This window comes from Nonomuraea sp. NPDC052116 (assembly GCF_040680035.1).
GTDB classification, from domain to species: Bacteria; Actinomycetota; Actinomycetes; order Streptosporangiales; family Streptosporangiaceae; genus Nonomuraea; species Nonomuraea angiospora_A.
In genome coordinates, this window is sequence record NZ_JBFAWA010000026.1 from 62564 (window position 1) to 176433 (window position 113870).

At 70.8% G+C, this 113870-nt stretch carries 100 protein-coding genes and 2 pseudogenes (1 of these 102 cut by a window edge); 60 read left to right on the plus strand and 42 right to left on the minus strand.

The window, feature by feature from the left end; genetic code table 11:
- Both AB0L65_RS40360 and AB0L65_RS40365 read left to right on the plus strand, forming a co-directional pair.
- On the plus strand, positions 1-35 hold the end of the coding sequence (locus AB0L65_RS40360; RefSeq protein ID WP_364257015.1) for an ABC transporter ATP-binding protein. Its footprint begins 1870 nt before the window's first position; 35 of the gene's 1905 nt are visible here — the last part of the coding sequence; the start codon falls outside the window, past its left edge; its stop codon occupies positions 33-35.
- On the plus strand, positions 32-880 hold the full coding sequence (locus AB0L65_RS40365) for a MauE/DoxX family redox-associated membrane protein (protein WP_364257018.1): 849 nt from the start codon (positions 32-34) through the stop codon (positions 878-880). Before AB0L65_RS40360 ends, AB0L65_RS40365 begins: the two co-directional genes overlap by 4 nt.
- A 57-nt stretch (positions 881-937) precedes the next feature.
- On the opposite strand, the gene AB0L65_RS40370 is transcribed toward AB0L65_RS40365, so the two are convergent.
- Both AB0L65_RS40370 and AB0L65_RS40375 read right to left on the minus strand, forming a co-directional pair.
- Positions 938-3784 (minus strand): hypothetical protein, encoded by a 2847-nt coding sequence (locus AB0L65_RS40370; RefSeq protein WP_364257021.1) that lies wholly within the window; start codon positions 3782-3784, stop codon positions 938-940.
- A 230-nt stretch (positions 3785-4014) separates the two neighbouring features.
- Positions 4015-6903 carry a hypothetical protein gene (locus AB0L65_RS40375; protein ID WP_364257023.1) on the minus strand — a complete coding sequence of 963 codons (2889 nt, stop codon included), beginning with the start codon at positions 6901-6903 and terminating at the stop codon, positions 4015-4017.
- Positions 6904-7180: 277 nt separating this feature from the next.
- On the opposite strand from AB0L65_RS40375, the gene AB0L65_RS40380 reads away from it, so the two are divergent.
- The 4 genes from AB0L65_RS40380 (at position 7181) to AB0L65_RS40395 (ending at position 23248) form a co-directional block, all read left to right on the plus strand.
- Complete coding sequence (locus tag AB0L65_RS40380) at positions 7181-20500, plus strand: hemopexin repeat-containing protein (RefSeq protein ID WP_364257026.1); 13320 nt, start codon at positions 7181-7183, stop codon at positions 20498-20500.
- A gap of 790 nt (positions 20501-21290) precedes the next feature.
- A complete protein-coding gene (locus AB0L65_RS40385) occupies positions 21291-21485 on the plus strand; it encodes a hypothetical protein (RefSeq protein WP_364257029.1) in 195 nt (64 codons plus the stop codon).
- A 133-nt stretch (positions 21486-21618) separates the two neighbouring features.
- Complete coding sequence (locus AB0L65_RS40390; protein ID WP_364257032.1) at positions 21619-22836, plus strand: FxsB family cyclophane-forming radical SAM/SPASM peptide maturase; 1218 nt, start codon at positions 21619-21621, stop codon at positions 22834-22836.
- Positions 22837-22888: 52 nt separating this feature from the next.
- A complete protein-coding gene (locus AB0L65_RS40395) occupies positions 22889-23248 on the plus strand; it encodes a transposase (protein ID WP_364257035.1) in 360 nt (119 codons plus the stop codon).
- Between the two features lie 113 nt (positions 23249-23361).
- On the opposite strand, the pseudogene AB0L65_RS40400 reads toward AB0L65_RS40395, so the two are convergent.
- Together AB0L65_RS40400 and AB0L65_RS40405 are read right to left on the minus strand one after the other, a co-directional pair.
- A pseudogene (locus tag AB0L65_RS40400) lies at positions 23362-23724 on the minus strand (integrase core domain-containing protein); the annotation flags it as partial.
- 33 nt (positions 23725-23757) lie between these two features.
- Positions 23758-23928: pseudogene (locus AB0L65_RS40405) on the minus strand (transposase); the annotation flags it as partial.
- 540 nt (positions 23929-24468) lie between these two features.
- On the opposite strand from AB0L65_RS40405, the gene AB0L65_RS40410 reads away from it, so the two are divergent.
- The 12 genes from AB0L65_RS40410 (at position 24469) to AB0L65_RS40465 (ending at position 32915) form a co-directional block, all read left to right on the plus strand.
- Complete coding sequence (locus AB0L65_RS40410) at positions 24469-25329, plus strand: phosphotransferase (RefSeq protein WP_364257289.1); 861 nt, start codon at positions 24469-24471, stop codon at positions 25327-25329.
- A 339-nt stretch (positions 25330-25668) separates the two neighbouring features.
- Positions 25669-26343 carry a helix-turn-helix domain-containing protein gene (locus AB0L65_RS40415; RefSeq protein WP_364257038.1) on the plus strand — a complete coding sequence of 225 codons (675 nt, stop codon included), beginning with the start codon at positions 25669-25671 and terminating at the stop codon, positions 26341-26343.
- The gene (locus tag AB0L65_RS40420) at positions 26340-26540 is read left to right on the plus strand and encodes a ferredoxin (RefSeq protein ID WP_350741656.1); all 201 of its coding nucleotides are present in this window, start codon (positions 26340-26342) and stop codon (positions 26538-26540) included. Before AB0L65_RS40415 ends, AB0L65_RS40420 begins: the two co-directional genes overlap by 4 nt.
- Position 26541: 1 nt before the next feature.
- Positions 26542-27813: a cytochrome P450 gene (locus AB0L65_RS40425; protein ID WP_364257041.1), complete on the plus strand. Its 1272-nt coding sequence runs from the start codon at positions 26542-26544 to the stop codon at positions 27811-27813.
- A gap of 81 nt (positions 27814-27894) precedes the next feature.
- A complete protein-coding gene (locus AB0L65_RS40430; protein WP_364257044.1) occupies positions 27895-28041 on the plus strand; it encodes a hypothetical protein in 147 nt (48 codons plus the stop codon).
- Positions 28042-28111: 70 nt separating this feature from the next.
- The gene (locus tag AB0L65_RS40435; protein ID WP_364257047.1) at positions 28112-28387 is read left to right on the plus strand and encodes a hypothetical protein; all 276 of its coding nucleotides are present in this window, start codon (positions 28112-28114) and stop codon (positions 28385-28387) included.
- A gap of 15 nt (positions 28388-28402) precedes the next feature.
- The gene (locus AB0L65_RS40440; RefSeq protein ID WP_364257050.1) at positions 28403-28867 is read left to right on the plus strand and encodes a hypothetical protein; all 465 of its coding nucleotides are present in this window, start codon (positions 28403-28405) and stop codon (positions 28865-28867) included.
- A 42-nt stretch (positions 28868-28909) separates the two neighbouring features.
- Entirely contained in the window at positions 28910-29620 is a 711-nt protein-coding gene (locus tag AB0L65_RS40445; protein WP_364257053.1) for a helix-turn-helix domain-containing protein, read from the plus strand.
- Positions 29617-30990, plus strand: a complete 1374-nt coding sequence (locus AB0L65_RS40450) for a hypothetical protein (protein WP_364257056.1) — start codon at positions 29617-29619, stop codon at positions 30988-30990. The genes AB0L65_RS40445 and AB0L65_RS40450 overlap by 4 nt, the downstream gene beginning before the upstream one ends.
- Positions 30987-31856 carry an SDR family NAD(P)-dependent oxidoreductase gene (locus AB0L65_RS40455; protein WP_364257059.1) on the plus strand — a complete coding sequence of 290 codons (870 nt, stop codon included), beginning with the start codon at positions 30987-30989 and terminating at the stop codon, positions 31854-31856. Before AB0L65_RS40450 ends, AB0L65_RS40455 begins: the two co-directional genes overlap by 4 nt.
- A gap of 13 nt (positions 31857-31869) precedes the next feature.
- Entirely contained in the window at positions 31870-32469 is a 600-nt protein-coding gene (locus AB0L65_RS40460; protein WP_364257061.1) for a hypothetical protein, read from the plus strand.
- Positions 32466-32915 (plus strand): nuclear transport factor 2 family protein, encoded by a 450-nt coding sequence (locus AB0L65_RS40465; RefSeq protein WP_364257064.1) that lies wholly within the window; start codon positions 32466-32468, stop codon positions 32913-32915. The genes AB0L65_RS40460 and AB0L65_RS40465 overlap by 4 nt, the downstream gene beginning before the upstream one ends.
- 255 nt (positions 32916-33170) lie before the next feature.
- Here the strand turns inward: AB0L65_RS40465 and AB0L65_RS40470 are convergent, their stop codons facing one another.
- Genes AB0L65_RS40470 through AB0L65_RS40485 form a run of 4 tightly spaced genes read right to left on the minus strand, consistent with a single transcriptional unit; the run spans position 33171 to position 38803 of the window.
- Positions 33171-35738, minus strand: a complete 2568-nt coding sequence (locus AB0L65_RS40470) for a family 78 glycoside hydrolase catalytic domain (RefSeq protein WP_364257067.1) — start codon at positions 35736-35738, stop codon at positions 33171-33173.
- A gap of 7 nt (positions 35739-35745) precedes the next feature.
- Positions 35746-36573 carry a carbohydrate ABC transporter permease gene (locus AB0L65_RS40475; protein ID WP_364257070.1) on the minus strand — a complete coding sequence of 276 codons (828 nt, stop codon included), beginning with the start codon at positions 36571-36573 and terminating at the stop codon, positions 35746-35748.
- The gene (locus AB0L65_RS40480) at positions 36570-37499 is read right to left on the minus strand and encodes a sugar ABC transporter permease (protein WP_364257073.1); all 930 of its coding nucleotides are present in this window, start codon (positions 37497-37499) and stop codon (positions 36570-36572) included. The genes AB0L65_RS40475 and AB0L65_RS40480 overlap by 4 nt, the downstream gene beginning before the upstream one ends.
- Complete coding sequence (locus tag AB0L65_RS40485; protein ID WP_364257076.1) at positions 37496-38803, minus strand: extracellular solute-binding protein; 1308 nt, start codon at positions 38801-38803, stop codon at positions 37496-37498. The genes AB0L65_RS40480 and AB0L65_RS40485 overlap by 4 nt, the downstream gene beginning before the upstream one ends.
- 232 nt (positions 38804-39035) lie before the next feature.
- On the opposite strand from AB0L65_RS40485, the gene AB0L65_RS40490 reads away from it, so the two are divergent.
- Positions 39036-40070, plus strand: a complete 1035-nt coding sequence (locus tag AB0L65_RS40490; protein WP_364257079.1) for a LacI family DNA-binding transcriptional regulator — start codon at positions 39036-39038, stop codon at positions 40068-40070.
- A 15-nt stretch (positions 40071-40085) separates the two neighbouring features.
- On the opposite strand, the gene AB0L65_RS40495 is transcribed toward AB0L65_RS40490, so the two are convergent.
- Positions 40086-40460: a DoxX family protein gene (locus AB0L65_RS40495; RefSeq protein WP_364257082.1), complete on the minus strand. Its 375-nt coding sequence runs from the start codon at positions 40458-40460 to the stop codon at positions 40086-40088.
- 122 nt (positions 40461-40582) lie between these two features.
- Between AB0L65_RS40495 and AB0L65_RS40500 the strand changes: the two genes are divergently transcribed.
- Entirely contained in the window at positions 40583-41128 is a 546-nt protein-coding gene (locus tag AB0L65_RS40500; RefSeq protein WP_364257085.1) for a MarR family winged helix-turn-helix transcriptional regulator, read from the plus strand.
- Complete coding sequence (locus AB0L65_RS40505) at positions 41125-42009, plus strand: class III extradiol ring-cleavage dioxygenase (RefSeq protein WP_364257088.1); 885 nt, start codon at positions 41125-41127, stop codon at positions 42007-42009. Before AB0L65_RS40500 ends, AB0L65_RS40505 begins: the two co-directional genes overlap by 4 nt.
- 36 nt (positions 42010-42045) lie before the next feature.
- Here AB0L65_RS40505 and AB0L65_RS40510 read toward each other — a convergent pair whose 3' ends face one another.
- A complete protein-coding gene (locus AB0L65_RS40510) occupies positions 42046-43077 on the minus strand; it encodes a LacI family DNA-binding transcriptional regulator (protein WP_364257090.1) in 1032 nt (343 codons plus the stop codon).
- 279 nt (positions 43078-43356) lie between these two features.
- On the opposite strand from AB0L65_RS40510, the gene AB0L65_RS40515 reads away from it, so the two are divergent.
- The 9 genes from AB0L65_RS40515 to AB0L65_RS40555 all read left to right on the plus strand — a co-directional run bounded on the left by AB0L65_RS40515 (position 43357) and on the right by AB0L65_RS40555 (position 53380).
- Positions 43357-44640 carry an extracellular solute-binding protein gene (locus AB0L65_RS40515; RefSeq protein ID WP_364257093.1) on the plus strand — a complete coding sequence of 428 codons (1284 nt, stop codon included), beginning with the start codon at positions 43357-43359 and terminating at the stop codon, positions 44638-44640.
- A gap of 6 nt (positions 44641-44646) precedes the next feature.
- Positions 44647-45594, plus strand: a complete 948-nt coding sequence (locus AB0L65_RS40520) for a sugar ABC transporter permease (protein WP_364257096.1) — start codon at positions 44647-44649, stop codon at positions 45592-45594.
- Positions 45594-46424 (plus strand): carbohydrate ABC transporter permease, encoded by an 831-nt coding sequence (locus AB0L65_RS40525; RefSeq protein ID WP_364257099.1) that lies wholly within the window; start codon positions 45594-45596, stop codon positions 46422-46424. Before AB0L65_RS40520 ends, AB0L65_RS40525 begins: the two co-directional genes overlap by 1 nt.
- 20 nt (positions 46425-46444) lie before the next feature.
- Positions 46445-48721: a glycoside hydrolase family 3 N-terminal domain-containing protein gene (locus tag AB0L65_RS40530; RefSeq protein ID WP_364257102.1), complete on the plus strand. Its 2277-nt coding sequence runs from the start codon at positions 46445-46447 to the stop codon at positions 48719-48721.
- 2 nt (positions 48722-48723) lie between these two features.
- The gene (locus AB0L65_RS40535) at positions 48724-50226 is read left to right on the plus strand and encodes a glycoside hydrolase family 43 protein (RefSeq protein WP_364257104.1); all 1503 of its coding nucleotides are present in this window, start codon (positions 48724-48726) and stop codon (positions 50224-50226) included.
- A 219-nt stretch (positions 50227-50445) separates the two neighbouring features.
- Positions 50446-51651 (plus strand): cytochrome P450, encoded by a 1206-nt coding sequence (locus AB0L65_RS40540; RefSeq protein ID WP_364257107.1) that lies wholly within the window; start codon positions 50446-50448, stop codon positions 51649-51651.
- 7 nt (positions 51652-51658) lie between these two features.
- Positions 51659-52351 carry a helix-turn-helix domain-containing protein gene (locus AB0L65_RS40545; RefSeq protein ID WP_364257110.1) on the plus strand — a complete coding sequence of 231 codons (693 nt, stop codon included), beginning with the start codon at positions 51659-51661 and terminating at the stop codon, positions 52349-52351.
- 331 nt (positions 52352-52682) lie between these two features.
- A complete protein-coding gene (locus AB0L65_RS40550) occupies positions 52683-52910 on the plus strand; it encodes a hypothetical protein (RefSeq protein ID WP_364257113.1) in 228 nt (75 codons plus the stop codon).
- A 98-nt stretch (positions 52911-53008) separates the two neighbouring features.
- Entirely contained in the window at positions 53009-53380 is a 372-nt protein-coding gene (locus AB0L65_RS40555) for a helix-turn-helix domain-containing protein (RefSeq protein WP_364257116.1), read from the plus strand.
- A 10-nt stretch (positions 53381-53390) separates the two neighbouring features.
- Here the strand turns inward: AB0L65_RS40555 and AB0L65_RS40560 are convergent, their stop codons facing one another.
- Positions 53391-54314: a TIGR03619 family F420-dependent LLM class oxidoreductase gene (locus tag AB0L65_RS40560; RefSeq protein WP_364257119.1), complete on the minus strand. Its 924-nt coding sequence runs from the start codon at positions 54312-54314 to the stop codon at positions 53391-53393.
- Positions 54315-54564: 250 nt separating this feature from the next.
- Between AB0L65_RS40560 and AB0L65_RS40565 the strand changes: the two genes are divergently transcribed.
- Positions 54565-55833, plus strand: coding sequence for an SGNH/GDSL hydrolase family protein (locus AB0L65_RS40565; protein WP_364257122.1), 1269 nt, complete (start codon positions 54565-54567; stop codon positions 55831-55833).
- A gap of 51 nt (positions 55834-55884) precedes the next feature.
- Here AB0L65_RS40565 and AB0L65_RS40570 read toward each other — a convergent pair whose 3' ends face one another.
- Genes AB0L65_RS40570 through AB0L65_RS40585 form a run of 4 tightly spaced genes read right to left on the minus strand, consistent with a single transcriptional unit; the run spans position 55885 to position 60893 of the window.
- Positions 55885-57786 carry a hypothetical protein gene (locus AB0L65_RS40570; protein WP_364257125.1) on the minus strand — a complete coding sequence of 634 codons (1902 nt, stop codon included), beginning with the start codon at positions 57784-57786 and terminating at the stop codon, positions 55885-55887.
- Positions 57787-57806: 20 nt separating this feature from the next.
- The gene (locus AB0L65_RS40575; protein ID WP_364257128.1) at positions 57807-58688 is read right to left on the minus strand and encodes a carbohydrate ABC transporter permease; all 882 of its coding nucleotides are present in this window, start codon (positions 58686-58688) and stop codon (positions 57807-57809) included.
- Complete coding sequence (locus AB0L65_RS40580; protein ID WP_350740925.1) at positions 58675-59547, minus strand: sugar ABC transporter permease; 873 nt, start codon at positions 59545-59547, stop codon at positions 58675-58677. The genes AB0L65_RS40575 and AB0L65_RS40580 overlap by 14 nt, the downstream gene beginning before the upstream one ends.
- Positions 59544-60893, minus strand: a complete 1350-nt coding sequence (locus AB0L65_RS40585) for an extracellular solute-binding protein (protein WP_364257131.1) — start codon at positions 60891-60893, stop codon at positions 59544-59546. Before AB0L65_RS40585 ends, AB0L65_RS40580 begins: the two co-directional genes overlap by 4 nt.
- Positions 60894-61017: 124 nt before the next feature.
- On the opposite strand from AB0L65_RS40585, the gene AB0L65_RS40590 reads away from it, so the two are divergent.
- The 4 genes from AB0L65_RS40590 (at position 61018) to AB0L65_RS40605 (ending at position 64254) form a co-directional block, all read left to right on the plus strand.
- Positions 61018-61791 carry a FadR/GntR family transcriptional regulator gene (locus tag AB0L65_RS40590; RefSeq protein WP_364257134.1) on the plus strand — a complete coding sequence of 258 codons (774 nt, stop codon included), beginning with the start codon at positions 61018-61020 and terminating at the stop codon, positions 61789-61791.
- 79 nt (positions 61792-61870) lie between these two features.
- Positions 61871-62371, plus strand: coding sequence for a SigE family RNA polymerase sigma factor (locus tag AB0L65_RS40595; RefSeq protein ID WP_364257137.1), 501 nt, complete (start codon positions 61871-61873; stop codon positions 62369-62371).
- Position 62372: 1 nt separating this feature from the next.
- Positions 62373-63218, plus strand: coding sequence for a hypothetical protein (locus AB0L65_RS40600; protein ID WP_364257140.1), 846 nt, complete (start codon positions 62373-62375; stop codon positions 63216-63218).
- 175 nt (positions 63219-63393) lie between these two features.
- Entirely contained in the window at positions 63394-64254 is an 861-nt protein-coding gene (locus tag AB0L65_RS40605; protein WP_364257143.1) for a glycerophosphodiester phosphodiesterase family protein, read from the plus strand.
- On the opposite strand, the gene AB0L65_RS40610 is transcribed toward AB0L65_RS40605, so the two are convergent.
- From AB0L65_RS40610 to AB0L65_RS40635, 6 genes are read right to left on the minus strand one after another with little or no spacing between them, the layout of a single operon-like run.
- Positions 64226-65041 carry an FCD domain-containing protein gene (locus AB0L65_RS40610; RefSeq protein WP_364257146.1) on the minus strand — a complete coding sequence of 272 codons (816 nt, stop codon included), beginning with the start codon at positions 65039-65041 and terminating at the stop codon, positions 64226-64228. The two genes, AB0L65_RS40605 and AB0L65_RS40610, sit on opposite strands and share 29 nt — an antisense overlap.
- A complete protein-coding gene (locus AB0L65_RS40615) occupies positions 65038-66165 on the minus strand; it encodes an ABC transporter ATP-binding protein (RefSeq protein ID WP_364257149.1) in 1128 nt (375 codons plus the stop codon). Before AB0L65_RS40615 ends, AB0L65_RS40610 begins: the two co-directional genes overlap by 4 nt.
- Positions 66162-66971: a carbohydrate ABC transporter permease gene (locus AB0L65_RS40620; protein WP_364257152.1), complete on the minus strand. Its 810-nt coding sequence runs from the start codon at positions 66969-66971 to the stop codon at positions 66162-66164. The genes AB0L65_RS40615 and AB0L65_RS40620 overlap by 4 nt, the downstream gene beginning before the upstream one ends.
- Positions 66968-67837: a sugar ABC transporter permease gene (locus AB0L65_RS40625; protein ID WP_364257155.1), complete on the minus strand. Its 870-nt coding sequence runs from the start codon at positions 67835-67837 to the stop codon at positions 66968-66970. The genes AB0L65_RS40620 and AB0L65_RS40625 overlap by 4 nt, the downstream gene beginning before the upstream one ends.
- Positions 67834-69117 carry an extracellular solute-binding protein gene (locus tag AB0L65_RS40630; protein WP_364257158.1) on the minus strand — a complete coding sequence of 428 codons (1284 nt, stop codon included), beginning with the start codon at positions 69115-69117 and terminating at the stop codon, positions 67834-67836. The genes AB0L65_RS40625 and AB0L65_RS40630 overlap by 4 nt, the downstream gene beginning before the upstream one ends.
- Positions 69118-69131: 14 nt before the next feature.
- Positions 69132-70247: a cellulase-like family protein gene (locus tag AB0L65_RS40635; RefSeq protein WP_364257161.1), complete on the minus strand. Its 1116-nt coding sequence runs from the start codon at positions 70245-70247 to the stop codon at positions 69132-69134.
- Between the two features lie 131 nt (positions 70248-70378).
- Here AB0L65_RS40635 and AB0L65_RS40640 point away from each other — a divergent pair, with 131 nt between their 5' ends.
- Together AB0L65_RS40640 and AB0L65_RS40645 are read left to right on the plus strand one after the other, a co-directional pair.
- Positions 70379-71584, plus strand: a complete 1206-nt coding sequence (locus AB0L65_RS40640; RefSeq protein ID WP_364257164.1) for a mandelate racemase/muconate lactonizing enzyme family protein — start codon at positions 70379-70381, stop codon at positions 71582-71584.
- Positions 71585-71630: 46 nt separating this feature from the next.
- A complete protein-coding gene (locus AB0L65_RS40645) occupies positions 71631-72683 on the plus strand; it encodes an alcohol dehydrogenase catalytic domain-containing protein (RefSeq protein ID WP_364257167.1) in 1053 nt (350 codons plus the stop codon).
- 30 nt (positions 72684-72713) lie between these two features.
- Here AB0L65_RS40645 and AB0L65_RS40650 read toward each other — a convergent pair whose 3' ends face one another.
- On the minus strand, positions 72714-73145 hold the full coding sequence (locus AB0L65_RS40650; RefSeq protein ID WP_350740953.1) for a MarR family transcriptional regulator: 432 nt from the start codon (positions 73143-73145) through the stop codon (positions 72714-72716).
- A gap of 102 nt (positions 73146-73247) precedes the next feature.
- Here AB0L65_RS40650 and AB0L65_RS40655 point away from each other — a divergent pair, with 102 nt between their 5' ends.
- Positions 73248-74696 carry an MFS transporter gene (locus AB0L65_RS40655; protein WP_364257170.1) on the plus strand — a complete coding sequence of 483 codons (1449 nt, stop codon included), beginning with the start codon at positions 73248-73250 and terminating at the stop codon, positions 74694-74696.
- A 33-nt stretch (positions 74697-74729) separates the two neighbouring features.
- On the opposite strand, the gene AB0L65_RS40660 is transcribed toward AB0L65_RS40655, so the two are convergent.
- The 3 genes from AB0L65_RS40660 to AB0L65_RS40670 form a co-directional block, all read right to left on the minus strand.
- Positions 74730-75884 carry an FAD-dependent oxidoreductase gene (locus AB0L65_RS40660; protein WP_364257172.1) on the minus strand — a complete coding sequence of 385 codons (1155 nt, stop codon included), beginning with the start codon at positions 75882-75884 and terminating at the stop codon, positions 74730-74732.
- Positions 75881-76081 carry a ferredoxin gene (locus AB0L65_RS40665; protein WP_364257175.1) on the minus strand — a complete coding sequence of 67 codons (201 nt, stop codon included), beginning with the start codon at positions 76079-76081 and terminating at the stop codon, positions 75881-75883. Before AB0L65_RS40665 ends, AB0L65_RS40660 begins: the two co-directional genes overlap by 4 nt.
- Before the next feature lie 78 nt (positions 76082-76159).
- On the minus strand, positions 76160-76909 hold the full coding sequence (locus AB0L65_RS40670) for a glucose 1-dehydrogenase (RefSeq protein ID WP_364257178.1): 750 nt from the start codon (positions 76907-76909) through the stop codon (positions 76160-76162).
- 84 nt (positions 76910-76993) lie between these two features.
- Between AB0L65_RS40670 and AB0L65_RS40675 the strand changes: the two genes are divergently transcribed.
- A complete protein-coding gene (locus AB0L65_RS40675; protein WP_364257181.1) occupies positions 76994-77593 on the plus strand; it encodes a helix-turn-helix domain-containing protein in 600 nt (199 codons plus the stop codon).
- On the opposite strand, the gene AB0L65_RS40680 is transcribed toward AB0L65_RS40675, so the two are convergent.
- From AB0L65_RS40680 to AB0L65_RS40705, 6 genes are all read right to left on the minus strand, one after another.
- Entirely contained in the window at positions 77583-78380 is a 798-nt protein-coding gene (locus AB0L65_RS40680; RefSeq protein ID WP_364257184.1) for an ABC transporter permease, read from the minus strand. The two genes, AB0L65_RS40675 and AB0L65_RS40680, sit on opposite strands and share 11 nt — an antisense overlap.
- A complete protein-coding gene (locus tag AB0L65_RS40685) occupies positions 78377-79333 on the minus strand; it encodes an ATP-binding cassette domain-containing protein (RefSeq protein WP_364257186.1) in 957 nt (318 codons plus the stop codon). Before AB0L65_RS40685 ends, AB0L65_RS40680 begins: the two co-directional genes overlap by 4 nt.
- Positions 79334-79425: 92 nt before the next feature.
- A complete protein-coding gene (locus AB0L65_RS40690) occupies positions 79426-79950 on the minus strand; it encodes an EXLDI protein (RefSeq protein WP_364257189.1) in 525 nt (174 codons plus the stop codon).
- A gap of 64 nt (positions 79951-80014) precedes the next feature.
- A complete protein-coding gene (locus AB0L65_RS40695) occupies positions 80015-80890 on the minus strand; it encodes a hypothetical protein (RefSeq protein ID WP_364257192.1) in 876 nt (291 codons plus the stop codon).
- Between the two features lie 112 nt (positions 80891-81002).
- Positions 81003-82283: an esterase-like activity of phytase family protein gene (locus AB0L65_RS40700; protein ID WP_364257195.1), complete on the minus strand. Its 1281-nt coding sequence runs from the start codon at positions 82281-82283 to the stop codon at positions 81003-81005.
- A 150-nt stretch (positions 82284-82433) separates the two neighbouring features.
- Complete coding sequence (locus AB0L65_RS40705) at positions 82434-83072, minus strand: GntR family transcriptional regulator (RefSeq protein WP_364257198.1); 639 nt, start codon at positions 83070-83072, stop codon at positions 82434-82436.
- A 99-nt stretch (positions 83073-83171) separates the two neighbouring features.
- On the opposite strand from AB0L65_RS40705, the gene AB0L65_RS40710 reads away from it, so the two are divergent.
- Genes AB0L65_RS40710 through AB0L65_RS40720 form a run of 3 tightly spaced genes read left to right on the plus strand, consistent with a single transcriptional unit; the run spans position 83172 to position 87141 of the window.
- A complete protein-coding gene (locus AB0L65_RS40710) occupies positions 83172-84491 on the plus strand; it encodes an SLC13 family permease (protein ID WP_364257201.1) in 1320 nt (439 codons plus the stop codon).
- The gene (locus tag AB0L65_RS40715; protein ID WP_364257204.1) at positions 84488-85654 is read left to right on the plus strand and encodes a CoA transferase; all 1167 of its coding nucleotides are present in this window, start codon (positions 84488-84490) and stop codon (positions 85652-85654) included. The genes AB0L65_RS40710 and AB0L65_RS40715 overlap by 4 nt, the downstream gene beginning before the upstream one ends.
- Positions 85639-87141: a carboxyl transferase domain-containing protein gene (locus AB0L65_RS40720; RefSeq protein ID WP_364257207.1), complete on the plus strand. Its 1503-nt coding sequence runs from the start codon at positions 85639-85641 to the stop codon at positions 87139-87141. The genes AB0L65_RS40715 and AB0L65_RS40720 overlap by 16 nt, the downstream gene beginning before the upstream one ends.
- Positions 87142-87161: 20 nt before the next feature.
- Here AB0L65_RS40720 and AB0L65_RS40725 read toward each other — a convergent pair whose 3' ends face one another.
- Entirely contained in the window at positions 87162-87581 is a 420-nt protein-coding gene (locus AB0L65_RS40725) for a CoA-binding protein (RefSeq protein WP_357747268.1), read from the minus strand.
- Positions 87582-87761: 180 nt separating this feature from the next.
- Between AB0L65_RS40725 and AB0L65_RS40730 the strand changes: the two genes are divergently transcribed.
- Positions 87762-89039, plus strand: a complete 1278-nt coding sequence (locus AB0L65_RS40730; protein ID WP_364257210.1) for a discoidin domain-containing protein — start codon at positions 87762-87764, stop codon at positions 89037-89039.
- Between the two features lie 42 nt (positions 89040-89081).
- Here the strand turns inward: AB0L65_RS40730 and AB0L65_RS40735 are convergent, their stop codons facing one another.
- The 3 genes from AB0L65_RS40735 to AB0L65_RS40745 all read right to left on the minus strand — a co-directional run bounded on the left by AB0L65_RS40735 (position 89082) and on the right by AB0L65_RS40745 (position 94013).
- The gene (locus AB0L65_RS40735) at positions 89082-90470 is read right to left on the minus strand and encodes an amino acid permease (protein ID WP_364257213.1); all 1389 of its coding nucleotides are present in this window, start codon (positions 90468-90470) and stop codon (positions 89082-89084) included.
- 16 nt (positions 90471-90486) lie between these two features.
- Positions 90487-92661: an NACHT domain-containing protein gene (locus AB0L65_RS40740; protein ID WP_364257216.1), complete on the minus strand. Its 2175-nt coding sequence runs from the start codon at positions 92659-92661 to the stop codon at positions 90487-90489.
- 68 nt (positions 92662-92729) lie between these two features.
- The gene (locus AB0L65_RS40745) at positions 92730-94013 is read right to left on the minus strand and encodes a YcaO-like family protein (protein WP_364257219.1); all 1284 of its coding nucleotides are present in this window, start codon (positions 94011-94013) and stop codon (positions 92730-92732) included.
- 561 nt (positions 94014-94574) lie between these two features.
- On the opposite strand from AB0L65_RS40745, the gene AB0L65_RS40750 reads away from it, so the two are divergent.
- The 4 genes from AB0L65_RS40750 to AB0L65_RS40765 are packed head-to-tail and all read left to right on the plus strand — an operon-like array spanning position 94575 to position 98490.
- Entirely contained in the window at positions 94575-97175 is a 2601-nt protein-coding gene (locus tag AB0L65_RS40750) for a nitrate- and nitrite sensing domain-containing protein (RefSeq protein ID WP_364257222.1), read from the plus strand.
- On the plus strand, positions 97156-97581 hold the full coding sequence (locus AB0L65_RS40755; RefSeq protein WP_364257225.1) for a roadblock/LC7 domain-containing protein: 426 nt from the start codon (positions 97156-97158) through the stop codon (positions 97579-97581). Before AB0L65_RS40750 ends, AB0L65_RS40755 begins: the two co-directional genes overlap by 20 nt.
- Positions 97578-97928, plus strand: coding sequence for a DUF742 domain-containing protein (locus AB0L65_RS40760; RefSeq protein ID WP_357747284.1), 351 nt, complete (start codon positions 97578-97580; stop codon positions 97926-97928). The genes AB0L65_RS40755 and AB0L65_RS40760 overlap by 4 nt, the downstream gene beginning before the upstream one ends.
- Positions 97909-98490: an ATP/GTP-binding protein gene (locus AB0L65_RS40765; protein ID WP_350740995.1), complete on the plus strand. Its 582-nt coding sequence runs from the start codon at positions 97909-97911 to the stop codon at positions 98488-98490. Before AB0L65_RS40760 ends, AB0L65_RS40765 begins: the two co-directional genes overlap by 20 nt.
- 7 nt (positions 98491-98497) lie before the next feature.
- Here the strand turns inward: AB0L65_RS40765 and AB0L65_RS40770 are convergent, their stop codons facing one another.
- From AB0L65_RS40770 to AB0L65_RS40785, 4 genes are read right to left on the minus strand one after another with little or no spacing between them, the layout of a single operon-like run.
- Entirely contained in the window at positions 98498-100771 is a 2274-nt protein-coding gene (locus AB0L65_RS40770) for a glycoside hydrolase family 6 protein (protein ID WP_364257230.1), read from the minus strand.
- Positions 100772-100829: 58 nt separating this feature from the next.
- Positions 100830-101855 carry an alcohol dehydrogenase catalytic domain-containing protein gene (locus AB0L65_RS40775; RefSeq protein ID WP_364257233.1) on the minus strand — a complete coding sequence of 342 codons (1026 nt, stop codon included), beginning with the start codon at positions 101853-101855 and terminating at the stop codon, positions 100830-100832.
- On the minus strand, positions 101856-102659 hold the full coding sequence (locus tag AB0L65_RS40780; protein WP_364257235.1) for an SDR family oxidoreductase: 804 nt from the start codon (positions 102657-102659) through the stop codon (positions 101856-101858).
- A gap of 1 nt (position 102660) precedes the next feature.
- Entirely contained in the window at positions 102661-103383 is a 723-nt protein-coding gene (locus tag AB0L65_RS40785) for an FCD domain-containing protein (RefSeq protein WP_364257238.1), read from the minus strand.
- A gap of 235 nt (positions 103384-103618) precedes the next feature.
- Here AB0L65_RS40785 and AB0L65_RS40790 point away from each other — a divergent pair, with 235 nt between their 5' ends.
- The 5 genes from AB0L65_RS40790 to AB0L65_RS40810 all read left to right on the plus strand — a co-directional run bounded on the left by AB0L65_RS40790 (position 103619) and on the right by AB0L65_RS40810 (position 106218).
- Positions 103619-104029: a hypothetical protein gene (locus AB0L65_RS40790; protein ID WP_364257241.1), complete on the plus strand. Its 411-nt coding sequence runs from the start codon at positions 103619-103621 to the stop codon at positions 104027-104029.
- A gap of 88 nt (positions 104030-104117) precedes the next feature.
- Positions 104118-104492 carry a roadblock/LC7 domain-containing protein gene (locus tag AB0L65_RS40795; RefSeq protein ID WP_319719198.1) on the plus strand — a complete coding sequence of 125 codons (375 nt, stop codon included), beginning with the start codon at positions 104118-104120 and terminating at the stop codon, positions 104490-104492.
- Positions 104493-104495: 3 nt separating this feature from the next.
- The gene (locus tag AB0L65_RS40800; RefSeq protein ID WP_364257244.1) at positions 104496-105413 is read left to right on the plus strand and encodes a hypothetical protein; all 918 of its coding nucleotides are present in this window, start codon (positions 104496-104498) and stop codon (positions 105411-105413) included.
- A 29-nt stretch (positions 105414-105442) separates the two neighbouring features.
- Positions 105443-105817, plus strand: a complete 375-nt coding sequence (locus AB0L65_RS40805; RefSeq protein ID WP_350741003.1) for a roadblock/LC7 domain-containing protein — start codon at positions 105443-105445, stop codon at positions 105815-105817.
- A gap of 29 nt (positions 105818-105846) precedes the next feature.
- On the plus strand, positions 105847-106218 hold the full coding sequence (locus tag AB0L65_RS40810; protein ID WP_364257247.1) for a hypothetical protein: 372 nt from the start codon (positions 105847-105849) through the stop codon (positions 106216-106218).
- Positions 106219-106365: 147 nt separating this feature from the next.
- Here AB0L65_RS40810 and AB0L65_RS40815 read toward each other — a convergent pair whose 3' ends face one another.
- Positions 106366-106872, minus strand: a complete 507-nt coding sequence (locus tag AB0L65_RS40815) for a hypothetical protein (protein WP_364257250.1) — start codon at positions 106870-106872, stop codon at positions 106366-106368.
- Between the two features lie 183 nt (positions 106873-107055).
- On the opposite strand from AB0L65_RS40815, the gene AB0L65_RS40820 reads away from it, so the two are divergent.
- From AB0L65_RS40820 to AB0L65_RS40835, 4 genes are all read left to right on the plus strand, one after another.
- Entirely contained in the window at positions 107056-107847 is a 792-nt protein-coding gene (locus tag AB0L65_RS40820) for an SDR family oxidoreductase (RefSeq protein WP_364257253.1), read from the plus strand.
- Between the two features lie 299 nt (positions 107848-108146).
- Entirely contained in the window at positions 108147-109031 is an 885-nt protein-coding gene (locus AB0L65_RS40825) for a helix-turn-helix transcriptional regulator (RefSeq protein WP_364257256.1), read from the plus strand.
- A gap of 185 nt (positions 109032-109216) precedes the next feature.
- On the plus strand, positions 109217-109363 hold the full coding sequence (locus AB0L65_RS40830) for a hypothetical protein (protein WP_364257259.1): 147 nt from the start codon (positions 109217-109219) through the stop codon (positions 109361-109363).
- Positions 109364-109417: 54 nt separating this feature from the next.
- Positions 109418-109813 (plus strand): hypothetical protein, encoded by a 396-nt coding sequence (locus AB0L65_RS40835; protein WP_364257262.1) that lies wholly within the window; start codon positions 109418-109420, stop codon positions 109811-109813.
- 370 nt (positions 109814-110183) lie between these two features.
- Here the strand turns inward: AB0L65_RS40835 and AB0L65_RS40840 are convergent, their stop codons facing one another.
- Entirely contained in the window at positions 110184-110435 is a 252-nt protein-coding gene (locus tag AB0L65_RS40840) for a hypothetical protein (RefSeq protein ID WP_364257265.1), read from the minus strand.
- Positions 110436-110696: 261 nt separating this feature from the next.
- Between AB0L65_RS40840 and AB0L65_RS40845 the strand changes: the two genes are divergently transcribed.
- From AB0L65_RS40845 to AB0L65_RS40860, 4 genes are all read left to right on the plus strand, one after another.
- Positions 110697-111605 (plus strand): hypothetical protein, encoded by a 909-nt coding sequence (locus AB0L65_RS40845; protein ID WP_364257268.1) that lies wholly within the window; start codon positions 110697-110699, stop codon positions 111603-111605.
- A gap of 120 nt (positions 111606-111725) precedes the next feature.
- Positions 111726-111980 (plus strand): hypothetical protein, encoded by a 255-nt coding sequence (locus AB0L65_RS40850; RefSeq protein WP_364257271.1) that lies wholly within the window; start codon positions 111726-111728, stop codon positions 111978-111980.
- Complete coding sequence (locus AB0L65_RS40855; protein WP_364257274.1) at positions 111977-112654, plus strand: integrase core domain-containing protein; 678 nt, start codon at positions 111977-111979, stop codon at positions 112652-112654. The genes AB0L65_RS40850 and AB0L65_RS40855 overlap by 4 nt, the downstream gene beginning before the upstream one ends.
- Complete coding sequence (locus AB0L65_RS40860) at positions 112552-112866, plus strand: tyrosine-type recombinase/integrase (RefSeq protein WP_364257291.1); 315 nt, start codon at positions 112552-112554, stop codon at positions 112864-112866. Before AB0L65_RS40855 ends, AB0L65_RS40860 begins: the two co-directional genes overlap by 103 nt.
- A gap of 32 nt (positions 112867-112898) precedes the next feature.
- On the opposite strand, the gene AB0L65_RS40865 is transcribed toward AB0L65_RS40860, so the two are convergent.
- Positions 112899-113741: a TauD/TfdA family dioxygenase gene (locus tag AB0L65_RS40865; protein ID WP_364257277.1), complete on the minus strand. Its 843-nt coding sequence runs from the start codon at positions 113739-113741 to the stop codon at positions 112899-112901.
- Positions 113742-113870: the final 129 nt, after the last annotated feature.

Sequence of the window (113870 nt, forward strand, 5' to 3'; positions counted from 1 at the left end):
TGCAGGCCTCGGCCTACCACCAGACGGTGCCATGATCGTCGCCGAGTCGGCGTATCTCGCTGTGACCGCGGTGCTGCTGGTCGCGGCGCTGGTCAAGCTGCGGGACGTGCCCGGCTTCGCCCGGTCGGTGGCCGGCTACCAGGTGCTGCCGGGCAGCCTGGCCGGGCCGGCCGCGGTGGGCGTGCTCGTGGCCGAGCTGGCCGCCGGCGGGCTGCTGCTCGCTCCAGGCGGCCGTCGGTGGGGCGCCGTGGTGGCGGCGGCCCTGTTCGCCGCGTTCCTGGCGGCCATGGCCTCCGTGACGCGGCGCCGGATGGCCGTGGACTGCGGGTGCTTCGGCGGCCGTGACCTCGTCGGGGCCGGCACGCTGCTCCGTACCGGCCTGCTGCTGGTCCTCGCGATGACGGCGGCTCTGACCGAGCCGGTCGCGTTCGCGCCCGTCCAGCTTCCGGTTGCGGCGGTCCTGCTCGGGCTGGCCTTCCTGCCCGCGCGGCTGCTCCGTGCGGAGAGAACCTCGTACGGGCCGCGTCCCGGCAGGCGCTTCGCGCTCAACGGCAGGCCGGAGCCGGCCGGCGAGCGGACGATGTACGCGTTGGTCTCGCCGGCGTGCGGGTTGTGCAAGGCGATGCTGCCGGAGTTCGTCGCGACAGCCGACCGCCTGGAGGTCGCGCTGGTCAGCGCGGTGGAGGGATACGGTGGCGCCGGGCTGCCCGTGATCGTGGACCCGGAGGTCTTCGACCGCAACGACATCCCGTGGCCGCCGTACGTGGTGGTGACCGACCGCACCGGCACCGTCCTGTCGGCGGGCGGCGCGGCCGATCCGGCACAACTGGAGCAGGTACTGTCTCGCGCCGAAGCGGTCGCTCCCCGAGACGGGCGATGACACGCGGGACGCCTGTCGATCTCGCGGCGCCCCGGGTATCGTGATCGCCCGCCGGCCTCAGGCTTTGAGGGCTCGGTCGATGAGATTTCGCATCCGGTGTTCCTCCTCCGAATCGTCGCGGGGCTCGGGCTTGAGCCGGAGCTTGTCCTTGAGTATTTGCGCGAAGGGCTTCATCGACCAGCTGGGGAGGACCTCCGCCGCGCGACGCAGCGCCGCCAGGGCGACCGTCGCGTCGGGCTCTTCCATGCCCGGGATCGTGAAATCCGCTATCGCCTGCCCACACAGGACCCTGAGGGCGTCGGGATCGAGGGATTTCACGCCTGTCAAATTCGTCAGCGCGATCAGCTCGCCGGCGAGATAGCGCCGGGTCTCGATCGAGACGCCGGTCGTCGTCGTCGCGAAGAACGCGATGAGCATCGGCAGCACGTCCGGCTTGTACCGCACGTTCTGGCACGCGAACGCGCAGTACGAGGCCATGATGCTGTCCCGGTACCGCGCGATGTCGGCATCGTCCTCGTTTTTGACGCCGCCCAGCGCTTTCCAGTGGTCCTTCACGCCTTTCAGGGTCAGGGTGGCCTCCGTCGTCGGCTTCTTCTGGCCAGGGGGCATGCCGGTCGCCAGGTGGCCGAGCGCGTAGAAGTACTCGACCATCGCCTGCTTCGACTCGTGGCCGGTGTTGATGCGCGTGTACCAGTCCTCTTGTTGACCTTCTGTCGGTTTTCCCCACGGCCCCGGGATCAGGTCGACGAACGACGTCCGCAGGAACGAGAAGCTGCCGCGCCAGTCGACCAGGGCGAGTTTCTGGAACAGCGCGGCGATCTCGCCCTCGGGCTTCGAGCGCAGGAGCAGGGGGATGCCGTCCACGTACGGAGACCCCAGGTCCGTATGCGTGACCGGCCAGCAGAACCTGTTCACGAACTCGGCGTTACCGGAGGCGCTGCGCATCAGCGCCTGCTCGTCCTGGTTGCCGTGCTTGAGCATGTGTATCACGAGCTGTCCCTCGTCATGCCGGGCGAGATCGAGGTCGAGCTCCTGCAGCCGCGCCTCAGCCTGCGTGCGCTGGGATGCGTAGCCGTCCTGCTTCGACAACACCGTGAGGTCGCCGGCGGCGACCTTGCCGGTGCCGAAGGAGGCGTACTTCTGGAAGCTCTTGCACAGGAACACCTCGAGGCTGCCGTCGGCGATGGCGTCCTTCAGGCCGTTGAGCACCTCGTCGAGCCGGGTCCGGCCGGTGGACGGGTCGAGCCCGTCCTCGACGGTGGTGTCGAGTATCAGCGCGAACGGCGGGTCATCCCGCTTGCGTGTCTTCAGGCTCTTGAGCACGCCGTCCACGAGGGTCTTCGCCGGTGACGACTCGAAGGGCGTGCTCGGGTTCAGCGCCGCGACCATGACATCCTCGCGCGGCTTCGCTATCTCCCCCTTCTTGAGGTTGCCGAGCAGCATCCCGGTCTCGAAGTAGTCGATGCCCTCGGTGGGCCGCGAGACCTGGTCGGTGCGCCGCGACGACAGCGCGATGTACAGCGCCGTCCCGAGCGCGTCCATGCCGCTGGTCATGAGGTGGCTGCTGAGCTCGATCTCCCTGCCGACGTACGGCGCGATGCTCGGCGCCCGCTTCAGCAGGACGTCCTGCATCGTCTTCCAATAGTCGACACGTCCGTAGTTCTTGGCAGCGGCGAGCACGACGGCGATCTCGTCCATCATGAGGTCGACCGCGCGCAACGCCGTCGACGGGTTCGGCTCCTCGACGACGATGTCGAGGAGCCGGCCCAGCGAGCGCAGGGCGTCGGCGGTCAGCGCGTCGCGGCGGTCCGGGCCGAGCTTGTCGGTGAGGCCGAGCAGGAGGTGCTCGACCATGGCGCACACCGGCGCCAGCTCGCCCTTGCCGCGCGCGGTGTCCTGCAGACGGGAGAACGCGCTGGAAGTGATGAGCTGCGCGAGGTCGGCGTGCGCGTCGACGGTGAAGTTCGGCGGAAGCGACTTCTTGCCCGCGTCCATGAGCTCGTAGAGCTGGTACGCCGACGGCGTCGCGCCGATCCCCTCCAGGATCTCCTTCCACTTCAAGGAGGGGTCGCTGGCGCCCCTCAGCACGCTGATGCCCGTATCCCCCTTGAGCGGCCGGATCTCGAGCTTGGCCAGCACCTTCGGGTCCAGCACCATCTCGAGCTTGCGCAGCACGCGTGGGCTGTTGACCAGGATGTCGCCCTCTTGCAGCTTGTGGTCCGCCTGCAGCTTCTCCGCGAAGTCGTCCAGGGCTTCGCCGAAGGACGTGCGCCAGTAGCTGGACTCGACGTCGTGCTGGGTCGTCAGGTTACTCTGGCCGGTGCGCTTGCTGCCCGCCGTACGGAAGCCCACCTGCTTGACGATGTGCTCCTGCGCGGGGGCCGCCACCTTCCTGAGCGCCGTGCGGCGCAGCTCCGAGTATGGCTCCCCGCCGCTGCTGATCAAGGTGATGTCAGCCAACGCCTTTTTGAGGTAGGCGATCGACGAGGCGTCCTCCTCGTCGTCGGTCCGCTTCGCGAGCTCGACCAGGTCGACGGTGCCCGTGGCGAGGTCGAGCGCCTCGAACGATTCGTTGCGGCCCGGGGCGCGATCGCCCTCAGGCTGCTTCTGCGGCGTCTTGAGACGGACCCCGGCGGTCGCCTTCAGGAAGTCGAGGGCGAGGTTGCCTCGGAGTTGCGTCACGATGAGCCGCGACATCGTGCTGCGCTCATACGCCGAGCGCTGGGCCAGCATCTCGGCCATGCGCTGCGCGGAGAACGTTGTGTCCTGCAGCGCCTTCGCCACCACCTTGGCGGTGGCCGGGTCGGGCTTCTCGGTGAACTTCTGCCAGCCCGGCGGCGTCGATGTGGAGATCGGTGCGGAGGGGACGGACACGTCACGCTTCGTGATAGGTAAGTCGGACATGTCGGATATGCCAGGCGTGATCTTTTCTGGTCCGCCGATCGTACGCCTGCGCTGACGCTTGTTCTTGGTCGCGCTGATGGTCGGTTTCTTTTTCATGACCCCCCAGCCATTCTGCTCAAGGCTCCCCCGGCCTGATGACCGATCGATCGTCCACCTTCTGGCCGAGCGTGCAAAGGTTCCCTGTCCGCCACATTCGTGGCGCGCTGCTCTGAGTTGCGGCTCCCTGATGCTCAGAGCGCCAACGACACCGGCTCATGAAGGGCCCGGTCGACGATCGCGCGCAGCTTCATCGCGTCCGGTGACTTGTCGGCGTTCGCGAGCTTGGCTTTGAGCTTGCCGGCGATGGCCTTGAACTCCCAGGCCGGGAGCACCGCGGCCGCGCGAACCAGCGACGGGAGGAGACGCGCGTCGAGGATCGTTCCCGGCATCACCGCCATCGAGAGCAGTTCGCCGGCGAGATAGCGCTGGGTCTCGATCGTGACGTCTGGCGCCGGGCTCGCGAAGAAGTCTCCGAGCAGCGGCAGCGCACTGGTCTTGGGCCGCAGGTTCTGGGCCGCGAACGCGCAGTACGAGGCCCTGATGCTGTTCCGGTACTGCGCGGTGTCGGTACCGTCCGGAGCGAGGGCCAGCGCCTCCAGGTGCTTGCGCACCATCGCGATGTTCAGCCGGTCGAGGTCGACCTTGCCGTCTGACCTCTTCTCGCCAGGGAGCGTGTCGCTCTCCAGATGGCCGAACGCGTAGAAGTTCTCGACCATGGCCTGCTTAGACTCGTGGCCGGTGTTGATGCGCACGTACCACTTCTCCTCAGGCTTGTCCGCACCGTACGGCCCGGGGATGCCGCCGACGTACGACGTCCGCAGGAACGAGAAGCTGTCGCGCTGATCGATCGTGACGAGCTTCTTGAACAGGTCGTCGGCCTTGGCCGGCGCGCGCAGGAGCAGGGGGATGCCGTCCACGTACGTGGACCCCTGCGCGCGGTCCTGCCCGTTGATCGGCCAGCAGAACTCGTCCACGAACTTGGCGTTGTCGGCGGCGGTGCGGATCAGCTCCAGCTCGTCTCGATGTCCGTGCTTGAACATGTGCACCACGAGCTGCGTCTCGTCGCTGCGGGCGAGATCGAGGGCGCGGTCCTGCAGCAGCGTCTCGGCCCGCGCGGACGCGGAGTTGAGGTTGCCCTTCTTCGACAGCATCGTGAGATCGCCGGCGGCGACCTTGCCGGTGCCGAACGAGGCGTACTTCTGGAAGCTCTTGCACAGGAAGACCTCGAGGCTGCCGTCGGCGATGGCGTCCTTCAGGCCGCCGAGCACGACGTCGAGCTGGGTCTTGCCGCCGGGCGACTTGGGCGCGACCTCGATGGTGCTGTCGAGTATCAGCGCGAACGGCGGGTCACCCTTCTTGCGCGCCTTCAGAGCATCGCGCACGTCGGCCACGAGTTTGTCCGCTGATGGCGCGTCGAAGGGCGTGCTCGGATTCAGCGCCGCGACCAGGACGTCGTTGCGCGGGCGCACCGCCTCGCCCTTCTTGAGCTTGTTGAGCAGCAGCCCGGTCTCGAAGTAGTCGATGCCTTCGGTGGGACGCGTGACCTGATCGTGGTCCCGCGACGACAGCGCGATCGACAGCGCCGTCCCGAGCGCGTCCATGCCGCTCGTCATGAGGTGGCTGTTGAGCTGGACCTCCTGCCTGTCCACCAGCGGTGCGATGCCCGGCGCCCGCTCCAGCAGGACCTGGCGCATCGTGTCCTGATAGTCGACCCGCGTGTAGTTCTTGGCCACGGCGACCACGATGCCGATCTCGTCCATCATGAGGTCGACCGCGCGCATCGCCACCGACGGGTTCCGCTCGTTCTGCACGACGATGCCGAGGAGCCGGCTCAGCGAGTTCAGGGCGTTGGCGGTCAGCCCGTCGTAGCGAGAGGGGCCGAGCTCGTCGGTGAGGCCCAGCACGAGGTGCTCGATCATGGCGCACACCGGCGCCAGCTCGCTCTTGCCGCGCGCGATCTCCTGCAGGCGGGAGAACGGGCCGGAGGTGATGAGCTCCGCGAGGTCGGCCCGCGTGTCGACCTTGAAGTCGGTCGGGGGCGACTCCTTGCCCGCGTCCATGAGCTCGTAGAGCTGGTACGCCGACGGCGTCGCGCCGAGCTCCTGCAGGATGCTGTTCCAGTCGATGGTGTACTTGCCGGTGCCGCTCAGCACGCTGATGCCCGACGTCCCGGCGAGCGGCTCGATCTTGAGCCCGGCCACCACGTCGGGGCCCACCATCATCTCGAGCTTGCGCAGCACGCGCGGGCTGTTGACCAGGAGGTCGCCCGGACGCAGCTTTCCCTTCTCCTGCAGATCCTTCAGCAGGCCCTGCAGGTTGTCGCGGAAGTTCGTGCGCCAGTAGGAGGCCGCCAGCTGGTTCTGGGGCGACAGGCCGCTCTTGTCGGTGCGCTGGGTCTTGGCCGCGCGGAAGCCGATCTGCTCGACGAGGTGCGCCTGTGTCGTGTCCGTCAGATCGAGCTTTTGCTTGATCTCGGTGCGGCGCTTGTCCGAGTAGCCCGTCGTGCCGCCGAGGGAGTTGACGAGCTTCAACGCCTCCGTGAGGTTGCCCATGGCCGAGATGTCGCGCACCTCGTCGATACGCTGCTCGAACCCGGCCAGGTCGGCGGTGATCTTGTCCGACGCGAGGTCGAGCGCCTCGATCTGCTGCCGGTCGCGGCCGTGCGAGGTCTTGACGGGCGGTTCCCCGAGCGTCTTCGGCGGCAGGAGGTCGAGGCCGTGGAGCAGGTTCTCGTGCTGCGGCGCCGGCTGCTCCTCGGGCGGCTGCGGCGTTTTCGGCGTCTCCATCGCCGAGCGGGTGAGACGTACGGCGGCGGTCGCCTTCAGGAAGCCGCGGAGGACTTCGCCGCCGAGCCGGGAGGCGATGAGCCGGGACATGGCGCTGCGCTCGAGCGCCGGGCGATCGGCCAGCGTCTCGGCGATGGACTGCACGGACGCGAGCGCGAGGCGCGGGCTCATCTTCTCCAGGGCCTTCGCCACCGCTTTGGCGGTGGCGTCGTCGGGTTTCGCGGCGAACGCCTGCCAGTCCTTCTGCAGCGGCCCGGACGTGACGGAAACGTCATGCTTGGTCAAGGTGAACATGGAAGTATCCGTGCCGCCGGCCCGGAAGCGCTTCTTCGCGGCGGTCGTGCGCTTGCTGCTGCGTGCGCCTTGACGTTGATTCCGCATGATCGTGATCCCCCACCCGTCCTCTGGAGACTGCCCCCGTCCGAGGAACGATGGTCCACCGCTGAGCCGGGTGAGCACAGGTGGCTTTGCCGCCATATTCGTGGCGCGGTTTCTGCGCTTGTATCTGTGAGGGCGCGGACCGCTCTGTGGAGTCGGTCCGGACTACACAGGCTTCTCTGAGGGGGGACGCATGGCGGGCAACGAGCCGATCCCGAGCTACGAGGAACTGTTCGACGACACGAATCTCGATCACCGGCAGGAGGACGAGGCCAGGACGGTCTACTCGCCCGGGGCCTATCTCGCGGATCTCCTGGGGCTGCTCGAGACCGTTCTGGAGCAGCCGGCGCTGCTCGGCGACGACCGGCGCGCCGACCTGAAGAAGGTCCTGCTGGACGGGGAGAACACCTTCGGCGAGGCTCCCTACCTGGACATCGTCATCGAGCTGCTGGAGAGGCTCGCCGGGGACCAGCCGTACGAGCGGATGCGGCAGCGGCTGAAGTACCCGTTCGGGATGCCGTTCTCGCTGGACGAGGAGCGCTTCAAGACCTACCTCCGGCACCTCAGGACCGGACCGGACGAGCTCTACCGGATCTTCGCTCCGGTGGCCGACGCCGACACGGTGGCCCGGCTGTTCCTGGGATTGTCCGCGGAGGCCGTCACGCATCTGACGTCGCCTGCGGACGAGGCGGGGATCAAGGCGTTCTACGGGCTCGCACCACAGGATGCGCTGACCTCGCTCGCGGATGTGGAACGATTCAAGCAGGTGACGGGCCTGTCGGCGCTGCAGTTGCGGGAGCTGCTCGGCGAGCCGGACGACCTCGTGCGCCCGCCCAAGGACTCGTACGTCAACCAGGGCAGCCAGCCGGTCACCATGTCGCCGGACGGCACGCGGCTGGAGGGGGCCACCTCCGGCTGGTACGACCGGATCAGCCGGATCGTCCGGCTGACCAGGTGGACCGGCCTCGGCCTCAGCGACCTCGATCGCGTCCTGACCACGTGCTGCGGGAGCACGCTCGACGCGGCCGCGCTGCGGATCACCGCGCTCGCCGTGCACCTGCGGCAGGGCTACGACCTCACCGTCGACGCGGTGTGCGGGCTGGTGGCGGAGGTCGAGCCGGTGCCCGAGGAACTGCCCGCGATGTCGGGCGACATCCTCGGCCCGCACAACAAGGAGTACCGCCGCAAGCTGGCCATCGGGATCGGGACCTCCGAGAGCGACATCATGGAGACCGTGCGGCGCTACCGCGACCGCTACAGCGCCCTGGAGCCGAGCCCCTTCGACCGTGGCCCGATCGGGTCGTCGCAGATCGCGCTGCTGCGGCGGACCGGCAGGCTGACCTCGGCGCTCGGCATGTCCGCCGGGGAGCTGTTCGACCTGCTGGGGGTGCTGGAGAGCGACCCGTCGCTGTGGCGGTATTCCACGTTCTCCCTCCTGGGCGGGGTCGAGCCGGAGACGCAGGACTGCTACCGCATCCTGGAGGGCGGCGACCCCGCCTCCGGCCTGTGGCTGGCCCAGACGCTGCTCGCGGTCGCCCGGTGGATGCAGGACGGCGGCTTCGGCGCGCAGGAACTGGCCGAGATCCTGGGGAGCAGGTCCGGCGGGTCCAGTGGGTCCGGCGCGTCCGGCGGGGATGACCGGCTCGCGGTGCTGGAGGGCCTCGACCAGCGGTTCCAGGCGGTGGCCATGGAGCCGGCCATGTTCGAGGGCGAGCGCTTCGGGCCGCGGGCCGCGCAGGCCGTACACGACGTGCTGGCGACCCACACCGGCGCGGTGGTGTCGGGACGCGACGCCCGGCTGCTGCGCCTCGACCCGGACACGGTGGCCGTGGCCGCGTACGAGGCGGTCACCTCCCTCGGCATGATCGTCGACGACGACCTCATCGGGCTGGGGCTCGGTGAGCGGCTGGCCGGCAAGATCCGCGCGCAGCTCGTCTTCAGCGGACGGCTGCGCGCCGACGGCACGCTCGTCACCGAGGGCATGCCCGAGACCGACTACGCCCTGAACCTGGAGCGGGACTTCGCGTCGTTCAAGGAGGCGCTGTTCAAGCTGATCAACAGCGTCGGCAACGGCACCTCGTCCTTCTACCCGTCCGATCTGGCCACGGTCGGCAACCTGTCCCAGGGCCAGCTCGACGAGCTGTACGACAACCTGATCTTCCACGGGTACGTCGACGAGGAGGGCGCCGTCCAGGATCCGGCGTTCTTCGCCGACGAGGAGAACGTCGAGGCGTTCCGCGTCAACGCCGGCCTGTCCGACGTCGCCCCCGAGGTGCTCACCCTGCTGCGCCGGCGCATCGACGCCTTCCGCGCCGAGCCGCTCGTCCTCGACCCCGGGCTTCTCACGGGGCTGCGGCTCAGCGAGGCGCGGCTGGCCCGGCTGATGGACGGGCTGCGCTTCAACGGCTACATCGACGAGAACGGCCGCTATCTGAACAAGCAGGCGCTGGCCGCGCTCCAGCCCGCCGACTTCGCGCTGCCGCCCGAATTCCACCCGCACCGCAACGCCGTGCTCGACGCCGCGAAACGGCAGATCGGCGAGCTGGAGGCCGAGCTCTACACCTTCACCCCCGAGGACTTCACCGAGGTCGCGGACCTGGCGATGGCGCAGCGGGCGATGGCCGCGATGGAGGGCACCTATCTGAGCGACGGCTGGCCGGTCGCCGAGGTGGAGACGCTCGGCGACGGGTTCACCGCGGCCGAGACCGGCATCGTGGCCCGGCGGGTCGCCGAGTGCGCGCAGGACGAGCGGCCGTACCGGATCCACCTGGAGGCGCTGGGCGAGCTCGGTTTCGACGACGAGCAGCAGGGCCTGGTCGTCGAGAAGCTGATCGCGCAGGGACACCTCACCGACGGCCTGTCCGTGCCGCGCGAGGCGGTCCCCTTCTTCGCCAACCCGGCGAACGTCGTCAGCTTCGTCCTGCAGGGGCTGGAGGACTTCGAGCGGGACGTGTTCTTCCTGCTGCACGCGGTCGCCGTGGCGCTCGCCGAGGCGGTCGAGGAGGTGACCGCCACGCTGGAGAACCGCGCCGGGCAGCAGCAGGAGGCGCTGACCTCCGCGCTGGCCGACGCGTTCGGCGTGCCCCAGGAGAGCGCCGCGGCGATCTGCGCGGGCGTCGCCGGCGGGCTGCCCGAGGCGATGGAGATCCTCATCCCGCCGGTCATCGCCGTCCCCCGGCGGCTGTCGGATCCGCACTTCCAGGCCGCCTACGAGCGCATCCGCCGCTTCGCGCTGCTGGCCGGCAAGCTCGGCATGGACGAGACCGAGGTCGCCGTCGCCTTCCACGACCAGGACCTGACCGGCAAATACCCCGAGCCCCTGGCCCTGCCGCCGGGCGTCGACGTCGTGGACGCGGTGCTGCGCAGCTCCGACGGCCATATCTACGTCTTCGCCGGCGACGTCTACTGGGCCTACTCCGCCGACACGTACGCCCTGCTCGACCCCAGGTCCAAGGCGCTGACCGAGCTGTCGCCCCGGTTCACCGGGCTGACCCGGGTCGACGCCGCCTTCGCCTTCCCCGGCGGCGCCGAGTGGATCGTCGGCCGCGCCGTCGAGCGCGACGAGGGTGACGAGGTCCCCGAACGGGAGGTCTCGCGCCTGTTCGTCAAGGAGCCGGGCAGCATCCGCTGGGCCCCGCGTGACCAGCTGTGGGGCAAGGTCAGGAACAACTTCGAGGCCCCGCGCCGGATCGACAGCGCGTACGTGGACGAGAACGGCATAACCTACCTGTTCTGCGCCGACCAGTACATCCGATACTCGAGCCCCGATTTCACGACAGTCGACGAGGGCTACCCGCGCGGCGTCGCCGAATGGTGGCAGGCGGAGGGCCACGACACGCCGCTGCCCGAGGCGTTCACCGGGGCGCTCGACGCGGCCTTCCAGGACGTGGACGGGCATGTCCACCTGTTCGCGGGCGGCCGCTACTTCGAGATCGGCGGGCAGGAGCAGCCGATCTCCGCCCGGTGGGGCCGCATCCGCAACGCCTTCGACGGCGCGCAGAGCCTCGACTGCGCGTTCACCGGCCCCGACGGCAGGACGTACCTGTTCCGCGGCAACCAGGTGGTCCGTTACACCGACAGCGTGGAGAACGACGGCGTGCGGGTGGACGACGGCTATCCGCGGCGGATCGAGACCGAGTTCACCCGGCTGCCCGGTGAGTTCCACACTGACGTCGAGGCGGCCTTCACCGAGCCCGTCTCGGGGATGGTGCACCTGTTCAAGGACGGCAGGACGGTCTCCTTCGCCGCCTCCGGCGGCGGCGTGCCGCAGCCGACGGCCGAGCGCTGGGGCAGGGTCGCCGACGTGCTGGCCGGCGGCGCGGTGGACGCCGGGCTCGTGGGCATGGACGGCAAGACCTACCTGTTCAGCGGCGAGAGGTACATCCGCTACTCCGGCGCCGACTACGCCGTCGTCGATCTCGGCTACCCGCGCAGGATCGCCGGTGACTGGGGAGGGCTGCGCAAGGTCGGCGCCGCCTTCGTGATGGACGGAAAGACGTACCTGTTCGGCCAGGGCGGCCACCTGTTCGACGTGCCGCTCGCCCAGGAGCCGGAACTGAACGAGGGCCGCCTGTCTCCCGCGCTGCGCCGCCACTTCCTGGAGCACGGCCTGACCCTGGCCGAGAAGGCCACCGTCACCGCCGAGGGCACGGACGAGTACCGGACGTGGCACGTCGGCACCGAGCAGGGCATCGCGCTGACGCTCCGCAGGAACCCGCTGCACATCCAGGTGCACGCCGACGGCGGCGACTTCCACGTCCGCTACTCCACCAGGGACTACGCCACCCCGGACGCCGGCTACCCCAAGCCGGTCTCCGACAACTGGTGGAACCTGCCCGCCTCGCTGGCCGCCGACCCCCGCTTCGCGGTCATCGACGCGGTCTTCACCGACGGCACCGGCCGCACGTACCTCTTCGCCGGCAACAGCTTCGTGGTGTCCGACGCCCGGCACCGCTGGTGGTCGGAGCCGCGCACGATCGACGGCCACTGGGACAGCCTGCTGCCCTTCACCTGGGTGGACGCCGCCTTCGTCGGCAAGGACGGCCGGACCTACGTCTTCTCCGGCGACCGGTACATCCGCTTCTCCGGCGGCGACTACACCAGGGCCGACGACCGCTACCCGGCCTCGGTCCCGGCGTACTGGGGCAACGTGGTCAACAGGATCGCCCGGACGGGCCTGGTGGACGCCGCGCTGACCAGGACCGTGACGGAGGAGATCGACGGCAGGAAGGTGGACAACCACTACACCTACCTGTTCTCCGGCGACCAGTACGTGCGTTACCTGGGTACGGAGCTCGACCACGTACAGGACGGCTATCCGGCCGCTCTGTCCGCGCTGTCGCGGGAGCCCGGGATGGCGGCCCTGGACGTCACGCTCGACGGCGTGGACGCCGCCTTCGCCGACCGCCGCAATGTCCACCTCTTCCGCGCCGGCCGCTGCCACATCGTGTCCGACGGCCTCTACCGCCGCTACGACGACGCCTCGTTGAGCGGGCTGAGCTGCGCCTTCCTGGAGGACGGCAAGCTGCTGGCGGAGGACGGCGGCGGCTGGCGCCATCGCGCGGGCGTCGAGGCCGTCGAAGGCTTCGGGTTCGCGCAGGAGACCGGTACGCCGCGGTCGCTGCGCGCGGCGCCGGAGGAGTTCCGCAGTGGGCTCGACGCCGTGCTGCGCGGCGCCGACGGCACCACGTACCTGTTCAAGGGGCCGAACTGCGTCAACACCCGGCTGAACAGGCCGTACCTCCTCGCCGAGGAGTGGGGCAAGCCACGTAACACGATTTATCAGGACAACAAGGTGGACGCGGCGTTCGTTGGCAGGGACGGCAGGACGTACCTGTTCAGCGGCGACCAGTTCGTCGCCTACGCCGACCCGGGCCCCGCCGACACCGCAGCCCCCAACCCCGGCCTCACCATCGACGGCGAGCCACGGCTCATCTCCGAGCACTGGGGCGGCCTGGACGACGTCGCGCTCGCGTACGTGCGCGGCACGAAGACGTACGTCTTCGAGTCGCCCGACGAGGAAGGCCGCATGCGCTACCTCGTCTACTCCGGCACGGACTACACCGAGCCCGACGGCGAGCCGCAGCTCGCCGACGAGAGCTTCTGGCAGGTGCCCGAGCAGTACCGCATCCCCGGACACCCCGTGCCCGACGCGGTGCTGTTCGCGGGCGACACCATGCTCCTGCTGCTCGGCGAGCACTGCGTGCAGTACGACGAGCGGGCCGGCGCCTGGTCCTACCCGCGCCCGATCGAGCGGCTCTGGCCCGGTTTCGAGCGCATCCTCGAAGCCAGCCGGGAAGACGGTGACGCGCTGCGCACGGCGTTCACCGCGCCGGACGGCTCGACGTACTTCTTCCTCTCCGAGCAGTACTCCCGCCATGACGGGCACGACTTCGCCCCGCTCGCCGTCATCCGCGACCGGTGGGGCAGATCGCCCAACCCGTTCGTGCCCGACGACGCGACCGCCAGGATCGACGCCGCCTGCGTCTTCGGCGACGACACGACGTTCCTGTTCTCCGGCGACCGGTATGTCCGCTACACAGGCTCCGAATACCGTTACATCGATCCCGGCTACCCGAAGAAGATCGTCGGCAACCTGCGCCGCGAGGCGGCCTTCGCCAACCTGCCGGAGTCGTTCGACGACGCGGTCACCGGCCACGCGATCGACGCCGCCATCGCCAACGGCCGCACCGCCTACCTCTTCGCGGGCGGCTCCTGCCACGTCGTCTCCCGCGCCGCGACCGCCACCCGCGACCTCGCCGTCCTCGGCCGCGTCCGGAACAACCTCGTGGAGAGGGAGAAGGTGGACGCGACGATCGTCACCGGCGCGCACACCTACCTGTTCTCCGGCGACCAGTACGTCCGCTACACCGGCACCGAGTACGCGTACGCCGACGACGGCTACCCCCGCGCCATCCTCCCCGGCCTCGCCTTCGATCTGCGCATGCAGGACCCGCCCGCGGACTTCGCCGACGGCCTCGACGCGGCCTTCCGCACCCCGGGCCCCGCCGGCGTCGTCCACCTGATCAAGGGCGACCGCTGCCTGCGGGTCGGCGAACCGGCCGCGCAGCCCGTCAACGCCCTGTTCGGCAAGGTGCGCAACGCCTTCGCCGACGCCGGCCACCGGCTGATCGACGCCGCCTTCGCCGCGCCCACCGGCGAGCTGTACGCCTTCAAGGGCGAGCAGTACGTCCGTTACCGTCCGGGCGCGCTGGAGTTCGTGGAGGAAGGCCACCCCCGTACCGTCCGGGACGACTGGGGCGACCTGCCGGGCCGCTTCGAGTCCGGCGTCGACGGCGCCTTCGTCTTCGAGGACCGCACGTACCTGTGCAAGGGCGACGAATACGTACGCTACTCCCGCGGCTATCACGAGGTGGACCGCACCTACCCGCAGCGGTTCCGCTACCGCTGGGGCGGCACGGCCGACTACCGGCTGAGCGACGTGCACACGATCTCCAGGTTCATCGACCTCGCCCGGCGGCACCCGGACGGCCTGCCCGCCTTCCTGCTGGACCCGCCGGCCGTGGTGCAGGACCCGTACGCCTACCTGGGAGACCTGTTCGGCTGGGACGTCGACGAGATCAGGTGGGCCAAGCGCAACGCCGCGCTCCTGACCGCCGAACCCGAGGCCATCGCGGCCGCGGCGGTGAGCGCCGCACCGGTGCGGCGGGAGGAGGACCGCTTCGAGGTCGAGTTCCTGCTCCGCCTGGTCGAGCTGTTCACGCTCACCGACCGGATGGGGGAGGCCCCGTCCACGCTCTACACCGACGTGTGGCGGCCCGCCTTCGGCGACGCGCCCGCCCTGGCGACCGCGAACACCGCCCTCTACGGGATCATGGAGCGCCTGTACACCGGCGAGTGGGAGGCGCTGTCTGCCGCCGTCCACGACGAGATCAACGTGCTCAAGCGCGACGCCCTCGTCTCGATCGCCCCGGGCACCCCGGGAGAGCTGTACGACCGGCTGCTGGCCGACGTCGAGATGGGCGGCCAGGGCCGCACCTCACGGGTGCGCGAGGCCATCGCGGCCGCCCAGCTCTACGTGCACCGCTACCTGCTCGACCTGGAGCGGGTGACGGTGCCGGGCGGGCGTGACCCGGAGGAGACCAGGCGGCGGATCAGGACCTGGTGGGCCTGGCTGAAGAACTACCGCCTGTGGGAGGCCAACAGGAAGGTCTTCCTCTACCCGGAGAACTACCTGCGCCCCGAGCTGCGCGGCTCCAAGACGCCCGCCTTCCGCGCCCTGGAGGACGACCTGCTGCAGGGCGAGATCACCCAGGAGAAGGTGGAGCAGGCGTACAAGCGCTACCTCGACGAGTACACCGAGGTCTCCAGGCTCTCGATCGCCGGCGGTTACGTCTACCGCGCGGACGGCGCCGAAGCGGGCGTCCGGCGGCTGGTGCTGTTCGGCCGGACCAGGACCGAGCCGAGGCGCTACTACTGCCGCGAGGCGGAGTTCAGGGACGACGGGCGCCTGTCGGCCACCTGGGAGCCGTGGCTGAAGGTCGACGCGCAGGTCGAGGCCGAGATCGTCTACCCGGTGCACGCCTTCGGCCGCATCTTCGTCTTCTGGCCCACGGCCGAGGCGGTCGCGCCCGAGCCCGGCGCCCAGACCACGCTCACCGAGCAGCAGAGCGGCGACAACCGTACGCTCACCCCGCCGCCGCCCAAGTACCGCGTGCGCGTCAACTACTCCTTCCGCAACCTCAACGGCGAATGGGTGCCCTCGCAGGTCCTGCCCCTGGAGGACGTGCTGGACGCGCCCGTCGACGCCGTCAGCCTGTACGTCCAGGCGTCCGCCACCGTGCCGGTGCCGGATGGCGGCACGCACGACACCATCCTGATCACCTGTACCTACACGGTCGCCAAGCCGGAGGGCCCGCAGAAGGTGCAGTCGGCGTTCGCGCTGACCCCCGAGCTGTACGCCATCCGCGCCGAGGGCGTGCCCGAGCCGGTGCGGCCGTCCCGGCTGGAGCAGATCTTCGGCGAGCCCATCGAGGAGTCCAAGGTCGTCCAGCTGACCCTGCCGGCCGGGGCCGAGAGCGACCCGTGGATGAGCGTCGACCACAAGGGCGGCAGCTTCCTGTGCCGGCCGATCGCCCCGGAGGGCAGCGGCGAGGAGCCGCGGCAGCTGAGCGGCAATCCTGACAAGCTGCCGGTGTGGTCCCCGATCCACGCCGCGGTCGAGCTGCCCGGCGGCGTCAGGTACTTCTTCAACAACACCGGTGAGAGCGGCTCCGGTCCCTACTACGTGGAGGTCTCCGCGACCCGGACGACCGCCACCCGCCTCAGCAAGCCGCTGACGGCCGAACGCTGGGGACACGTCCCCACCCCCCTGTACAACGACAAGGCCGGGGTCGACGCCGCCATCGTCAAGGACGGGTTCCTCTACCTGTTCTCCGGCGCGTACTACTACCGCTACTCCGGTGCCCCCTTCGGCAGGATCGACGTGGGCTATCCGAAGCTGATCAACGGCAACAAAGAGGGTTTCCCGCAGTGGGACAAGGTGGACGCCGCCGCCGTCGACGCGAACGGCGTGGAGTACTACCACTCGGCCGGGCAGCACGTGTGGATGCGCCGCACCCTTCCCGGCAACCCCCTGGAGACCTTCCAGCCGCCGTGGGCGACCGGCAACACGCCGGTGGGGGCGCTCCTGATCCGCGGCGACGACGTCTTCCTCGTGAACGGCGACTCCTACCGGCGCGGGGACAGCCAGAACGAGCGCACGAGCCAGCTGCGGGGCAACAAGGACGGCCTGCCGCAGTCCGGCCCCGTCAGCGCCCCCTTCCGCCACGGCGAGAGCGTCTACTTCTTCAACAACGACACCCACACCTACCTGTCCATCACCCGCGAGGAACCCGGCAAGGGCCGGGGACAGTCCGGCAACGGTTCCAGGGAATACGTCCAGAGCGAGCCGTCCCCCATCAAGCCCCTGGGCGTGGCCAGGACGGCTGTCACCGACGAGGGCGTCGACGCGGCCTATGTCGTCCCCGGCACCGGCGGCAAGGACGCCACGTTGTTCCTCGCCAGGAACCTCGAGTACGTCCGCTACACGCTCAAGGGCGGCGAGGTGGCCGCTCTGGCCGACCCCGGCTATCCCAAGCCCATGAGCCGCCGCGTCCGGGCCGTCTTCCAGCGCTCGGGCCTGCGCTACGTCTTCAGCGACCAGGACTACACGGTGCTGCGGCCCGGCGAAGAGCTGGCGTCCATGAAGGAGTTCTCCACGGTCAGCGGCAACTGGGGCGGCCTGCCCGACGGCTGGGAGACAGGGCTGAACGGCGTGCTCGACAGCACCGACCTCTTCCTGTTCCTCGGCTCCACGTACGTCACCTACCCCTCGTCGGTGAAGGTCCAGCGGCCGTACGAGATCGCCGCGCTGCCGCACGAGGTCATCAGGCTCACCTCCAGCACGGCGTACAGGCTGAACAAGGCGTTGCTGGAGGGCGGCGTGCCCGCGCTGCTCGCGCCGGAGATCCAGGAGCTCGACGAGCTGCCGTCCTTCAGCACGCGGGTCTCCGACGCCACCACGATCATGGTCACCGAGTCGACCGCGGAGCAGGGCGTGCCGGCCGGCACGCACCTGGACTTCAACAGCGGCAACGGCATCTACTACTGGGAGGTCTTCTTCCACGCTCCCACGCTCATCGCCCAGGCGCTCAACGCCGCCCAGCGCTTCGACGACGCCCGGACCTGGTACGAGTACGTCTTCGACCCCACCATGCCGCGATACTGGCGGTTCCTGCCGTTCCTGGCGGCGGACGTCGAGGCGCTGGTCCAGAGCTGCCGCGACGACCTGGCCGAGCTCGCCCGCCGAGGGGCCGACGTGAGCAAGCCGGCCGGCGAGCTGGAGGCGATCCTGGTCAAGGTGGAGCCGATGGCCCCCGCCTTCCAGCACCAGCGCGAGCTGAGCGAGACCGAGAAGGACTACCTCGCCGAGCTGCCGTCCGGCGGGCCGTCGACCGCCGGACTGCCACCGATCGAGGAGGCGCTCAACGCGCTCGAGGCGCCGCCGGGGGCCGGGCCGGCGCTGAAGGGCCTGCTGGAACGCATCGCCCTGCTCGGCCGGCTGCGCCAGCAGTACGACCTCATGGGCGACCGGGCCGCGCTGCTGAAGGCGTACCTGGAGGATCCCTTCGACCCGCACGCCATCGCCGAGCTGCGTCCGCCGGCCTACCGGCGCGCGGTCGTGATGGCGTACGTCGACAACCTGCTCGACTGGGGTGACCTGCTCTTCAGGCAGTACACCGCCGAGAGCGTCGACGAGGCCAGGATGCTCTACATCTTCGCCTACGACCTGCTCGGCGAGCGGCCGCCCGAGGACCTCGGCCCGCGGGCCCTCACGCCCGCGCTCACCTACGAGGAGCTGCGCCGGGCGCCCGAGGACGATGGGCTCCCCGAGCTCACCGCGGGCGGCGCGATGCTGGAGAAGGCGGGCGAGGTGCACGCCAGCGTCGCGGGACCGTACTTCCACGTCCCCGCCAACGGCGTCTTCCTGGAGTACTGGGACCGCGTCGAGGACCGGCTGCGCAAGATCCGGGCCTCGCTCGACATCATGGGCGTCAGCCGGCCGTTGCCGCTGTTCGAGCCGCCGGCCGACGTGATGGCGCTGGTGCGCGGGGCGGCGGCGGGAGCCTCGCTCGACCGGCTCGCCGCCGCCGCGACCCTGCCGGTGCCGCACTACCGCTTCTCCTCCGTCTTCCGCAAGGCGCAGGAGCTGGTGGACAAGCTGCGGCAGTTCGGCGGCGACCTGCTCAGCGTGCTGGAGCGGCGCGACTCCGAGGAGCTGGCGCTGCTCAACAATCGGCACGAGGGCACGATCCTGGCCCTCACCCGCGCCGTGCGCGAGGCGGAGGTGGAGATCGCCGCCCAGGGCCTGAGCGAGGTGCAGGTCAGCGAGCAGGGCGCGCAGAACCGCGTCGACCACTACGAGGGGCTGATCGCCGCCGGGCTGACGCCGCTGGAGCAGGCGCAGCTCGGCATGATGTCCGCGGCGGTCGTCGCCCACGTCGTCGCGACCGGTTTCCAGGCCGGCGCGGCCATCGCCTCGGGCCTGCCGGACGTCCTGCTGGGCCTGTTCATCATGGGCACCAAGCTGGGCCGCGAGCAGGTGACGGAGGCCCTGGAGCACGGCGGCGAGGCCTCGTCGTCGGCGGCCGAGGCGCTGAACGTCATCGGCGAGCTGCTCGGCATCCGTGCCGAGCAGGAGCGGATGGTGAGCGACTGGACCTTCCAGCTCGCCCTCGCCCGCAACGACGTGGAGCAGCTCGGCCACCAGGTGAAGGCAGCCGAGTTCCGGCTCAAGGCCGCCCAGCGCGAGCTGCAGATCCTGGATCAGCAGATCGCCAACCAGGAGGCCGTCGGCGCCTTCATGACCGGCAAGTTCACCAACCTCCAGCTGTACCAGTGGATGTCGGGGCGGCTGGCCGGGCTGTACTTCCAGACCTACTCGATGGCGTACGACATGGCGCGCTCCGCGCAACGGTCCTTCCACTACGAGCGGGGCGTCCCCGAGGGGGAGGCCGACTACATCCAGCCGCTCTACTGGGAGAGCCGGCGCAACGGCCTGCTCGCCGCGGAAAGCCTGGGGCTGGACCTGGAGCGGCTGGGCAAGGCGTGGGTCGAGAGCGACCGCCGCGGCCTGGAGATCATCAAGAAGGTGTCGCTGCTGGCGCTGGACCCGGTGGCCGCGCTCGGCCTCCGCACCACCGGCCGCTGCGAGTTCGCCCTGACCGAGGCCCTCTTCGACCGCGACTTCCCCGGGCACTACCGCCGGCGCGTCAAGACGGTGTCGGTCACCTTCACCGGCCCGGAGGGGCCGATCGCGCTCAACGCCGTGCTGACCCAGCTGGACAGCAGAACGGTGCTCGCGGCCGATCCCAAGGCCGTCAAGTACCTCCTCGACCCCAAGGGCCCGATGCCGGCGACGTTGCGCGCCGACTGGCGCGGCGGCCAGCAGATCGCACTGTCGGACCTGGAGGAGTACAAGGACAACAACGGCCTCTTCGACCTTCGCTACGACGACGACCGTTACCTTCCCTTCGAGGGCACCGGCGCGGTCTCCCGGTGGCGCCTGGAGCTGCCCTCCGGCGGCGCCCCGCAACTCATGGACGTCACCATCACCGTGAAGTACTCCGCCGAACAGGGCGGTGAGCTCTTCGCCGGCGCGGTCAAGGGCATGCTCAAGCCCTATGCCACGGCTCGCTATTGCGACATCCCGGCGGAGTTCCCCGAGGAGTGGTCGACGTTCGTCGACGGCTCCGACGACACGCTGACCCTCCCGTTCACCCCGGACATGTTCCCCGGCATGACCGGCCGCGCCATCACCGGCGTGTACGCCCTGTACTCACCGGCCGGCTCGGCCCGCTTCCTCCTCAACGGCGAACGACGCCTGACCCTCAACGAGGGCAAGCTCCTGCCGACCCCCGGCCTCACCGCCGGGACCTGGCGTCTGGTCCTGGAAGGCGACAAGTCCGCTCTCGAAGGCCTCGGCCTGATCGTGTCCTACCGCGCCCGCTAGCGGGCTCTCCCGTGCCCCCGGCCAGTCCTGGTCGGGGGCACGGGCCGTACCGCGTCCCGTCGCCGTGCCCTCGGCACGTCCGGACAGAGAAACCCGACCGGCCGCGTGGGCACACCCGCTGCCCCATGACCAGCTCCACGCCCCTGTCTGGCGTCACTGCACATGACAGTGAAGCCTAGGGACGACCTGGGCACTGCCATTTAGATGACCATCTAATAAATGTGGCCGAACGGCATTCAAGTTGGCAGCGTGACCCGAACCCTGTTCGGACGCCTCTGACTACTTTCGGATGACCTCGCGGCGAGGCAGCAAGTGACTTCCCGCGGCCTCCGCACCGATGGGCCGTCGACCGCGCTGGCGAGGCCTCCGCTACCGCTTCCTGCTCGCGCCGCGCCGACCGAAAGTCGTGTGCGACGAGGTCAGGCTACCGGGCGGAACCCCGGTTGTCGGCGCACGGTGCATTCAGCATATATTCATAATATGGCCGTTATATGGCGCCATCCTTTACAGTGACCGAAAAGGCGCTTATAGCCGTGCAATCATCCAATAAAAGGAGCGATCTCAACACGTCGAAAAGCCGTAATCCTCAACACCGATGAAACCATCAACACCGAGTTGTGCACCCCTCAAGCAGTACGGGAAACAGTCGGCACCCTGAATCTGCCGGGAAGTCGTCACACCCTGACCGCCGCGGGCCCACTGGAAAGGCTCGCGAAACACTCGATCGCAGATCGAGGCATCTCCGCCAATTCGCAGGAACTCTATTCCCCGATCGAAGGAGAGACGCGACATGTCTGAGACATCCCACCCGGATTATCTGCGGCGGATCGCAGCGCTCGCCGCCGCCACCGCAACCGCAGTCGCCGCCCTCACCGCAGGCGCGGCCGCTTTCGCCGACACCGATCATAGCGCGCTGGGCACCGCGATCGACCGTGTGACCAGCGACGATGTGGTTTACAAGCCGGCAAGACAGTTCAACAGCTGACCGATTCCGCGCCAGCGTGGCTTCTGGCTGCGCGGCAATCAGCAGGACAAGTCGCGCAGCCTTTCACCGACAGAACAGCAGGACGAGGATGGCTCAGATGAGAGAACTCCCCCTGGTCGCCATAAATTCAAAGGTGAAGCTGGACGCCCAAATCCAAGAGTGGCCGACGAAGGATACAGTGGACGCGGCCCTGGCGAATCCGCAGTGGCAACCGAAGCCATTCGTCGAGTTCGTCATCAAGGTTCACAGCAGATGTAACCTGTCGTGTGACTACTGCTACGTATATGAGATGGCCGATGACAGCTGGAAAGACAACCCGGCCACCATGTCGAAGGACACCGTCGATCAGGCCGCCACCCGCTACGGCGAGCACCTTCGAACCCACGCCGGTGACGTACCCATGGCCAAGGTGGTCCTGCACGGCGGCGAACCGCTGATGGCGGGCCCCGAACTGATCACCTACCTCACCGAGCGCTTCCACGCTGAGACGCCCGCCGGCATCGAGCTCGACCTCCGTATGACCACGAACGCGGTGCTCCTCACCCCGGACAACCTGCGGCTGATGCGCGCGTGCGGAATCCGTGCCTACGTCAGCCTGGACGGGGACCGGGAAGCGCATGACCGCCACCGCAAGTACGCGAACGGCCGCGGCAGCTACGACGCGACCATCAGCGGCCTCGACGCCCTGCGAACGCCGGAGTACCGAGACCTGTTCTCCGGCCTGTTGTGCACGATCGACGTGGCCAACGACCCCATTGATGTCTATGAGGCGCTCGTCGCCCATGAGCCGCCCATGCTCGATTTCCTGCTTCCACATGGGAACTGGAACGACCCACCGCCGGCTTGGGGCGGTGACGCGTATATAACGCCGTACGCTGACTGGCTCATTACGATTTTCGATCGGTGGTATGACACTCCGACGCGGCCGACGTCCGTCCGCCTGTTCGACGAGATCATCAACCTCGTCCTGGGCGGCCACAGCCGCGCGGAGACCGTGGGCCTCGCACCCTTCCAGTCGCTCACCATCGACACCAACGGCTCGATCGACTTCTGCCACCAGCTCAAGTCGGCCTTTAACCGCGCCGCTATCACCGGCCACCATGTGTCACGCGACTCGCTCGACGCGCTCCTGCTGCAGCCCGGCGTGGTCGCCAGGCAGATCGGCGCTGACGCCCTCTGCGACACCTGCAAGGCCTGCCCGATCCGCGATATCTGCGGCGGAGGGCTCTACGCCCACCGCTACAAGGTCGGAACTGGCTACCTCAACCCATCCGTCTACTGCGCGGACCTATCCCGTCTCATCGGCCACATCGTCGAGCGCGTGGCCAAGGACGTGCTGAAACACGCTTGACCCAAGGGAGCGGGAGGCTGCCGGTCGCATCGGTTCGCCGCTGACGCCCGGGGTGCGGTTCGGCCGCTACCGGACGGTCTCCTTCGACGGCTGCGGCTCGCTCAAGGTCCCCGATACCAGCCGGAACCGGGCCTGGCTCGATCGGCCGGCCCATGGCGGTTATCCCCAACTGGAGCTGATGACCCTCGTGGAGACCGGCACCCGGCCGATGATCGGCGCGGTCTTCGGGCCCAGCGCCACGGGCGAGACCGCATGCGCTAAGCGGCTGCTGCACCTGCTGACCCCGGACATGCTCGTGCTGTGGGACAAGGGATTCGATGGCAACGATTTCATCACCGCGGTGACGGGCACCGGAGCTCAGATCGTCGCCCGCCTGGGCAGCAACCGCCGTGCTCCGATCCTGTCCCCCTGACCGACGGCTCCTATCTGTCGGTGATCGGCTCGGTCCCGGTGCGGATCGTCGACGCCCAGATCACCGTGACCTGCACCGACGGGGGCCCTTCCCCCTGAGTGTGGACACCGATCTCAGGTGGCAGTTTTCAGGCTATCGGCTGTCTTCTCGTAGGTGATCGGGCTGAGCTGACCGAGGCGGGAGTGCCGTCGGACCGTGTTGTAGCGGGTGACCCAGCCGAACACCGCCAGGCGGGCGATCCGGGCGTCGGGCCAGCGGTGCGCGCCCTGAAGCGTCTCGCGTTCAGGAGTCGCATTGAACGACTCGGCCAAAGCGTTATCGGCGCTGGTGCCGACCGCTCCACGCGAGCGGGTGACGCCGAGCCTGCGGCACGCCCGTTCGAACTCCCGCGAGCAGTATTGCGCGCCGTTGTCGCTGTGAAAGATCGCGCCCTCCAGGCGGTCGCCCCGGGTGTGGGCCGCGGCCTGCAGCGCGTCCTTACCGTTCGTGGCCGCGCCAGCCGCGCCTTGCCTGCCCTCGCCCCGGGCCTGCGCGGCGCGCAACCATACCCGCAGCGTCTCGTGGCTGATTCCCCGGTCCCTCGCGATCGACGTGATCGTCCGGTCCGGCCGGGACAACAGCAACGCGACCGCGTCGGCCTTGAACTCGGGCGAGTAGTTCTTCATCACCATCAGTGACATCTCTTCCGCTGGATCTCAAGATCCAGTCTCCAAGGTGTCCACTTCAAGGAGGAACGCCCCGCAGCGCCTTCCCCGCCCGCACGAACATCGGCAAAATCCAGCACCGCACCCTCATAAACGCTGAGATGCATTGCCTGCACGACATCCGGCCTGACTCCCGTAGCCGACTCGATCGCAACGCAGGTCATCTCCTCGATCAGCACACCGAACGTCAGAGGCCGTACGTCTACCGCCGTTGCCCGCGCCGGCATCCCCAACGATTCCCCCAGCAGACCCGCCGGACACCCGTTGTGGTCCGCCATCCGATCAACCCACGACGCGAACGACTCGCCGTACGCCGGTGCCACCACCAACGCCGGCCGTCGGGGCCAGACCGTCATCATTCCGTGAGCGTGTGAGCGGTAGATGGCCAGTGTGAGCAGTAGTTGCCACCCTGAGAGCGGTAGTTGGTCACCCGCTGTGCCGAGCCACGATAGTGGGCACCTGGCCAGGCCGGTTGGCACCGTCCTCGGTCATCTATGCCAAGATCCGAGGGTGGAGATGACCGACATCACGTGCGCGATCGCGGCAGCGACTTCGGTCGCCGCATCGCTCGACCTGCCGGCCGGCGACGCAATCGTTCTCCACAACTCGAACAGGCTGGCGCTGCGGCTGACGCCGTGCGACGTCCTTGCCCGGGTCGCCCCCGTGCGACATGAGGCTGCACAATTTGAGGTCGAGCTCGCTCAACGGCTCGCCCAGGTCGGATGCCCGTCGGGCCTCCTGGACCCTCGGGTGGACCCACGTGTGTACACGCGCGATGGCTTCAGAGTGACGCTGTGGACCTACTACGAACCCGTGACACCTCACACCTCACCAGTCGACTACGCCAAGGCCCTGGAGCAGTTGCACATCGGCATGCGCAAGGTTGACGTGCCGAGCCCGCGGTTCACGGATCGCATCGCTGAGGCGGAAGACGTCGTTGCCAACCCGAATCTCTCGCCAGAGCTCGCCGACGCGGACCGCGCGTTCCTCAGCACCAGACTGGGAAGCCTGCGACGGGCGATCGAGGACCGCGGCGCCGTAGAGCAGCTGCTGCACGGCGAGCCGCATCCAGGCAATGTGCTCGGTACGAAGGACGGCCCGCTGTTCATCGACCTTGAGACATGCTGCCGTGGGCCCGTCGAGTTCGATCTCGCCCATGTCCCCGAGTCGGTCTGCGAGCACTATCCGAACGTTGACCAAGGACTGCTGGACGAGTGCCGGCAGCTCGTTCTCGCGATGGTCGCAGCCTGGCGCTGGGAACTTGGCGACCAGCTTCCGAACGGGCGGCGATTCGGAGAGGAATTCTTGCGCTCGCTGCGCAAGGGTCCTCCTTGGCCGACACTCGACACGGTCACCAGGCGACTGGATGCTCCGTAGACATCGCCGAAGGTCACGTGTGAAAGCGGCAAGGAACCAAGCGACGCTACCGTCGCCGTTGCAACCCCATGCGCACCACCTGTAGCTGGGGGTCGCAGTAACTGGGCGATGACCCCGCCCATCGTGGCCACCTATCGCTCTCAACGGCCATCTATCGTTCACAGCCTCATTCCGGGCCGAACCTCCTGTCGTACACGCCGCTACTGCCAACCTCGATTGCGCGCTTCCATGTCCGCTTCCAGTTGCCGTGACGGACTGTCGTCTTCAAGGCCGCCAGACACCCGAAGCGGTCCGGCGGACGTGCTTGACGTATCAAATGAACAATCTTTAAATTCACTCATGGGTCGCATCGCGGGCGTCACGGCCGCCGAGACGCGTGAGCGGTTGCTGAAGGCGGCCGCCGAGGTGTTCGCCGCACGCGGGTATGACGGCACGCGCGTCGCCGACATCGCCGCCGCCGCCGGGGTGAGCAACGGCGCGCTGTACGCGCACTTCGGCTCCAAGGCCGAGCTGCTCGTCGCCGCGCTGCGCGCCCACGGGCGGCGGATCCTGGCGGGCCTGTTCGCCGCCGACCCCGACCGGTCGGCCGCGGAGCTGCTCCTGGTGCTCGGGCGACGGCTGCCGCGGCCCCGTGAGGCTCCCGGTTACCTCGTCGTCGAGGCGCTGGTCGCGGCCAGGCGGGACGAGGACGTCGCCCGGCCGATGCGTGACTACGTGGGGGAGCGGGCCGACTGGATCGCCGAGCTGGTACGCACGGGCCAGGGAGACGGAGAGCTGGACCCCGGGTTGTCGCCGGACGCGCTGGCCCACTTCTGCCTGCTGCTGGCGATGGGCAGCGCGCTCATCACGCCGGACCTGCACGCCGTCGACGACGCCGAATGGTCGGCGCTGCTGACCCGCGTCGTGGCCGCCATCGCCCCACCGGACGGAGCGGAGAACCCGCACATCGCCCCACCGGACAGAGCGGAAGACCCGCCCATCGCCCCACCAGAGAGAGCGGAGAAGCCGCAGTGAAAGTACAGATCGATCCCGGGCGCTGCCAGGGACACGGCCGCTGCTACGACCTGGCCCCGGGCCTGTTCGGCGAGGACGGCGAGGGCTACGGGCAGGTCGTCGGCGACGGCGTCGTGCCGCCGGGGGAGGAGCCGGCGGCGCGCCTGGCGGTGGCCAACTGCCCGGAGCGGGCGATCGACCTCGTGGAGGAGGCGTGAGATGACCGTTGACGACCGTTTCAGCCAGGACTTCCGGGGCACGGGAGACGACCCGCCCCTCGGCACGCGCAACGAGATCGTCACCGGCCCGGTGTCCGACTGGGCGACCGACTTCTCCCATCTGGAGCCCGAGTGGGCCGCGGACCCGTACCCCATCCAGGACGAGCTGCGGCAGCGCTGCCCGATCGCGCACACCGACCGCTTCGGCGGCGGCTGGCTGCCGACGCGGCACGAGGACGTTGCGGCCATCGCGTACGACACCGAGCGCTTCTCCTCGCGCTCGATCATCATGAGCAACTTCCGGCCGCCCCGCGAGGTCGCGCCGATCGGCGGTTCGCCGCCGATCTCCTCCGACCCGCCGTTCCACCACGACGCGCGCAGGCTGCTGCTGCCGGCGTTCACCAAGACCGCCGTCGCCAGGCGGGAGGCGTCGACGCGGGCGCTCTGCCATGAGCTCATCGACGGGTTGGCCGGCCAGGACGTCGTGGACGCGGCCCGCGACTACGCCCAGCACATCCCGATGCGGGTCATCGCCGACATGCTCGGCTTCCCGCCGGAGGACGGGCCCCGCTTCCGCGAGTTCATCGAGAACGCGCTCGAAGGCGTGAACCGGCCGGCGGAGAAGCGCATGGAGGGGATGGAGCAGCTGTTCGACTACCTGCTCGTCCAGATCCGCGACCACGTGGACCACCCGCGCGACGACCTGACGACCTACCTCGTCGACGCCGAGCTGTACGGGCGGAAGCTGGAGTCCTCGCACGTGGCGGGGACGATGGCGCTGCTGCTGATCGCCGGGATCGACACCACGTGGAGCGCGATCGGGGCGTCGCTGTGGCATCTGGCCAAGACGCCGCGCGACCGCGAGCGGCTGGTGGCCGAGCCTGAGCTGCTGCCGGCCGCGATGGAGGAGTTCCTGCGGGCCTACGCGCCGGTCACCATGGCGCGGCTGGTCAAGGAGGACATGCGCTGGAACGGCGTCGACATGAAGGCCGACGACTGGGTCCTGCTGTCGTTCCCGGCGGCCAACCGCGATCCGGAGCAGTTCGACCGGGCCGGAGAGGTCGTCATCGACCGCGACGTCAACCGGCACGCCGCCTTCGGCCTGGGCATCCACCGCTGCGTGGGCTCGCACCTGGCCCGCATGGAGCTGCGGATCGCCCTGGAGGTGTGGCTGGAGCGCATACCGGTCTTCGGCCTCGACGACCCGGCGGCGGTCACCTGGGCCACGGGCCAGGTCCGCGGCCCGCGTACGCTCCCGCTCCGCATCGGCTGAGCACCGATACTTGATCCTTCGGGGTGGCTCGCTAGGGTTGGGCGCCTTTGCCCGGTCCGAACCGCCCCCCGAGGATGTCCCGTGCGCCGCTACCGTTTCGGCCGGATCGCCGCGCCGCTCGCCCTGGCCTACGCGGCCCTGGTCGTCGCGCTCGGCGTCGTCGCGCTGGTCACCCGCGACCCCGCGTTGCTCCGGCGGCTGGTCGTGGGGGAGTGCGGAACAGCGTAAATGCTCCGCGCCGCCGCCCCCTCATCCAGCCCGCCCGCTCCATGACTTCGCCCGGTAGATCGACTACGAGGTGGAACAGCGCATCCAGGACGACGTCCGCTACCCCGGCCGCGGCGAGGTGCCGGACTGGCACGCTTGGGCCCGCCGGATCGACCACCTCGCCGAGCGCATCGCGGCCGCCCGCGCCGCCGGCGCCGACCATCCCCAGGCGCTGACCGAGGCGGTCCCCGCCTCGACCCGGCGCGTGTACACCGCCGACATGAAGGCCTTCGGCGCCTGGTGCGAGGTGCACGGCCGCGTCCCTCTGCCGGCGCCGCCACGCTCGCCGAGTACGCCCGCCACCTGACGTCACCCCGGGCAGGTGCGGCACGACCCGTCCCCTTCGACCATCGAACGCGCGATCGCCGCCATCCGCACCACGCACGAGCTGGCGGGCCTACCCAAGCCGGAGACCAAAGCCGCCCGGAAGATCCTCACCGGCTACGGGCACCGGCTCGCCCTGGCCAAAGACCCGGCGGCCCGGCCCCACAAGGCGAGTCCCGCCGAGCCCGACGCGTTGTGGGCGATGCCGGCCACCCTCGACCGCACCACGCTGGCCGGGCAGCGCGACGCCGTGCTGTTCCTGCTGGGCTACGCCACCGCCGCGCGCGGGCGAGATGGTCGCCCTCGACATCTCCGACGTGGTCGAGACCACCGAGGGGATCGGCTGTTCGTCCGACGGCATGATACGCAACCTAGCGCACATCGTACGCATTTGCGCACGCTAGACCCGCAACTTCTTCCTTTGCGCGCGTGGATCACCGATGGTAGCTTGCTGACTTGTTGACGCATTTCCGAAATGGGTCAACAAGTCGACAGGGAGTTGGATATGGGAGACCAGGTGTCGGCGGGTGCCGACCCTCGGGCGGACCGGATCTTGGATGCGGCGGCGGAGCTGTTGGCCCAGCGCGGCTACCGGAGGGTGGCTGTCGAGGATGTGGCGGCACGGGCGGCGATCGGGAAGGGGACCGTCTACCTGCACTGGCCTACTAAGCGGCGGCTGTTCGAGGCGGTGGTCGTGCGGGAGGGCATTGCCTATGTCGAGGAGCTGGTGGCCAAGCTCCGTGCCGATCCCGAGGTCGTGCTCCCGCATCGGCTGTTGGCGAGCACGTACCTGATCATCATGGGGCGGCCGGTACTGCGGGCGCTGTCCACCTGGGGGGCGCCCGAGGCGGACAGCATGGGGTTCGACGGCGGGCTGCGCAAACGTGAACTGCTCATGCACGAGCGCCTGTTCGGGCTGCTGGCCGAGTACGGGTTGATCCGCGCCGACGTGCCGGACCTCATGTACACGGTGATGGCGTCGAACATGGGGTTCTACGTGATGGACTGGATCGACCCGGACGCCGCCCACATCGACCTGCAGAAGAAGGCCGGCGCACTCGCGTACACCGTCAAGCACGCATTCGAGCCGCCGGTGCCGCCCAGCCGCGACGTCCTGGAAGCCGTTGCGGAGCGGGTGATCGCGTTGTTGGAAGGGCCGCTGCCGCGGCACCGCGCCGAGATCTACACCTACGACAAGAAACAGCGGACGCCATGACCGTGAACACCCGGCAGCTCGCCCGCGACGCACGAAGTGACATGCAGGGAGGTCTCGACGCGATCATGCGGCGACAGCGGGCCCGGCTGGCCGAGCTGGTGGCCTACGCCCGCGCCCATTCGCCGTACTACCGCGAGTTCTTGGGGGACCTGCCGGCCGAGGTCGACGACCCGAGCCTGCTCCCGGTCACGAGCAAGAAGCTGCTGATGAGCCACTTCGACGACTGGGCCACCGACAGCGAGGTGACCAGGGAACGGGTCGAGGAGTTCGTGGCAGATCCCGCTCGCGTGGGGGAACAGTTCCTGGGCAAGTACCTGGTGGCCACGAGTTCGGGAACCAGCGGTGTCCGGGGCTTGTTCGTGCTGGACGAGCAGAACCTTTCCATCGACGGTGTGCTCGCGTCGCGCGCCGGAGGCGGGCTGCACGCACGCGATATCCTTCACATGATCACGAACGGCGGCCGGACCGCCGTGGTAACCGCACCTGGCGGGCACTTCTACACGGTCGCGACCACCGCCCGGTTCCAGCTGGATCATCCGCGACTCCGCCAGAGGATGCGGGTGTTCTCGATCCGGCAACCGCTGCCGGAGCTGGTCGACGAGCTCAACCGGTTCAAGCCCGCCATCCTCAGCGGTTTCGCCGGCATGCTCACGGTGCTGGCCGGCGAACAGGCCGCCGGCCGGCTCCACATCCGTCCGGCGCTCGTCATCCCCGGTGGGGAGACGTTGACACCGGAGGTCAGGGAGCGGCTCGCCACCGTATTCGAGGCCCAGGTCCGCGCGGCCTACGCGTGCACCGAGTGCGGCTATCTGGGGTTGGGCTGCGAGTACGGCTGGTACCACGTCAACAGCGACTGGGCGGTGGTCGAGCCGGTCGACGCCGATTACCGGCCCGTTCCGCCGGGCCGGCAGTCGCACACGGTCCTGATCAGCAATCTCGCGAACCAGGTTCAGCCGTTCCTACGGTACGACCTCGGGGACAGCGTCATGTTCCGTCCCGACCCCTGCCCGTGCGGCAACCTGCTCCCGGCGCTGCGGGTGCAGGGCCGTTCCGCGGACCTGCTCACGTTCCCCGCTCGCAACGGACTGACCGTGAGCATGTCGCCCATGGTCTTCGGCACGCTGCTGGATCGCATCCCCGGCGTCGCCATGTTCCAGATCGTCCAGACCGCACCCGGCGTGCTGCGCGTGCGCCTCAGGATCGCCGACGGCGCCGATCCCGGCCAGGTGTGGCGGACGGTGTTCGCCGACCTCGCCCAGCTGCTCGGAGAGCACGGGGCCGGCGATGTCACGCTCGAGCGCTCCGACGAAGACCCCCAGCAGGAACCCGGCGGCAAGTTCCGCAGGGTCGTCCCGCTGGCCAGGCCGTGACCGCACACGCGGTCGCTCACCGTTCAACAGAGAGGAAGCGGCAGATGACCAATACGTCGACGACCACCGCACCGCAGGGGAACATCCTGCTCGAGGGGCGGGTGGCGGTGGTGACGGGCGCCGGGTCGGGCATCGGTGCGGCGTCCGCGGCGACTCTGGCCGCCCGGGGAGCGCGGGTGTGCTGCGCGGACATCGACGCCGAGGGCGCGCAGCGCACGGCCGAGGAGATCAACGCCGCCGGTGGCGACGCGTTCGCGATCCGGACCGATGTCAGCTTGCCCGAGGACAACGAGGCGATGGTCCGCGAGACCATCGCACGTTACGGCGCCGTACACATCGCGCACCTCAATGCCGGAACCGGGGAACCATCGAGCGTCCTGGAGTATCCGCTGGACGCGTGGGACCGGACGATGGCGGTCTGCCTGCGCGGAGTCCTGCTCGGTCTGCAGGCGGCGGGCCGGGCCATGCTCGACGCGGGGGGCGGCTCTGTCGTGGTCACCTCGTCGACGGCCGGGCTGATCGGAGTCCGGATGGCGGCGGCGTACTCGGCGGCGAAGCACGGGGTGCTCGGACTGGTCAAGACGGCCGCGATGGAGCTCGGGCCGAAGGGCATCCGGGTCAACGCCATCTGCCCTGGGTTCATTGCCAGCAACGAATTCATGCGAAAGATGGGCGAAGAGCGCAACGTCGGCAGCCGATTCCCGCTCGGCCGGGCCGGCCGCAGCGAGGATGTCGCCAACCTGGTGGTCTTCCTGGCGAGCGAGAGCGCGTCGTTCATCAGCGGCAGCGTCTACACCATCGACGGCGGATGGCTGGCGGGCCCTGAGGCCCGGCCGGCTGCCGCCGAGGATTCCCAGAACAACTAGGAGGACAGCACAGATGACGACCATCTCCAATCCGTCGATCGACCCGGTCCCGGCGATCGGCGTCCAGCAGCTGCTGGCGATGCCCCATGCCGAACTGCTCGCGCTGTGGAAGACGTTGCCGGCTCCGGACCTGAGCGAGCTCGACGGCGAGTACGCCGGTTACATCCCCGTCCTGCATCTCTCCCCGGAGCAGATCCAGGGGACCAAGTCCGAGCTGTACAAGGAGACCTCCGCGCGTGGATCCTGGGTGGGAAAGGCGTTCAAGGCCGGCGACGGGGCCACCAGCGAGGGACACAACGTCTTCCGGAGACTCGCGGACGACGGAGCCGGTCAGATTTACCTTCGCAAGGGAAGGTACGCCACCGATATCGGTGAGTCGTATGTGGACGGCAGGCCATCGCTGATGATGCGGTACGGGGCGTTCAACACTCCGCTCGGCCAGGTCGATCTCGTCGACGAGGTACGGCGCTACGCGACCGGGCTCTACGTCGCGACCGCGACGTCGCGGACGGAGACGGGCGGCGCGCGTACGGTGCCGGACGGCTGCTTCCTGCTCGCGGGACCGTTCAACCCGTGGATCGGTGTGGACGATCCGCAGGCGGAGCTGCTATGACCGACCTCGATATCTGGGACCGCCACGAGATCCAGCAGACCATCGGCCGCTACTCCCACACCTTCGACAGCGGTGACGTCGACGGCTGGGTCGGCGTGTTCACCGACGACGGGATCTTCGAGGTCGTCCTCGTGGGCCAGCCGGACCAGCGCGCCCTGTTCCAGGGCTCGGACGAGCTTCGCCGGTTCGCCGAGTCGAAGATGGGGACGGTCGGCCACGTCCTGCACCATGTCTCCGGCATCGTGTTCGACGACCCCACGGCCGATCGACCTCGCACTCGTGCCACACTGATCGCCACCAGGCAGCTCCCGGACGGGCCCGCGATCAGTACCCACGGCACGTACGTCGACCACTGGCGCAGAACCGAAGCCGGATGGCGGATCGATCACCGTCTCTACCTCGCGCTCGGATACGCCAACGCACCCCAGCCCTCAGCGGCGTCGTGACCGGCCCTCGCCCGGCATCGCTGGAGGCGCTCCCGAGTTGAGCGCGGCCACGGCGCGCTCGCGTGGCCATCTGAAGGCGCGGGACAGCTCGGCCTGTCCCGCCACGATCCTCGTGTCGAGGGCAACCGCAGCGTCACCACGTTCGCCGTGGACGACCCGGGCGGCCGGGCCTTCCGCGCGTGCCTCAAGCGGTCGGGCCACTGGAGCTGCACGGGCTGGTGGCGGTAGACCCCGCCGCCAGCCCGGCATCGAGGGTCACATCGTCGTGGTGAACGTGTGGGTTCCGGCGCCCACCTCCTGCGGGATGGCCCCCGGCAGGTCCACCTCGGCGACCGTCCCCGGGGGCACGGTCGCCGTGACCGTGAGCGTCTCGCCGTCCCGTTCCCACGAGACGGACGCGAGGCCGTACGGGGTGTCGAGGCGGGCCGAGGCGTGGGTCAGGTCGCCGCCCGGCCGCGGGGCGACGCGCAGGCGGCGGTAGCCGGGAGCGGCCGGGGCGAGCCCGGCGACGGTGCGGTGCATCCAGTCGGCCACCGCGCCGAGCGCGTAGTGGTTGAACGAGGTCATCTCACCGGGGTTGACCGAGCCGTCGGGCAGCAGGCTGTCCCAGCGCTCCCAGATCGTCGTGGCGCCCATCGTCACCGGGTACAGCCAGGACGGGCAGTTGCGCTGGAGCAGCAGCCGGTAGGCCGTGTCGTACGCCCCGACCGAGCAGAGCGCGTCGCAGATGAGCGGCGTGCCGACGAACCCGGTGCCGATGCGGTGGTCGTCCTGGCCGACCAGCTCGACCAGGCGCCGCCCGGCCCGCTCCCGCTGCTCGGCCCCGTCCAGCAGGTCGAAGGTCAGGGCCAGGGCGTAGGCGGTCTGGGTGTCGCACGCCAGCCGCCCCGACGGGGTGACGAACTCCCGGCGGAACGCCTCGCGCACCTCCCGCGCCAGGGCCGCGTAGTGGCCGGCGTCGGAGTCGTGACCCAGCAGGGCCGCCGTCTCGGCCAGGACCGCGGCGGTGTGGGCGTGGTAGGCGGTGGCGACGAGCGCGTGGTCGGTACGGGCCCTGCCGGGGTCGTCCGGCGGCGCGGCCGGGTCCAGCCAGTCGCCGAACTGGAAGCCCTCGTTCCACAGGTGGTCGTCGCCGGCCAGCCCGTCCACCTGGTCCACCCACGCCTTCATGCTGGCGTACTGCCGGCGCAGCAGCCCGAGGTCGCCGAACCGCTGGTAGAGCGTCCACGGCACGAGCACCGCGGCATCGCCCCACGCGGCGGTCGGCGAGTTGCCGAACAGCAGCGGCACCCACGGCACGTAATGCGGCACGGTGCCCTCCTGGACCTGTTCGACGGCCAGGTCGGCGAGCCAGGACGCCAGCGGGCCCGAGCAGTCGTACAGGAACGCGGCGGCCGGTGCGAAGACCTGGATGTCGCCGGTCCAGCCGAGCCGCTCGTCGCGCTGGGGGCAGTCGGTGGGCAGATCGACGTAGTTGCCGCGCATGCTCCACACGACGTTGTCGTGCAGCCGGGACAGCAGCGGGTCTGAGCAGGTGAAGTCGCCGGTCCTGCGCATGTCGGTGTGGCAGACCACGGCCACCACGTCGGAGGCCGGGTCCAGCTCGCCGGGCCAGCCGTCGATCTGCGCGTAGCGGAAGCCGTGCGTGGTGAAGCGCGGCTCCCACTCCTCCGGCCCGTCGTCGCCGCGCAGCGTGTACTGGTCGAGCGCGGCGGCGTCGCGCAGCGGGCGGATGGCCAGCCCGCCGTTCTCCAGGACCTCGGCGTGCCGGAGCGTCACCGTGTGCCCGGCCGGGCCCTGGACGCGGATGCGCAGGCGGCCGGCGATGTTCTGGCCGAAGTCGAGGATCGTCTCCCCGTCCGGGCCGGTCAGCGTCTCCACCGGCGCCAGCGTCTCGATGCGCCGGACCGGCGGGCCCGTCGGCGCGACGAGCAGGGCCGGGTCGTGCGGCAGGGAGTCGGAGGGCAGCCAGGCCGCGTCGTCGAAGCCGGAGGCCGACCAGCCGGACGGCAGCAGGCGGGCGTCGTACTTCTCGCCGTCGTACAGACTGGCGGCGGTGACGGGCCCGGTCGCGCAGCGCCAGTTCTCGTCGGTGGCCAGCACGTCGGTGGTGCCGTCGGCGTAGGCGATCTCGAGCTGGGCGATGAGCGCGGTACGGTCGCCGTACAGGTCGCTCTTGCCGCCCCGGAAGCCGATCCGGCCCCGGTACCAGCCGTCGGCGAGGGTGGCGCCGATGGCGTTGGCGCCCTCGGTCAGCAGGTCGGTCACGTCGTGCGTGCGGTAGCGCAGACGGTGGCCGTAGCTGGTCCAGCCGGGTGCGAGCACGTCGTCGCTCACGACGCGGCCGTTGATCTCGGTCTCGTGGACGCCATGGGCGGTGACGTACAGGCGGGCCCGCTCGATCGGGCCGCGGACGGTGAAGTCGCGGCGCAGCAGCAGCGCGGGGCCGTCGGGGAGGCCCAGCAGCTCCAGCGGCGGCGCCGCCGCGCCCGCCGTCCAGTCGGCCGGCTCCAGCAGCCCGGCCTCCGCCCACGACCAGGGGCTCCAGTCGCTGACCGAGCCGTCGCGGCCGTGTACGCGCACCCGGGCGCCGCGCCGTTCGCGCGAGCCGAGTTCGCCGCCCGGCGAGGGCACGAGCACCGACTCCGCCGACTCGACCCGGCCGGTGGCCGTGCCGTCGCTGAGCTCGATCTCGTACGCCTGCTGCCGCCAGCCGGGAAGTTCGGTGGCGACGGTCCACGACAGACGCGGAGCGCTTTCGCCGATGCCGATGGGGTCGTGGTGGTGTTCGAAGACGGGCGCTTCGACATGCACGAGGGTCACGGGTCTCCTAGCCCTTGATGGCGCCGGCGGTCATGCCGGCGACGATCTTGCGGTTGAAGAAGATGAAGAGCAGCAACGGTGGGATCGTGATCAGGACGATGTCCATGAACAGCAGGTTCCACTGGGTGTTGTACTGGCTCTGGAAGTTGTAGAGGGTCACCTGCACGGTGGCGTTGTCGTCGCCGGGGGTGAAGTAGAGCGGGTTGACGAAGTCGTTGAAGATGGCCACCGACGTGGTCAGGACCACGGTGATGGTGACCGGCTTGAGCAGGGGGAAGATCACCCGGAAGAAGAGCGCGAGCCCGGTGCAGCCGTCGATCTGGGCGGCCTCGTCCAGTTCGCGCGGGATGGCCGCGATGAACGCCCGGAACAGCAGCACCGAGTACGCCATGTGGAAGGCCACCTCGATGAGGATCAGCCCCGGCAGGGTCTTGAACAGGCCGAGCGCCTGCAGCAGCCAGATGGTGGGCACGATCGCGGGCGGGATGATCAGGCCGGTCAGCACCAGGAAGTTGGCCACCGAGCCGAGCTTGCCCGTGCGGCGCTGCAGCACGAACGCGGCCATGGAGGCGAACACGACGATCAGCACGACCGACGCGACGGTCAGGACGGTGCTGTTGACGTAGGCGCGCAGCAGCACGTAGTCGCGGGCCTGGATCACGTCCACGAAGTTCTGCACGATCGGCCAGTTGGCCGGCCAGGCGAAGTCCAGGTCGGTGGCCTGCGTCTGGTCCTTGACCGCGGTCAGCAGCATGAGCGCGAACGGGATCAGGAAGATCACCCCGGCCAGCACCAGCGCGATCGCCTCGGCACCGAGCCTTCTCAGCGCGGTCATGCGGGCACCTGCCTTTTGCCGAGGAAGTAGTTGAGCGGGACGACGATGGCGGTGACCACGACGAACAGCAGCACGTTGCCGGCGGTGGACAGGCCGAAGAAGCCGGCCTGGTACTGCTTGTAGATGATCGAGGCGATGGTGTCGCTGGTGAAGCCGGGCCCGCCGCGCGTCATCGTCCAGATCAGGTCGAAGGAGCGCAGGCCGCCGATGAACGACAGGATGATCACGGAGTAGGTGGCGGGCCAGGACAGCGGGAGGGTGACGTGGCGGAAGCGGTGCCAGGCCCCGCCGCCGTCCACGGCGACCGCCTGGTAGTAGTCGCGGGGGATGGACAGGATGCCGGCGATGTAGATGACGGTGGCGATGCCGACGCCCTTCCACACGTCCACCAGGGCCACCGACAGCAGGGCGGTGCCGGCGTCGCCGAGCCAGTCGGGGCCGTCGATGCCGACCACGGCCAGGGCCTTGTTGACCAGGCCGGTGTCGGGTCTGAGCAGGGCGCTGAAGGTGATGCCGACCGCGACCGTGGAGACCAGGACGGGGAAGAACACCACCGAGCGCAGGAATCCGCGCAGCCGCAGTTTGCTGGTGAGCAGCACGCCGAGGAGCAGGCCGAGGACCACCTTGAGGCCGCTGGTGACGACGGCGTAGAACAGCGTGTTGGTGAAGCCGATGCGCAGGTTCTGCTCGGACAGGAAGTCGCGGAAGTTGTCCAGGCCCACGAAGGTGCTGTCGAACAGGGTCCAGCGGGTCAGCGCGAAGTAGAAGGCCATCACCGTCGGCACCAGGAAGATCACCAGGTAGACGACGGCGGCCGGCAGGTAGAGCGCGTACGGGTAGGCCGACCTGCGCTTGGCCGGGCCGGCGGGCGGCCGCGCGAGTGCCGGGCCGGGCCCCGAGCGGGGCCCGGCGTCCTGCCTGGTCACCACCCCGCGAGCCCCAACTGCTTGGCCTGCTTCTCGACATCCTTGTCGTACTGGGCCGCCCCTTCGGCGGCCGGCGTCAGCCCGGAGCCGACCGCGACGGTGATCTGCTCAAGCGACGGGCCCTTGACCGGGGACAGGAACTCCAGCGCGGGCGCGGTGGCGCTCTTGTCGATGTACGCCTGAAGGTCCTTGGCCACCTGCACGGCGTCGTCCGGCAGCTTGGCGCCCGTGATCCGGTACGGCCCCGAGGGTTGCACGACCTTGCTGACCGCTTCGGTCGCGGCCGGCGAGGCGACGAAGGCCAGGAACTTCTTGGCCGCGTCCAGGTTCTTGGTGGTCTTGGGGATGTAGACGCCGCCCGGCTCCCAGAGGGTGGCGCCGTTCTTGGCCGGGTCGGTGCCGGGGACGCCGAAGAAGCCGACGTCGGTGGCCGCCTGCGGCATCGTGTCCACCAGCGGCGGCACCTGGGCGCTGAGCATCGGGTAGTGCGCGCCCTTGCCCTCGACCAGCATCTTCATGCCCTGGTCGGCGGTCGCCGAGCCGAAGCCCTCGTTGAGATAGCCCTTGGCCTTGACGTCGGCCAGGTGCTGGAACCCGGCCAGCGCCGCCGGCGTGGTGGCGAACTTGGCCTTGCCCGCGGTGTAGTCGGCGGCGAAGTTCGGGACCGCGGCCTGCACGTTGTAGAAGTCGCCGAGCACGAACAGCTGCGAGGTCCAGGTGTCCTTGAACGTCGAGATCACCGGCGCGATCCCGGCCGCCTTGATCTTCTCGTTGTTGGCCATGAACTCGTCCCAGGTCTTCGGGACCTGCAGGCCGAGCTTCTCGTAGACCTTGCGGTTGTAGAGGATGCCGCCGCCCAGGGCGGTGCCGGAGGGCACGCCGAACACGTGGTCGCCCTGGCTCACCACCGGCAGGAAGTCCTTCTGGACGTTCTGGATCGCCGGGTCGCCGGCCAGGTCGACCAGGGTCTGCGACGGGTTGAGCGCTTGCAGCAGCGACCCGGAGTTGTACGCGAACACATCCGTCATGTCGCCCGTAGAGAGCCTGGTCTTGACGATGTTGTCGCCCTCGCTGCCGGGCGGTCGCGTCTCCATGTCGATCTTGATCTTGGGATTGGCCTTCATGAAGGCTTCCGTCATGGCCTTGGCCGTGTCGACCGAGCCCTGGCCGTTGTCCACGAGGTATTTCAGGGTGACCGTGCCGTCGGCTGCCGGCTCGGCGCCCGAGCTTGAGCCGCAGGAGGTCAGGGCCGTCATCGTGAGAACGGCCAGAGCCGCTCCCAGCGCGCGGTGAGAGGTCTTCACAACGCCCCTCCGGGTCCGTTGAATCGTTTTAACGCCCCCCGATGCGAGTTAACGTAAGCGTTACAGGGCCTGGCGGTCAAGGCTCGATTTGAGGAACGGTCCCCAATCGTGATCCACGTGGAGTGGGTGGACTCTTGGATATCCGATCTCTTGAATGGGTAACGTTATTCATCGCGGCACCGGCCTGGAGCTCGTACAATCGGGTCGCGTCGAGTCGAACGGGGTGCGTCACATGGTCACGCGCGACGGGCGGCGACGGGTGACGATCACCGATGTGGCGAGCCACGCCCGGGTCTCCACCACCGCCGTGTCGAAGGTGCTGCGCAATGCGTACGGGGTCAGCGAGGCGATGCGCGTCAAAGTGCAGGCCGCCATCGACGAGCTCGGCTACCGGCCGCAGGCCGCGGCCCGGGCGATGCGGGGGCGCACGTTCACGTTCGGCGTGGTGCTGCCGCACATCAGGAACCCGTTCTTCGCCGACATCCTCGACGGCTTCGACGAGCAGATCGCGGGCGCCGGCTACCAGGCCATCATCGTCCAGGGCAGCGGCAGGGACGCCGAGGCCGAGGTCCGCGCCATCGACGCCCTGGTGGACCGGCAGGTGGACGGCATCCTCGTCGTCGCCGCCGTCATCGCCAGGGCCCGCCTCGAAGAGATGGCCAGGAACACGCCCACCGTCGTGCTCGGCCGCCACGACCGTTCGGCGGTCTACGACTCCGTGCTCGACGACGACGAGGCGGGGGCCGAGCTGGCCGTCGAGCATCTCATCGCGCTCGGCCACCGCCGCATCGCGCACATCACGCAGAAGGACGTCGGAGCCGTCCGCTCCGTGACGCTGCTGCACACCATCAGGGCCAGGACGTACGAGCGGGTGATGGCCGAGCACGGCCTGGCCGAGCACATCGCTCTCGCAGCCACCGCCTACACCGAGGAAGGCGGCCACCAGGGGACGTGCGAGCTGCTGGCCCGCACGCCCCGGCCCACCGCGATCTTCGCCGGCGCCGACCAGGCGGCCTTCGGCGCGCTCGCGGCCATCCACGAGGCCGGGCTGGCCGTACCCGGCGACGTCTCCGTGGTCGGCTACGACAACGCGCGCGCGGCGGCCCTTTCCCACATCTCGCTGACCAGCGTGGACCAGGACGGGATCATCATGGGCAAGACGGCGGGGCGGCTGCTGCTGGAGCGGATCGAGGGCCGCACGACGGCGGTGCGCTTCTCCGTCACGCCCACCCTGGTGACCCGCCGCTCCACCGCCCCGCCCGCCTGACGCGCGGGGGTCAGGTCAGAAGGAGTACGGGCCGAAGCGACCCCAGGCCACGACGGCGGCCAGCAGGAGGAGCACCGCGTTGATGGCGATCCCCTGGTATTCCTTGCGGCGGGCGTGGACGACCGCGGCCCCGATCATGACGATGACCAGGCCGGCGGCGGCCAGCGGCGTCAGCACCGGGACGATGCCCAGCGCCGCGGGCAGGATGAGCCCGATGCCGGCCAGCGCCTCCAGGGCGCCGATGCCCTTGACGGCGCCGGCGGAGAAGTCCTCCGTCCAGGCCAGGCCGGAGGTGGCCAGCTTCTCCTTCGGCTGGGACAGCTTCATCAGCCCGGCCCCGAAGAAGGCCAGGGCGAGGAGGCTGGCGATGATCCACAAAACGACGTTCATCGGGAGTCCGATCGATGGCGAGATGACTTAAAGCTTCAACCGGAAGATACGCACGTCGCACTTGAAGCGTCAAGCATGAGTGGACGCGTGATCACTTGATTCATCAAGTTAGAGTGGAGAACATGGAGCACCCTCAGGAGCCGCGCTGGCTGACCGTCGAGGAGATGGAGAGCTGGCTGGCTCTGATCACCGTGCTGATCAAGCTGCCGGCCGCGCTGGACGGGCAGTTGCTGCGCGACGCCGGGATCAGCCACTTCGAATATCAGGTGCTGGCGGGGCTGTCGATGACCCCCGAACGCACCATGCGCATGAGCGACCTGGCGATGATCTCGGAGGGGTCGCTGTCCCGCCTGTCCCACGTCGTCAACCGGCTGGAGAAGCGCGGTTGGGTGCGCCGCACGCCGGACCCGGACGACGGCCGCTACACCCTGGCCATCCTCACCGGGGAGGGCTGGGAGAAGGTCGTCGAGACCGCCCCCGGGCACGTCGAGGCCGTACGCGGCTTCGTCTTCGACCCCCTCACCAAGGCGCAGATCCGGCAGCTGCGCGACATCGGCCGCCGCATCACCCACGCCATCGACCCCGGCGACAGCTGCCTCGAACGGCACCCGGCCACCGCGCGCCCGGAGCCCGACCCTGACCCAACCCCCAACCGGGAGCCCTCATGACGTCCATCCTCAACCCGGACATCCCCGCCGGGGCCTACGACGCGTTCCTGCCCGGCGCGCTGCCCCGGGCGCGGGCCCAGCGCCCCTGGACGCCCGCAGACGGCCCGCTCCCCGCTCTCTACCTCAGCCACGGAGCGCCCCCGCTCTTCGACGACGGGCCCTGGATCGGCGAGCTGTTCGCCTGGGCGCAGTCGCTGCCCAAGCCCAGGAGCATCCTTATCGTCTCCGCCCACTGGGAGGCCGCGCCGCTGGCCCTGTCCGCGCCCGCCGCCGGCACCCCGCTGGTCTACGACTTCGGCGGCTTCCACCCGCGCTACTACGCCATGACGTACGACACCCCCGACGCCGGCGCGCTCGCCCGGCGGGTGGCCGCGATGATGCCTGACGGCGAGCCGGTCCACCAGCACCCCAGCCGCGGCCTCGACCACGGGGCGTGGGTGCCGCTGATGGCCATGTACCCGCTGGGCGACATCCCGGTGCTGCAGCTCAGCATGCCGACCCACGACCCCGACCGGCTGCTGGAGCTCGGGGCGCGGCTGGCCCCGCTGCGGGAGGAGGGCGTGCTCGTGATCGGCTCGGGGTTCATGACGCACGGGCTCCCCTTCGTCACCTCGGAGATGCTCCACCGGGGTGTCGTCCCCGCCTGGTCCTCCGACTTCGACGCCTGGGCGGCCGACGCCCTGGCCAGGGGTGACGTGGGGGAGCTGGCGGCGTTCCGGACCCGCGCGCCCGGCATGCCGTACGCGCATCCGACCGTCGACCACTACATCCCGCTGTTCGTCACGCTGGGGGCGGGCGGCCGGGTGGACCGGCCGGTGACGACGGTCATCGACGGCTACATGATCGGATTCTCCAAGCGGTCCTTCCAGACGGTCGCGTAGCGCCGATACGTACGGCAAGAATCCAGAAAGTTTCGGTCAGCGTGACGGCGGCGCGGTGCTGGCGCGGACGATCAGCTCGGTGCCCAGCTCGACCCGGGTCTGCGCCAGCGGCTCGCCCTGCGCGAGCTTCATGAGCATGGCGGTGGCCGTGGCGGCCATCTCGGTGAGCGGCTGGCGGACCGTGGTCAGCGGCGGGACCGCCCACTCCACCGAGGGCAGGTCGTCGAAGCCGACGACGCTCAGGTCACCGGGGATGCGCAGGCCCAGCTCGTAGGCGGCGCGATAGACGCCGACGGCCTCCCCGTCGTTGCAGGCGAAGATCGCGGTCGGCGGGTCGGGCAGGCGCAGCAGCCGGTGGGCCTGGGCCAGGCCGCCCTCGATGACGAAGTCGCCCGAGCCGATCAGCTCGGGGTCGACGGGCACCCCGGCCAGGTCGAGCGCGGTGCGGTAGCCGTCGAGCCGGGCCCTGCTGGACAGGGCCCAGTCGGGCCCGGTGATGACGGCGATGCGGCGATGGCCGAGGTCGATCAGGTGGCGGGTGGCCGACAGGCCGCCGCTCCAGTTGCCCGCGCCGACCGAGGGGACGCCGGGCCCGGGGTCGCCCGACGGGTCGAGCAGCACGATGGGGATGTCACGGGTGACGAGCTGGTCGCGCTGCTCCTCGGTCAGGCCGGAGAACACCGCGATCACGCCCGCCGGGCGGCGGCTCAGCACGCCTTCGATCCAGCCGTGCCCGGGACCGGAGCGCTGCTGCATGTCGGAGATCACCACGGCCAGGTGATGCTCGCGGGCGACCTGGTCGACCCCCTTGATCATCTCGATCGGATAGTCGCCGCCCAGAGCGTGGAACACCACCTCCACCAGGGCTGACGCGTTGACCCGCCGGCGCTGCCGGCGGTAGCCGTGGCGGCGGATGAGGCCCTCGACGAGGGCGCGGGTCTCGGGGGCGACCTCGGAACGGCCGTTGACCACCTTGGAGACGGTCGCGGTGGACACGCCGGCCAGCTCGGCGAGCTGCGTGATGGTCAGCGGCTGGGGCGTGGCGGACGGCTCCTCGGCGGCGGTCATGGCCGCAGTCTAACGGGATGGTTTCGGAATGTGGGACCGATTGTTTCGGCGGTCTTACGAGGAGGTTCTTGACGGGTTTCGGGAATTCGACCTAGAGTCCGGGCTTAACGATCGGACCCTGGACCGAAACTTTCCGACGCGCTGGCGACCCCCCCCACTCGAAGGAGCGCGGCATGCACCGACCTGTCTCCCAACGCGGCGTGACGGCAGCGCCCGCCTACTACGTCCTCGCCACAGCGCTCCGCTCCTGAGCGCCGGACCCCACCGAAAGAGACCGACGTGAAGTTCCGCAACGTAACCCCGGTCGTGCTCGCCGCGGCCCTCGCCCTGTCCACGGCCGCCTGCGGTGGCGGCGGTGGCGGCACCCCGTCCCAGCCGTCGGGCGGCGACAGCAAGTCGTTCGAGTTCTGGTCGTTCTCCGGGATCGACCAGAAGGCCTCCGTCGACGACTACCAGAAGCAGAACCCGGGCGTGCAGATCAAGCTCACCGAGGTGGGCAGCTCGGTCGAGACGGCGCAGGCGCTCACCACGGCGCTGGCCGGAGGCAAGGTGCCCGACCTCGTCCTCATCCAGGGCGACGACCTGCCCAAGTTCGTCCAGCAGCCCCAGAACTTCTACGACCTGCGCCAGCTCGGCGCCGACAAGGTCAAGGGCGACTACCTCGACTGGGTGATGAGCGCGAGCACCGCCAAGGGCGGTGAGATCATCGGCATCCCGACGGACGTGGGCGGCATGGCCGTCGCCTACCGGGCCGACCTGTTCAAGGAGGCCGGGCTGCCGACCGACCGCGAGGAGGTGGGCAAGCTCTGGCCCACCTGGGACGCCTTCATCGAGACCGGCAAGAAGTACACCGCCAAGACCGGCAAGGCGTTCATGGACAACGCGGCCACCAGCGTGTTCTACCAGGCGGTCAACCAGGGGCCGCAGAAGTACTACGACCCCTCGGGCAACGTCGTCTACAGCACCAGCCCGCAGGTCAAGACGGCCTTCGACCTGTCGCTCAAGGCCGTGCAGGCCGGGATCACGGCCAAGCAGGGCTCGTTCACCGAGGGCTGGACCGCGGGCATGGGCAAGGGCCAGTTCGCGGTGATCTCCGCGCCGTCGTGGATGCTGGGTGCGATCCGCAGGAACGCCCCCGACACCAAGGGCAAGTGGGACGTCGCCACCATCCCCGGCGGGGCGGGCAACTGGGGCGGCAGCTACCTGGCGATCCCCAAGGGCGCCAAGAACGCCAAGGCGGCCTGGGAGTACATCACCAAGACCCAGTCGCCGCAGGGCCAGCTGACGCACTTCCTGGACTCCGGCTCGCTGCCCACGACCCCGTCGGTCTACAAGGACGCCAAGCTCACCGGGCTGAAGGACGAGTTCTTCTCCGGCGCGACGATCGGCGCGATCTACACGAACTCGCTGCTCGGGCTCAAGCCGTTCTACATCGGCCCGGACAGCTCCGCCATCGGCCAGGAGCTGCAGAACGCGATCACGAACGTCGAGCAGGGCAAGGGCGACCCGGCCAAGGCGTGGGACACGGCGCTGGCCAACGTCAAGACGGCCATCGGCAAGTAGACCAGCGTGACGACGAGCCTCAGCACGTCGCGGGCGGTGGAGACGCCGCCCGCGCTCACGACTCGGGTGCGGCAGAGCATCGGCGAGCGCATCGCCCCTTACTTCTACATCGCCCCGTTCTTCCTGATCTTCGCGGTCTTCGGCCTGGTTCCGCTGCTGTTCACGTTCTACGTGGCGCTGTTCGACTGGAACCCCATCGGCGAGCACGTCTTCATCGGCTTCGACAACTTCAGCCGCCTGCTCGCCGACGCCCGGTTCTGGAACGCGGTCAGGAACACGATCAGCATCTGGGTGCTGTCCACCGTCCCGCAGCTGGTCCTGGCGCTGCTCCTGGCCCACCTGCTCAACCACGCGCGGCTGCGGCTGGCGGTGTTCTTCCGGATGTCGATGCTGGTGCCGTACATCACCTCGGTGGCGGCCACCACGATCGTCTTCGCCCAGATGTTCGACCGCGACTACGGCCTGCTCAACTGGCTGCTCGGGTTCGTCGGCGTGGAGCCCATCGACTTCAAGCAGTCGGTGTGGGGGAGCCACCTGCTGATCGCCGTGATGGTGACCTGGCGCTGGTTCGGCTACACGACCCTGCTCTACCTGGCCTCGCTGCAGGCGATCCCGCGCGCGATCTACGAGGCGGCCGCGGTGGACGGCGCCGGCGGGTGGAAGCAGTTCCGGCACATCTCGATCCCGTCGCTGCGGCCGGTCATCGTGTTCACGGTCGTGACCTCGACGATCGGCGGGCTGCAGATCTTCACCGAGCCGCTGCTGATCTCCCGGTCGCAGACCTGCGGGGCGATCCGGCAGTGCCAGACGCTCACGTTGTTCCTGTACGAGCAGGGCTTCGGCCAGTTCCAGTTCGGTTACGGCGCGGCCATCGGCGTGGCCCTGTTCGTCCTCGTCATCGTCGCCGCGACGGTCAACTACCTCCTGTCCACCCGCATCCGCCCGGAGCGCTGATGACCGCCAAGAGCAATCGGGTCCCCTGGTGGACCTACCTCCTGCTGGGGCTGGCCGCGTTCGCCTGCATCTTCCCGCTGTACTGGATGTTCGTGGTGGCCACGACCGACTCGGCGACCGCCACCCAGCTGCCGCCGAAGATCACGCCGGGCGGTAACTTCTTCCACCTGGCCGAGCTGGTGTTCACGACCGTGCCGTTCGTGCGCTCGATCGTCAACAGCCTGATCGTGGCCGGGACGATCGCCGTCGGGCACGCGGTGCTCTGCTCCCTGGCCGGGTTCGCCTTCGCCAAGCTGCGCTTCCCCGGCCGCAACGTGCTCTTCCTGATCGTCGTGCTCACCATGACCGTGCCCACGCAGCTCGCGGTCATCCCGCAGTACATGATCATCTCTGCCCTGGACTGGGTGGACACGTTGCAGGCCCTCATCGTGCCCGGCCTGGCCAGCGCGTTCGGCATCTTCTGGATGCGCCAGCACCTGTCCACGACGATCAGCGACGAGATCCTGCAGGCGGCCCGCATCGACGGGGCGAACACCTGGCAGATCTTCTGGCGCATCGCGTTCCCGCTGGTGCGGCCGGCCGCGTTCGTGCTCGGGCTGCTCGGCTTCGTCACCTCGTGGAACGACTTCCTGTGGCCGTTCATCGTGCTGAAGTCGCCCGAGATGTACACCGCGCAGATCGCCATCAAGGCGCTGCAGAACAGCCTCGACGTCGACCTCGGCCTGGCCATGTCGGGCTCTTTCCTGGCCACCCTGCCGCTGCTGGTGCTGTTCGTGTTCGTCGGCAGGCGGATGGTGGCCGGGATCATGGACGGCGCCTTCAAGGGCTGAGAACTCACATTAAGGAAGTCATGACATTCGTGAATGAGCCGTGGCGTGACCGCGGCCGCCCGTCCGCCGAACGCGTCGAGGTCCTGCTGGCCGAGATGACGCTGGAGGAGAAGGTCGCGCAGCTCGGCTCCGTGTGGATCCAGACCGACGACCCCGGCAACGTCGCGCCCCTGCAGGACCGCTTCGCCGCGGTGGATGGCCTGGAGGAGCGGCTGCGCGACGGGGTCGGGCATCTCACCCGCGTGTACGGCACCGCGCCGCTGTCCGCGGCCGAGGGAGCGGCCCGGCTGCGGGAGCTGCAGGAGCGCGTGGTGACCTCGAACCGGCTCGGCGTGCCCGCGATCGCCCATGAGGAGTGCCTGACCGGGTTCGCGACGTTCGGGGCGACCGCGTACCCGACGCCGCTGGCCTGGGCGGCGACGTTCGACCCCGGTCTGGTCGAGCGCATGGCGGCGGCGATCGGCGCCGATCTGCGGGCCGCGGGCGTGCACCAGGGCCTGTCGCCGGTGCTGGACGTCGTACGTGACTATCGCTGGGGGCGGGTCGAGGAGACGCTGGGCGAGGATCCGTACCTGGTGGGCAAGATCGGCACGGCCTACGTGCGCGGGCTGGAAAACGCCGGGATCATCGCCACCCTGAAGCACTTCGCCGGCTACGCGGCCTCACGCGCGGCCCGCAACCACGCACCCGTCAGCATCGGGCCGCGCGAGCTCGCCGACGTGATCCTCCCGCCGTTCGCGACGGCGCTGCGCGAGGGCGGCGCGCGTTCGGTGATGAACTCCTACACCGACCTCGACGGCGTCCCCGCCGCCGCCAGCGCGGACCTGCTGCGGCGGCTGCTGCGGGACGAGTGGGGGTTCGAGGGGACGGTGGTGTCGGACTACTGGTCCGTCCCGTTCCTCGCGTCCATGCACCGGGTGGCCGAGGACGTCGCAGCGGCGGGCGCGATCGCGCTGTCGGCCGGGATCGACGTGGAGCTCCCCGACACCCGCGGGTACGGCCGCAACCTGGTCGAGCAGGTGAAGGCGGGCCACGTCGACGAGGCGCTCGTGGACGAGTCGGTACGCCGCGTGCTCCGGCAGAAGGTCGACCTCGGCCTGCTGGACGGCGGCCCGCTCGTCCCGGACGGCGCCGAGGACGTGGACCTGGACAGCGCGCGCAACCGCGAGCTGGCCGCCGAGGTGGCGGAACGTTCCATCGTGCTGCTGTCCAACGCCGGCCGGGCCCTGCCCGTCGACCCGCTCATGACGCGGCGGCTGGCGGTCATCGGGCCGTGCGCCGACGACCCGCGTACCCTCATGGGCTGCTACTCCTTCCCCAACCACGTGCTCGACCGCTTCCCCGAGAGCGGCATGGGACTGCCGGTCGCCTCGATCCTGGAGGGCCTGACGGCCGAGTTCCCCAACGCCGACGTGCGCCACTGCCTCGGCGCCGAGGTGTCGGGCGACGACGGGTCGGGGATCCCTGGGGCTGCCGAGGTCGCCGCCCAGGCCGACCTGGTGCTGCTGTTCGTCGGCGACCGGGCCGGGATGTTCGGCGGCGGCACGTCGGGCGAGGGCTGCGACGCGGCCGACCTGCGGCTGCCCGGCCGCCAGGCCGACCTGGTCGAGGCGGTCCTGGCGACCGGCACGCCGACCGTGCTGGTCGTGGTGTCGGGGCGGCCGTACGCGCTCGGCGCCTACAAGGACCGGGTGGCCGCCGCGGTCCAGGCGTTCTTCCCCGGGGTCGAAGGCGCGGCCGCGGTCGCCGGTGTGCTCAGCGGCAGGGTGAACCCGTCCGGGCGGCTGCCCGTGCAGATCCCGCACTCGCCGTTCGTGAACCCGTCCACCTACCTCCAGCCGCCCCTGGGGCAGAAGGCGGAGGGCATCACGGTGCTCGACCCGACCCCGGCCTTCCCCTTCGGGCACGGGCTGTCGTACGCGGCGATCGCGTACGAGACCATGCGGACGTCGCGGGCGGAATACGGCACGGACGGCGTGGTCGACGTGCGGGTGACCGTGCGCAACGACGGTGACCGGCGCGCCGAGGAGGTCGTGCAGGTCTACGCCACCGACCCGGTGGCCCAGGTCGCCCGGCCCGTCCGGTGGCTGGTCGGCTTCGCCCGCGTGCCCCTGGACGCGGGGGAGAGCCGCGAGGTGGTCTTGGAGGTGCCCGCCGAGGCGTTCTCGTTCACCGGGCTCGGCGGGCGGCGGCTCGTCGAACCGGGGGAGATCGTGCTGTCCACCGGGCCGTCGGCCGCCGACCTGCCGCTGAGCGCGTCCATCCGGCTGGTCGTCGATCCCGGGAAGGAGGGCTGAACGTGCGTACGTACGGCAACCCCGTCGTCGCCGGGTTCCACCCGGACCCCAGCGTGTGCCGGGTCGGCGAGGACTACTACCTGGTGTGCTCCAGCTTCGAGTATTTCCCGGGCGTGCCGATCTTCCACAGCCGCGACCTCGTGCACTGGCGCCAGATCGGCAACGTCCTCGACCGGCCCTCGCAACTGAGCCTGCCGCCGGACGTGTCCGCCTCCGGCGGCATCTACGCGCCCACCATCCGCCACCACGACGGGCGCTTCTATGTGATCACCACCAACGTGAGAGCCGGCGGCAACTTCATCGTCACCGCCGAACGCCCCGAAGGCCCCTGGTCCGAGCCGGTCTGGATCGACCTGCCCGGCATCGACCCCGACCTGACCTGGGACGAGGACGGCGCCTGCTGGTGCGCCTTCTCCGGCACGCAGGTGGCGCGCGTCGATCCGGCCGAGGGCAAGATGCTGGAGGGGCCGTACCAGGTCTGGTCCGGCACCGGCGGGAAATATCCGGAAGCGCCGCACCTCTACCAGGTGGACGGCTGGTGGTACCTGCTCATGTCCGAGGGCGGCACCGAGCGCGGCCACGCCGTCTCGATCGCCCGCGCCCGCTCGCCGCGCGGCCCGTTCGAGCCCGGTCCGGTCAACCCGATCCTGACGCACCGCGGCACCGACCGGCCCATCCAGAGCACCGGCCACGCCGACCTCGTGCAGGCCGCCGACGGGACCTGGTGGATGGTCCTGCTCGGCACCCGCCCGCGCGGCTACACCCCCGAGTACCAGGTGCTGGGGCGGGAGACGTTCCTCACGCCCGTACGGTGGGAGGACGGCTGGCCGGTCGTGGGCCCCGTCGAAGAACGTCACCCGGCGCCCGCCGCCTGGCACCCGCTCCCGCCCGAGCCCTCCCGCGACGACTTCGACGAGCCTTCGCCACGGCCCTGCTGGATCTCGCCGCGCGGCCGCCCGGACGGCTCCTGGTCGCTGACCGAGCGGCCCGGCCGGCTGACCCTGCACGCCACCGGCCCGACCCTCGACCGCCCCGGCCACACCTTCATCGGCCGCCGCCAGCAGCACCACGACTGCCGCGTCACCGCCTTGCTGGAGCCGGGCGCGGGCACGGCCGGGGTGTCGGTCCGGATGGACGAGGCCCACCACTACGACCTGGAGGTCCAAGGGGGGCTGGTGCGGGTGGTCGCGCGCATCGGCCCGCTCCGGCAGTGCCTGGCCGAGCGTCCGGTGCCGCCTGGGCCGCTCACGCTCGCTCTCGACATCCGCACCCGCGACATCCTGCCGCCGTCCGTCATCTCACCGGCCGGCGAGCCGGTGGGGGTGGACGGCCGAGGGCCGGACACCATCGCCTTCTCGGCGGACGGCACGCTCCTGGCGGAGCTGGACGGGCGCTACCTGTCCACCGAGGTGGCCACGGGGTTCACGGGGCGGGTGATCGGGATGTACGTGACGGAGGGGAGCGCGAGCTTCGACTGGTTCGACTACCAACCCGCCGACCACTGACCGGCCCGCCCGTCCTCCGGGAGGAGCGGCTTCGGGCGTGATGGGCGGCGGAGGCGGGCGGCCTCCGCTCCCCGGAGGACGGCAACCCCGTGCGGCGGCCCTTCATCTCCCCCCGGAAGGACGGCAATCCCTGCGGCGGGACAGGAGTTTAAGGTGCTTCCCTTATTAAGGCAGTCGCCTTAGGGTTGAGGGCGACTCGTCAACGACAATGGGGGCGTCATGACCGAAACCATGCCCGATTACCCCTTCCCGCGCACGACCGCACTGGAGCCGCCGAAGGAGTGGGCCGAGCTGCAGGACCGCTGCCCCGTGGCCCACGTACGCCTGCCCAGCGGCGACGCCGCCACGCTGCTGACCCGCTACGACGACGTCCGCGCGCTGCTCACCGACACCAGCTTCCAGCGAGGAGGCGAGGGCGCGGCGCGGGTGTCCACGACGGACGACGGCGGGATCTTCTCCCGCAGCAGCACCACGCGCATGCGGGAGGGCGAGGACCACCTGCGGTGGCGGCGACTGCTCAGCAAGTCCTTCACCATCCGCAAGATGGAGTCCTGGCGCCCCCGGGTGCAGCAGATGACCGACGAGCTCATCGACGACCTGCTCAAGTCCGGCTCGCCCGCCAACCTGTCCGTCCAGCTGGGCCTGCCGCTGCCGGTGCGGGTCATCTGCGCCCTCGTCGGCGCCCCCAGCGAGGACCAGGACAAGTTCGCGCACTGGTCCCAGGTCATGCTGACGCTGACGCGCTACACGCAGGAGGAGGTCATGAAGACGTACGAGGAGTTCGGCGCGTACACCTCCGCCCTCGTCGAGGAGAAGCGGACGGACCCCGGTGACGACCTGCTCAGCGAGCTGACCCAGATCTCCGACAGCGAGGACGGCCGGCTCAGCCACGAAGAGCTGATCACCACCGTGATGGCGCTGCTGCTGGCCGGGCACGAGACCACGTCCAACATGATCGCCATTATGGCCGCGATGCTGCTCGCTGAGCCGGAGCGCTACCAGGCGGTCGTCGACGACCCGGAGCTGATCCCCGGCACCGTCGAGGAGGTGCTGCGGCTGGACAGCACGCTGAGCGTGGTCGGCTTCCCCAGGGTCGCCACCCAGGACTCCGAGTTCGCCGGCACCGCGGTGCCCGTGGGCAGCACCGTCATCCCTTGCCGGCCCGCGGCCAACCGGGACCCGCGCAAGTTCGCCGATCCGGACGCGTTCGACCCGCGCAGGGACAACGCCAATCAGCACCTGACGTTCGGCGCGGGCCCGCACTACTGCCTCGGCCAGCCGCTGGCCAGGCTGGAGCTGCAGGTCGTGCTCAGCACGCTCGCCCGCAGGCTGCCCACCCTGCGCCTGCGCGACAGCGCCGACGAGCTGAAGCTGCGCACCGGGCTGCTGTCGGGCGGGCTCCAGGACGTGTGGGTCACATGGTGAGCTCGCGATGACCGTCCAGGCGTCCGCGCGCGCGGTGACCGCCAGGAGCGCGATCATGCGCGCGGCGGAACGCCTGTACGCCACCGAAGGCTTCGCCGGGGTGTCGATCCGGCAGATCGGCGAAGCCGCCGGGCAGCGCAACAAGTCCGCGGTGCAGTATCACTTCACCTCCCGTGACGAACTCGTCAAGGCCATCCTGGCCGAGCACGCCGAGGCCATGGAGGTGCACCGGCTGGCGATGATGAGCCGGCTCGGCGATCCCGGGGAGATGTCGCCGCGCGACCGGATCCGCTGCGTCGTCCTGCCCCACATCGAACGCCACGTCGAGCTGGGCGTCCCCTCCTGGTACGGCCGTTTCCTCGCCCAGGTCGTCGTCGAGCCCGCGCTGCGCGAGTACGCCGTCAGCGTCCACCTGGAGCGGCCGTCCCTGCGCCGCCTGTACGACGCCACGCGGGAGCCGGGCGAGCCCGATCCCGGCCGGGCCGCGCGGCGGGAGGCCATGACCCGCGTGCTCATCGTGCACATGTGCGCCGAACTGGAACGCGACCTGGCCGCAGGCGACACCATCGCATTGGGACGAGATCTGGCCGCCGGTCACGCCACCGCCGCGTCCGCCGCGACGGCCTGGCGGCGGCTGGGCGACGACCTCGTCACGGCCGTCTGCGGCCTCCTCGGCGCTCTCCGATCCGACCCGCGCTGACCCCCGACCCGCGCTGACCCCCGACCTGCGCTGACCCCGACCTGCGCTGACCCCGACCTGCGCTGACCCCGATCCAAGGCTGACCACCGTCCGGCGCTGACCAGCGGGCAAGGGCTGACCGCCGCCCAGGGTTGACCGCCGGGCAAGGCCGGGCGGCGCGCTTGTCCGTGACTTGGCCGCGGGTTGGGCGCGGCTCGGCGGGCGTCCAAGAAGTCGCGAAGTCCGCGACAAGTGCGTCTGCCTAACGTTGCCCCGTGGACGCCCAGCAGGGCATCCGGACCCCCGCCGGGCGGCGGGGTGATCATCCGTCTTCACCCGGGAGGGGCCGCAGATGCCAGGCGAGACTTTCATCCTCACCGCGGACGGGAACGCGCGTGCCGAGCGGGTGGCCGTGCTGCTCGAACCCCGCTGGGCCGAGATCGCCGACGGCCGGACGGCGCCGCGCGGGAACCCGTACCTCAGGGGCCTGATGTCCGCGCTGCTGTGGGCGGCGCTGGCCGTGCTCGGATCGGTCATGTACGTGTTCGGCTGGGTGCTGTTCGGCGGCGGTGGCGCGTGAGAGGGCAGGTCACGGAGCTGGGCTCGTAATGAGCTAGTGTGCTATGGAATCAGTAGCACGCCCGGTTCCGGGTGGTACCGGGAGGTAGGCTGGTCACCATGGCTGAACACGTCTCCGAGACCGTCGCGACGGACGGGAGCCCGCATGGCATCTCGTGCGACGTGCAGTTCGTCGACGTGTTCAAGGTGCTCGGCAAGCGCTGGAACGGCATGATCCTCGTCGCGCTGATGCAGCGGCCCGCGCGCTTCGGCGAGCTGGCCAAGTCGATCTCCGGGATCACCGACGGCATCCTGTCCGATCGCCTGCGGGAGCTGATGGCGGCGAGCCTCGTCGAGCGCCAGCTGGCCGACGGCCCCGCCACGGCGGTCCTCTACCGGCTCACGCCCATCGGCGAGGACCTGCGCGACGCCTTCCAGGAGCTGCACGCCTGGGCCGCCCGCAACAACATCCACGAGCAGTGCGCCCCCTGATCGGCGGGCTTCACCGCCGGGCGAGGTCGATGAGCTCGGCGTAGAGGGAGAGCGTCTCGTCGATGCCCGGCTCGCTCTTGGGGCTGCGGCCGGACGTGGCGAACAGGACGTGGTCCACGCCGGTGCCTTCGAGCCCGGCCAGGTCGTCGGCGATCTGGCGCGGCGAGCCGCCCAGGAACGGCCGGTCGTCACCCATCGGCTCGGCGGTGATCGGCACGTTGGCCCTGGCGACCATGGTGACCGACTCCGGGTCGCGGCCGAACTCCTCGACCGCCGCCCGGAAGGCCTTGCCGAGGCCGAGCAGCGCGTCACGCGAGAGGGCCACAGGATTGAGCCCGTCGGCGATGCGGGCGGCCCGCCGTACCCCGCCCGGCGTCATCGCGCCCAGCAGGATCGGCACCCGCGCCTGCACCGGCTTGGGGTTGATCTCCGACTCGGCGATCCGGGTGAACTTCCCGTCGTACGAGACGGGGTCCGGCCCCCAGCAGGCCCGCATGGCGGCGACGACCTCGTCCATGCCGGGCCCGATCCGGCTCATCGGCACCCCGGCCGCCTCGAACTCCTGCGGCATCCACCCCTGGCCGAGCCCGGCGACGACCCGCCCGCCACTGAACCGGTCGAGGGTGGCGAAGCGCTTGGCCAGCACGGCGGCCGGGTGCAGCAGAGCGTCGATGATGCTGGTGCCGAGCTTGACGCGTGAGGTGAGCGCGGCCACGTAGCTCAGCGTCTCCAGCGGCTCGTAGGTCTGCCGGTAGACCTCGGGCACGGGCTGCGGCTCCCCGCCGCCCATCGAGACGGGCGCGACGGGCCGCAGCAGCCTCTCGTAGGTCCACACCGAGTCGTACCCGAGTCGTTCGGCCTCGCGTGCGACGCGGGCGATGTTCTCCGGGCCGGCCAGCGGGCCTGACGTGGGCAGGGCGATACCTAGTTCCATGCTCGGAGCGTACTATATTTTTCGTAGTTTGCTAGGCAAGGGTGAGTAAACTGCGGGACCAGTAGTCTCCGGGGTGAGCCGCCGCTGGGCGCGGATCCATTCCGCCGGTCTCGGGCGCCGCGCCATGGGCCCCGACTTTCGATCGCCCGACCAGGATGTTCCGCCCCGGCATTGACCGCGAGGGCGGCGTGTCATACCTTCCCTACCGAAATGTTCGATTTCTGCCCGAAATTTTCGGGAGGCCAGATCTATGGGTAGGGCGCTGAAGTTGGCCATCGTCGCGGTTCTGGGACTCGCCATGGGCACTGCCGGGGTGGCCGACGGGGCGGCGACGCCCGGTGGGCACTGGGTCACCACGTGGACGGCGATGCCGCAGCTCACCGAGCCGGGCAACCTGCCGCCCGCGCCGTACACGCAGGAGAACCTGGTCCTGGCCGACAGCACCGTACGGCAGACCCTGCGGGTGTCGGTCGGCGGGCAGCGGTTCCGGCTGCGCCTGTCCAACGCGTTCGGCGGCGCGTCGCTGCCCGTCACCCGCGTCACCGTGGCGCTCCCGGGCGGCGGGAAGGCCGGGGTGAGCGCGATCCGGCCGGAGACCGTACGACCGGTGACGTTCTTCGGCCGGCCCTCGGCGGTCGTGCCGGTCGGGGCGCAGGTCGTGTCCGACCCGCTCGACCTCACGCTGGCCGCGGGCACCGTACTGACCGTGACCCTCTACCTGGCCGACGGTCAGGCCTCCACCGACGTCACCTCGCACCCCGGCTCCCGGACCACCTCCTACCTCGCCAGGGGCAACCAGGCCGACGCGGCGGACCTCACCGGCGCCACCCCCGTCGACCACTGGTACTTCCTCAGCGGCCTCGAGGTCTGGGCCAAGCCCGCCACCGCGACGCTGGCCCTGGTCGGCGACTCGCTGACCGACGGCAGGGGCTCCACCACCAACCAGAACAACCGCTGGCCCGACCAGCTCTTCGATCGCCTGCAGGCCGACCGCCGCACCACGGGCGTCGCCTTCGCCAACCAGGCGGCGGGCGGCAACCGCGTGCTCAACGACGGCCTGGGCCCCAACGTCCTGGCCCGCCTCGACCGCGACGTGCTCGCGCAGAGCGGCGTGAAGTGGCTGATCCTCTTCGAGGGCGTCAACGACATCGGCACCGCGGACGCCACCCAGGAGGCCCAGAAGAGGATCGCCGACGAGCTGATCGCCGCCTACGACCAGATCGTCGCGCGCGCTCACGCGCAGGACATTCAGGTGTACGGGGCCACGATCACGCCCTTCGGCGGCAGTTTCTACGACGACGCCCAGGGCTGCCGCGAGGCGGCCCGGCAGACGGTCAACGACTGGATCCGCACGAGTGGCGCGTTCGACGCGGTGATCGACTTCGACCGGGCGCTGCGGGACCCGGCCGATCCCCGGCGGATGCTCGCGACCTTCGACGTGGGCGACCATCTGCACCTGAACCCGACGGGCTACAAGGCGCTCGCGGACGCGGTGCCCGCGCGGTTGCTGCACCGGTAGCGCCCCCGGGGGTTCCCCGACCCGCCGCACCCGTGTGGAGGGAGGCGGGGGTCAGTCCCAGGGTTGCCGGTAGGACGGCTGGTAGGCGTGCAGGCGCAGGCGCAGGGTGAGGGTGACGGTGGTGCCGGCGGGCAGCTCCACCGTGAGGTGCGGGCCGTTCACCGGGGTCTCGGTGACCGACCGCACCGGCTCGTGGTGGACGTACTCGGTGTCGTGGCCGGTCCAGCCCGGCTCGGCGGCCGTGGCCGTGACGCCGGCGATCTCGTGCTCCCCGAACGCCCCCGCCTGCACGACCAGCACGCGGTCGGCGGTGGCGGAGAGGTTGACGAGCGTGACCACCGTGGCCTCGGGCTCGATCGAGCTGACCAGCGCCGCCACCTGCTCGGGCACGCCGGGACGGCGGCGTACGGCGTCGAAGTAGCGGACCCTGGCCTGCTGCAGGCCCCCGTTGTAGATGACCTGCGGCCCGCCCCACATGAGCTGCGTGAGGGCCTCGGTCACCACGGGGTTGACGTTCTGCCAGAGGTGGATGTCCGACTCGGGCAGGTCGCGGTCGGCGTTGTCGAGCAGCAGGGCGATGCGGCGGCGGGCCTGGGCGTGCGCGGCGGCGAGGATCCGCTCGGGATAGCCGGGGTTGTCGCCGCACAGGTACGCGTACCAGGGCTCCTCGTGCCCGGCCTCCTCCTTGTCGCGGAACGGCCGCACCGTGGCCCAGTCGTAGCCGGTCGCGGCGCGCAGCGCGTCCAGGCGGGCGCGGTCCTCCGGGGCGCCGGTGTGGTGCCAGAGCGCGAGCGGCACCGAGGTCTGGACCGGGTTGTAGTCGAACCAGCCCTTGTCGCTGTGCCGGTAGGGGACCAGCAGCGTCGGCACGTCCACGTCGGAGCCGAGGTGGGCGCGCCAGCGGCCCTGGTTGGCCGAGTCGCTCTGGCTGAACGGCAGCTTCACGCCCCTGGCGATGACCGCGTCCAGCAGCGACCTGACGAGGTCCAGGTAGCCGTCGTCGCGGGTGGCCAGGGCGGCGCTGAGGGCGCCGACGGCCGTCGCCTGGCCGATGCTGTACATGCCGTGCGGCCAGGTCCAGCCGTAGTGGCCGCCGTACCAGCGTCCGTCGAGCAGGCTGCCGACCACGCCGTCGAGGCCGACGTTGTCGGGGACGACGCCGCCGTTCTCCTCGGCCCGGCGCCGCCAGGCTCCGACGTACTCGCGCAGCCAGGCGGCGTACCGCTCGTCTCCCGAGACGAGGTAGGCGTTGCAGACCAGGCCGGCCACGCTGAGGTTGCCGACCGCGTCGCCCCGGCCGAGGCGGCGCTGCATCTCGGCGCCCAGGCGGGGGTCCTCGGCGAGCGGCGGCACGGGCTCGCCGTCGGGGACGAGCCAGTCCAGCGGGTAGCCGTACTGCGCCGCCTCCGCCGCGGTCCACGGGTACGCGGGCGAGCCGGACACCCCTCCCCGCGCCCCCCGGCTGCCGTTGTGCGGGGCCTTGATGACGTGGTGCGCCGGGTCGTAGTTGCCCTTGGCCGGATCGAGGTAGAGGTCGGCGAACCTGGTCGCCCGCCCGGCCCAGGCCGCCGGGTCGGCGGCGGTCAGGAAGTACGTGAACAGCAGGCTCTCGCCCTGGTGGAACCAGTCATAGCCGATCTCGAACTCGTCGGCGAACATGCCCAGCTCGGTCATCTGCCCGACGACGCCGTGCCAGTGCCGGGCGCTGCCGTCGAGCAGGTCGTCCGCGCCGCCCAGCAGGTAGAGCTGCGGCCAGTTGAAGAACGGCTCGAAGAAGTCGTCCGCGCCGTCGCGGGAGGACAGCCGGCCGGAGTACCGCAGCGAGCCGTCCGGCCTGGTGTAGCGGTCGGAGAACAGCCGCCACCCGCTGTCCAGCAGGTCGAGCAGGGCACGCTGGGCCAGCGCCCACGCCGGGGGGTCGAGGACGGGGACGCTGGCTTTCACGACGGTCATGTAACTCCTAGGAGAGGCGGTCATCCCTTGGTCGCGCCGGCGGTCAGCCCGGCGACCAGGAAGCGCTGGGAGAAGAGGAACACCAGCAGCACGGGAGCGATGGACAGCAGGGTCGCCAGGACGAGCTCGGGCGGCTGCACCTCGGCGTTGGCGCCGACGACGGGGTTGAACGTGGGGGTCGCGGCCAGCATCTGCGTGAGCCCGACCTGCATGGGGTAGTTGTCGCTGTCCGGCAGCATCACGTACGGCAGGAAGAAGTTGTTCCAGTTCGTCACGAAGCTGAAGAACGCGACCAGCGCGACCACCGGCTTGGCCAGCGGCAGCGCCACCCGCAGGAACGTCGCGCGCTCCCCGCACCCGTCCAGCCGCGCCGCGTCGAGCAGCTCGCCGGGGACGCTGGTGGAGAAGTAGATGTACGTCAGGTAGACGCCGAACGGGAAGAACGACATCGGCAGCACGACCGAGGCCGCCTGGTTGACCAGGCCGACGTAGCTGAGCTCCAGGAAGATCGGCAGCACCAGCGCGGTCCCCGGCATGAGCATCACGACCAGCGTGACGATCAGCAGCAGCCGCCGGCCGGTGAAGCTCATGAGCGCCATCGCGTAGCCGGCGGGGATGCTGACCAGCAGGGTCAGCGCCACGGAGAACGCCGCGTACGTGACGGAGTTGCCCATCCAGGTCAGCACGGCGCCGTCCTGGAAGGACATGAGGTGCTGCCAGTTGGTGACGAGCGAGCCGAGCGAGCCCGGTGACAGCGGGTTCCCGTGGATCAGGTCGGCCGGGCTCTTGGTCGAGGCGAGCACCAGCCACAGCATGGGGAGGACGAAGAACACCGCGAAGACCAGCAGGAACGCGATGACGAGCACTTTCGCGACAGCCCGCGCGGGGTCAGTCCGTGTCAAAGAGACCTCCCCGCGCGACGAACAGCCCGGCGCAGCACAGCGCCACGATGAGCAGGTCGACGGCGATCGCCGCGGAGCCGTTGAAGTCGTTCTGGTTGAAGGCGTACAGGTACGCGAGCTGGTTGATCGAGTAGTCGTTGCCCACCACGCCGAAGCTGGCCTGGGAGATGAGCTGCGGCTCGACGAAGAGCTGCGTGCCCGCCGCCAGGGACAGGATCAGCATGTAGACGATCCACTTGCGCAGCATCGGCAGCTGCACCCGCAGCGCGATCTTCACCGGCCCGGCGCCGTCCACCCGGGCGGCCTCCATGAGCTGGTGGGGGATCGTGTTCAGCGCGCCGTACATGACCACGATCCAGCCGCCCGCGCCGGTCCAGAACGCGATCAGGGTGAAGATCCACGGCAGGTGACCCGGCGAGATCACCTGCACGAAGGTCTCGCCCCAGAGCGCGCGGACGAGGTCGTCCACCGGGCTCACGGACGGGTCCAGCATGAACAGCCAGAGCAGCACGCTCGACGCGCCGGCCAGCGCGCCGGGGACGTAGTAGACGAACCGCAGCGCGGCCCGCGACCAGCCCGCGGTGAGCCGGTGGACCAGCAGCGCGAGCAGCAGGACCAGCACGGTCAGGGTGACCAGCCAGAGCACGAGGTAGGTCGCCACGTGCTCGACGGCGGCCAGGAACCGGAAGTCCTGCGCGGTCCTGACGAAGTTGGCGAAACCGGTGAAGACTCCCCGGGCATCGGTGAAGGCCAGATTGAGCGCGTACACCGTGGGCACGATGCCGAACGCGACCAGCAGCACCACGTACCCGGAGACGAAGACGTGCCCGGCGGAGAGCCGCAGTCTCGATCCGGTCACTTGGTGACCTGGTAGCCGAAGACCTGGGCCTGCTGCTCGATGGCCGTCTGCCATTCCGGCAGCAGCGACTCGACCGTCTTGCCCGCGGTCTGCCCGGGGATGACGGTCTTGGCCCAGACCGCCTCCTGGCTGAACTCGGGGGAGCCCCAGCCGGGCCACACCTGCCCGGCCGCGGCCGAGATCGGGCCGGCGAGGTCGCCGGCGTAGTAGCCGCTGTCCTGCTGCTTCTTGATCCACTTGGTCGCGGCGGGCGCGTACGCGGGATAGCCGGGGGAGAGCTCGACCTGGTACGCGTCGGCCGTCGCGACCCAGCCGATGAAGTCCTTGGCCGCGTCGAGGCGCGCGCTGTGCCGCGACAGCCACCAGGTGCCGCCGCCGACGTTGCCGGTCACCGGCGTGCTCTGGTCGGACCAGCGCAGGGCGTCACCCACGGCCAGCTCGCCCTTCGGGGTCTTGAGCGTGCCCTGGAAGACCGCGCCGCCGTACCACGCCGGGCCGGGCAGCATGAGCACCTTGTCGCCCTGGCTCTTGGCGAACTCGGGGCCGAACAGGGACAGCATCGACATGGTCTTGTTCGCGACGAGCTTGTCCATCATCTTCGCGGTGCGCACGCACTTGGGGTCGGTGGCCTTGACGGTGATCGCCTTGGGCCCGGTGACCTGGTTGGCCGGGCACTCGCCGCCCCACATGTAGATCTCCGGCGCCCACGCGTCACCGGCCGTGCCGATGATGTAGCCGGGGTGCTCGGCGGCCACCTTCTCGCCCAGCGCCTGGTACTCCTCCCAGGTGGTGGGCAACGTGTAGCCGAACTTGTCGAGCAGCTTCTTGTTGTACCAGAGCACCACCTGGGCCAGGTCGTTGCGCAGGCAGTAGACCGTGCCGTCCACGGTGCACACGTCGAGCGCGCCCTTGGCGAAGCCGCTCAGCGTGGCGTCGTCGAGCAGGCCCTTGTTGAGCGGGGCGACGAACGCGTTGTCGCCCTGCGAGGCCCAGGACGCGGTGTTGTTGTCCGTGGTGAACACGACGTCCGGCCAGCCCTCGCCGGCCCGGTCGAACAGCTGCACCTTGGTCTTGAGCGTGTTGGAGCCGTTGGCGTTGCCGTCGTAGGTGACGATGTCCAGCTGCACGTCGGGGTGCGCCTTCTGGTACGCCTTCGCGGCGTCGAGCCGGGTGGAGTCCACCCACACCAGGAGCTTGCCGGCCTTCTGCTCGGCGGCGGCGAAGCCGTACTGCGATCCGGCGGAGCCGGTCGGCTTCGCCTGGGTCGGGGCGTTCGGGGGAGCGCAGGCCGCGACGGCGAGCAGGGCCGCTGCCGCGGTGACCGCCAGGTGGGTGCGTCGTCTCATGGGGCTTCCTTCGGACAAGGCGGCTTGAGGTACGTAAACGCCGTGTTTCAGGATATGACATCATACGTGTGACGTATTCACAATGCCCTACACTGAAGGGCGTTCAGGCGGACGGGAGGATGCGTTGACTCAGCACGCGACTACGGGGCCGTGGGATTCGACGCGGGACGCGCAGCCGCCCGAGCGGGCGGGCAAGCGGCCACCGCGCCGGGTCCGCGGGGCCAAGCTGGGCACCACCGTGGTCGAGCAGCTGGTCGACGACATCGTGCGCGGGGCGCTGCCGCCCGGCGCGGCGCTCCCGCCGGAGGCCGACCTCTGCGAGGAGTTCGGGGTCAGCCGGACGGTGATCCGCGAGTCGGTCAAGGTGATCCAGGAGAAGGGCCTGGTCAGGATCGAGCACGGCCGCGGCACCCAGGTCACCGACCCCCGGCAGTGGAACCTGCTCGACGACGTCGTGCTCACCGCCGTCATCGCGCACGACGAGAACGTGACGTTCCTGGACGAGCTGGTGTCCGTGCGCACCGCGCTGGAGGCCGAGATGGCCGCGGCCGCCGCCCTGGCGCGCACCCCCGACGACGAGGAGCGCATCGGGGCCGAGCTGGCCGTCATGCGCGCCAACCTCGCCTCCACGCCCGACTTCGCCGCCGCCGACGTGCGCTTCCACGACATGATCATGGCCGCGTCGCGCAACCGGCTGGGGCGGGCCATCGTCAACAGCATCCACGACAAGGCCCGTACGAGCATGCTCTACCACGGCGAGTACAACGAGGCGGTGATGCGCCAGACGCTGGCCGAGCACCAGGCCATCAAGGACGCGATCGCGGCCGGCGACCAGGAGGGGGCGGCGGCCGCGATGCGCAGGCACATCACCGATTCCTGGAACCGCCGCCGCCCGTAATAAGCCCCGTAATAGGCCCTGACGCCATAGATCCGCGGGTCCGGCTCCATCTGGACGGGTGAGACCAGAGGAGAGCCTTTTGCACCCCGACCAGCAGCGAGATTTCACCGAGTTCGTCGCCACGCGCTCGGACAGCCTGATCAGGCTCGCGTACGTGCTGACCAACGACCAGCACGCGGCCGAGGACCTGCTGCAGACGGCCCTGGCGAAGACCGCCGGACACTGGCGCCGGATCCGGGACAACCCGGAGGCGTACGTGCGCCGCGTCATGTACCACGAACAGGTCGGACGGTGGCGAAGTCCGCGCTGGGGCCGCGAACGCGTGGTCGAGGCGCCTCCCGACCGGGCCACGGGCGACCGGACCGGCGAGGTCGACACCCGCCTCACCCTGGATCAGGCGCTGCGCGTCCTGCCGCCGCGCAAGAGGGCCGTCCTGGTGCTGCGCTACTACGAGGACCTGCCGGAGTCCGAGGTCGCCAAGATCATGCGCTGCTCGGTGGGGACCGTGCGCAGCCAGACCCACCAAGCCGTCGCCCGGCTGCGCGAGCTGGTCGGCGAGAACGTCACCCTGGAGGCCTGAGATGACCATCGACGAACAGCGGATCGCCGCGGAGTTCCGGCGGATGGCCGCCGAGGCCAGGCCCGTGGACGCCCTCGCGCACGCCCGGCGGGCGCGGACCGGCGCGCTGCGGCGCCGGCGCGCGACGTGGTCGCTCGCCGGGCTCGCGGTGGCCGCCTCCCTGGTCACTGCGGTGATCGTCGTGCTTCCCTCCGGCGATTCCGGCCCGGACACCGCGGCGGAGGTCGCCCGGCTGCCGGAGAACACCCCCGAGCAGTTGCAGGTCGTACGCGAGTGCATGCCCAACGGCGGTCCCGTCCACAACATGGACGGCAACCTGCGCCTCCCCGAGCAGGGCTCGGTGGAGGACTTCCGGGTGCTGGCCGAATACCGGGACAAGAAGGGCATGACCGCTCTGGTCGGCAGCATCGCCGGCTTCGTCCTGTGCACCCCGACCACGCAGAAGGACATGGCGGAGCGGGCGGTCTTCACGTACTGGGGGTTCAAGCCGCCCGGGGATCTGACCGGCTTCCAGGGGGATCTCCAGGTGGACGCGTACACCTCGCACACGCATTCGTACGCGACGGGGCCGCAGCGGGTCCAGCACGACGACACGTACCGGGTCGTCGTCGGCCGGGTCACCTCGGGCGTGCGCCGGGTGGAGATCGACTGGGCGGACGGGCGGCGCACCGACGCGCGGCTGGCGGGCGGCTTCTTCATCGCCCGGGTGCCGGGGAAGCCGGTGCCGGATCCCGAGGACAAGTCGGCCGAGATCCTGGACTCCCCGCCGGTCACGGTCACCGCGTACGGCTCGCAGGACCAGGTGCTGGGGCGGCAGAAGGACGTGAAGTTCGGCCCCCTGGGCTAGGGGAGCGGCTACTGAGATCGCCGGCGGTCGTCGGCAAAAAGTTCGTGCGGACGTCCGCGACACGCCGTAGCGAACCGCTCTTTGCTGGCATTAGTGGGCACTTTTCGACGTAACTCGACATAAGAGGTCCGTGTCGGGTTCGGGGGACAAGAAGGGCCGGGCCGGAGGATCGCTCATGTACCGTCTGCTGGGTGCCGTCGTCATCACCGCACTGGCCGTCATGGCGAGGCCCGCCGCTGCCGCGCCGTGGGAGGTCGACAACATCGCGCATCGGGGCGGATCCGGGTACGCGCCCGAGAACACCATCGTGGCCTGCGAAGTGGCCCGATCCCAGCGGGCCACCATGTGCGAGTACGACGTCCAGCAGACGAAGGACCAACGGCTCATCCTGATGCACGACGAGTCGCTGGCCCGCACCACCAACGTCGAGCAGGTCTTCCCCGGCCGCTCCCCGTGGAAGGTCGCCGACTTCACGCTCGCGGAGATCCAGCGCCTGGACGCCGGCTCGTGGTTCTCCTCCCAGTTCCAGGGCGAGAAGGTGCCCACCCTGGAACAGGGACTGCGGGAGATGAGCAGGAGCGGGGTCGGGATGCTGCTGGAGATCAAGCACGATCCGGCCAGCACGGACATCGACGAACGGGTGGCCGCCGAGCTGAGGAAGTACCGATCCCTGTGGAAGGGCAGGCGGATGGCCGTGCAGGCGTACAACTGGGAGTCGATGCGGAACCTGCACGAGATGATGCCCGACCTCCCCGTCGCGTTGATGGGCAAGCCGGACGCCTCCCGGCTGGAGGACCTGGCCGGGTTCGCCGCCGCGATCACGGTGCCGCACAGCGGCCTCACCGCGACCTACGTCAGGCAGGTCCACGAGCACGGCATGCGGGTCTACACGTGGACGACGGACCGGCGGGCCGTCATCCGCCGCCTCATGACGTACGGCGTGGACGGCATCATGACCGGGCGGCCCGACCAGATCGACGCCGTCAAGCGCCGGGCCATGCGCGTGGTCATGAGGGCTGGCGGAGGTCGGCTATGAGGTCGTCGCCGGACGCCGCGAGCCGGTGCTCGATGACGTCGGCGAGGTCGGTGTCCATGTCGGGCCCGTAGAAGTCCTCGGCGAGGTCGAGGTGGCGGCGCATCGCCTCGCGGGCCCCGTCGGGATCGCGGTCGAGGATGGCCTCCAGGATCACGGTGTGCAGGGGCTCGCCGGCCTCCCGGACCTCGCGGTCGCTGAGGCTGCGCAGCATCAGCCCGTAGGTGAGGTCCTGGATCGCGGTGAACATCATGTGGATGACCGGATTGCCCGAGGCCCTGGCGATGGTCTCGTGGAAGGCGAGATCGACCCGCGCCCTGGCGTGCACGTCGCCCGGCCGGGCGAAGAGCTGGTGGACTCGCAGCAGGTCGGTACGGTCGCGCTTGCTCGCGTTGGCCGCGGCCAGGCTCGCCGCCTCGGTCTCCAGCATCACCCGCGCCCGCATGAGCTGGCGGGCGGTCACCCCGGCGGCGCGGGCCGCGAGGTTCATCGGCCGCATCAGGTTCTCGGCCGTGTAGTGGCGGACGAAGCTGCCCCGCTGCGGCGAGACCTCGATCAGCCCGCGCTCCTGCAGGGCCTTGAGGACCTCCCGGATGACCGGGCGGCTGACCGCGAACTCGGTCGCCAGGTCCCGCTCGGAGGGCAGGCGCACGCCGGGGGCCCAGTGTCCGGTCAGGATCCGGTCTTCGAGAAGGGCGATCAGCGCAACCGGGCTGGTCGGCGGCTTTCCCCCGATAGTGGGTTCGGCGGGGCTCTCGAGTGACGGTTTCCTCCCGCGCTCAGCGGTCATGCCGACCACGGTAGCGGCTCGCCGCCGGTGCCGAGCCGCGCTCCGTGCCAGCACGCCCGCCCATCCGGGCCGAACAGGTGAAGATCGGTCAGCGGCACATGAAAGGTCGCGCGTTCCCCGTCGCGCGGCCCGGTGCGGGGCGGCACGCGGGCGACGATCGCCCGGCCCGCGTCGTCGCGCAGGTGCAGGATGCTCTCGTTGCCGAGGTTCTCCCGGTACGACAGCGTCGCCTCGATGGGCAGGGCGGCCCCGTCGTCGGCCCGTACGCGTACGGACTCGGGCCTGAACCCGACGCGCACCGACTCCGGCAGGTCGTCCGGCAACCGGGGCAACTGCCAGCGCAGGTCACCGCTGGTCAGCTCCACCCCGTCCGCGCCGGCCCGCGCGGTGGCCTCGATCAGGTTCATCTGCGGGCTGCCGAGGAACGTGGCGACGAACACCGTGGCCGGCTGCTCGTAGATCTCGGTCGGGGTGCCGATCTGCGCGAACTCGCCCTCGTTGAGCACCGCGACCCTGTCGCCCATGGTCATGGCCTCGACCTGGTCGTGGGTCACGTACAGGACGGTCCCCTCGGTGCGGCGGTGGAACTCGATCAGCTCGGCCCGCATCTGCACGCGCAGCGCGGCGTCCAGGTTCGACAGCGGCTCGTCCATGAGGTACGCGGCCGGCTCCCGGATCATGGCACGCCCGAGCGCGACCCGCTGCCGCTGGCCGCCGGAGAGCTGGCCCGGCTTCTTCCTGAGCTGGTCGGCGAGCCCGAGCACGCGGCTGGTGTCCTCGATCCGCTGCCGGATGACGTCCTTCGGCACGTGATGGGCGCGCAGGCCGAACGCCAGGTTGCCCTCGACGCTCAGATGCGGGTAGAGGGCGTAGTCCTGGAAGACCATGCCGATCCCGCGGTCGCCTGGGTGGGCGTGGGTGACGTCCTTGCCGCCGACCGTGACCCGGCCGGCGCTGACCGGCTCGATCCCGGCGACGATGCGCATCAGCGTGGACTTCCCGCACCCCGACGGGCCGACGATCACCAGGAACTCCCCGTCGCGGACGTGCAGGTCGACGTCGGCGAACAGCACCTGGCCGCCGTACCGCTTGGTGACCCGCTCGATGCGGATGCCGTCGGTCATCGCTTGACTCCTCCGAGGGTGAGGCCCGAGACGTAGTAGCGCTGCAGCAGGGCGAACAGGACGAGCGGCGGCAGGATCGACAGCAGCGCCGCCGCGGTCTGCAGGTGGTAGACGATCCCGTGCTCCCCCTCGAAGGACGACAGCGCGAGCGGCAGGGTCCACAGCTCCTGCTCGCTGGCCGCGATCAGCGGCCAGATGAGGTTGTCCCACTGGGCCAGGAACTGCAGCAGCAGCACCGTGAGCAGGGCCGGGCGCAGCAGCGGGACGGCGATGAGGAAGAAGATCCGCAGCTCGCCGGCGCCGTCCACCCGCGCGGCGTGCAGCATCTGCGCGGGGATGCCCAGCGCGAACTGCCGGACCAGGAAGACGCCGAGCGCGCTGGCCACGAACGGCGCGATCAGGCCCTGGTAGCTGTTGAGCCAGCCGACCTCGCTGAGCGCCACGAACACCGGGATCATGACGACCGCCGGGGTCAGCGACAGCGCGATGATCACCAGGTTGAGCAGCGCGGCCCGGCCCGGGAAGCGCAGCCGGGCCAGCGCGTACCCGGCCGCCGCCGAGATCGCCACGTCCAGCACGGAGACCGCCGAGGCGATGACGAGGCTGTTCAGCAGGTAGCGCGGGAACCGGCCGTCGGTCATGATCTCGCCGAGGTTGTCGAACAACGCGAACCCGTGGAAGCGCAGCCCGGACAGATCGCTGTCGTCGGGCGCCGAGGCGAGCACGACCATGGAGAAGAGCGGCAGCAGCATCAGCGCCACGAAGCCGACGAGGGCCACGAGGGTGAGCGAGCGGCGGATTCTCATTCCTCGTCACTCCTGATCAGCTTGAACTGGGTGAAGGCGAAGACCAGCAGCACCACGAGCAGCACGATCGCGATCGCCGACGCGTAGCCGAACCGGGAGAAGGAGAACGCGTTGTTGTACAGGTAGAGCGGCAGCACCTGGGTGGCGTTGACGGGCCCGCCCTTGGTGAGCAGGTAGGCCGGCACGAACGACTGCATGGCCCCGGTGACGGCCACCACGATCACGAAGGTGAAGGTGCGGCGCAGCAGCGGCACGGTGATCAGGAAGAACGTCCGCAGCGTGCGGGCGCCGTCGATGGCCGCGGCCTCGAAGACGTTGGCCGGCAGGGCCTGCAGCCCGGCGACGAAGATGATCACGTAGAGCCCGACGTACTTCCAGATGACCATCACGAGCAGCGCCCAGATGGCGTAGTCGGAGTCGGTGAGCCACGGGCGGGCGCCGACGAGGGTGTCGGCGAGCCCGCCGGTGGAGTAGATGACCTGCCACAGCACGGTGGCGCCGACCAGCGGCATCACCGCGGGGACGAAGATCAACCCGCGCAGCCAGGCCCGCAGCCGGCCGGGCTTGGCCAGGGGCACGGCCACGACCAGCGCGATCACGATGGTCGGGCCCACCGCGAAGACCGTGTAGAGCACGGTCACCCACACGCTGCTCCAGAACTCCGCGCTGGTCGCCAGCTCGCGGTAGTTGTCCAGGCCCACCCATTGCGGGGTGCCCGACAGGTCGTACGAGGTGAAGCTCAGGTAGAGGGCCGCGAGCGCGGGCAGCGCCCAGAACAGGACGAAGTACACGATCGCCGGGGCGGCGAGGCCCGCGCCCGCGCGGGCCTCGACCCCGGCCATGGTGTCCCGCCGTGCAGCGGTCATTTGAGAATCCGCCCCACCGCGGCGTCGAAGGCGGCCGCGGCCTCCTGGGCGGACCGCTGCTTGTGGATCACCGACTCCAGCGCGTCGAGGAGCGCCTTCATCGTCTCGGTCCACTGGGGCAGGACCGGGCCGAAGTCGGTGTACGGGAGCTGCTCCTCCAACTGCTGGCTGGCCTTGTCGCGGGCGCTCGGCAGCTTCTGCCAGCCGGCCGCCGGGGTGACCAGGCCGGTGGCGGCCAGCTGCTGGTCGACATGCTCGGACGTGGACAGCCAGTTAACGAAATGCCAAGCCGTAAACGGATTTTTCGCCTTTTTGGCGACCATCCACCCCCATGAGTAGCCGGAGGCCACCTTCTCCTTGCCCGCCCAGTTCGGCACGACGGTGCTGTCGAAGGTCTTGCCCAGCTCGGCCTTGGCATTGAGCGCCGGGATGAGGCTGGAGGTGAACCGGCCGGACACCAGCATGGCCGCCGTGCCCTTGGCGAACAGGCCGAACGCGCCGACCGGGTCGTTCAGCCTGGGATTGCCCTGGCGGCCGTAGTATTCGAGCGCCTGCAGGCCCGCCGGGGTGTTCAGCCCGCCGCGTCCCGTGTTCTCGTCCACGATCTTCCCGCCGAGGCCGTTGATCAGCGGGATGAAGTTCAGCATCGCCCAGATGTTGTCGGCGAGCTGCCACTGGAGCCCGACCTGGGAGCCCGTGGTGAGCTTGGCGTTGAACTCCTCGACCTCCTCCCAGGTCGTCGGAGGCTTGTCGGGGTCGAGCCCGGCCTGCTCGAAGCGGTCGCGGCGGTACCAGAGATGGACCGAGTTGAAGTCGATCGGGACGCCGTAGACCTGGTCCTTGTAGGTGAGGGCGGCGAAGGCGTTCGTGTCGAACCTGGTCTTGAGCTCGTCGATGGAGCCCGCTCCGAACTCCGCCGGCGGCAGCGGCGCGACCTGCCCCTTGGACGCCCGCTCGGCGAGGGTCCAGGCGCCGACCTTGATGAGATCCGGTGGCGATCCCGTGGTGAACGCGGTGGAGAGCTTGGTGTCGAGGTTGGCGATGGGGATGTACAGCGGCTTGACGGTGACCTTCGGGAACTGGCGCTGATACTCGGCGATCTTGGCGTTGAAGTATTTGGTGTTCGCCTGCTCCTCGTGCATCCAGACGTTGACCGTGCCCTGGGGCCCGGACTCCTTGGAGCCGACCGGGGCGCCGCTCGAGCCGCAGGCGGCCAGCGGGGTCGCCAGGCTCAGCAGGGCGGCGCCGCGCAGGAGGTCTCGACGGGGGATATCACTCATGTGTCCGGTTCCTCTCAGGGGACGGTCGTGAATTCGGTGACCCCCGCGTGGATGGCGTCGGTCATGCGCCGGTGCCAGGCGATGTCGCGCCACATGCCGTCGAACTGGGGGCCGCAGAAGTTGCTGGTCGCCAGCGCCTCCCAGCGCCCGGTGGCCAGCGCGGCCCGTACCCCGATCTCGCACAGCTCCTTGACCCAGCCCCAGTCGCGGCCGGGGCCGTCCTTGTAGTTCACGATCCCCCAGCATTCGGTGGTCACCAGCGGCTTGCCGGCCGCCCGCGACCACGCCGCGACCTCCCCGATGTGCTCGGTCAGGCGGCCGGCCCACCGCTGCGGGTCGGACCGGTACAGGCGCTCGGCCGGGCCGGACAGCGGTTCGTAGGCCCGCGGGTCGAACTGGGAGTGGTGCAGGTCGTAGCCGATCTCCGCGTAGAAGTCGGTGGTGGCCTGCGGTGTCATCCACACGTGCGGTTCGAGCAGGTCCAGCTCGGACAGGTCCTCGCCCGGGGCGCCGGTGGTCTCGGTGCAGCCGGACAGCGTGTAGCGGTGGCGGGGGTGGGCGGCGCGCAGGGTGGAGATCGCCTCTTTGGCCCAGTTCTGTACGGCCGCGTCGCCCCGGGACAGGGTCTCGGCGCTCGCGTCGTTGCCGTACAGGAAGGGCGCCCACATCGCGAGCGGCCACTCGTTCACCAGGTCGACGAAGTAGACGGCGTCGGCGAGGCCGGCGTCCTCGATCGCCGAGAGGGTGACGTCCCAGATCCGGGCCAGGTCGGCCGGGGTCCTGATCCGCGAGCGGACGTCGAGCTCGTCCTTCCTGAACCACGAGGACAGCGCGACCCGCAGCCCGCGGTCCGCGCATGCCCGGATGAAGTCGAGCAGGCCGGGCAGCACGCGTACGGAGACCGGCTCGGTGGCGCCCCAGGACTCGAAGTGCCACACGGGGAGCAGGCGCCAGGTCCGCTCCGGATCGGCCGCCACCAGGTGGGGGAAGGCGTCGATGCGTACCGCGTCGTAGCCCCGTTCGGCCAGTTCGTCGAGTGTGCGGTCCCAGTCCTGGTAGCCGGCGCCGTCCCAGCGCCGTTCGAGCCAGGAGAAGTCCCACATGGTGATCGCTAGGGGACTGGTGGTCAACGTCATAGTCTCAACATCCGTTCGATGTTGGTCTTACCAGATTGGTAGATCGTGGCTGGCCGAAGCGTGACTGTCAAGGCTCTTCTTGGCCCTTGCGGGTTACTGGTCTAACCAGCTAGCGTTCTTGGACCATGAGCACCCGAGCCGTCGCCGGCCTGGAGACCATCCGATGCCCGATTCAGCCCAACGTGCTCCTGATGCGGCTGCACGCCGACGACGGCCTCACCGGCCTCGGCGAGTCGTTCTTCGGGGCGGAGGCGGTCGAGGCCTACCTGCACGAGACCGTCGCACCACTCCTCGTGGGAGCGCCGCTGCCCAGCCCCGAGCGGCTGCGCCGGCTGCTCACCGGCCACGTGGGCTTCCAGGGCAGCGGGGTCGAGACCCGGGGCAACGGGGCCGTCGACATCGCCGTGTGGGACCTGCTCGGCAAGGCCACCGGGCAGCCCGTCGCCACCCTGCTCGGCGGCCCCTACCAGGGCAGCCTCCCCGTCTACAACACCTGCGCGGGCCCCTCCTACGTCAAGAACGAGCCGCGCCAGGCCGTCTCCAACTGGGGCCTGGCCGACACGTCGCGGTACGAGGACCTGCGCGGCTTCCTCGAACGGCCTGGCGAGCTGGCCAGGGAACTGTGGGACGAGGGGCTGCGCGCCATGAAGGTGTGGCCGTTCGACCAGGCGGCCGAGCGCACCGGCGGCATGCGGCTGGAGCGGGCCGACCTGCTGGCCGGCCTGAAGGTGCTCGACGACATCAAGAACGCCGTCCCCGAGATGGACGTCATGGTCGAGCTGCACGGCCTGTGGAGCCTGCATGCCGCGCTCGGGCTGGTCAAGGAGCTCGAACGCTTCACCCCGTACTGGGTCGAGGACCCGCTGCGGTCCGACAGCCAGGCCTCGTACGCCACGCTGCAGGCCGCGACGCCGGTGCCGCTGGCCACCGGCGAGACGCTGACCGGGCAGCGCGCGTTCCGCGGGCTGCTCGAACGCGCGGGGATCCGGGTGGCCATCGTGGACATCGGCTGGACGGGCGGGCTGACCGAGGCCCGCAAGATCGCCGCGCTCGCGGACTCGTACGACCTGCCGTTCGCGCCGCACGACTGCACCGGGCCGATCTCGTTCGCGGCGTGCGTACACCTGGCCCTGAGCCAGCCCAACGCGCTGGTGCAGGAGAGCGTGCGCGCCTTCCGCCACACCTGGTACGGGGAGCTGGCCACCGGCCTGCCGCTCGTGGAGGACGGCCGGGTGCGCCTGGAGGACCGGCCCGGCCTGGGCGTGGAGCTCACCGACGGCCTCACCACCCGCCCGGGCGTCACCACCCGCCTGACCGGCACCCGCCCATGAGCCCCGCCCACCGGCACCACCTCGCCCGGCCGAGCGGGGTGCGGGGATGACGCGGATGGCGGCGTTGCGCTGGTACGGGCGCGGCGACGTGCGGCTGGTCGAGACCGAGATCCCCAGCCCAGGTCCCGGCGAGGTCCTGATCGCGGTGACGCTCTGCGGCATCTGCGGCAGCGACGTCGAGGAGTACCGGGCGGGACCGATCGTCGTGCCGGTCACGCCGCACCCGCTGACCGGCCGGACAGCCCCGCTCACCCTGGGGCACGAGGTCGTCGGCGTGGTCGCCGGCTCCGGCCCCGGAGTCGAGCTGGCCCCGGGCACCCCGGTCGTCCCGGACGTCGTGCTGGGCTGCGGCCGGTGCTGGTGGTGCGCCCGCGGGGACTACCCGCTGTGCGAACGCGGGGCGGCGCTCGGACTGCAGGACGACGGAGGGCTGGCCGAGTACCTGGTGGCGCCGGCCGGCCGCTGCGTCCCGCTGCCCGAGGGCATGCCCGCCGAGGTCGCCGTCTTCGCCGAGCCCGCGGCGGTCGCCGTACGGGCGCTCGACAAGGCCGGTGACGTGTCCGGGGCCGTGGTCGCGGTCGTCGGATCCGGCGCCATCGGGCTGCTGGTCGCCCAGGTGGCCGTCTGCCGCGGGGCGGCGGCCGTCGTCGCGGTCGACCCGGACCCGGGCCGCCGCGCGCTGGCCGATTCGTGCGGCTTCACCGGCGCGGCGCCCGGCGAGGCGGCGGACGCCGTCCGCGAGCTGACCGGCGGCCGTGGGGCCGACGTGGTCGTGGAGAGCGCGGGAACGCCCGCCGCGGTGACGGACGCGCTGTCGCTGTGCCGCCGCGGCGGCACCACGGTCCTGCTCGGCGTCACCCCGGAGCCCGCCGTCCTGTCCACGCTGGACGTGGTGCTGGGGGAGAAGCGCATCGTGGGGTCGGCCTCGCACCGATGGGACACCGACGTACGCGCCGCCGTCGCCCTGCTGCACGCCGGTCACCTCCGGGTCGATCGGCTCCCCGTCCAGACCGTCCCGCTCCGGGACGCCGTACGACGCGGCCTGGCCGACCCGCCCCGCGACATCCTGAAGACCATCGTCACCGTCACAAGCGCCTGAGCGGACGGCACGCCGCCCCGCGTCGTGCCGTCAGTGTTCGATGCTGGCGTTGAAATGGGCCAGGCCCCGGGCGAACGCGGCCAGTTCCTCCGGGGTCCAGTCCTTCAGGACCGTGGCGAGCCCATGGATCCGGTACTCGCGCTCCCCAGCGACCCGCCGCAGCCCCTCCTCGGTGATGCGGAGCTTGCGGGCCATCCCGCCCTCGGGGTCGGGGATGCGCTCGGCGAGCCCGTCGCGGAGCAGGACGGCGGTCTGCCGGTTGACGGTGGAGGTGTCCAGGCTGAACGCCTGCGCGAGCTGGCCGATCGACATCGGCCCCTCGGCCTCCAGCCGGCTCAGCAGGATGTAGCTGCTGCCACGCTCCAGGCGGCGTTCCGAAGCAGGCGCGGCCGACGACGCCAGCTCCTTGTATCGGCCGATGAGCATGAGCTCGCGCTCGATGTCAACGATCTCCTCGCGCATGATTACCTCCCCACGGCGGTCAGAATATCCCTCTATATGGTGATGTGTAGGATACATACCATATGCATCGTGCATATAATTCTGCGAGATACGGGAAAACTCATGAGTTCAACGCGTGCCGCACCGTCCAGTGGAGCGATCATCAGCGTGCTGGCGGCGGCGGGCATCACGGTCTCGCTGATGCAGACCCTGATGGTGCCGCTGATCGCGACCCTGCCGACCCTCCTGCACACCACGGCCGCCAACGCCTTCTGGGCCATCACCGCGACCCTCCTGGCCGGCGCGGTCGCCATGCCCGTCTCGGGGCGGCTCGGCGACCTGTACGGCAAGCGCCGCGTCATGATCGTCAGCGCGGTCCTGCTGGCCGTCGGCTCCCTGGTGTGCGCCCCCGCCAACTCGCTGGCCCCCATGGTGATCGGCCGCGCGCTGCAGGGACTCGGGATGGGCGTGATCCCGCTGGGCATCGCCATCATGCGGGACGTGCTGCCGCCGCAGCGGCTCGGCTCGGCCATCGGCCTGATGAGCTCCTCGCTCGGCGTGGGCGGAGCGCTCGGCCTGCCCGCCGCCGCGCTCGTCGCCCAGTACGTGAGCTGGCACGCGCTGTTCTGGGGAGCCGCCGCGCTCGGCGTGGTGATGAGCGTGCTGATCTTCATGATCGTGCCGGAGTCGCCGGTCAAGTCACCGGGACGCTTCGACTTCGTGGGGGCGGTGGGGCTGGCGGCCGGTCTGGCCCTGTTCCTGCTGCCGGTCTCCAAGGGCAGCGACTGGGGCTGGACGAGCGGCACCACGCTCGGCATGTTCGCCGCCTCGGCGGTGATCCTGCTGCTGTGGGGCTGGTGGGAGCTGCGCGTGTCCGCGCCCCTGATCGACCTGCGCACCAGCGCGCGCCGTCAGGTGCTGCTGACCAACCTGGCCTCCATCGTCATCGGCTTCGGCATGTACGCGATGTCGCTGATCACGCCGCAGCTCCTGCAACTGCCCGAGGCCACCGGGTACGGCCTGGGCCGGTCGATGGTCGAGGCCGGGCTGTGGATGGCCCCGGCCGGGCTGGTCATGATGGCGATCTCGCCGGTGGCCGCCCGCCTGTCGGGGGCTCGCGGGCCCAAGACGTCCCTGCTGCTCGGGACGCTCATCATCGCCTCCGGCTACCTCCTGGCCCTCGTCCTGATGGGGCACGCGTGGGGCGTCCTGGTCTTCTCGTCCGTGGTCAGCGCCGGGATCGGCTTCGCGTACGCGGCCATGCCGTCCATCATCATGAGCGCCGTGCCGCGTACCGAGACGGCCGCCGCCAACGGGCTCAACAGCCTGATGCGCTCGATCGGCACGTCCTGTGCCAGTGCCGTGCTCGGGGCGGTGCTGGCCAACCTGACGGTCACGTTCGGGTCCGTGACGCTGCCGTCCGAGGCCGGGTTCCGCGCCGGGTTCCTCATCGGCGGCGGGGTCGCCCTGGTGGCGGCGCTCATCGTGCTGACCATCCCCGGCCGCCGCGCCGCGCAGCCGCAGCCGGCCGGCCTGCCCTCCGACACCGACCAGCAGGTCCGCACCCGCTGACCCGCGTGGGTGGCAGGCCGCCACCCACGCGGGTTACGTCGTGCCCAGCCGGTCGCGGCGCAGGCGGGCGGCCTTGGCCATGTTCCAGCCCAGCACCGCCGTGACCACGCCGTCGAGCCGGTAGAGGGCGACGAAACGGTTCTGCTCGGGGTCGCCCTCGACCACGCTCACCTCCGCCTCGGGCGACGGCAGCCCGTGGACCTGGAGCTTGACGTCGTACTGGTCGGTCCAGAAGTACGGGACAGGCGCGTAGGCCAGGTCCTCGCCGAGGATGTTGGCGGCCACGACCTGGGCCTGCTCGACGGCGTTGGTCCGGTTCTCCAGCCGCAGCCGCCGGCCGAGCCCTTCGTGCTGCCAGGAGGCCACGTCGCCCACCGCGTAGACGCCGTCGCCGGCGCGGCAGCGGGAGTCGCACTCCACGCCGTCGCGCAGGGCCAGCCCGCTGTCGCCGAGCCACCCGGTCGCCGGGCGGGAGCCGATGGCCACCACCACCGCGTCGGCGGGCAGCAGCTCGCCGGACGCCAGGCGTACCCCCGTGACCCGGCCGCTCTCGGAGGCCAGGCCCTGGACCCCGACGCCGAGCCGCAGCTGGACGCCGTGCTCGGCGTGCTTCCTGGTCAGCAGCGCGGCGGCCGGGTCGCCGAGCTGGTCGGCCAGGACCGCGCGGCCGAGGCCGACGAGGGTGACGTCCAGGCCGAGACCGCGCGCGGTGGCGGCCACCTCCGCCCCCAGCACGCCCTCGCCCACGACGACGAGGCGCGGACCTTCGAGCAGGTGGGCGCGGAGCGCGAGCGCGTCGTCCAGCGAGCGCAGCACGTGCACGCCCGCGAGCCCGTCCTGGCCGGGCAGCCGGGACGGGGTCAGCCCGGTGGCCAGCACGACGGCCTGCGCGCGCAGGGTCCGCCCGGACGCAGTGGACACCTCCCGCGCCTCGGGGTCCAGCCGCACCGCAGGGTCGCCGAGGATGAACGTCGCGCCCAGTTTGTCCAGCTCGGTCTCGGCCCGCAGGTGCGCCTGCTCGCTCTCCCACGTGCCGGCCAGCACCTGCTTGGACAGCGGCGGGCGATCGTAGGGCGGGTGCGGCTCGGCGCCCAGCACGGTCAGGCCGCCCTGGTGGCCCTTGCGGCGCAGCGCCTCCGCGACGGCCAGGCCGCCGGCGGAGGCGCCCACGATCAGGACGTCCGTCAAGACTGCCCGTCCAGGGTGATCGCGGCGGCCGGGCAGACGGCGGCCGCCTCGCGTACGGCGGCGTGCAGGGGCTCGGCCGGCGACGGGTCCAGCAGGATCACGATGCCGTCCTCCTCACCCTGGTCGAACACCTCGGGGGCGAGCAGCACGCAGCTGCCTGCCCCGCAACATTTGTCCGTGTCGACGATGACGTTCATCAGAGGGTTCCTTTCGGTTCTACCGGCGCCGCAGGCCGCCGACGACGAGCCCTTCGCGGCGCTTCAGCTCCTCGGCGGTCAGGCCGCCGACCAGCCGCCGTCAACCGGGACGATCGCCCCGTTGATGAACGAGGCGGCATCCGAGGCGAGGAAGAGCGCGGCGTCGGCCATCTGCTCCGGCTGGGCCAGCCGCTCGCCGAGGGCGAGCACGGGGCCGAGCCGGGCGGCGCCGGTGGGGTCGAAGGAGGCGTTCGTGGCGATGTTGGTCATGGTGGGGCCGGGCAGGATGGCGTTGCAGCGGATGCCGTCCTTGGCGTGCGCCCAGGCCACGCTGCGGGTGAGGCCGACCACGCCGTGCTTGGACGCGGTGTAGGCGGCGCCGGCCGCCCCGCCTCGGATGCCGGCCTCCGAGGCGGTGTTGACGATCGCGCCGGAGCCCTGGCGCAGCATGTGCGGCAGCACCGCGTGGGTGACCAGGAACGTGCCGGTCAGGTTCACCCGCAGGACCCGCTCCCACAGCTCGACCGGGATGTCGGCGGGCAGCGCCATCGTGTCCATGATCCCGGCGTTGTTGCACAGCACGTCGATGCGGCCGTACGCGCCGATCGCCGCCTCGGTCAGCGCGGCCACCGACGCCTCGTCGGAGATGTCGGCGGCGACCGCGACGGCCGCCTCGCCGATCTCCTCGGCGGTCCGCCCGGCCGACTCCTTGTCGATGTCGCAGGCCACGACGCGGGCGCCCGCCTTGGCGAACGCCACGGCCATCGCCCGGCCGATTCCGGACCCCGCGCCTGTGATCAGGGCGACGCGATCGTCGAATGTGCTCAAGAGCCCGTCCTTTCGCCAGCCGTCCTCCGGCTCGCCACGTTCGCGGCAACCGGACGATGTTGTCCGGTTGCTACGATACCCGCTGTGCCGGAGTCACGTCGACCGAACAGAGGGCCGAGCGCCGCAGCCGAGAACCGGGCGGCGCTGGTCGCGGCCGCCCGTGAGGTGTTCGCCAGCGCCGGATACAACGCGCCGCTGAGCACGGTCGCCCGCGCCGCCGGGGTCGGGCAGGGCAGCCTCTACCGGCACTTCCCCGACCGGATCAGCCTCGCGATGGCCGTCTTCGAGGACGGCGTCACGGAGCTGGAGGCGCTGGCGGCCCGGCCTGGCACCACGCTCGACGACCTGCTGGCGCTGCTGACCGAGCAGGCCATCGCCTCGACCGCGTTCATCGAGCTGGTCAGCACGCGGCCGAGCGAGCCCGATCCCCGCATCATCGACGTGCGCGATCGCGTGGCGGGAGTCCTGGCGGGCGTGCTCGGCGACGCCCGGCGCGCGGGAGACGTCCGTGACGGCGTCTCGGCCGACGACCTGGTGCTGGCCATCGGCATGCTCGCCGGGGTCCTGGCCAAGACCCCGGCGCCCGACCGGCGCGCCACCGCCGACCGGGTGTGGGCGCTGCTGCGCGAGGGCATCGCGCCCTGGGCGAGCCCGCGCCCGTCGCCGGGAGGTGTCACCGGCTGACCGCCCGCTTGTACAGGCGCGTGGCCAGCGGCACGAACACCACCAGGATCAGCACCGACCAGGACAGCGACACCGCCACCGCGTGCTGGAGCGGCCAGGCCTGCGGGTGAGTCTCGGCCGCGTTGCCGAACAGCTCGCGGGCGGCCTGGATCACGGTGGAGACGGGGTTCCACTCGGCGACGACCTTGAGCGGCCCCGGCAGGCGGCCGGTGTCGACGAAGGCGTTGGACAGGAAGACCAGCGGCATCGACACGATGGTGGCGATGTTGTTGAACACCTCGGGCGTGCGCAGGGCCAGCGCCACGGCCGCCGTCACCCAGGAGAAGGCGTACGCGAAGAACAGCAGCAGCAGGAAGCCCAGCACGGCCTCCAGGGGCGAGGTGTGGATCCGCCAGCCGACGGCCAGGCCCACCAGCGCCATCACGACGATGCTGGTCACGTTCATGAGCGCGTCGCAGACGGTCTGGCCGACCAGCACCGCCGAGGGCGCCATCGGCAGCGTGCGGAACCGGTCGAAGATGCCCTTCTGCAGGTCCTGGGTGAGGGTGTAGCCGGTGATCTGCGCGCTGGTGACGATGGTCTGGACGAAGATGCCCGGGATCATGTACTCGCGGTACGACATGCCCGGCAGCTCGATCATGCTGCCGAAGACGTACGCGAACAGCAGCACGAACACGATCGGCAGGATGACCGCGCCGCCGAGCAGGTCCGGGGCTCGTCTGATCTTGAGCGCGTTGCGCTTGGTGATCGTCACGCCGTCGGCGAGCACGATCTGCAGGGCGTTCATCGGGCGGGCTCCTTCTCGGCGGTGACCTCGTGGCCGGTGAGGGTGAGGAAGACGTCGTCCAGGGTCGGGCGGCGCAGCCCGGCGTCGCGGACGGTGACGCGTTCGGCGGCCAGCAGGCCGAGCGCGGTGGTGAGCGCGGCGGTGCCGCCGGTGACCGGGACCGTCACGTGCAGGGCGGTGGGGTCGATCCGCACCTCGCCGAAGGAGGCCAGGGCGTGCCGCGCGGCCGCGAGGTCGCCGGCGCCGGCCACGGTCAGCTCGATCCGGTCGCCGCCGACCTGGTCCTTCAGCTCGTCGGCGGTGCCGAGCGCGATCACGTGACCGTGGTCGACCACCGCGATCCGGTCGGCGAGGCGGTCGGCCTCCTCCAGGTACTGGGTGGTGAGCAGCACGGTCGTGCCGCCCGCGACGAGCTCGGAGATGACGTCCCACAGGCCCGCTCGGGCCCGGGGGTCCAGGCCGGTGGTGGGCTCGTCGAGGAAGAGCACGGGCGGGTCGGCCACCAGCGCGCCGGCCAGGTCGAGCCGGCGCCGCATGCCGCCGGAGTAGCCCCGCACCGGGCGGTCGGCCGCGCCGGTCAGGTCGAAGCGTTCCAGCAGTTCCCGGGCGCGCTGCCTGCTGCGCCCGGCGCCCAGGTGGTAGAGGCGGCCGACCATCTCCAGGTTCTCGGCGCCGGTCATGTGGTCGTCGACCGCCGCGTACTGGCCGGACGCGCCGATGCGCGAGCGCAGCCGGTCGGCCTGCGTGACGACGTCCAGGCCGGCGACGGTGGCGTGTCCGGCGTTCGGTCTCACCAAGGTGGTCAGGATCCGTACCGTCGTGGTCTTTCCTGCGCCGTTGGGGCCGAGCAGGCCGAGCACCGTGCCCTCGGGGACGGACAGGTCCATCCCGTCGAGGGCGACGACGTCGCCGTACTTCTTGACCAGGCCCTCGGCGTGAATGGCGGGGGGCATCGCGGGGTTTCTCCTTTTGTTGGGGGGTTAACCATGATTTGTGGGCATGACGGGATGGCGGACGGTCGCCCGCCCGCTTCGATCAGCGGGTACTAGATGTCCAGGTCCTCGACGGCGGGCCGCTCGGCCAGGTCGGCGATCAGGTCGTAGAACTCGTCAGGGATCTTGCCGCGCAGCTCTTCGACCGTGTCGAAGACGTCCAGCGTGGCCGCGCCCTGCACGAAGCCCCATCTCGTCTCGCCCAGGCCGAGGTAGCCGCGCCAGGTGCTCACCCAGTCGTCGGACTCCGAGCCGCTCACCCAGTCGGGCGAGCGGTCGACGTGCAGCACGAACTTGCCCTTGCGCGAGCGGTACACCCGGAACATCTCCACTCGCCCGCTGCGGCTGGTGCGGCACCACTCGCCGAGCAGCACGCCGGAGAAGCGCTGCTTGCGCCCGGCGCCCTGGCCGACCTGCACGATGATCTCTTCGTAGCCCTCCTGGCGGCCCTCCTCCATCTCGACGTAGCGCCGCAGCGCCACGCTGATGGCGGTCGACAGCTTGCCGCCGGCGAGCTCCTGCGCCCGCTGGAAGATCGGCAGATCCTCGTCCGACACGTAGATCGTTTTGTTCGGCATCGTCTCACTCTCATCCCGTATACGTATGAGTCTACGTATACGGGATGAAGATGGCAACGGCTGTTCAGTCCCGGTTGTACGACGTCGCTCTGAACAGGAAGGAGGCCCAGGACCGGTAGGGCCGCCACGCCTCGGCCAGCTTCCGGTACGCGCTCGGCGGCGCGTCCTCCGGCAGGCCGTACGCCTCGCGCAGGATCGCGAACAGGCGCGGCTCGTCGCCGGGGAACGCGTCCGGCGCGCCCGCGCCGCGGATCAGGATCAGCCCCGCGGAGAACGGCCCCACGCCGGGCAGCGCGCGCAACTCGGCCAGGGCATCCTGCGGGTCGAGCGCGCGCAGGTGCTCGGTGGTGAGCACGCCGTCGAGCGCCGCCCGCGCCAGGCCGCGCAGCCACTCCTCCTTCTGCGCCGGCAGCCCGAGACCCCCGGCCTCCAGCAGCGACACGGGCGGAGGGAAGGCCGATTGCTCCTGCCCGTCAACGATGACCTTCGCGCCGTACCGGTCCGCGATGCGCTGCTTGATCCGCGAGGCGATGAGCATCGACGAACGCTGCACGATCACCGCCCAGCACGCGGCCTCCCACGGGCTCCAGAAGCACACCGGCCGCAGGCCGGGGCTGCGTCGCTGCAGGTCGCCGAGCACCGGGTCGGCCTCGCCGAGCTTGGCGAAGCCGGCGCCGTCGACGTCGAGGGACAGGATCCGCGCCACCTCGCCCCGGATCCCCGGCCCGGCGGGCCGCGTCGTGGCCACGGCGACCCCGCCCGGCGCGCCCGTCACGGTGACGCCGATCGGCAGCCAGTCGGATTCCGCGCTGTAGGCGAAGCGCATCACCCGCCCGTCGGAGGGCAGCGCGCTGGTGGCCGGCCAGTCCTCGATGAAGCGCAGCGAGGCGTCGAAGTCGAACGGGCCCTCGGCGGTGAGCGTGAATCCGTGCGTGGTCATGCGGCGAATAGTAGGCGGCGGCAAGGACGGTCACGCACCGGAGCGGTCGCATGACAGGCGTCCGCGCCGGGCGGCCGGCCGTCGGGCTGAGCGGGACGGCCGGCCGCGGTGCTCAGCCGATCGGGCGGGGGAGGCGGATCGTCAGGATGCGGCTGGGGATGCCGGTGTCCACCAGGCGGCCGTTCGCGTCGAAGGTGCCGACGCCGAAGTCGTTGTCGTTGGCGATGGCGATGGTCCTCGGGTCGAGCACCGCGACACCCTCGATCTTGCCGGGCAGCCCGTCGATCGCCGCCAGGTCCACGGTCAGCGACTTGGCCGCCACGGTGACGTCCGCGGGAAGGGACGCCTCCAGCGACGGCGTGGTCGCCGGGTCGTCGTGGCGGCCGCCGAGGAGGTCGGTCGCCTTGCGGAGGTCCACGGTGTAGAGGCGGGCCACGGCGTCGGTGCGCTCCTGGAGCAGCAGGCGGCCGGGCTTCAGCACGTTGAGCGCGGAGATCTTCATGTCACCCTGCTCGGCGGCCGGGTCGAAGGTGGCGACGTCCTCCATCTTGTAGGCCCACTCGCCGGTGGGCCGCCCGGTCCGCAGGTCGACCCGCAGGATGCGGGCGATGCTGGAGGCCTTGCCGGTCTTCTTGTCGGGGTTGGCCAGCGGGCTCTGCACGGCCAGATAGAGGGCGCGCTCGGAGGGCGAGACGCCGAGCGCCTCGATGCCGCGGTTCTGCTGGCGGCCGGCGAAGATGGCGGGCAGCGTCTCGCGTACGGGGTAGCCGGCTCCGGTCAGGCCGAGGCCCTTGGGCACGTACCGGGTCAGGATCCGCCCGTCGCCGGCCACGTGCAGCAGCGAGGGGGAGTACTCGTCCACCAGCCAGAAGCCGCCGCGCCCGTCCGTGACGACGTCCTCGGTGTCCAGCCCGTTCGGGTCGTAGGGGAGCGTGGTCAGGCCGTCCCAGGTGTAGGGGGCCTCGTCGTGGCCGGACTGGTTGGACAGGCCGGTGATCGGCGTGCCGTCGGACTTCTTCAGCGGGATGCTGCGTACGATGCGCGCCGTGCCGTGCCGGACGGCCACGCGCACGATCGCGGGCGCGAACTCCGGCACCGGGAACGTGCGCCGCTTCTCGCCGTTGACCTTCGGCTCGCCGTTCGGGCCGCGGTCGGTCACCATCCAGTACTCGCCGTCGCGCCCGGCGGGGTACAGGCCGCTGCCGACGCCGCCCAGCTTGACCCCTCGGGAGTCCTTGACGATTCCGGGCTCGAACGCGGCCAGGTCCGGCGCGGGCAGCGTCACGTCGGACAGGATCCGCGGCTCCTTCACGGGGGAGGCGGCGGCGGGCGCGGCGAGTGAGCCGGCAAGCGCCGTGCCGATGGCGAGCGCGGCGACAAGGTGACGAGACATGGTGCTTCCCTTGGGGGCAAATGTGCTGATTCGGGGTGGAACCTACAGAGGTTCGATGTCCAGCCGCCGAAGCGCACATGAACGCGCGTTGACGTCACCGACCGCCAATCTCAGGCGCCGCCGCGTGACGGCGCCTGAGCACGAGGTGGGTCAGACCCGGAGCAGGGAGGCGCAGGCGGCCGCCGCCGCGTCGGCGTCACCGATCACCACGGCTCGGGCGAGAGCCGTCAGGCGCTCGGCCGAGACCCGGGCGTCGTCCAGCGGCGCGGCCTCCGAGAGCAGGTCGTCGAGATCGGCCAGCAGGCTCGCCCCCGCGAGCCTGCGCACGCAGGGCCAGGTGTCGGAGAAGCGCACCGGCCGGCCGTCGGCGTCGAGCAGGGCGAGCCGGAGGCTGCGGTCGGGATGCGCCGCCGCGCTGCGCGCCAGCCCCGCCATGATCGCCTCGCGCGCCCGCGCGAGCTCCATCGGGTCGCGCTCGGCCAGCGATAACGCCGGATCCAGCGGTGACTCCTGCCGCGTCTCCTGCAGCGCCGGCGCGAGCACCACGGCGCCGTTGCCGTGCTGGACCTCGACCATGCCCTGGACCTCGAGCGCCACCAGGGCGCGGCTCAGGGTCGCCCGGCTGACGCCGAGCTCGGCGGCCAGGCGACGCTCGGGCGGCAGGCGGTCGCCGGGGGAGAGCCCCTGAGCCTCGATGAAGCGCGCGATGTGGTCGGCCAGCTGCACGTAGAGGCGGGGACGCTCCATCCGCTCGGGAACCGCGGAGGTCTGCGGGCGCTTCTTGGTCACGGGGGACAGTCTATTGACATCCGGCGCAGTGGCGCAGAGGCTAGGCCAATCCGGAAATACGCACGTAACCGGAGAGTCACCTGACCCGAGGAGTCGCCGATGTCAGCGGAAGTCGTTGCGTTGGTTGTATTGGTGTTGGTGTTCCTGATAGCCACCGTCCGGTCCATCAACATGGGGGCGCTGGCGCTCGTGGCGGCGTTCGTCGTGGGCACCGCGGTGTTCGGCGTGGAGGTGTCGGACGTCCTCGGCGGCTTCCCGGCCAACCTGTTCGTCATCCTGGTCGGCGTCACGTACCTGTTCGCGCTGGCCAGGAACAACGGCACCGTGGACTGGATCGTGCACCGGGCCGTGGTGGCGGTACGCGGACGTGTCGCGCTGATGCCGTGGGTGATGTTCGTGGTGTGCGCCGCGATCACGGCGATCGGCGCCGCCAGCCCGGCCGCGGTGGCCATCGTGGCCCCGGTGGCCATGGGCTTCGCCGCCCGCTACCGGATCAACCCGGTCATGATGGGCCTGATGGTGGTGCAGGGGGCCACCGGCGGAAGCTTCTCGCCGATCGGCATCTTCGGCGCGATCACCAACGGCGTCGTGGACAAGAGCCACCTTCCGGGCAACCCGGCCGTGCTGTTCTTCAGCGCGATGGGCGCCTGCGCGCTGATCAGCCTGGTCGGCTTCCTCACCCTGGGCGGCACGAAGCTGCTGCAGCGCGACCGCGAGACGCCGAAGCAGCAGGTCGCGACCCTCACGCGCACAGGCGCCTCCGGATCCGCGGGCGACTCCGCCGCTGACCCCGACCCCGCCGACGACGCCCTGCCCCGCCTCGACGCTCAGCGCTCCCTCACGCTGGTCGGCCTGCTCGTGCTCGCCGTGGGCGCGCTCGTCTTCGACCTCGACATCGGCTTCCTCGCCCTGGCGGTGGCGGTCGCGCTCACGCTGATCTTCCCCTCCGCGGCCCGCGGCACCGTCGACAAGATCAGCTGGGGTACGGTGCTCCTCGTCGGCGGCATCGTCACCTACGTCTCCCTGCTGGAGGACCAGGGCACGGTGAAGTGGCTCGGCGACGGGGTCGCCCACGTCGGCGCCCCGCTCGTGGCCGCGTTCCTGATCTGCCTCATCGGCGCCGTGGTCTCCGCCTTCGCCTCGACGACCGGCATCCTCGGGGCGCTCATCCCGCTCGCCGTGCCGTTCCTGCAGACCGGTCAGGTCGGCGCCGTCGGGCTGGTCACGGCGCTGGCGATCTCCTCCTCGGTGGTCGACTGCAGCCCGTTCTCGACCAACGGGGCCCTGGTCGTCGCGAACGCGGACGTGTCCGAACGCGACAACGTCTTCAAGCGCCTGATGACCTGGGGCATGACCATCATGGTGGTCGCGCCGGTGCTGTGCTGGGTGATCCTCGTCGTGCCGGGGAGCCTGTCATGAGCGGCCCGCTCGCCGGTTACGTCGTCGTCGACCTGACCAGGGCACTGGCCGGGCCGCACGCCGCGATGATGCTCGGCGACCTGGGCGCGCGGGTGATCAAGGTGGAGCAGCCCGGAAGCGGCGACGACACCCGGGGCTGGGGCCCGCCGTTCGCCGGCTCCGAGTCCACGTACTTCCTGTCGTGCAACCGCAACAAGCAGTCGATCGCCCTGGACCTGAAGGACGAGGACGGCCGGGCCACCCTCGAGGCCCTGATCCGCAAGGCGGACGTGCTGCTGGAGAACTTCCGCGCCGGCGTGCTCGACCGGCTCGGCTTCACCACCGCGCGCCTGCTCGAACTCAACCCGCGGCTGGTCGTGCTGTCCATCACCGGGTTCGGCCACGACGGGCCGGAGGCCGGGCGGGCCGGCTACGACCAGATCGCGCAGGGCGAGGCCGGGCTGATGTCGCTCACCGGGTCCGGACCCGACGACCCGCAGCGGGTCGGCGTGCCGATCGGCGACCTGCTGGCCGGCATGTACGGCGCGTACGGCGTGGTCTCCGCGCTGCTCGAACGCGAGCGGACCGGCCGCGGCCAGGTCGTGCGCACCTCGCTGCTGGCCGGCATCGTCGGCGTGCACGCCTTCCAGGGCACCCGCTGGACCGTGGCCGGCGAGGTCGGGCGCGCCCAGGGCAACCACCACCCGTCCATCGCCCCGTACGGGCTGTTCCGGTGCGGGGACGGCCACGTGCAGATCGCGGTGGGCAGCGAGGGACTGTGGCAGCGCTTCTGCGCCGAGTTCGGCCTGGACCCGCGGGAGCCCGGCCTGGCGACGAACGCGGAGCGGGTGGCCGCGGGCCGGCGGCTGGTCGAGCTGGTCGAGGCCGCCTTCGCCCCCTTCGGCGCGGACGAGCTGCTGCGCCGGCTGGCCGCCGCGGGCGTGCCCGCCGGCCGGGTGCGCAGCCTGGACGAGGTGTACGACTGGCCGCAGACCAGGTCGCAGGGCCTGCTCATCGACGTCGAGCACGCGGGCATCGGCGGGATCACGCTGCCCGGCCCGCCGCTGCGGTTCTTCGACCCGGCCGGGCCGGACGGCGAGGTCGAGATCACCCGGACCGACCACGCCGCGCCTCCCGTGCTGAACGCCGACGAGGAGGAGATCCGCTCGTGGCTGGCCGGATGACCGCGCTCGAACTCGTCGAACTCGCGCTCGACGACGGCTCCTTCCGCAGCTGGGACCGGCCGCTCGGGCCGGTGGAGGACGCCGACGTGACCGCCGCCAGGCAGCGTACGGGCCTGGACGAGGCGGTGATCACGGGGGAGGGGCTGCTGCACGGCCGCCGGGTGGCCGTCGTCGCCTGCGAGTTCGGCTTCCTCGCCGGATCCATCGGGGTCGCCGCCGCCGAACGCCTGGTGGCGGCCGTGGAGCGGGCGACCGCCGAGCGGCTGCCGCTGCTCGCCGCGCCCGCCTCGGGCGGCACGAGAATGCAGGAGGGCACGGTGGCGTTCCTGCAGATGGTGAAGATCTCGGCCGCGGTCACGCAGCACAAGGCCGCGGGCCTGCCGTACCTGGTCTACCTGCGCGATCCCACCCTCGGCGGCGTGCTCGCCTCGTGGGGCTCGCTCGGCCACGTCACGGCCGCCGAACCCGGCGCGATGATCGGCTTTCTCGGCCCGCGCGTCTACCGGTCCCTGTACGGCGAGCCGTTCCCGGAGGGCGTCCAGGTCGCCGAGAACCTGTACCGGCACGGCCTGATCGACGCCGTGCTGCCGCCGCAGGCGCTGGCCGGGATCGCCGACCGCGCGCTGCGCATCCTGCTGGCTCCACCGGTGGAGCCGCCCCTGGGTGAGACGCCGCCGTCCGAGCCGCTGCCGGACGTGCCCGCGTGGGAGTCGATCACCCGCTCCAGGCGCGCCGACCGGCCCGGCGTCCGGCAGCTGCTCCGCTACGCCGCCTCGGACGTCCTGCCGCTGAACGGGACCGGCGAGGGGGAGCAGGACCCGGGGCTGTACCTGGCGCTGGCCCGCTTCGGCGGCGTCTCGTGCGTGCTGCTCGGCCAGGACCGGCGCACCCAGACCGACGTGGGGCCGATGGGGCCGGCGGCCCTGCGCGCGGCCCGGCGCGGCTTCCGCCTGGCGCACGAGCTGAACCTGCCGCTCGTCACCGTCATCGACACCCCCGGCGCGGCGCTCAGCCCCGAGGCGGAGGAGGGCGGGCTGGCCGGCGAGATCGCCCGGTGCCTGTCCGAGCTCGTCACCCTTGCGGCGCCGACGCTGTCGATCCTGCTCGGCCAGGGCTGCGGCGGCGGCGCGCTCGCGCTGATCCCGTGCGACCGGGTGCTCGTCGCCCAGCACGGCTGGCTGTCACCGCTGCCGCCCGAGGGCGCCAGCGCCATCGTGCACCGCGACGTCGAGCACGCCCCGGAGCTGGCGGCCGCGCAGGGTGTGCGCTCCGCCGACCTGGTCGCCGACGGCATCGCCGACCGGGTCGTCCCCGAGCGCCCGGACGCGGCCGACGAACCGGAGGCGTTCTGCCGCCGCGTCGGGCGCGAGCTGGAGCGGGAGCTCGCCGCGATGCTGCCGCGCCGCCGCCCCGACCTGCTCACCGAACGGCTCCGGCGCTACCGCGTCCTCGGCACCACCCGCGACCGGGCTCAGACGGCTAGCTAGAAGCGCCCCAACCCGCTCATTCAGGCGTCTCTGCGCAGGGCCCATTCGACGCCCGGACAGCGGTCCATGACGACGTCGAGGCCGGCGCTCAGGGCGCGTTCGGCGGCCGCCTCGTCGATGACGCCGAGCGGGAGCCAGATCGCCTTGGCCCCTGCCGCGATCGCCTCGTCCACCGACTCCCCCGCCAGCTCGGCGCGCCGGTACACCGCGACCACGTCCAGCGGGTCCGGCACCTCGGCCAGCGACGCGTACCCGGGCTCGCCCAGCACGGTCTCGGCGGCCGGATGGACGGGAATGACCCGTCTGCCGCGGGCCTGGAGCAGCCGGGCCTGGTCATAGGCCGTGCGCTCCGGGTTGTCGCTCAGGCCCACGAAGGCCCAGTGCCGCGCCCCGTGAAGCAGGCGCTTGATGACGTCGCCGTCGGCGAAGCGGTTTCCCATGCTCGGCACCAACACGGCGCGCCCGCCGGAACTTCCCGCATTCATCTTCCGCTCAGCGGTTGCCGCGCTTTCAACGCCGTTGACCGCCGCATATGGTCCAGAGCGTTGAAGAGCGCTCTCGCGACCGGCCTTTCTGTCCGCGTGCTGGCGAAAGCCACGCCCGTTCCACAGAGGTAGAGCATGAGATCTTCTCTCGTTTTCGTCGCGCTGGCCCTCGCCGCCGCGCTGGTCGGCGGCGCGGGTAGCGCCCAGGCGGTCGCCGACCCGCTGCTGTCCCAGGGCAAGCCCGTCACCGCGTCGTCCGCCGAGAACGCCGGCACGCCCGCCTCGGCGGCCGTGGACGGCAACGCCGCCACCCGCTGGTCGAGCGCCTTCGGCGACCCGCAGTGGCTGCGGGTCGACCTCGGCGGCACCGCCGCCATCAGCCAGGTGGTGCTCAGCTGGGAGTCCGCGTACGGCCGGGCGTTCCAGATCCAGACCTCCGCCGACGGCCTGACCTGGACCACCGTCTACGCGACCGCCACCGGCACCGGCGGGACGCAGACCCTCGCCGTGACCGGGAACGGCCGGTACGTACGGATGTACGGCACCGCCCGCGGCACGGCCTACGGCTACTCGCTGTTCGAGTTCCAGGTCTACGGCACGATGGGCGGCACCACGCCACCTCCAGGGGGCACCGTCCCCGACCCGACCACCCAGTCGCTGGAGGCGACCACCGGCCCGCTGGCCACCGCGACCTACACTGTCCCCAACCCCAGCGGCTACAAGGCGGGCACGATCACGTACCCGACGGCCAGTGGCTCGTACCCGGGCATCGTGCTCATGCCGGGCTACCAGGGCACCCAGCAGAACCTGAGCTGGCTCGGCCCGCGCCTGGCGTCCTGGGGCTTCGTCGTCCTCAACGTCGACACCAACACGCTGTCCGACAGCCCCGACCAGCGGGGCACCCAGATCAGGGCGGCCGGCACCCAGCTGCTCAACCTCGGCAACGCCACCGGCAACCCCATCTCGGGCAAGCTGAACGGCGTGCTCGGCGCGGCGGGCCACTCCATGGGCGGCGGCGGCACGATGGTGGCGCTGCGCGACGACACCCGGTTCAGGGCGGGCGTGCCGCTGGCGCCCTACCACCAGAGCGGGAGCTTCGCCGGCGTCGCCAAGCCGACGTTCTTCCTGACCTGCGCGAGCGACGTCGCCGCGCCCGGCGGCACGTACGCCAGGCCCTGGTACAACAGCATGACGCAGGCCGAGAAGCTGTACATCGAGGTCCCCGGCGACCACCTCTGCCCGGTGACCGGCTACGGCAACAAGGCCAAGCAGGGCAAGTGGATCGTGTCGTTCTTCAGCCGCTGGTTGCGCGACGACGCCCGCTTCACCCCGTTCCTGTGCGGCAGCGTGCGTGACGCCGACCGGAACAACACCTCGCTGGTGACCCAGTGGACGGACACCTGCCCGTTCTGAACGACTCGGCCGGGCACGGCGTCGCGCCGTGCCCGGCCCCGGCTACGCGAGCGCCGAGTGGCGCCGGCCGTAGGCGTAGTAGATGATCAGCCCGATCAGGAACCAGACGGCGAAGCGCAGCCACGTCACCGGACTCAGGAACGTGATCAGCCAGATCGAGAAGAGCGCCCCGACGCCCGGCACCACCGGCATCCCCGGCAGGCGGAACTGGCGCGGCAGGTCGGGCTGCCGGTAGCGGAGCACGATCACCGCCACGCACACGACCACGAACGCCAGCAGGATCCCGATGTTCGTCAGCTCGGCCGCCTCCCGGATGGGCAGGAACCCGGCGATCAGCGCCGACGCGACGCCCACGATCCAGGTGACCCGCGTGGGCACCCGGCGCACCGGGTGCAGCTTGGCGAACCAGTGCGGCAGCAGCCCGTCCCGGCTCATGGAGAACCAGACCCGGGTGACGCCGAGCATGAACGTGAACATGACCGTGAGGATGCCCACCACGGCCCCCGCCGCGATCAGGGACGCGAGCCCGGGCAGCCCGACAGAGGCGAACGCCGAGGAGAAGCCGCTCTCGGGATCGATCTCCCGGTAGTTCTGCATGCCGGTGAGCACGAGCGTGGCCAGCACGTACAGGACCATGGAGATGGCCAGCGAGTAGAGGATCGCCTTCGGCATGTGCCGCTGCGCGTCCCGTGACTCCTCGGCCGCGGTGCTCATCGCGTCGTAGCCGAACACCGCGAAGAACACGGTGGCGGCGCCGGTGATCGCCCCGCTGACCCCGAACGGGAAGAACGGCGTGTAGTTGTACGGGTTGATGTAGAAGAAGCCGACCACGATCACCAGCAGCACGACGGCGACCTTGATGCCCACCACGGACGTCTCGAACCTGGCCGCGGCGCGGATCCCGAGATTCAGCAGGAAGGCGATGAACAGGCACAGGATCGCCGCGAACAGGTCCACCACGTGCCCCGCGCCGGTGCCGGGCGCGCCGAGCATCCACGCGGGCAGCGTGAAGCCGAGCTGCTCCACGAGGAAGCCGAAGTAGCCGGAGATGCCGATGGCCACGACCGCGACGATGGCGGTGTACTCCAGCAGCAGGTCCCAGCCGATGCACCAGCCGACGATCTCCCCGAGGACCGCGTACCCGTAGGTGTAGGCGGACCCGGCCTTCGGGATCAGGCCGGCGAACTCGGCGTACGAGAACGCGGCGGCGGCGCTGGCGATCCCCGCGATGAGGAACGAGACGAGCACGGCCGGCCCCGCGGTCTGGTTGGCGACCGCGCCGGCCAGGGCGAAGATGCCCGCGCCGATGATGCCGCCCACGCCGATGGCGGTGAGCTGCCACAACCCGAGCGACCTGGCCAGCTCGCCCTCGTGCTCGGTGGCGATGAGCTCCACCGGTTTGCGTCTGAAGACGCCTCCTGAAGTTGTCATGACGCCCCCGATGCGACTATGTGCGTCCGTCCTGCCCACCAGGGCCGTCCCTATGCGAAGGGGCCCTGGCGGGCGGGGTCACGGGCGCCACGTGCCGCCCGTTCGCGAGGTGCTGCTGCAGCTCGACGTGCCGGAACTGGTAGTACGGCCCCTCCGTGCGCAGCAGGCCCAGCCGGTGGGCGTCGTCCAGGAAGTCCATCGCCCGCAGCGGCAGGCTTCCCCGGGTGGCCAGGCGGGGGATCGTCAGCTTGTAGGCCAGCCAGGCGTGGTGGCGGCCCAGGACGAGCCCGAACAGCAGCCCCAGCACCAGGCCGACCAGGATCGACATGTCCGGGGGGATCCCCGAATACAGCAGGACGCCCGCGGTGGCGAGCCCGACCACGAGCCCGCCGATGATCCGGATGGCGGTCAGGTTCCGGTCGGCCTGCCAGGTCGAGCGCGGGGATCTGGCCGTCAGGTCGGCGGTGGGGCTCTCGACCCAGCGGATCAGGCTGAGCAGGGCGACGAATCCGACGAAGGACAGCAGCCCGATCTGCACCGAGGATCTCAGGGCGAAGACCGGCTTCCCGCTCGCGTAGGCCATGAGCCAGCCGACGATGGCCCCCAGGGCTCCGACGATCAGCCCGTCCCGGAGGGCGGGAAGGAGCTCGGCGAGCCTGCCGCGCAGGTGGAAGTCGGCGTGTCCCGGCGACTCGGTGAACCAGGAGCCGATCAGGGTCTCGGCCACGAGCGCGGAGAACAGGCCGGCCATCGCGCTGAAGAAGAGCGACTTCGTCAGCAGCCCGAAGGCCAGCCCGACCACGACCCCGATCACGGCGGCGGCCCCGAACCGGACCGTGCGGCTGGAGGTGTAACGGGCCAGGTGCCACCAGGCGACGTCGCGCGGGTCCTCCTCGTTGCGTTCGAGCTGGCGGGACAGGTACGTGAGCCAGCGGTCAACCTGCTCCGGCGTCCAGGCGTGCTGCGGCCGGAAGGGCTGCGGCGGGCCCTCGGCGGGCGTACGCGTGCTCACCAGAGCCGGGATGAGCTGGTCGCACAGATGGTCGTGCAACGTCGCCGCGCTGCCGCGCCCGAGCGCCAGCAGCGGCGTCGGATCCACCCGCGGCGCGATGTAGGTGGCGCGGACCAGCCAGAGCCCCAGAGACGTCGAGGTGACCTCGGACAACGCGGGGACGGCGCCCTTGCGCAGCTCCTCCAGGACCTGGGGCCAGACGGAGTGGGGCACCGGCGGCAGGCACGCCTCCAGGTAGTCGGCCGACGCGGCGGGGGACATGGGCTGTGGCTCGATGACCGCCGCCGCCGTGAGGGCGTCGCCGATCTCCTCGACGGACTCGGCGAACTGGTCGGTACGGCAGGTGAGGATGAGCTGGTCGGTCTCGTACAGCGACCGGTTCAGCGCGGTCAGCATGTCCGCGCGGGCGGTGTCGGGCAGCTCGTCCAGGCCGTCGATGACGGGCAGCACCTCGCCCCGGGCCACGAGAGTCTCCGGCATGTCCGTGCCGAGGCCCTCCGCGCGCAGCGCCGGATAGTCCAGCGCCAGGCTCGCGGCCAGCCAGTCCTGCAGCCGCCCATAGAGGCGGTCGTCCCAGCGCGCGGCCGACAGCAGCACCGGGACGGGCTCCTCCGGCTCCCGCGTGCGCAGCAGTTCGAGGACGAGCTGCACGGCCAGGGTCGTCTTCCCGGTTCCCGGGCCGCCCAGGATGACCAGCCGGCGGCAGCGCAGGGCGCGGAAGTTACGTGCCATGTCCGCGATGTGCACGTCCAGGCCGGGGAAGGCCACGGTGCCCTTGGCGATGATCTCGGGACGGTCGGCGAGCTCGCGGCGCTCGGTCGAGTGCCAGGGCAGCGGCATGGGCTCGGGATCGCACAGAGAGCGCAGGACCGTCTCGTCGCGCCACTGCTGGGTGACCAGCCCGGAGAGGACGTCCTTGGCGGTGGCGACGTCGGCCGAGGTGGGGGCGGCGGTGGCCGCGCCGCGCTTGCGCCACCAGGTCAGGAACTGCACCAGGCCGTTGCCCAGCCCTATCGCGCCCGTCACCGCCGCGATGATCTGAGCGGATCCGGCCGTGATCCCCCAGTCCTTCGGCAATCGGGTGGCCACGGTCAGGATCATGGTGGCCAGGGCCAGGAGCAGAACGCCGAGCACCACCGACATCTTGGCCTGGCGATTCTGCCAATATCGTGCGCCCATAAATCCAGTATGTGCGGATAAAGAGGCTGGTAATTCTCCACGCAGGGTCGATAAAGCGGAAAAACCATTCACCTCATTGATGGGGGCCGCCAATCCTGTGGCATCGATTCGGAAACCCGTCCGGCCGCGACGGCCAGCCCCCGGCGGCCGGGCAGGACGAGGTTGCCGTCGGTGACCAGCATGAACCGCTCCAGATCCGGCACGATCACGTGCACGGCGGTGATCCCGCAGGGGAGGACGCGCACCACGCGGTGGTAGGCCGGGTGGCCCCGCGCGGCCAGCGTCGCGGTCACCTTCCGCAGCTGGGCGCCGGGAGTCCCGGCCGTCGGGGCGGCCTGCGGAAAGGGGACCACCTGCGCCTCTCGCAGGGCGTCGGTGAGGTCGAAGCGCCCGCACGCGTGCAGCGCGGGGTGCGCCGCCAGCCCGGCCAGATCGCCGCGTACGGCTCCGGAGCGCGGCAGACCCTCGCCGAGCGTGGTCTGGACGAGCTCCGTGAGCGCCCGCCAGGCGGCGTACGCCGGGTCCAGCGAGGTGCCGCCGCCGCGCCGGTGCGGCCGTCGTTCGGCCGGAGCCGTGTACGCCAGCATCGTCGGCACGCCGAGGTCGCTGGTGATGTCCAGCAGGTGCACCGGTGACCCGGTCAGCTCCTCCGCCGTCGCGTACGCCCGCGCGAGGCCGTGCGGAAGCGTCCCCGGGTCGATCAGCCTGAGCCGGAAGCCGTCCCCGCCCAGGAAGGCGCGGACGAGGAGCAGCGACAGGGCGTCCCGCTCCACGGCCTCGTTGAGGGCGTGCAGCAGCGCCTCGGCGGCGGTGATGCCGACGGCCGAGCCGCTGTTGCAGCTGTAGCGCATCAGGTCGGCGTAGTCGCAGTCGTCCCCGGCCAGCTCGCGCAGCGGCGCGGCGCCGGTCTCGGCGTACCAGGGGGCCGACAGGAACAGCGGCACCAGCGCGTCGGCGCGCCTGTGGGGGAGGGGTGGCCCGTCGAGGAGGCGATAGCGCAGGCAGGCCATCCGCCGGCCGGGCGTCCCGGTCAGCAGCAGCGCGCAGGCGTCCCCGCGCAGCGGCCCCGAGGCGAGTGCGGCGGGCGCGACGGGCCGCACGGCGGCGGGGTCGAACCCGGCCGGGCCGGTGAGGTAGTGCTCGACGGCCTCGAACAGAGCGCCCACGCGGGCCTCGTCCGGGCGTCCTTTGCCCATCCCGCACGCGACCGGCGAGAGGTCCCCCGCGCCGCCGAGCAGGCGGCACCACCAGGCGGTCGGGTCGCGGCCGTCGCCCGCGTCAACGAGCTCCGCCCGCAGGCCGAGCGCGATCAGTGCCGCGGACGCCCGCCTCCCGGCCTCGTCCAGCGGCACCGCTCGTTCCGCCGCGCAGAACGGCCGCCCCGCCCGTCGCGGGGATTTCGGAAATCGACGCGGCCTACCTTCTGCCATCGCCGGTCGTGGCGGACAGCAGCTCGCCCAGCCGGTCGAGTTCGGCCTGGGTCAGGTGCTGGGTCGCGCGATCCAGCGACTCGGTCACGATATAGTCCACGACATTTCCCATGAGCCTCCCCCTTCCTTTCCGCCTTAATTGTAGCGCCGCCTCCGCAAAAGCCTAGAAAGGCTATTTGCGGACTTATTTACATTTTCTGGAGAATGGCCGCGGCTGGGGTGGGTATCCAGCCCCGTCATCCGGAGCCCCAGGATCGTCACTCTGGGTGAGATGGCGGCCGTTACGGTCACGAACCGTGTGCTGACAAAGAGTCAACCCGTCATTCGTGATGTTTCTTCGCATCCGTACCTTGAAGTACATGTGCCCCATCGGCATAGTGGACGCACCACAGGCGTGCCAGTCGTGGCGGACATTCTCGGGGTAGTGCCGGTTCGCGACTGCCCGGCGGCGCATCATCCGGTGCGCGGAATTGGACATGATGGATGAGTTCGCCCCCGCCGATCCGTACCAAGCTGCTCAGGATTCTCCTGCTTCCGCTGGTCTCCATGGTCGCCCTGTGGGGGTTCATCGCCTACTCCAGCGTTGAGGAGATCGTCACCGTCTCCCAGGCGCAGGACCGCTGGGAGGGCATCGGGTCGCCGGTGCTGCAGCTGATCGTCGAGTTACAGCGGGAGCGCCAGCTCTCGGCGGAGGCGGTTCGCGGCACCGGCTCGTACGAGCCGCTGGCCGAGCAGCGCCGGGTCACCGACGGCAAGGCCAAGCGCCTGCGCGAGGTGATCAGCGCCCTCGACGTCGGGGCGGCGGACGGGGAGACCCCGGCCCAGGTGCAGGCGCTGCTGCAGGCGCTCGACGGGCTGCAGTCGCTGCGCGATTCCGCCGACGGCGGCGTGCTGGCCCCGCCGCTGACCATCATCGAGGCGTACAACAACCTGATCAGCGTCGCCAACGGGCAGTTCAGCGACCGCGACGCGCTCAGCGACGTCTCGTCCTACCAGGCGGTGCGCGGCATGGCGGCCTACAGTGCCGCGGCCGAGTATCTGGGCCGTGAGCACGCCGTGCTCACCACCACGATCGTGCACCACAAGATGACCCCCAGGGACCGGGCCTCGTTCGTCTCCGCGATGACCAGCCGCCGGCTCGTCTTCGCCAACGCCGAGCGCGACGTCGGCCCCGAACTGCGGGCGAACTACGACCGGCTGATCGCCAGCGCGTCGTTCAAGCGGCTGGTGGACGCGGAGGACCTGCTGTTCGGCTGGGACACCAGCGGCGGCGCGCCGCCCGTGGACCCCACCGTGTGGAAGCGGGACGCGGACGCCATCTTCGGCGCGATCAGCCGCGACACGCAGACGGAGCTGGCCCGCACGGCGGAGGAGGCGCAGTCCCAGAAGTCCGGTGCGTACTGGCGGATCGGCCTGGTCCTGCTCCTGGGGCTGTTCGCGGTGGTTGCGTCGGTGGCGCTGTCGTACCGGTTCGGCCGCTCGCTGATCATCGAGCTCAGCCGGCTGCAGGAGTCGGCCGTAGAGCTGGCCGAGCGGCGGCTGCCCCGGCTGGTCGAGCGGCTGCGCCGCGGTGACGACGTGGACCCGGCCACCGAGGCGCCCGGCCTCGACCGCGCCGACACCGCCGAGGTCGACCGGGTGGTGCACGCCTTCTCCGCCGTACGCCGTACGGCGGTCGAGGCGGCGGTCGGGCAGGCGACCCTGCGCAAGGGCGTCGGCCTGGTCTTCCTCAACCTGGCCCGGCGCAACCAGGCGCTGCTCCACCGACAGCTCACGCTGCTCGACACCATGGAACGTCGGGTCGAGGAGCCGGAGGTCCTGGAGGACCTGTTCAAGCTCGACCACCTGACCACCCGCATGCGGCGGCACGCCGAGAACCTGATCATCCTGTCCGACTCGGCCCCCGCGCGGCGTTGGCGCGACCCGGTGCCGCTGTTCGACGTCGTACGCGCGGCGGGGCTGGAGGTCGAGGACTACACCCGCGTCACCGTCGTACCGATGCCGAACGCCCCGCTGCTGGTCGGCCCCGCCGTCACCGACGTGATCCACCTGGTCGCCGAGCTGGTGGAGAACGCCACCGTCTTCTCCCCGCCCGACACGACCGTGCACATCCGCAGCATGACCGCGGCCAACGGCTTCGCGCTGGAGGTGGAGGACCGGGGCCTGGGGCTGAACCAGTCCACCCTCGACGAGCTCAACTCCAGGCTGGCCGACCCGCCGGAGTTCGACCTGGCCGACAGCGACCGGCTCGGCCTGTTCGTGGTGTCCAGGCTCGCGGTCCGGCACGGGATCAAGGTCTCGCTGCGCCGCTCGCCGTACGACGGGACCACCGCGATCGTGCTGCTGCCGGCCTCCCTGCTCGTCAACCTCCAGCCCCCGATCGTCGTCGCGCCCGCCACGGACCGCGTCGCCGCGCACATAGCCAGGCCCATGCGCGCGCTCGGCACCGGGCCCGCCGAGCCCCGGTCCCGCGGGGTGGCCGCCGCCCCTGAGCCCTTCTCGCCCCTCGGGCCGGACGCGCCCGCCCGCGCCCCGGAGCGCGGGACGTGGTTCGAGGCCGGGCCCGCGCCGACCCCGATCATCCAGGCCGGGCCAGTGACTGGGCCTGTGAACGGCTCCGCGAACGGGCTCACGGACGCCTCTTCCAACGGGTCCACGAACGGACTCGCGGGCGGACCCGCCGACGGGCTCGCGGGCGGCCCTGCGGACGGGCTCGCGGACGGGCTCGCGGAGGAACCGGATAACGGGCCCGCCACTGGACCGATCCGGATTCCGACGCCGGTCCCCGGCCCCGCCACCCCGCCCGGCCCGCCCGCCGACTGGAGCGTCACGGTGCCGGCCGAGGACGCGGACGAAGACCTCGACGGGCTGCCGATGCGGGTACCGCAGGCCAGCCTGGCTCCCCAGCTCCGTTCCGCCAGACGCGCGGACCGGCGCAGCACCTCGGCGCGCTCGCCGGAGGAGCTCGCACAACTCATGTCGTCCATGCAACGCGGCTGGCAGCAAGGCCGTCGCCAGGCGGAGCAGGGACCAGACGTGTGGAACCGAAAGGACGACCATCCCGATGCCCGACCCCAGAAGTGAACTGAGCTGGCTGCTGGACGACCTCACCCAGCGCGTCCCCGGCATCCGGCACGCCATCGTGCTGTCCGCCGACGGGCTGGCCATGGGCGGCTCCCGGGGCTTGACCCGGGAGGACGCCGAGCACCTGTCCGCCATCTCCGCCGGCAGCCACAGCCTGGCCATGGGCGCCGGGCGCCACTTCGGTCTGGGCGGCGTACGGCAGACGATCATCGAGATGGAGGACGGCTTCCTGTTCGTCACCGCGGCCGGCCAGGGGGCCCGGCTGGCCGTGCTCGCCACGGGCGACGCCGAGCTGGGCATGGTCACGTACGAGATGGCGCTCATGGTCAAGCGGGTCGGCGAGCACCTCTCCGCGCAGCCGAGGGGAGCGGCACCGGCACCCGCCTGGAACGGCGCGAGACAGTGACCGGGGAGGATCCCGGGCCGCTGCTCCGGCTCTTCGGGCTGACCGGGGGCCGGGCGCGCCCGCAGGGCGAGGCGTTCGATCTGGTGGCCATCGTCACGACGGTCGCCGGCACCTACGAGCCCGCGGAGCTGCTCCCGGAGCATCGCGCCGTGCTGTCGCTGTGCCGGAAGCCCACGCCGGTGGCCGACGTCGCGGCGCACCTCAGGCTGCCGCTCAACATCACCCGGGTGATCCTGAGCGATGTGCGGCGAGAGGGCCTTGTCACCATCGAACGCCCGCGCCCCGCGGCGCAGACGATCGACGAACGCATCTACAGGGAAGTGCTGCATGGACTACGCAGCCTCTGAGCCGGGGACGACCGCCGTCGCCTCGGCCTTGGCCATCAAGATCCTCATCGCGGGCGGTTTCGGCGTCGGCAAGACCACATTGGTCGGCACCATCAGCGAGATCCGGCCGCTGCACACCGAGGAGCTGCTGAGCGAGCGGGGCATCGGGGTGGACGACACCTCGGGCGTGGAGTCCAAGACCACCACCACGGTCGCGCTCGACTTCGGCCGCATCACCATCCGCGACGGGCTGTGGCTGTACCTGTTCGGCACCCCCGGGCAGGACCGCTTCTGGTTCATGTGGGACGAACTGGCCCTCGGCGCGCTCGGCGCCGTCGTGCTCGCCGACACGCGCCGCCTGGGCGACTGCTTCCCCGCGGTGGACTACTTCGAGCAGCGCGGCGTCCCGTTCGTGGTCGGCGTGAACTGCTTCGAGGGGGCCCGCCGCCACGACCCGGCCAAGGTGCGGCGGGCGCTCGCGCTGAACGAGCGCATCCCGATCGTGCTGTGCGACGTCCGCGACCGCGCGTCGGTCAAGGAGGTGCTCACCACCTTGGTGAAGTACGCGGTGGAAGGCGGATGAGCCGGGTTCAGGGGGCCGGTGTGAGTGGCGGGACGGCGTTGCGCGCCCGTTCGAGGGCCTGATCGGGCCACCACTGGCCGGAGGCCGGGGTGACTACGCCGTACACCGGGTCGGCCGGTCCCGGGGTGCCCCGGGTGCACTGGCCGTTGGAGAATCCCGGACTGTTGAGCCAGAGGAACGCGTCGGCCAGCGGCTTCCCGGTGCCGGCGGACGGCCGGGCGCCCGCGCCTCTGCCGGGGGGATTGCACCATTCGTCCGGAACCGGGAAGCGCCCGGCGGGCGGTTGCCACTCGCCGGCCCCGTTCCGGCTCGTGTCGACGACGAAGCGCGGCAGGCCGGGCGCGTCGTCCGGCACGGCGGCCAGGGCCGCGTCGGCGCACGAGGCGCTTCGCGACGCCGCCCTCAGATAGACGCACCTGGACAGCTTCGCGGCGTACGTGAGCGATCGCGCGGTCGGCCGGTAGCCGACGGCGTTGACGTAGAAGCCGTCGGCGCGCACCGCCCCCGCGTTGACCAGCCGGTCGGCGATCTGCGTGAACGCGGGCCAGCCCGCCAGCCCGCCGTCGAGGTAGACGGCGGTGCGGGCCAGGCCGGTCAGGGTCTCCACGGCGTAGGTGAGATCGGCGTACCGCTGGACGGCGGCGGACTCCCCGCCCTGCGGGCACTCGGGGCTGCCGGGCATCCGCGCCAGGCCGCTGGGCTCCAGGGCGACGACCGCGGGCCGGTTCCCGATGCCCTCGGCCACCGCGTCGATCCACGCCCGGTAGCCCGCGGTGTCGGGGGCGCCGCCGTTCCAGCAGTCACGTCCCGGGATGTTGTTGGTGACGAACACCGGGACGGTCTGCCTGCGTTCGGCCTGGGCGACCGCCTCGCGTGCGGTGCGGGAGACGTCGGCGGGGGAGCCGCCGGCGAGCCAGATCGCCTGGGGGACCTGCGACAGCGCCCGCATGAGGGCGGCGTCGGCCGTCCTGCCCTGCGCCGACCAGGTCCGGGACTGCCGGGCCGCGTCGGTGTCCGGCTGCATGTAGAACCGCACGCCGTCCGCGCGCAGCGGGTTCTCGCCGGGGAGCTTCCGCCACAGCGTGCCCGCCTCCTTCGCGACGGCGGGATTCACCGCCGGGTTCACCGCCGGGGTCACGGCGGGCAGGCCGGGGAACAGGCTGGGGAGCAGGTACGCGCCCGCCGTCGCCACGGCGAGCGCGGCCACCGTGCCGCCGGCCCACGCCCAGCGCCTGGACGTCCCCCGTCGCCGGCCCCGGTGCGCCGGGGCGGCGTGGCTCCGGTCCGGGGTGGTGCGGCCCTTCTCCGGGGCGGCGTGGCCCTGCTCGGGGACGGCGTGGCTCCGTCCCGAGGCGGTGGCGGCCGGGCTCGGCACTCTGGGCTCGTACGGGAACCGGCCGCTCGCCCGGCGTCGTGGAGGGGGCCCGACCGGGACGAGGTCGGGCGAGAGGCGGATCGTCGCGCCCCCGCCCAGCGCGTCCACGAGCTCAGCGGCCGTCGGGCGGGCCGCCGGGTCCTTGCTCAGCGCCCGCGCCACCAGCCGGCCGACCACGCCGCCCAGCTCGGGGAGCACGGGCTCCTCGTGGACCACGCGGTAGAGCACGTCGTGACCCGCCCCGGAGCCGAACGGCGGCCGCCCGCTCGCGGCGAAGGCCATGACACCGCCCCAGGCGAAGACGTCGGAGGCCGGTGACGCCAGCCCGCGCACCTGCTCGGGCGACATGTACGCCGGCGTGCCCATCCTGGTGACGGAGAGGGTCGTGGAGTCGGAGACGAAGGCGAGGCCGAAGTCGATGACCTTCGGGCCCATGGGGGACAGCAGCACGTTCGACGGCTTGAGGTCACGGTGGACGACGCCGGCCGCGTGGATGGCCCACAGCGCCACCGCCGTGCTCATGGCCAGTCCTTCGAGCTCCGAGCCCGACATCGGGCCCCGCTCCACGATCGCGCGGAACAGCGTCGGTCCCGGCACGTACTCGGTGACGACGTACGCCGTCGCGCCGTCCAGGTCGGCCGTGAGCACGGGAGCCGTCGAGAAGGGGGCGACCCGCTGCATGGTCGCGACCTCGCGGCGGAAGCGCCGCCGGAACTCCGGGTCGCCGGCGAGGTGCCGGTGGATGACCTTGATCGCCACGAGCCGCCGCGAACGGCTCTTCGCGAGGTAGACGACGCCCATCCCGCCGGAGCCGAGCCGGCGCACGATGCGGTGGCCGCCGATCCGCCGCGGGTCGTCGCCGGTCCGCCCGTCCACCGCCTCGCCGTGTTTGGTGCCGTTCGCCATCGCCCGCCCATCCCGACCCGACAGTCGACAGGAGGTACGGCCGGGGCGGCACCGGGGTTCAGCTGAACGCGAGCAGGACCTTGCTGGAGCGCCGGGCGTCGGCCGCCTCCTCGAACGCCGCCACCGCCGCGCCGAGCCCGAAGACGGACGTGACAATGGGCGCGAACCGCCCGGCGTCCCCGCTCATGATCGACAACGCGGCCGGCATCTCGTGGTAGAAGCGGCTCGACCCCATCAGGGTCAGCTCGCGGGTGACCGCGAGGTGCAGCGGCACGGTGACCCCGCCCGGGGGCAGGTGACCCACGTTGACGAGGGTTCCGCCGGGGCGCAGCGCCTCCAGGGCGGAGACGAGCCCGGCCTGGGAGCCGGAGGACTCGATCGCGACGTCGGCGGCGGGGATCGGCTCGCCGAGGTCCGCGCGGACGACGTGGGTCGCGCCCACCTGGAGCGCCAGCCGGAGGGGCTCGCCGAACACGTCGGTCGCCGTGACCGTGGCCGCCCCCGCGCAGGCGGCCAGGGCGGCGGAGAGCAGGCCGATGGGTCCCGCGCCGATCACCAGCACGTCGCGGCCCTCGACGCCGGAGCCCGGCCGGCGCAGGCCGTGGAGCGCCACCGAGGCGGGCTCGGCCAGCGCCGCCGTCCGCAGGTCGAGCCCGTCGGGGATCGGCACGAGGCGGCTCGCGGGCACGACGAGGCGCTCGGCGAACCCGCCGTCCGTGTGCGGCAGCCGGGCGGCGCTGCCGAGATAGCGCAGCTCCGCGCAGAGGTTCTGCTCGTCGCGCAGGCAGTGGCCGCAGCGGCCGCACACCTGGGCGGGGTGCACGGCGACGCGGCCGCCCGCCGGCGGTCCCGAGCCGTCGGCGGCGGGCTCGGCGACGACCCCGACCACCTCGTGCCCCAGGACCATGGGGGAGCGCAGGACGGACTCGCCCACCCGCCCGCTCCTGTAGTAGTGCAGGTCGGAGCCGCAGATGCCGCCGTAGACGACCGTGACGACGGCTTCGTGCGGCCGCGGCGCCGGGGTGGTCCGGGTCTCGACCGTCAGGTGCCCGGGACCGGTGACGACGAGGGCCTTCGCGTCCATTCAGATCACCGCCGTCATTCCGCCGTCGACGTAGATGACCTGGCCGTTGACGAAGTCGGACGCCGGTGAGGCGAGCCAGATCGCGGGGCCGACGACGTCCTCGACGCGGCCCCAGCGGGCCGCGGGGGTGCGCCGCGTGATCCAGCGGCTGAAGTCGGGGTCGGCGACCAGGGACGCGTTCAGGTCGGTGTCGATGTAGCCGGGGGCCAGGCCGTTGACCTGGATGCCGGCGGACGCCCATTCGGCGCACATCGCCCGGGTGAGCCCGCCGAGCCCGCTCTTCGCGGCCGCGTAGGGAGCGGTGGTGGCGCGTACCAGGTGGTTCTGGACCGAGCAGATGTTGATGATCTTCCCGCTGCCCCGGGGGAGCATGTGGCGCGCGAAGGCGCGGCCGACGAGGAAGCCGCTGGTGAGGTTGACGTCGACCACGCGTTTCCAGTCGTCGACCGGGATCTCGGTCAGGGGGCCGCGGATCTGCACGCCGGCGTTGTTGACGAGGATGTCCGGGCAGCCGTACGCGGTGACGACGGCCTCGCAGGCCTGCTCGACCTGCGCCGGGTCGGTGACGTCGAACGCGTGGACCTGCACGTCGGCGGCCGGCCGGCCGGGCGCGAGCTCCTCGCGCAGGGCCGCGGCCGCCGCCTCGAGGCGCGCCGGGTCGCGGCCGTTCAGCACGACGCGCGCCCCCGACAGCGCGTAGCCGCGCGCGATGGCCTGCCCGATGCCGCGACCCGAGCCGGTGACCAGGGCGAGCCTGCCTGTCAGGTCGAACGCCGGAACGCCTGGAGCGGTCTGGAGGGGCACGTCATCTCTCCCATGCTGGTGCGGATCCGAGGACCTCGACGCATGACGCGCGGACGAGCGACGCGGCCGCGGCCTCCGCCGCCGCCGGGTCCATGTCCGCGATGGCCTCGACGACCTGCTCGTGCCGGTCCAGCGAGGCGGCGGTGTCGGCGGTGAAGAACTGGTGGCGGTCGGAGTAGCGGGCGTGCAGGGTGGCGATGAGGGTCTGTACGAGCTGGCTCAGGACCGCGTTGTCCGCGCCCCGCAGGACCGTCCGGTGGAAGCCGGTGTCGGCCGACACGAACGAGGAGCGGCTGCGGCTTTCGTAGGCGTCCCGCATGTCCCGGAGGTGCTCGCGGAGCGTGTCCACGAGGGCCTGCCGGGCGCCCAGCGCCGCGATCCTGGCGGCGGCGGGCTCCAGGGCCTCCCGCAGCGTCAGCAACTCGCCGAGCTGGGTGTCGGCGTCGGGGCCGTCCGCCCGCCAGGCGATGACCTGCGGGTTGAGCAGCGCCCAGCTCTCCTGGGGCTGGACGGTGGTGCCGACCTTGTGGCGCGGGCGCACCATGCCGAGCACCTCCAGCGAGCGCAGCGCCTCGCGTACGACCGTCCGGGACACCTCGTACTCGGACTCGACGCGCTCGGGGGAGACGATGCCGCCCACGGGGAAGTCGCCGTGCGCGATCCGGCGTCCGAGCGCGTCAACGAGCTGCGCGTGCAGGCCGCCCGGCCGGGCGCTTTCGACCATCGACAACCCTTAAAAGTATGATTAAACACATCATATAGGTCAGGGCCGGGCGGCCGACCGGTGACCCGCGCATGACACGAAGCCGCCTGATGTCCGCCGGCCTCGCAGCCCTGCCCACCCTGACCGCGTGCGGCACGGCTGGCGGCGACGGCCAGGTCACCTCCTAGGTCGCCGACGGCGTGGGGCCTGCGGGCCGTCGACCCGGCCAAATGGTGCATGACCGCAGGCCTGGTTCATGCCCGGCGGGGCGTCGTTCGAGGCCGGTGACGGGTACGCGATGTCGCTGGGCAACGCCCCGGAGGCGCACCCGCAGACGCCGCAGGGCAACGTACGGATCGCCGGTGTCGGGGCTGCCTCCGAGATCAAGGCAGGCGAGCCGCACCGCCTCCGGTTCGCCCTCGACGGCTCGCGGCTGGACCTGTACGACGACGGCCGGCTCGTCCTGTCCGTCGTCGCTCCCACCCTGATCCCCGCCGCTGGCTTCATCGGCCTGCAGACCAGCATGGGACCGGCCGGGCGAAGTTCGCCGCCATGTCGGTCACGGCCCGGGGCCACCGGAGCTGAACGGCGCATTCGTTACGAGAAATACTCGCAAATATCAGAACTATGTGTATGGGTATTGGTTTTCTCTGCCTTGGCCACATAAAAGCGTAACCGCAGGTCTATGGGCTACTTCAGTGCGATTCATAACCCCCCTACGCTGTCCCCGTTCCACTTACGGCGAGGGGGATCACGTGCTCGGAATCGACACCTGCCTGGCGGAGGTCATGTCCATACCGGGGGCGCTGGACGCCATGCTGCTCGACCACACCAGCGGCATGGCGGTGGCCTTCAGCAGCGCCTCGGGCGTGGACGCCGACCGGTCGGCCGCCGCGTTGACCGAGGCGCTGCGGGCCACGACCGACGGCCTCGCCCGCGCGTGCCCGGGCGAGGTCGTCCGCATCGACGACATGCTCGTCACGACGGACAAGGGGCACCATCTGCTCAGGCCGCTGGAGACGGTCTTCGAGGGGCCGCTCGTCATCTACGTACGCCTTGACCTGGAACGATCCAACCTGGCCCTGGCGCGCCACCGCCTGCGGTCGGTCTCCAGCCAGCTGACGACGTGAGTCATGACCAGGCTCGACGCACTCCTGGCCGGGCTGGCGCACGAGCGTTCGACGGGTGCGCTCCGGCTCGGGAGGAACGGCACGATCTTCCTCCACGACGGGCGAGTGACGTACATGGAGTGCGCCCAGACCCCGGGCGTCGAGCGCCTGCTCACGGCCAGGGGCCGGATGACGGAGGCGGCGCTGCGCGGGCTCCAGGCGGACGGCGGCTGCGCGCGGCTCCTCGAGGAGGGGCCGCTCACGCCCGGCGAGCTGCAGTTCGCGGTGCTGGGTGCGGTCCTGGACGCGGCCTTCTTCCTGCTGCCGATCAGCGGGACGCGGCCCAAGTTCCGGCCGGGGGAGCGGCACTGGCTGGGCGGGCAGTGGTTCTTCGAGGTGGCGGGGCTGGTGCGGGAGTGCGCGCGGCGGCGGGCGCACCTCGCCGACGTCTGGCCGTCCGCGGAGGTGGACACGCTGCCGGTACGGCCGGTGCCGTGGCTGCCGGGGCACGGGGTGACGCTGACCCGGGTCCAGTGGGAGGTGATCGTCGGTGCCGACCACAAGGCCACGCCGCTGGAGCTGGCCAAGCAGCTCGGGCGTTCGGGCTACGCGGTTTTGCTGGCGGTCAGGAGGCTGGCGGCCGCGGGCCTGCTCACCCCACCCGACCCGGGCCGTACCGCCTTGCCCGACCCGGGCCGTACCGCTCCCGCCGACAAGCGGCCCAGACATGCCGAGCCCGCCGAGGCCACCGAGCCCGATGAGGTCGCCGACGGTGGTGAAGCGCCTGGAGCCTGGCTGCCGAAGCGGGCGCGGCACCCCTACGAGCGGCCGCCGCACGATCCCGGGGCGGTGGCCCAGCCGCTCGGCCCGCCCGTGACGGGAGACCCGACCGATCTGGCGCTGCTGATGCGGCTCAAGAAGGCGCTCGAGGAGCTGGCGTGAGGTTCCCCGTACTCAGGAGGAGGCCACCGGTGGAGCTGCGGAAAGAGGTTCTGGAGGAAATGACGCTCCTGCGCGAGCGCACACCGGACGTGAGCGGAAGCGTCGCCTGCACCGTGGACGGCATACAGATCGCCTGCGACCTCGAAGGAGACCGCGGCGAGCAGACCGCGGCGCTGTCGGCGGCGCTGCTCGCGATGAGCAGGCGGATGCTGACCATGACCGGCCACGGCGCTCTTGAGGAAACGCTCATCTCGGGCACCGCCGGCTTCGTGGCCTTCTACGCCGCCGGCCCCACCATCGTCCTCACAGTCCTGGCCAAGCCCGGCGCGAACGTCGGGCTGCTGCGGCTGGAGGGCAGGAAGACGGCCGCCGGAGTGGCCGCCGTCGCAGCACGTAGGCACTGAACCGTCCCCTGGCGGAAAGGGAGAGAACAATGGCCAGCATGGACGTCTCGCTCAAGGAGATGATGACGATCGACGGCGCCCTCGGAGCGGCGATCGTCGATCACGGGAGCGGCATGGCGCTGGGCACCCTCGGCGGCTCCAAGGACCTGGACCTGCAGGTCGCCGCCGCGGGCAACACGGAGGTGGTGAAGGCCAAGCTCCGCACGATGGACTCGCTCGGTCTCAAGGACAGCATCGAGGACATCCTCATCACGCTCAGCGGCCAGTACCACATCATCCGGCCCATCACGGGGCGCGGGGGAAAGGGGCTGTTCCTCTACCTGGCGCTCGACCGTGGGCGCGCCAACCTGGCCATGTCCCGGCACCAACTCCGGGGCATCGAGGAGAAACTGGAGGTCTGACCCGGGACTCCCGGGTGGCCCGCCCCCGCTCGGTGGGTGGTCACAACACAATGATCGCTCACCGGCAGCGGTCAGCGTAGCGCGAGCCGACTGGGTTTCCGTGTTCCCCGCGTCGGGAGAGGACGGAAACCCAGTCGCAGGCAGAACTCACTGCGCTCTCCACATGGCCGCGGTCCTGCTGGTGGACTTGGCCATGACGGGCTTGCACCGCGGAGCGGGCCACACCTGGATCAGGTACTCCTCGACGGGGTCGCCATCGTCTCGCGGGTCGCCGTCGTCGCGGTTGCGCCCGTGGACGCGCAGCCGGTAATCACCTGGGCCAGGCAGTTCCAGCCGCTTGGCCGGGTCGTCGCCGCCGTCCGTCGTCCCGAAGTCCATGAACGCAGTTCGCCAGGAAACGGACACCTCGGCGACGTCCTGCCAGCCGTCGGTGGTCAGCGGTGGTGCGTCATCCCACAGTTCGGCGGTGACGAGGATGGAGCCGATTTCCTGGCCGCACACGATGCGCGCGCCATCGCCATCGGGGTCGGCCTCGACCAGGCCCGTCGCGGTCATGTCCAGCTCGAACTCCGTCACCAGGTCTTCGCCGGTCAGGTCAACGGTGGACGCGTCCACGAACACCTGAGCGGAAGCGCGGCGGATCAGAGTCGGCACAGGACTAGGTGTCGATCCGGACATCGTCAATGGTCATCGCCTGTAACTCCCATCGGATCAGAGCACGCTGCCTCGTACAGCAAGCGATCATGCCAGGTGGGTACGACAAACCATCCCTACCGGAGACAGCCGCAGCCGGGTGCCGTATTGAAACGGGTTGCAGTTCGTCCTTAGGCTGAGCGCATGATCCTGGACCGCTTCCAGATCGGTGGCGCCGCGGCCGTGGTCACCGGCGCGGGCCGGGGCATCGGCGCGGCCACCGCCGTCGCCCTCGCCCAGGCCGGAGCCGACGTCGCGATCTGCGCCCGCACCGAGGACCAGCTCCACGCCATCGCCGAGCAGGTGAAACAGGCCGGGAGGCGGGTCCTGGTCGTCCCCGCCGACCTGACGATCCCCGGCGCCGCGGAGGACCTCGCGGAGCGGGCCGCGGCCGCGTTCGGTCGCCTGGACGTGGTCGTCAACAACGTGGGCGGTGCGATGCCCCGCGCCTTCCTCGACACGAAACGGAAGCATCTCGAGAACGCGTTCCAGTTCAATGTCGGAGTGGCGCACGAGCTGACCAGGGCCGCCGTCCCGCACCTGCTGAAGGCGGGCGGCGGCGCGGTCGTGAACGTCTCCTCCGCCGTGGGCCGGGTGGCGGGCCGCGGCTACCTGGCCTACGGCACCGCCAAGGCGGCCCTGGCGCACTACACCCGGCTGGCCGCGCTCGACCTGGCCCCCGCCGTCCGGGTCAACGCGGTCGCCGTCGGCGCGGTCGCCACCTCCGCGCTCGACATCGTCATGAACGACGAGGGCCTGCGCGCCCAGATGGAGCAGGCCACGCCGCTGCGGCGGATCGGCGAGCCGGAGGACGTGGCGGCCGCCGTGCTGTACCTGGTCTCCCCGGCCGCCCGGTACGTGACGGGCAAGGTGCTCGAAGTGGACGGCGGGATCGACCGGCCCAACCTCGACCTCGGGCTGCCGGACCTGTCATGACCTGGTGAGGACATGAGCGCGGCCGGGGTCGATCGCGACGGTCACGTTCGTGCCCTCGGCGGCCGGGCGGAGCGACGGCGTCTCCGGCCGGACCATGAGGTAGGCGGCGGCTCGGGGTGGGCCGCCACCGTCATGGTCCGCCCCAGGGCCGTTCCGCCTGCGGCCAGCCGTTCGGGCGCGATCTTGACGAAGTCGGCCCGGTCCATGGAGTCCGTCGCGAACACGGTCGCCGAGCGGGGAGTTTCGTGGGTCCGACGTGGTGTCAGGAATACCCCGTCGGGCCTGACACACTGGGAGATATGGGACCAAAAACTGGCAGTGAGCTGGGGAACTTCCTGCGGGCCCACCGCGCGCGGGTGACCCCCGCCGAGGCCGGTCTCACGGCCGGTCCCGGCCTGCGGCGCACGCCCGGGCTGCGCCGGGAGGAGCTGGCCACCCTGGCCGGGGTCAGCATCGACTACTACACGCGCCTGGAGCGCGGCAAGGAGACCCGGCCCAGCCCGTCCGTGGTCGACGCGCTCGCCCGTGCCCTCCTGCTGGACGAGCGCGAGCACGAGCACCTGCGGGACCTCGCCGCGTGCGCCGCCCGCCCCGCGCCCGAACCGTCTTCCCCGCCCAGCCGGTCGGTGCAGTCCGGGATCAAGCTGCTGCTGGAGAGCCTGCGGCCCAACCCCGCGCATGTGGTGAGCCGCACCATGGACGTGCTCGCCTGCAATCCGAGCGGGATGCGGCTGTTCGCCGGGATGGAGAAGTGGCCGGTCACGCAGCGCAACGTGGTCCGCTACGTCTTCCTCCACCCCGACGCCCCGGAGCTGTTCGACGACTGGGACGAGCAGATCCGGGCCTGCGTCGGCCGCCTGCGCGCGCTGGCCGGCACCGAGCCGGACGCCCCCGACCTGGCCGAACTGGTGGACGAACTGCTGTCCAAGAGCCCGGAGTTCGCCCGCCTTTGGGAGCGTTACGACGTGCGGGCGCACACCCAGGGCCGCAAGACCTTCCACCACCCGGACGTCGGAGATCTCACCCTCGGCTACCAGTCCATGCAGCTGGAGGGCACCCCCGGCCACCGCCTGGTCGCCTACTACGCCGAGCCCGGCACGCCCGAGTACGACGCCATGGTCCTGCTCGACCTGGCCGCCTCCGAGCACGCCTCGAAGCCCGCCGCGGACCACCGCCACCCGTAGGCGCAGGGTTCGGCGTCCGTCTCCTCCAGGCGAACGGCCCCAAGGAGGTCCGCCCGCAAAGCATCCAGGGGATGGCGTCCCCTGGAGCGATGTGGTCCGCTGACATTGCGGATCCATACCGCTGGTGTGACGGAACGCACGATTCGGCGAGGAACTTCGGGAGGGTTAGGGTCGTCATCTCCAACATGAGCAGCGAGGAACGTAACAATCGGTTCCGGCACCTGCCGGGGCGGCCGGACCCGGCGACGTGGACGTCTGGTCTGGATGAGGAGCCGTTGCCGCAGGTGATCGCCGAGCCGTCGGCCTGGCACTGGTCTTCTTCACATGCGTGAGAGGATCCCGACACGCCTGATCGACGTCAGGTATGCGCAGAGTATTGTGGAGCCATGGCGCTGATCATGACAGGTCGATCCGTATGCGGTGCCAGGGTCGTCCGGGGATTCGCGGCCGGCTTGGCGGCAGCCGTGTCGGTCTTGGTGGCTATCGCTTTGGCCGGCGAGATTCCCGAGCTGCTCTGGTTGACGCCCGTGCTGACGCCCCTCTACCTGCTCCTCGCGCTGCCCATGGGTGCGTTGGCCAACCGCCTGGTGAAGCTGCCTGCGCCTGGGCGCACCGCGACGTCGGGCTGGCTCATTGCCTTGGCGGCCGGGCAGGTGCTCGCCTGGGTGCTCCCCTCCGGGGGATACGACGCGGTTGCGAGGATCATTGTCCTCGGCCCTTCCCTGGCGCTGCTGGTCCTGCCGGTCGGATTCGCCCTCATGGCCATGCGCGGCAAGCGCTGATACATCAGATCGCGGTCGGCGCATCAGGAGAACGTCTTCGGCTCACCGCACCGGCCGCGATAGACCGCACCTCGTCATTCCACACAGCGGGGGCGGCCCCGTCAAAGGCTGCTCGGGCCGTGCTCCCCGGGCAGAGGGCTCCGGGTTGGTTTACGCGGAGGGCCGTCTGGGGTCTTACGGAGACACGGCTGGGATCGGCATGTCACAGATGCGTCGGCTCGTGGCACTCGCTGACGTACCCCGGTGCATGCCGACGGGGCTCGGATCGGATTGGATCGGATGGTTCTACGAGTCGTCGGCCGCCCGCTGTGCCTGCACCGCAGCGGCGTAGAGCTCGTCGGTGAAGTCGCGCAGCGCGGCCACGCAGTTGTTAGGGGTTGTGTGTCATGGGGCTTCCCCCACCGGGTTTGGTGGCCTTGACCGTGTCCCACATCGCGTCGGCGTACACCCGCAGCGCCTCCCGGGCGCGCATCTGGCGGGCCCGGTCGACCGGGCCCAGCTCGGCCAGGTCGATCAGGTTCTGCTGGTGGCGGGTATTCCACGCATCGCGTCGCTGTCGGCCATCACGGCCGCCACGGTACGCCGCCGTCCAGGGGCGTGGCCAGGGCGCGTCGTCGGGCACCGTCGCCCACGGAGGACAAGGGCGCCATGGGGCGCGGCCTTTCACAAACGTGGTCACGCTGACGCGGGCCCTTCCCGGACGATCAACACAAGCGACACGATCGATTCCGCATCGTCACATCACGGCCGCGAAACCCGCCTAAACCTGACCACCGCCACAATCAGAACACTGGCTCAGCGGCCGGGGCTGGTCGGCTGGAACGTCCGGAGTGTCTTGTTCGTCCTCCGAGGTGTGACCACTTCACCAGATCTTGATGAACGGTTGCGCGACGCAGCCGCCCGCATGCACCAGGCCGACCACTTGCGGCGGGTGCGTGAGGCCACCGCAGAGCAGATCCAGCGAGCCCGCCGCACCCTTGCCGACCGGGAGCTGGAGTTGTCCCTGGAGGAGGACGACGTCACCCGTTTGGAGGGCGGATTATCCGCCGTCCTGGCCCGCCTGCTCGGTAACCGCGAGGAGCGGCTGGACCGTGAACGTGCCGAGGCGGCCGCCGCCAGGCAGCGGGTCGAGGGCCACCAGGCCCGCCTGTCCCAGCTTGAGGCGGATGCGCGTGCGACCGAGGACGAGCTGGCCGGGCTCGCGGCGGCCCCGAAGGAGTACGCAGAGTTGCTGGCCGAGAAGGAGCGGCAGCTCATCAGTGATGGTGATGCCCGTGCCAGGGAGTTGGCCGACCTCGGTGCCACCCTCGACCGTGTGACGGCGGACGTGCGCGAGTATGCGGAGGCCCACCGGGCCGGGCGAGCCGCACATGACGCGCTGGGTCATGTGCTGCGCCATCTGAACTGGGCCGTGAACGCCTCCACCTGGGACATGTTCGGCGGCGGCTTGATCGCCGACTTCATCGAGTCCGACCGGCTGGATGCCGCCGACGAGGCTGCCTGGCACGCCCAGCGGGCCCTGGACGTCTTCTCCCGCGAACTGGCCGACGTTGGCGTCTCCGCACGTCCTCACCTGCCGCAGGTGGACACGCGATGGTTCGTCGACACGTTCTTCGACAACATCATCACCGACGTGATCAAGCATCAGCGCATCGAGAACACCCGTGCCGAGGTCGCAAGGACGACCCAATGGGTCCGGGATGTAGGCGCCCGCCTGCGGGCCCGCCACACCGAGCTGTCCGCCGAGCGTAAGCGGCTGCTGGCCAGGCGGGAGGAACTGCTGCGCGGCTGAGGCCCGGACACAGCGGTTGAGGCCGGAACACATACGCGCAACGACCGCTTCATAACGCATCGCAGGGTGCTTGAACTGCGGTTTTGACCTTCACCAGCGGTACGGGCAAGATCGCGGCTTGTGTCGGTTCGTCTGCCGTATCTGATCATGGTTCGGGTGTTCGGCTGGTTGGTGTTGCTGGGACGTGGTCAGGCGTCCAAGGACGTCGAGATCATGGTGCTCCGCCATGAGGTGGCCGTGTTGAAGCGTCAGCTCGCCCGCCCGAAGCCGGACTGGGCCGATCGGGCGCTCCTGGCGGCCTTGGCCCGCTTCCTAGCCTGCCGGCGAAAGGGCTGCTCGCCTGCGACGTCTTCCACGTTGACACGATTTTCGTGAAACGCCTGTACGTGTTGTTCGTGATGGAGGTGGCGACGCGGCGCGTTCACATCCTGGTCGTGACCGCCGGCCCCACCGGCGCGTGGACGGCCCAGCGAGCCCGCAACCTGCTCATGAATCGCGACTGGAGGGCCGGCTTGTTTCTGTTCCTCATCTGCGATCGAGATGCCAAGCTCACCGCCGTCTTCGATGAGGTCTTCACCGGAGAGGGTGTCACGGTGATGAAGACGCCGCTGCGGACGCCCCGAGCCAACTGCTATGCCGAGCGCTGGGTGCGCACGGTCCGGGCCGAATGCACCGACCGGATGCTGATCTACGACGAAGGCCACCTCCGATCGGTCGTGGAGGAGTACGCCGAGCACTACAACGCGCACCGCCCGCACCAGTCCCGCCAGCAACGGCCACCCGATCAGGACGAGCAAGTTGTGGTGCCGCTGGAAGGCCGGATTCAGCGCCGAAAGGTGCTCAGCGGAGCGATCAACGAGTACCACCGAGCAGCCCAGCCGACCCGAAGAAACACCGGTTCAGGGTGGACAGCGGATTCGTCTTCACCGACGAGGTCGGACGGCCGCTGCATCCCCAGCACGTCAGCGACCAGTTCTACGTCCTGTCCTATGGGGCGGGCCGGCCGCCGGTGCGACTTCACGACCTCCGACACGGGGCCGCTTCACTGATGCCGGCGGCCGGGGTCGACCTGAAGATCGTGCAAGAGACCCTCGGGCACGTCTCCTCCACGTTCACCCGTGACACCTACACCAGCGTCTACCCCGAGGTCGCCCGACCCGCGCCAATGAGCAACCACCGAGCAACCAACCATGATCAACAACGTGATCGAAGGCCGGCGGGAACCGAGAGACCCCAGGTCGAACGCGGTATTGAAGAGTAGGGCGGGTGGGACTTGAACCCACGACCCACGGATCATGAGAACCGAGCCCCGAGCCGGGTCGTGACCCGGCGGAGCTTCCTGGGCGCGCCGGGCGGGTACGGCTCGCGGGTGTGCAGCAGGCTCTGGTTGTCGGCGATCACGACGTCGCCGGCCTGCCAGCGGTGGGCGTACATGTGCCGGGGGTCGTAGAGCGCCCGGCGGATCCCCTCGATGATCTGCGCGGCGCCGTGGCCCGCCGGCGGGCGCGGCAGCGTGGTGGTGGTCGGGTTGATGATGACGACGTCCTCGGGAACGGGCTCGGAGAACCTCAGGGTCGGATGGCCGAGACGCGGATGGGGCACGACGAGCGGCACCTCGCGCGTCACCACCTCGCCGCCGGCGGTGGGCCGTTCGTAGCGGAATGTCAGGCCCTCCCACAACGCCCGCGTCTCCGGGTCGGCGCCGGCCAGGACCAGCGTCGTGTCGCAGAACAGCGTCGCCCCGCCCACAGCCGGGTCGGTGGCCCGCAGGCACTGGAAGATCTGCAGGTCGGGCGCGCTCCCGGCGTTCATGTAGAGGCCGTCCCAGTGGATCGGCATAAACCCCGTCTCGAAGAGGTGGTCCACCGGCTCGGCGTGCGCCTCCACGTAGAACGTCCGGCTGCCGTTCCACGCGACCGGCTCGCCCAGCCGACCGGCGAACTCCTCGAACTCCTCGTCGGTCGCGGCCCCCGTGAAGCCCCGCAGGACGACCAGGTGATGCTCGCCGACCAGGTCCAGGAGCCGCCCCGGCGGCAGGCCGGCGAGCCGGGCGTCCCCGCCGCCCAGCAGTCGCGCGCCGAACGGCTCCTGCCGCCGGACGTCGATGGTCGGATCGAACGGGGTTGAGACGGACATGGACGCGCCTGCCTTCGGTGGTCTCCGGTAGTACGTTCGCCGGACCAATACCCCCGCACGCAGCCGCTCATTAACAGAGAGTGATATACGGTTACGTTCGGCAATCTTTCGTGGTGGGTGAGGAGTGCG

Coding starts and splice junctions, on each gene's coding strand:
- AB0L65_RS40365 (WP_364257018.1), top strand. CDS start 32: ATGATCGTCGCCGAGTCGGCGTATCTCGCTGTGACCGCGGTGCTGCTG.
- AB0L65_RS40370 (WP_364257021.1), bottom strand. CDS start 3,784: ATGTCCGACTTACCTATCACGAAGCGTGACGTGTCCGTCCCCTCCGCA.
- AB0L65_RS40375 (WP_364257023.1), bottom strand. CDS start 6,903: ATGTTCACCTTGACCAAGCATGACGTTTCCGTCACGTCCGGGCCGCTG.
- AB0L65_RS40380 (WP_364257026.1), top strand. CDS start 7,181: ATGGCGGGCAACGAGCCGATCCCGAGCTACGAGGAACTGTTCGACGAC.
- AB0L65_RS40385 (WP_364257029.1), top strand. CDS start 21,291: ATGTCTGAGACATCCCACCCGGATTATCTGCGGCGGATCGCAGCGCTC.
- AB0L65_RS40410 (WP_364257289.1), top strand. CDS start 24,469: ATGACCGACATCACGTGCGCGATCGCGGCAGCGACTTCGGTCGCCGCA.
- AB0L65_RS40415 (WP_364257038.1), top strand. CDS start 25,669: ATGGGTCGCATCGCGGGCGTCACGGCCGCCGAGACGCGTGAGCGGTTG.
- AB0L65_RS40425 (WP_364257041.1), top strand. CDS start 26,542: ATGACCGTTGACGACCGTTTCAGCCAGGACTTCCGGGGCACGGGAGAC.
- AB0L65_RS40445 (WP_364257053.1), top strand. CDS start 28,910: ATGGGAGACCAGGTGTCGGCGGGTGCCGACCCTCGGGCGGACCGGATC.
- AB0L65_RS40450 (WP_364257056.1), top strand. CDS start 29,617: ATGACCGTGAACACCCGGCAGCTCGCCCGCGACGCACGAAGTGACATG.
- AB0L65_RS40460 (WP_364257061.1), top strand. CDS start 31,870: ATGACGACCATCTCCAATCCGTCGATCGACCCGGTCCCGGCGATCGGC.
- AB0L65_RS40465 (WP_364257064.1), top strand. CDS start 32,466: ATGACCGACCTCGATATCTGGGACCGCCACGAGATCCAGCAGACCATC.
- AB0L65_RS40475 (WP_364257070.1), bottom strand. CDS start 36,573: ATGACCGCGCTGAGAAGGCTCGGTGCCGAGGCGATCGCGCTGGTGCTG.
- AB0L65_RS40490 (WP_364257079.1), top strand. CDS start 39,036: ATGGTCACGCGCGACGGGCGGCGACGGGTGACGATCACCGATGTGGCG.
- AB0L65_RS40495 (WP_364257082.1), bottom strand. CDS start 40,460: ATGAACGTCGTTTTGTGGATCATCGCCAGCCTCCTCGCCCTGGCCTTC.
- AB0L65_RS40500 (WP_364257085.1), top strand. CDS start 40,583: ATGGAGCACCCTCAGGAGCCGCGCTGGCTGACCGTCGAGGAGATGGAG.
- AB0L65_RS40505 (WP_364257088.1), top strand. CDS start 41,125: ATGACGTCCATCCTCAACCCGGACATCCCCGCCGGGGCCTACGACGCG.
- AB0L65_RS40510 (WP_364257090.1), bottom strand. CDS start 43,077: ATGACCGCCGCCGAGGAGCCGTCCGCCACGCCCCAGCCGCTGACCATC.
- AB0L65_RS40525 (WP_364257099.1), top strand. CDS start 45,594: ATGACCGCCAAGAGCAATCGGGTCCCCTGGTGGACCTACCTCCTGCTG.
- AB0L65_RS40530 (WP_364257102.1), top strand. CDS start 46,445: ATGACATTCGTGAATGAGCCGTGGCGTGACCGCGGCCGCCCGTCCGCC.
- AB0L65_RS40540 (WP_364257107.1), top strand. CDS start 50,446: ATGACCGAAACCATGCCCGATTACCCCTTCCCGCGCACGACCGCACTG.
- AB0L65_RS40545 (WP_364257110.1), top strand. CDS start 51,659: ATGACCGTCCAGGCGTCCGCGCGCGCGGTGACCGCCAGGAGCGCGATC.
- AB0L65_RS40550 (WP_364257113.1), top strand. CDS start 52,683: ATGCCAGGCGAGACTTTCATCCTCACCGCGGACGGGAACGCGCGTGCC.
- AB0L65_RS40555 (WP_364257116.1), top strand. CDS start 53,009: ATGGCTGAACACGTCTCCGAGACCGTCGCGACGGACGGGAGCCCGCAT.
- AB0L65_RS40560 (WP_364257119.1), bottom strand. CDS start 54,314: ATGGAACTAGGTATCGCCCTGCCCACGTCAGGCCCGCTGGCCGGCCCG.
- AB0L65_RS40565 (WP_364257122.1), top strand. CDS start 54,565: ATGGGTAGGGCGCTGAAGTTGGCCATCGTCGCGGTTCTGGGACTCGCC.
- AB0L65_RS40570 (WP_364257125.1), bottom strand. CDS start 57,786: ATGACCGTCGTGAAAGCCAGCGTCCCCGTCCTCGACCCCCCGGCGTGG.
- AB0L65_RS40585 (WP_364257131.1), bottom strand. CDS start 60,893: ATGAGACGACGCACCCACCTGGCGGTCACCGCGGCAGCGGCCCTGCTC.
- AB0L65_RS40600 (WP_364257140.1), top strand. CDS start 62,373: ATGACCATCGACGAACAGCGGATCGCCGCGGAGTTCCGGCGGATGGCC.
- AB0L65_RS40605 (WP_364257143.1), top strand. CDS start 63,394: ATGTACCGTCTGCTGGGTGCCGTCGTCATCACCGCACTGGCCGTCATG.
- AB0L65_RS40610 (WP_364257146.1), bottom strand. CDS start 65,041: ATGACCGCTGAGCGCGGGAGGAAACCGTCACTCGAGAGCCCCGCCGAA.
- AB0L65_RS40615 (WP_364257149.1), bottom strand. CDS start 66,165: ATGACCGACGGCATCCGCATCGAGCGGGTCACCAAGCGGTACGGCGGC.
- AB0L65_RS40620 (WP_364257152.1), bottom strand. CDS start 66,971: ATGAGAATCCGCCGCTCGCTCACCCTCGTGGCCCTCGTCGGCTTCGTG.
- AB0L65_RS40625 (WP_364257155.1), bottom strand. CDS start 67,837: ATGACCGCTGCACGGCGGGACACCATGGCCGGGGTCGAGGCCCGCGCG.
- AB0L65_RS40630 (WP_364257158.1), bottom strand. CDS start 69,117: ATGAGTGATATCCCCCGTCGAGACCTCCTGCGCGGCGCCGCCCTGCTG.
- AB0L65_RS40640 (WP_364257164.1), top strand. CDS start 70,379: ATGAGCACCCGAGCCGTCGCCGGCCTGGAGACCATCCGATGCCCGATT.
- AB0L65_RS40645 (WP_364257167.1), top strand. CDS start 71,631: ATGACGCGGATGGCGGCGTTGCGCTGGTACGGGCGCGGCGACGTGCGG.
- AB0L65_RS40650 (WP_350740953.1), bottom strand. CDS start 73,145: ATGCGCGAGGAGATCGTTGACATCGAGCGCGAGCTCATGCTCATCGGC.
- AB0L65_RS40655 (WP_364257170.1), top strand. CDS start 73,248: ATGAGTTCAACGCGTGCCGCACCGTCCAGTGGAGCGATCATCAGCGTG.
- AB0L65_RS40665 (WP_364257175.1), bottom strand. CDS start 76,081: ATGAACGTCATCGTCGACACGGACAAATGTTGCGGGGCAGGCAGCTGC.
- AB0L65_RS40680 (WP_364257184.1), bottom strand. CDS start 78,380: ATGAACGCCCTGCAGATCGTGCTCGCCGACGGCGTGACGATCACCAAG.
- AB0L65_RS40685 (WP_364257186.1), bottom strand. CDS start 79,333: ATGCCCCCCGCCATTCACGCCGAGGGCCTGGTCAAGAAGTACGGCGAC.
- AB0L65_RS40690 (WP_364257189.1), bottom strand. CDS start 79,950: ATGCCGAACAAAACGATCTACGTGTCGGACGAGGATCTGCCGATCTTC.
- AB0L65_RS40695 (WP_364257192.1), bottom strand. CDS start 80,890: ATGACCACGCACGGATTCACGCTCACCGCCGAGGGCCCGTTCGACTTC.
- AB0L65_RS40700 (WP_364257195.1), bottom strand. CDS start 82,283: ATGTCTCGTCACCTTGTCGCCGCGCTCGCCATCGGCACGGCGCTTGCC.
- AB0L65_RS40710 (WP_364257201.1), top strand. CDS start 83,172: ATGTCAGCGGAAGTCGTTGCGTTGGTTGTATTGGTGTTGGTGTTCCTG.
- AB0L65_RS40715 (WP_364257204.1), top strand. CDS start 84,488: ATGAGCGGCCCGCTCGCCGGTTACGTCGTCGTCGACCTGACCAGGGCA.
- AB0L65_RS40725 (WP_357747268.1), bottom strand. CDS start 87,581: ATGGGAAACCGCTTCGCCGACGGCGACGTCATCAAGCGCCTGCTTCAC.
- AB0L65_RS40730 (WP_364257210.1), top strand. CDS start 87,762: ATGAGATCTTCTCTCGTTTTCGTCGCGCTGGCCCTCGCCGCCGCGCTG.
- AB0L65_RS40735 (WP_364257213.1), bottom strand. CDS start 90,470: ATGACAACTTCAGGAGGCGTCTTCAGACGCAAACCGGTGGAGCTCATC.
- AB0L65_RS40740 (WP_364257216.1), bottom strand. CDS start 92,661: ATGGGCGCACGATATTGGCAGAATCGCCAGGCCAAGATGTCGGTGGTG.
- AB0L65_RS40750 (WP_364257222.1), top strand. CDS start 94,575: ATGAGTTCGCCCCCGCCGATCCGTACCAAGCTGCTCAGGATTCTCCTG.
- AB0L65_RS40755 (WP_364257225.1), top strand. CDS start 97,156: ATGCCCGACCCCAGAAGTGAACTGAGCTGGCTGCTGGACGACCTCACC.
- AB0L65_RS40765 (WP_350740995.1), top strand. CDS start 97,909: ATGGACTACGCAGCCTCTGAGCCGGGGACGACCGCCGTCGCCTCGGCC.
- AB0L65_RS40770 (WP_364257230.1), bottom strand. CDS start 100,771: ATGGCGAACGGCACCAAACACGGCGAGGCGGTGGACGGGCGGACCGGC.
- AB0L65_RS40775 (WP_364257233.1), bottom strand. CDS start 101,855: ATGGACGCGAAGGCCCTCGTCGTCACCGGTCCCGGGCACCTGACGGTC.
- AB0L65_RS40785 (WP_364257238.1), bottom strand. CDS start 103,383: ATGGTCGAAAGCGCCCGGCCGGGCGGCCTGCACGCGCAGCTCGTTGAC.
- AB0L65_RS40790 (WP_364257241.1), top strand. CDS start 103,619: ATGCCCGGCGGGGCGTCGTTCGAGGCCGGTGACGGGTACGCGATGTCG.
- AB0L65_RS40800 (WP_364257244.1), top strand. CDS start 104,496: ATGACCAGGCTCGACGCACTCCTGGCCGGGCTGGCGCACGAGCGTTCG.
- AB0L65_RS40810 (WP_364257247.1), top strand. CDS start 105,847: ATGGCCAGCATGGACGTCTCGCTCAAGGAGATGATGACGATCGACGGC.
- AB0L65_RS40820 (WP_364257253.1), top strand. CDS start 107,056: ATGATCCTGGACCGCTTCCAGATCGGTGGCGCCGCGGCCGTGGTCACC.
- AB0L65_RS40825 (WP_364257256.1), top strand. CDS start 108,147: ATGGGACCAAAAACTGGCAGTGAGCTGGGGAACTTCCTGCGGGCCCAC.
- AB0L65_RS40830 (WP_364257259.1), top strand. CDS start 109,217: ATGAGCAGCGAGGAACGTAACAATCGGTTCCGGCACCTGCCGGGGCGG.
- AB0L65_RS40835 (WP_364257262.1), top strand. CDS start 109,418: ATGGCGCTGATCATGACAGGTCGATCCGTATGCGGTGCCAGGGTCGTC.
- AB0L65_RS40865 (WP_364257277.1), bottom strand. CDS start 113,741: ATGTCCGTCTCAACCCCGTTCGATCCGACCATCGACGTCCGGCGGCAG.